Origin of the sequence: Nocardioides dongkuii (genome assembly GCF_014127485.1) — a bacterium.
Taxonomy (GTDB): Bacteria; Actinomycetota; Actinomycetes; order Propionibacteriales; family Nocardioidaceae; genus Nocardioides; species Nocardioides dongkuii.
Genome location: NZ_CP059903.1, coordinates 1,631,619 through 1,742,365, shown reverse-complemented (window position 1 = coordinate 1,742,365; position 110,747 = coordinate 1,631,619). Strand labels below are relative to the sequence as shown.

The window sequence follows — 110,747 nt, the reverse complement described above, 5'->3', positions numbered from 1 at the left end:
AGAAGCCGCAGGCCGACACGAAGCCGTCCGGCGGCTCCGGTACCGCGGTCTCGCTGCCCGCGCTCGGCGAGTCGGTCACCGAGGGCACCGTCACCCGCTGGCTCAAGCAGGTCGGGGACGAGGTCGCGGTCGACGAGCCGCTGCTCGAGGTCTCCACCGACAAGGTCGACACCGAGATCCCCTCGCCGGTCGCCGGCACCCTCATCGAGATCAAGGTCCAGGAGGACGAGACCGTCGAGGTCGGCGCCGAGCTCGCGATCATCGGCGACGCGGACGCCGCGCCCAGCCAGGACGACGAGCCCGAGCCCCAGAAGGAGCCGGAGCCGGAGCCCGAGCCGGAGCCCGAGCCGGAGCCGGAGCCCGCGAAGGCGAAGGAGCCCGAGCCGGCCCCTGCGAAGGCCGAGGAGCCGAAGCAGGACGACGACGTCCCGGCGCCGAGCTCGCAGTCCCCGACCACGCGGGACACCGGCGGCGAGTCGGGTGGGTCCGCCCGCTCCGAGGGCGGCTCGTCCGACGCCGCGGGCTACGTGACCCCGCTGGTGCGCAAGCTCGCGGCGCAGCACGACGTCGACCTGTCGACGGTCAGCGGCACCGGTGTGGGCGGCCGCGTCCGCAAGCAGGACGTGCTCGAGGCAGCGCGCGCCAAGGAGGCTCCGGCCGCCGCACCCGCGGCCGCCGCCGCCCCGGCCGCGTCGTCCGGCGCGCAGGCCCCGTCGGTCACGCCGTCCCCGCTGCGGGGCACCACGGAGAAGATCAGCCGGCTGCGCAAGATCATCGCCGAGCGGATGGTCGACTCGCTCCAGACCGGCGCCCAGCTCACCCAGGTCGTCGAGGTCGACGTCACCAACGTCGCCCGGCTGCGGGACGCCAAGAAGGCCGACTTCCTGGCCCGGGAGGGCGTCAAGCTCTCGTACCTGCCGTTCTTCACCAAGGCGGCGGTCGACGCGCTCAAGGAGCACCCGAAGCTCAACGCGACGATCGACACCGACGCCGGGGAGATCACCTACTACGACCGCGAGAACGTCGCGTTCGCGGTGGACACCGAGAAGGGGCTGCTGACCCCGGTCGTCAAGGACGCCGGCGACCTCTCCATCGCCGGCCTGGCGAAGAAGATCGCGGACGTCGCCGAGCGCACCCGCACCAACAAGATCGGTCCCGACGAGCTCGGTGGCGGCACCTTCACCATCACCAACCTCGGCAGCGCCGGCGCACTGTGGGACACCCCGATCATCAACAAGCCGCAGGTGGCGATCCTCGGCCCGGGCGTGGTGGTCAAGCGCCCGGTCGTGATCGACGACGCCAACCTGGGCGAGACGATCGCGGTGCGGCACATGGTCTACCTCGCGCTGACGTACGACCACCGCCTGGTCGACGGCGCCGACGCGGGCCGCTTCCTGCAGGACGTGAAGAAGCGGCTGGAGGCCGGCGTCTTCGACGTCTGACCCGTCGACCGCCCCCAGGGTGGTCCCACGCTGGGCCGTGCAGCCTCCGGGCTGTGCGGCCCAGCTGCGTCCGGGCCGGGTGCCCGAGGTCTTGGTGGCCGGTGGTTGGCTGGCGGCATGCCGCCCCTCTCCGTCGTCGTCGCCGGCGCCTCCGGGTTCCTCGGCAGCTCCCTCGTCGCCGAGCTGCGGGCGCGCGGGCACCGCGTGACGACCCTCGTCCGTCGTCCTGCGGACGGTCCCGACGAGTCGACCTGGGACCCGTACGCCGGCGTCTACGACCGCGCCGTGGTCGGCGCCGCCGACGTGGTGGTGAACCTGGCGGGCTCCCCCACGCTCGGCAACCCGCACTCCGAGCAGTGGGCGCAGCAGCTGCGCGACAGCCGGGTCACCACGACCCGCGTGCTGGCCCAGGCGGTCGCCGAGGCCGAGCGCCGGCCGGCGTTCCTCGCGGGCAACGGCATCTCCTACTACGGCGACCACGGCGCGGAGGTGCTCACCGAGACCGCCGACAGCCGGGGCGACGCGCTGCTGACCCGGGTGACGAAGGAGTGGCAGGCAGCCGCCGACCCCGCCGTGGCGGCCGGCGCCCGGGTGGTCGTGCTGCGGACCGCGCCGGTGATGGACCACCGCGCCGCGCCGCTCAAGCAGCTGCGGCTGCTGTTCCGCGCCGGGCTCGGCGGGCGGCTGGGGTCCGGCCGCCAGCACATGGCGATGATCTCGCTGCACGACTGGCTCGGCGCGGTCGTGCACGCCGCCGAGCACGACACCCTGGCCGGCCCGGTCAACCTGTGCTGCCCGGTGACGCCCACGAACGCCGAGTTCACCCGGGTGCTGGCCCGGGAGCTGCACCGGCCGGCGTTCGCGACCGTGCCCCGGGCGGTGCTGGACAAGGCCGCCGGGGCGATGGCCCCGGAGCTGCTCGGCTCGCTGAACGTGCGCCCCGCGGCGCTGGAGGCCGCGGGCTTCGTGTTCCGCGACCGCGACGTCACCGCGGTGCTGCGCGCGGGCCTCTAGCCGATCCAGTACCGCCGCTTCGGCACCGTCGTTCCCGGCTGGTCGACGACGTCCTCCAGGACGCCGCCGCAGCGCTCGATCGTCGCCGCCGACCCGACGTTGTCGTCGTCGCAGGTGACCAGGACCCGGTCGACGCCGCCGTCCCGTGCGAGCACCAGGGACTGGCGGAGGACCTCGGTGGCGTGGCCGCGACGGCGGTACGCCGGCCGCACGCCGTACCCGATGTGGCCGCCGTACGCCGCCAGCCACTCGTTGAGCGCGAACCGGACCGACACCCGGCCGACGATCGTGCCGCCGGCCTCGGCCATCAGGAACGTGGCGCGGACCCGGTCGGGGGGCAGGTCGGTGCCGCGGCGCTCGGCGTCGTACTGCCGCAGCAGGTCCGCCCAGGGCCGGTCCGGCGTCCACCCGCTGAGGAACTCGAAGCCGTCCGCGGCCAGCTCGTGGTGCGCCTGCACGGCCTCGGTCTCGTCGTCGGGGCGGAGCGGGCGCAGCCTCAGGTCGGTCACGGAGCTCATGGCGCCATCCTCGCGGAGGCTCGTCCCACGCGTCACACCACGTCCGCCACGCGCCACCCCTCCGCGTGCCGCACGAGGGTGATCCGCCGCGTCGTCGGGCGGTCCGCGGGAAGGGTCGCGTCCAGACCGCGGCCCACCGCCCGCGCGGCCGCCACCCGGTCGGTCACGCGGAGCACCAGCCGGGCGTCGGCGGTGTCGATGACCTCGGCGTCGAGCACCTGCATGCGCAGGCCGGTCACCCGCAGCCCGCGCTCGCGCCAGGCGCGGAGCATCGCCAGGTCGCGACGGCCCGCCGTACTGCCCGGCTCGTAGAGGTCGGCCAGCGCCGCCGCGTCGCCGTCCGCCCAGGCCTCGGAGCGCCGCTGGTCCCAGGCGGCGAGCACCGCGAGCGCCCCGGTGCGCGGGGCCGCCGCGGCGGTCGCCGCAGCGGTCGCCGACGACGCCACGCGCGGGGCGTCCGACCGGTCACCGACGAGGGCCGCCACGCTGATCGTCGCGACCGCCAGGACCGTCGCGACGAGCGCCGCGAGCAGCAGCCGGGGTGCGGTCATCCCCCAGGCCTACCGCGGTACGCCGACCGTCCGCCACCGCTCCTCCACAGGCCGCCGCCCGAGACGTGCACGCCGCGGCGTACTGGACCGACAGACCTTCCGCTTGACCGACGAAACTCCGTCGGTCAAGGGGAGGATTCACCGGTCGACCGGTGAATCCTCCCCTTCCTCCCCCACCCCACCTGCCAGACTGCGCGGGTGCCTCACGTGTCCCGCCGCGCCGTCCTCGTCGGCGGCGGGGTGGTGACGGCGGGGGCGGCCGCCGTGGGGGCGGGTGTCCACCAGGGCGTGCTGCCCGGGCGGCCGTGGCTGCAGGCCCGGCTCGGCCTCGACGGCGAGGACGGCGTGGTGCCCGACGTCGCGCCGGGTCGCGTCCGGCGCGGCACGTTCGTGTCCGAGGCGCGCGGCGGCACCAGCACCGGCTGGGCGGTGGTCCTCCCGCCGGGCAGCGCCCGGCGGGAGGAGCTGCCGGTCGTGGTCGCGCTGCACGGCCGCGGGCAGGACCACGCCGCGCTGCTCGGTCCCGGCCTCGGGCTGGACCGGTTCCTCGCCGCGCACACCGCCGCCGGCGGCACGCCGTACGCCGTGGCGGTGGTGGACGGCGGCGACAGCTACTGGCACCCGCGCCCCTCCGGCGAGGACTCCGGCGCGATGGTGGTCGACGAGCTGCTCCCCCTGCTCGCCGGGCAGGGGCTGCGGGCGGGGCCGACCGACCGGATCGGGCTGCTCGGCTGGTCGATGGGCGGGTACGGCGCGCTGCGGCTCGCGGGCCTGCTCGGCGCGGGCCGGGTCGCCGGCGTGGTCGCGGTCAGCCCTGCGCTGTGGACCGACCCCGACGACGCGTCGCCGTCCGGCTTCGCGGACGCCGCGGAGTACGAGGAGTTCTCGGTGCTCGGCCGGCAGGGCGACCTCGAGGGCGTCGCGGTGCGCGTCGACTGCGGCACCGGCGACCCGTTCTACCGTGCCGCCGAGGAGTACGTCGCGGGGTTCCCCGCGTCGGCGCAGGTGGCCGGCGGCTTCGAGCCCGGCGGGCACACCTCCGGCTACTGGCGCCGCGTGCTCCCCGCCCAGCTCGACTTCCTCGGGCGTACCCTCGACGCGTGAGCGACCTGAGGTTCACCGACGCCGGGCTCGGCGCGGACGCGATCGACTACCTGGCCGCCTGGGACCTCCAGCGCGAGGTGCACGCCCGGGTCGTGGCCGGCGACCAGCCGGACACCGTGCTGCTGCTCGAGCACCCGCCGGTCTTCACCGCGGGCAAGCGCACCGAGCCGCACGAGCGGCCGCTCGACCCCGGCGGCGCCGCGGTCGTCGACGTCGACCGCGGCGGCAAGATCACCTTCCACGGCCCCGGCCAGCTGGTCGGCTACCCGATCGTCACGCTGCCCGACCACGTCAAGGTCGTCGACTACGTGCGCCGCGTCGAGGAGGCCCTGATCGGGGTCTGCGCCGAGCTCGGCGTGGCCACCGCGCGCGTCCCGGGCCGCAGCGGCGTCTGGCTGCGCGCCGACGACCGCGGCCCCGAGCGGAAGATCGCGGCGATCGGCATCCGGGTCAGCCGCGGCGTCACCATGCACGGGTTCTCGCTCAACTGCGACGTCGACCTCGACTGGTACGCCCGGTTCGTGCCGTGCGGCATCGCCGACGCCGGGGTCACCTCGCTCTCCGCCGAGCTCGGCCGCGACGTGCCGGTCACGGAGGTCCTCCCGGCGGTACGCCGCCACCTGGCCGCGCTGCTCGCGTGGGCGCCGTACACCCCGACCCCGGACTACGACCCCCGCCCGGAACCCGGCCGCGGGCCGCGCATCGAGCTGCTCACGCCGTCCGGCGGCTGAATCGACGCGTTCCGGCACCGCGCGACCGCGCGGACCGCTTTAATCGCCCGGTGACCGACCTGGTGATCGAGACGACCGGGCTCCGCAAGGAGTTCCGCGGCCGGAGAGGCGGGCGCCGGGTCGCCGTGCAGAACCTCGACCTGGCGGTGCCCGCCGGCGGGGTGCACGGGTTCCTCGGGCCCAACGGCTCCGGCAAGACCACGACGATCCGGATGCTGCTCGGCCTGGCCCGCGCGACCCGGGGCTCGATGCGGCTCTTCGGCGAGCCGGTCCCGGAGCTGCTGCCCTCGGTCATCGACCGGGTCGGCGCGGTCGTCGAGTCGCCGAAGTTCTCCCCCAACCTCAGCGGCCGGCAGAACCTGCAGCTGCTGGCCCGCTCGATCGGGGTTCCCGAGCAGCGGGTCGGCGCCGCGGTCGAGACGGTCGGGCTGACCGGCCGCGACCAGGACCGGTTCAAGTCCTACTCGCTCGGCATGAAGCAGCGGCTCGCGATCGCCGCGACCCTGCTCAAGGACCCGGCCCTGCTGATCCTCGACGAGCCCACCAACGGTCTCGACCCCGCCGGCATCCGGGAGATCCGGGACACCATCCGCGACCTCGGCGCCGCCGGGGTGACCGTGCTGCTCAGCTCGCACATCCTCGCCGAGGTCCAGCAGGTCTGCACCTCGGCCACCATCATCGGCAACGGGCGGCTGCTGGCCTCCGGCACCGTCGACGAGCTGCTCGGCGAGGGGACGGCGTACCGGGTCGTCGTCCCCGACCCGGCCGCGGCGGCCGCGACGCTCGGGGCCGCCGGCATGGCCACGTCCGTCGGGTCCGACGGCCACCTCGCGGTCGACACCGACGACCCCGCCGCCGTGAACCGCGCGCTGGCCGCCGCCGACATCTGGCTCACCGAGCTCACCCCGATGCGGCAGGACCTGGAGACGTTCTTCCTCCAGCTCACCGCCGCCGACACCCTCGGCACCTCCGCCGACGCGCCGTCCGGGACCGAGGAGGGCCGGTGACCGCCCTGCTCCGGGTCGAGCTCACCCGGCTGCGCTGGCGCCGGGCCGTGCTGCTGCTGCTGGTGGGCGCCGTCGTCGTCCCGGCCGTCCTCGCGGCCGTGACGGCGTTCAACACCCGCCCGGTCTCCGACGGCGAGATGGCGACGGCCCGGGAGAACGGGGCCCGGGAGATCCGGCGCTGCGAGCGAAACCCAGGGCGGCTCGGCGTCGAGTCCGCCGAGCTGTGCGAGGACACGGTCATCGGCTGGTACACCGCCCGCGAGCCGCTCAGCCTGGGCAACGAGCGCGAGTTCGGCTCCGGGATGACCGTGGTCACGGTGCTGGTGCTGCTGATGATGCTGCTCGGGACCACGTTCGTCGGGCACGACTGGAGCAGCGGGTCGATGAGCAACCAGCTGCTCTTCGAGCCACGCCGCAGCCGCGTCTGGGCGGCGAAGGCGCTCGTGGTCACGGGGGTCGCGTTCCTCGTCACGGCCGTGGTGTCGACGGCGTACTGGCTCGTGCTCGGGGTGGTCGCGCGCTCCCGCGACCTTCCGCCGGGACCCGGCGTGCTGAGGGACTCCATCGAGTACGGCCTGCGCGGCGCGCTGGTCGCCGCCGCGGCAGCGCTCGCCGGCTACGCGCTGACGATGCTGTTCCGCAGCACGGTCGCGACCATCGGCGTGCTGTTCGCGTTCACGATCGTCGGCGGGATGGTCATCGCGGTCGTCGGCCTCGAAGGGCGCTGGCAGCCCGGCAGCAACCTCGAGGCGGTGCTGCGCAACGGCACGACGTACTCGGTCGAGACGCCGGAGCCCTGCTGGAACCGACGCGCGGAAGACCCGGCCGAGGGGTCGGAGTGCGACCCCGACCGCGATCTGTCGCTGGGGAGCGGCGCGACGTACTACGGGGTGCTGCTGCTCGCCGCCGGCGTGGCGTCGGTGGCGTCGTTCCGCCGCCGCGACGTGCCCTGAGCGGGCGTCAGGGCCGGTCTCAGGGCGTGGCCTGCGCCCGGTAGTGCTCCTGCATTGCCGGGTAGTAGTCGCGGTCGAAGTCGATCGCGGCGACCTCTCCCCCGGTCTCGGCGGCGCCCAGCCGGTCGAGGTAGTACTCCCAGCCGGGGCCGACGCTCTCGGCCTGCACCGGGTCGATGCCGGGCTGGGCGAAGGTCAGCGTGGTGACGCCGTCGGCCTCGGCGAGCGCGAGCTCGAGGGACCACCGGTCCTCCCCGACGTGCGAGACGACCCTCAGCGTGTGCGGGGGCACGCACTCGACGATCTCCATCTCCTCGGCCGGCGCGCCGTCCTCGGCCGTCATCCGGAAGGACACCCGGCCGGACGCCGGGTCGCCGTCGTACGTGCCGATCCAGCGGGCCAGCCGCCCGGGCTCGGTCACCGCGGCCCAGACGTCCTCGATCGGTGCGGCGAAGGTGCGGGTGAGGACCAGGGTGCGGACGCCGTCGTCGTGGTCGATGCGGCCGGTGGGCGTGCGGGTCATGCGGACTCCTCCTCGGATCGGGCGGGTACGCCGGGCGCCTCGGCTGCGCGCCGATCGCGGACCGTGCGGCGCACCTCGGTGTCCAGCGCGTCGAGCGCCTGCGCCATGACCGCGCCCGGCCCGGCCGGTGCGGGGGTCAGGACGTCGAGCAGGCGCCGGACCGGACCCAGCCCGTCGGGGCGCAGCGCGTAGTGCCGCTCGCGGCCCCGGTCGGTGGCCGTGACCAGGCCGGCGTCGGTCAGCAGCCGCAGGTGCTTGCTGATCGCCGGACGCGAGACGTCGTACGCCGCGGCGAGGTCGACGACCCGCGACGGACCCGCCGCCAGCCGCTCCAGGAGCGAGCGGCGCAGCGGGTCGGCGAGCACCCCGAAGACGTCCATCCCCAAAAGGTAACCCCAGGGTTACCAGATGTCGAGGGACGAGGTCACGGCCGCGGCCCGCGGCCTGGTCCCCCGGCGTACAGTTTGTCCACGTGACACAAGCCCCCGCTCCTGAAGGTCGCAAGCTCCTCCGCCTCGAGGTCCGCAACGCCGAGACCCCCATCGAGCGCAAGCCGGCCTGGATCAAGACCCGGGCCAAGATGGGCCCGGAGTACCAGGAGCTGATGGGCCTGGTGAAGTCCGAGGGGCTGCACACGGTCTGCCAGGAGGCGGGCTGCCCCAACATCTTCGAGTGCTGGGAGGACCGCGAGGCGACCTTCCTCATCGGCGGCGACCAGTGCACCCGCCGCTGCGACTTCTGCCAGATCGACACCGGCAAGCCGCAGCCGCTCGACCGCGACGAGCCGCGCCGGGTCGCGGAGTCGGTGCAGAAGATGGGCCTGCGCTACGCCACGATCACCGGCGTCGCCCGCGACGACCTGGAGGACGGCGGCGCCTGGCTCTACGCCGAGGCGGTGCGCGCCATCCACGAGCTCAACCCCGAGACCGGCGTCGAGAACCTGATCCCCGACTTCAACGGCAAGCCCGACCTGCTGCGCGAGGTCTTCGAGTCGCGCCCGGAGGTGCTGGCCCACAACGTCGAGACGGTGCCGCGGATCTTCAAGCGGATCCGCCCGGCGTTCCGCTACGAGCGCTCCCTCGACGTCATCACCCAGGCCCGCGACTTCGGGCTGGTCACCAAGTCCAACCTGATCCTCGGCATGGGTGAGACCCGCGAGGAGGTCAGCCAGGCGCTGCGCGACCTGCACGACGCCGGCTGCGAGCTGATCACCATCACCCAGTACCTCCGCCCCTCCGTGCGCCACCACCCGGTCGAGCGCTGGGTGAAGCCGGAGGAGTTCGTGGAGCTCAAGGCCGAGGCCGACGAGATCGGCTTCTCGGGCGTCATGTCCGGCCCGCTGGTGCGTTCGTCCTACCGCGCCGGGCGGCTGTACCGTCAGGCCATGGACGCCCGCCAGGGCGTCTCCGCCTGACCCCGCGCGACCACCGCGACCCACTCGAACAGACAAGGCAGCGCCACCCATGGCTACCCCGACCGCTCCGGCTGAGATGAGCCGGCGCAAGCAGCTCGTCGAGACCTACCGGCTGACCAAGAAGACCGACCCCCGGATCGGCCTGGTGCTGATCGCGACCTTCCTGGTCGCCGGCGCGATCGGCTTCACGGTCTTCAAGGTGCTCCCCGGCTCCGGCATCATCGAGTGGATCCTCGCCGTCGTCGGCGGGCTGCTCTTCGGCCTGCTCGCGGCGATGATCCTGTTCGGACGTCGCGCCCAGCGGTCGGCGTACGCCCAGATGGAGGGGCAGCCCGGCGCGGCCGCGGCCGCCCTCCGGATGCTGCGCCGCGGCTGGGTCACCGAGCCCGCGATCGCCTTCAACCGCCAGCAGGACGTCGTGCACCGGGTGGTCGGCCCTCCCGGCATCGTGCTGATCGGCGAGGGCAACGGCCCCCGCGTGCGCCAGCTGCTCGCCAGCGAGCACCGCAAGCACGACCGGGTCGCCCCCGGCACCCCGATCCACGAGATCGTGTGCGGCAACGGCGAGGACGAGGTCCCGCTGGCGAAGCTGGTGCGCACCGTCCAGAAGCTCGGGCGCCAGGTGAAGGGCCCCGAGCTCACCGACATCTTGAACCGGCTCAAGGCGATCGACGCGCGCCGCTCCGCGGTCCCGCTGCCGAAGGGCCCCGTCCCCACCAGCATGAAGGGGATGCGGGGCAACCAACGCGGCCGCTGATCCACCGCAGCCCACCGACCATCACGGGCCAGCCGGTGGTCGAGCAGCGAGGAGCGCCAGCGACGAGCGGTGTCGAGACCCCCGCAGCGAAGGCAGGGCATAGACCGCCGCCGTACGACGGCCCACCCGGTCTCGACAACGGTCAGGCGCTGCGCGCCTTCCCTGCTCGACCAACGAGCCCCCGGTGGCCGAGCAGCGAGCGGGATCAGCCGGCGGCGGTGCCGCCGCCGGGGAAGTCGGTGACCTGGTTCTTCGGCGGGGCCTCGATGGTGACGTCGGCGCCCCAGTCGGTGAAGTCCATCGTCACGTCGCCGAGGGCCTCCCCCATCTCGACGACCATCCGCCGGTAGCGGCCGTCCTCGTCGAAGTTCATCACGTAGGTGATCTGCTCGGGGATCTCGATCCCGGGCGGGATCTCCTGGCCCTGCGACTTGAGGACCGTCTCGGCGTCCACCGTCACGGCGTACGCGTCGGTGGTCTCGCCGTCGACGTCCTCCTCGCCCTGGTAGACGACCTCGTCGAGGCTGTCGCCGAAGGAGTCGAACATCCCGCGCGGGTCGAGCTGGTTGGTCAGGCCGGGGCCGAGCGGGTTGTTGGGGTCGTTGAGGTCGAGCTTGACGAACTTCTCGCCCATCGCCGGCATCTTCATGTACATCACGCCGTCGACCAGGCGCATGTCCATGGTCTGTCCCTGCAGCGCGGCGCCGCCCATCTCCAGCGTCATGTCGGGCGGGGTCGTGGTGTAGTCGGCGTCGCCCTCCGCCTCGATGCTCCCGGCGGCGCTGCTCATGTCCATGGTCACGTGCGCGGTGGTGGCCTCGTCGAACGCGGCCTCGAAGATGTCCATGAACTCCTCGGGCTCGATCTCCTCGCCCGCGGCCACGGCGGTGTCCTCCGTGGGCTCGGCGTCGGCGGACTCCGAGGACTCCTCGGAGGGCGAGGACGAGGCCGCCGGCTCCTTCGCGGTCGTGCCCCCGTCATCACCTCCGCACGCCACGAGCGTGCCGAGGGCGAGGGGCGCGACGGCAGCCACGGCGAGGCGCCGGGCGGTGAGGCGGGCAGGGAGCGTGCGGCGGGACATGTGGAGCCTTTCGTCAGGGGGCACGGCCAGCCTAGCCATCGACCACCCAGCCGAAACCGGCTGCGGGAGGTCCGTCAGCGCCCGGCCAGGCGACGCCAGGTCTGCAGGTCGACGGTGGCGGTCCCCGCCACCATGTCGTGCAGGCCGCGCCCGTCGGGCCGGTAGACCAGCGGCGGGATGACCAGCGCCACCAGCACCGAGCGGACCAGCGACTGGAGCAGGCCGGGCGGCCGCGGGTCGCCGTTCGCGCGGACGACGCGCAGCCGGGTCACCAGCTTGCCGAACGAGCCGCCGACCAGGGCGGTGAGGAGCGCCGACTCCAGCACGTAGACGCCGAGCACCAGCGCCTGCGCCGGGCTGCCGGTCTGGCCGTACTCGTCGAGGCCGACGAACGCGATGACGACGAGGGTGGAGGCGATCCAGTCGACCACCAGCGCTCCCACGCGTCGTGCCCAGGTGGTCGTCTCGAAGGGCACGGAGCTCACCCGAGCAGCGTAGATGGCGCGCTCGACCCCCCTCGCGGGGACCACCTGTTACATCGTGGAAACATGGTGGGTACGGTCCCGAAACCGCCGACGTATTAGGTTCGTGCATCGATCGGCGCACCGTCGCGCCGGTCCACACCCTGATCTGCCGGCAGCGGGAACACCCGCCGCCAAGGAGGATGAATGTTCCAGAACAGCGACGAGCTGCTCAAGTACGTCAAGGATGAGGGCGTCGAGATGGTCGACGTCCGCTTCTGCGACCTGCCGGGCATCATGCAGCACTTCACGGTCCCGGTCTCCTCGTTCGACCAGTCGGTCTTCGACGACGGCCTGAGCTTCGACGGCTCCTCGATCCGTGGCTTCCAGGCGATCCACGAGTCCGACATGTCGCTGTTCCCGGACCCGACCACGGCGTACATCGACCCGTTCCGCACGGCGAAGACGCTGGTGGTCAACTTCTTCATCCACGACCCGCTCACCGGCGAGGCCTACTCCCGCGACCCGCGCAACATCGCGCGCAAGGCGATGGCGTACCTCGCCACGACGGGCATCGGCGACACGGCGTACTTCGCGCCGGAGGCCGAGTTCTACGTCTTCGACAACGTGCGCTTCGAGACCAAGGCGAACGCCGGCTACTACGAGATCAACTCCTCGGCCGGCGCCTGGAACACCGGCGACGAGTTCGCCAACGACAACCGCGGCTACAAGGTCAAGTACAAGGGTGGCTACTTCCCCGTCGCGCCCACCGACCACTTCGGTGAGCTCCGCGACGAGATGGTCATCGAGATGGAGCGCTCCGGCCTGCTGGTCGAGCGTGCCCACCACGAGGTCGGCACCGCCGGCCAGGCGGAGATCAACTACCGCTTCAGCGAGCTGCTCCAGGCCGCCGACGACGTCATGAAGTTCAAGTACATCGTCAAGAACGTCGCCTGGCGCAACGGCAAGACCGCGACCTTCATGCCGAAGCCGATCTTCGGCGACAACGGCTCGGGCATGCACGTGCACCAGTCGATCTGGAACGGCGGCGAGCCGCTGTTCTACGACGAGACCGGGTACGCCGGCCTCTCCGACATGGCGCGCTACTACATCGGCGGCATCCTCAAGCACGCCCCGTCGCTGCTGGCCTTCACCAACCCGACGGTGAACTCCTACCACCGCCTGGTCCCGGGCTTCGAGGCCCCGATCTCGCTGGTCTACTCCCAGCGCAACCGCTCGGCCTGCGTCCGGATCCCGATCACGGGTTCCAACCCGAAGGCCAAGCGCATCGAGTTCCGCTGCCCCGACCCGTCGGCGAACCCCTACCTCGCCTTCTCGGCGCTGCTGCTGGCCGGCCTCGACGGCATCAAGAACAAGATCGAGCCCGCCGCGCCGATCGACAAGGACATCTACGAGCTCCCGCCGGACGAGATGGCCGACATCGCCCAGGTGCCCACGCGCCTGGACTCGGTCCTCGACTCCCTCGAGGCCGACCACGAGTTCCTCACCCAGGGCAACGTGTTCACGCCCGACCTCATCGAGACGTGGATCGACTTCAAGCGCACCGCCGAGATCGCGCCCGTGCAGGCCCGCCCGCACCCGCACGAGTTCGAGCTGTACTACGACATCTAGGCCTCGGCCCGGGTCTGAAAGGGCCCCTGATCCTGCAAACCTGCAGGTCAGGGGCCCTTTGCCGTTGGCCGACCACTTCGGTGGTCGAGCCTGTCGAGACCCAAATTCCGCAGGGATTCCGCAGGAGATCTGCTCCCCGCGCTCTGACGCCCCTGGGATCGTGTCGAACACCGCTCCCCCGCTGCCCCCTGACGCCACACTGCGACCATGCGCATCGGAACCTGGAACCTGGCGGAACGTTGGGACGCTCGCCACCTCGCCCTGATCGTCAGGATGGACTGCGACGTCCTGCTGCTCACGGAGGTCTCCGAGCGCGTCGAGCTCCCCGGCCTTCGCCTCAAGCCGTCGGCGGCGCAACAATTGGTGAGCGCGAAACCGAACAGATATGTACGGTTTAGCCGTGAGCTCCATCTCGATAGACGCCCCCAAGCGCGCTGACGCCCGCAAGAACATCGCCGCGATCCTTGACGCCGCCACGGTGTGCCTCGCCGTCGACCCCGCGGTCAGCCTCAACGACATCGCCGCCGCTGCCGGCGTCGGCCGGGTCACGCTCTACGGTCACTTCGGCAACCGCGCCGCGCTGGTGACCCAGGTCGTCGACCGCGCGATGGCTGTCTCCGATGCCGAGCTCGAGAAGGTCGACCTCGACGGCGACGCCCACGAGGCCCTCGGGCGGCTCCTGGTGGCCAGCTGGCACGTGACCCACCGATACGGCGGACTGGTGATGGCCGCCCAGGAGGCGCTGTCCGATCACGACCTCCGCGAGGCTCACGACAAGCCGGTGCGGAGATTCACCCGTCTCCTGCGACGCGCCCGCCGCGAGGGCAGCGTGCGCACCGACATGCCGCTGAACTGGCAGGTCACTACTGCCCAGGGCGTCATCCACGCCGCGTCCGTGGCCGTGCACCGCAACGAGCTCGACGCCTCCCGGGCGCCGGGACTCGTCCGATCGACCGTGCTCGCTGCCCTCACCCCACCCGGACGGCCCGTGCCATGACCCACCAGGTGCCCCGGCCATCGATTCCTTCGACGGAGATCGGTCACGCCCGTCCGCACGCCGCGACCGTGGCCTTTGGAGGAATCGGCCTGACAGCAGCGGCGCTGCAGATCGCAAACGGGGTGGAGGTCGAGGTGGTGGCCATCGTTCTCGTCGCGGCTTCGCTTTGCTACCTCGCCGCGGCCGCCCTGGAGCGGCGCTGGGTGGCATGGGCGACCATCATCGGAGCCACGGTCGTTGTCTTCGTCAGCGAGGCCCTGGGGTTGCCGTGGTGGACCGGCACCGCTTCGGCGGGCGCCGTCCTGGTCGCCGTCGCAGCGCTACGACGGGCTCGGACGACAGCGGTGACCACGCAGACACTGGCCCTGGCCGCCTACGGCGGTGCCGCCACCCTCAGCGTCCAGCTCTCACCGACAGCCGGGCTGCTGCTCGTCGGCGCCGCTCTCGCGGCACATGCCGTCTGGGACGTCGCGCACTGGCGACGCGACGCTGTCGTGCCCCGATCCCTGGCGGAGTTCTGCGTGTTCCTCGACGTCCCACTCGGTGTTGCCGCCGTCATCGTCGCACTCACACCGTGAAGCACCGGACCGTGCGGCGCTCCCACCCCCACCGTGCGGAGTCCGAGCTCGGCACCCTCGAAGCTGCGTCTTTCCACCGCGACAGACCGACGCGGGGGGGCCGATCCCCTACCGAGATGGTGGCCCCCGCGAGCGGTGGCCGACTGGCCAGCAGTGGGATGCGCTGCACGATGTGACCGGCTCCATCCAGTCCGACTAGATGTACCGAGCCAGGACGTTGGTTGCAGCTGCCACGTTCAGTGACTGAACACGGGGACCGTTGACGTAGGGAGAGCCTCACCCGCTCGGCGACGAGGATGAGGTGGTGGCTGGGTGCGTCGCGCACCGCCCTGGGCATCACACCTGGTCGCTGACGCCGGACGGCGCCGGTGGGCGACTGAGGACCATCAGCCACCCTGCCCGGCGGGATCGCCGGGTCCGTCGAGCTCCCCCACGACGATGACCCGGCCCCCGTCGCCCGGGTCGGGATCGGGAAGGATCGACTCGGGGTCCACGAGGTAGACGTCGTGACCGTCCAGGGTGAGCCGACGCGCGATCTCCAGCAGCATCCGACGGGCCACGTCGTCGATCGAGGAGACCCTGGTGAGGTCCAGGGCCACCGTGGTCTCCGCCGGCGCTGTGTCCACGGCCTCGCGGACCACCCTCTCGGCGCCGGCGAAGCGGATCCCGCCCTGGAGCTGGAACACCCGGACGGCATCCGGACCGGTGCCGACGACGTGGTTGGACCGCACGACCGCGCGCGCGGCGGGTGGCACCTCCATCAGGTGCAGGCCCATGTCGGAGGAGAACCGCTCGAAGAGCGACACCCCGCGGACGCTGTTCCCGTGGGGGTCGAGCCGCGGGGAAAACGTCGCGATGCCGATCTGGCCGGGGAGGGCGCCGATCAGCCCTCCGGCCACGCCGCTCTTCGCCGGGATGCCGACCTGGGTGGCCCAGTCACCGGCGGCGTCGTACATCCCGCAGGTGGACATGACGCTCAGGACCTGACGTACCACCCGCTCGGACACCACCCGCTCGCCTGTGCGGGGATTGACTCCCCCGTTGGCCAGCGTCGCCGCCATCAGAGCCAGGTCGCGGGCGGACACGAGCACGGCGCACTGGCGGATGTAGCCCTCGACGACGGCGGTGGGGTCCTCGGTGAGGATCTCGTGGCTGCGGAGCATGTGCCCGATGGCCAGGTTGCGGTGCGCGTGCTCCATCTCCGAGGCGCACACCGACTCGTCGACCTCCAACCGGTGACCGGCGAACGCCGAGAGTCCGCTGACGACGCGCTCCACCCGCTCCGACGAGTCCATCTCCTCGGACCCGGTCAGCCAGTGGGTGGTGATCGCGCCGGCGTTGATCATCGGGTTGAGGGGACGCCCGGACCCGACCTCGAGGGAGATCTCGTTGAACGCCTCCCCGGAGGGCTCGACGCCCACCTTGTCCAGCACCGCGTCGAAGCCACGATCGGCCAGGGCCAGCGCATGAGCGAACGGCTTGGAGATCGACTGGATGGTGAACGAGACATCCAGGTCGCCGGCGCCGTAGACCTCGCCGTCGACGGTGGCGAAGACCGCGGCGAGCAGCTCGGGATCCGCGGCTGCCAGCTCGGGGATGTAGCCCGCCGGCGCACCGGACGTGTCCGCGCCGACGTCGGCAAGGGCCTGGGTGAGGTAGTCAGGAATCGGTGAGCGCACGGGGGCCCTTCAGCGCCATGGACGTGACGAGCGCGAGGTCGGCAGGTCTCGGCTTCCGGAACCTGCCGCCGTCGGCAACGTACTCGTCGCCATGCTCCTTCAGGTGGGCTGCGAAGAGCGGGCACACGGGAACGACGGTCGTGCCCGTGCGAAGGCTGTCAGCGAGCACCTCACGGACGAGGAGTCCCGCCAGTCCCCGCCCACCGACCTCCGGGGCCACCTCGGTGTGGAAGAGGATCCGCTCACCTTCCACCTCGGGGGAATCGACGAAGTCCGCCCGTCCGACGCTCGATCCGTCGGCGAGGCGCACCGCGTAGGTGCCGATCGGGAGAACGCGCTCGAGCCTGACCGTCACGGGTGCACCGGTGTTGTCGTGCAGCTGCTGAGTCATGGGGGGTCCTTTCGGGAGAAGTGGCCTGGGGCGACCAGGTCGCCGGACGTGCTGCTCAGCCGAGGAAGGCGCGCAGGGCGACGTTGACCTCGTCGGCGTGGGTCCAGAGCAGGCCGTGCGGGGCGTCCTTGACCTCGACGTACTCGGCGTGCGGGACGAGGTCCCGGAAGCGCCGGCCGGTGGCGTCGATCGGGAGGATGTTGTCGGCGGTGCCATGGAGGATCAGCGTCGGCAGGTCGGCGGCGCGGACCGCCTCGACGTCGTCGCGGAAGTCCTCGATCCAGCTCGAGACGACCGCGTACGCCGCGACGGGGGCGCTGGTGCTGGCGGTGTTCCAGCTCGCGCGGACGACGTCCTCGCTGATCCGCGACCCGAGGGTCTCCTCGAGGTTGTAGAAGTCTCGGTAGAACTGGGTGAACCAGGCGTAGCGGTCGGTCCTGGCGGCCTTCTCGATCCCGTCGAAGACCGTCTGCGGGACGCCGTCGGGATTGTCGTCGCGCTGCACGAGGAACGGCTGGAGGGACGCGAGGAACGCGAGCCTGGTGATGCGCTCGGTCCCGTACTTCGCGACGTAGCGGACGAGCTCGCCGGTGCCCATGGAGAACCCGACCAGGCTCACGTCGCGCAGGTCGAGGGTCTCGAGCACGGTGTTCAGGTCGGCGGCGAAGGTGTCGTAGTCGTAGCCCGTCCCGACCTTCGAGGAGCGGCCGAAGCCGCGGCGGTCATAGGTGATGACGCGGTGGCCGTCGGCGAGCAGCTCGCGCGTCTGGCGCTCCCAGCTGTCACCGCTCAACGGGTACCCGTGGATCAGGACGACGGGCCGTCCCGTGCCGTGGTCCTCGTAGTAGAGCTCGACCGGGGTGCTGTTCTCGCTCCCGACGGTGATGAATCCCATGATCTGTCTCCTTGTCGATGATGTGCCTGGTTGATGTGCCGCGCCGGTCAGCAGGGCAGGGGGACCCGGTCCGCGCGAGCGCCGTCCTCGCGGTGGATGAGGCTCTTCGCCGCGGACCGGAGGGCTTGGCTGAACGCTCGCGCGTCCTGGAACCGGTCCTCCCGGGACTTGGCGAGCGCCGTGGCGAGCACGGCATCCAGCGCAGGCGGGAGGTCGAGGTGGTGGCTGCTGGCCCGCGCCGGCGGCTCGTGGACGTGCTGGTAGGCGACCGAGACCGGGTCGTCGCCGACGAAGGGCGGCCGCCCGGTCAGCAGCTCGTAGAGCAGGCAGCCCGCCGAGTACAGGTCGCTCCGCGCGTCCGCGACCTCCCCGCGCACCTGCTCCGGGGAGAGGTACCCGGGGGTCCCCATGAACGCCTGGAGGTGCGTGATCGTGGCGGCGGGATCGCTGCTGTCCCGCGCGATCCCGAAGTCGACGACCTTGACGGCGCCGTCCGGCGTGATCATCACGTTGGCCGGCTTGATGTCGCGATGGACGACCCCGGCCCGATGGCTGAACTCGAGTGCCGAGAGCACCCCGAGCTGGTATCGGATCGATCGCTCGACGGTGACTTCGCCGCGCTTGAGCAGGTCCCGCACCGACCACCCCGGGACGTACTCCATGACGATGAACGGCACGCGCACCGTGTCGTCCGCCGAGCCACCGTCGACCTCGTCGCATCCGGAGTCGAGGAGGGTGACGATCGCGGGATGACGGAGGCCGGCCACCAGCTGCGCCTCGCGCCGGAACCTGGCGAGGAAGAGCGGATCCTCCACGAGGTCCGTGCGGAGCACCTTGATGGCGACGCGGCCGCCCGAGCGGAGGTCATGGCCGAGGTGGACGTCGGCCATCCCGCCGCGTCCGATCACCTCACCCACCTCGTAGCGGCGACCGAGCACTCGAGGAGGGCTCATCGACGCGGCTCCCACCGGAAGAGCCGGGCGGCCAGCGCCACGGCAACGAGGACCCAGGCCAGGGTGACCACCAGGAGGAGCATCGACTCGGCGAGGGGGACGCCGCCGTTCCAGGCGTTGAGGACCAGCTCCGTGGCCGCGCCGCCGGGCACCAGCCGCTTGAGCAGCGTGAGGCTGTCGGTGCCGGTGATCCCGACCCAGCTCGCGACGGCGATCAGGAACAGGCTCACCGGCAGGGTGGTCACCTGGGCGTGCTCCGGAGAGGTCGTGAGCCCGGCGGTCGCCAACGCCAGGCCGACCATCATGGCGATCATCGCCAGGATCGCGACGGCGAGGAGCGGGACGTCGGCCGGTGCGGTGGCGACCACCCCGAGCACGAGCAGGATCGCGACCGTCTGGACGAGCGCGATCGCGGTGATCGGCAGGACCAGCCCGGTGAGGATGTCGGCGTCGCTCGCCACGGTGGAGCGCAGCCGTTTGAGGAAGAGGTTCTGTCGCCGCGAGGCCAGGGTCGTCACCGCGGTGGTGTACAGGCCGAAGGCCATCACGGTGAAGAGCACGATCGCCGCGATGTACCCGAGACTGGCCCGGTCGGCGAGGGCTTCGTGCTGGTAGACGAAGTAGCCGCCGGCAGCCAGCGGGATGAGCAGACCGGTGACCACGACCAGCCGGTTCCGGAAGATCTGGATCAGCTCAGTGCGCGCGATCGTCAACATGCTGGGTCCTTTCGTGAGCAGGTGTCGTGGGGTCACGGCTGATGACGCGGAAGACGTCGTCGAGGCGCGTGGCGCCGGCCTGCAGCTCCCGCAGCTCCACCCCGCTGTCGTGCGCCCAGCCGAGCAGCCGGTAGAGGTCCTCCTGCAGGCTGGAGGTCTCGACGCGCAGGGCCCCGTTGGCATGCGCGATGTCCACCGGCGGATCGGGTGCGCCCTCGGGAAGGGCGAAGCTGATGACCGACGGCAGCGCCTGCGTGAGCTCGGCGACCGTCCCTTCCCGGCGCAACGTGCCCTGGTGCATGAGCCCGATGCGGTCGGCGCGCTGCTGCGCCTCCTCCAGGTAGTGGGTGGTCAGCACGACCGTGGCCCCCTCGTCGCGGAGCCGGTCCACGGCGGCCCAGAGCGCGTCGCGGGACTGGACGTCCAGGCCCGTCGTCGGCTCGTCGAGGATGACCAGGTCGGGCCCGCCGTACACGGCGGTGGCGAAGTCGAGACGCCGCTTCTCCCCGCCGGAGAGCTGGGAGACGCCGGTGTCCGCCTTGTGCGTGAGCGCGGAGATGCCGAGCACCCGGTCGACGTCGTCCTGTCTCCCGCTCAGCGCCCCGAACAGCCCCACGGACTCCCGGACCGTGAGATCCGGGGAGAAGCCGCTCTCCTGCAGCATGGTCCCCATGCGGGGCCGCACCGCACGCCGGTTCGTGGGGCTCTCGCCGAAGATCCGCACCGCGCCGGCGGCGGCCCGGCGGTGCCCTTCGAGGACCTCGAGGGTCGACGTCTTCCCGGCGCCGTTCGTGCCGAGGAGGGCGTAGAGCTCGCCACGCCGGACCTGGAGCGAGAGGTCCCGCACGGCGATGAAGTCGCCGTACGTGACGGTCAGGTGGTCGACGTCGATGACAGGACTCGCGGACATGGCCGTCCTTTCGTGTCGGGACCGCAGCGAGAGTGCGGCGGGCCCGGGACATCAGGCTCACATCGGTGGACGCCACCTCGCGTCGGTGAAACGCCCTGAGGTCGGCGAGGGACCTGGCCGTGCGGAGGGGTAGGTGGCCCGTGCCGGGCCCTGCTCCGGCGGGGCGCGAGGCCGGCGTACGCGCCGTCGTGGGGTGGAGGGAGCCGTCCACGGATCAGGGCAAAGCCTGGCGGGTTGCGTTCGCGTCGGTGAGTATTACCCAACCTCGTACCTAGGCAGCCGACGCTGGGAGTGGACAGTGACCGACCTGCTGGGCCGCCGCGCCGAGTGCGCAGCGGTCGACGACCTCCTCTCCCAGGCACGGGCCGGGCAGAGCGGGGCGTTCGTGGTGCGCGGGGTGGCGGGCATCGGCAAGACGGCCCTCCTCGAGTACGCCCGCGGCGCGGCACACGCCTCGGGATTCCGCGTGGCGTCCTCGGTCGGGGTGGAGTCCGAGACGCACTTCGCGTTCGCGGGCCTGCATCAGCTGTGCGCGCCCCTGATGGACCGCGTGGGCGCCCTGCCCGACCCGCAGCAGACCGCTCTGGGGGTGGCGTTCGGGCAGCAGAGCGGTGCCGCGCCGGACCGGTTCCTGGTCGGGCTGGCAGCCCTCAACCTGCTGGCCGAGGTCGCCGAGGAAGGGCCGCTGCTGTGCCTCGTGGACGATGCGCAGTGGCTGGACGAGGCGTCTGCGCAGGTCCTCACGTTCGTCGCCCGGCGAGTCGCGGCCGAGCCGATGGCGCTGGTCTTCGCCCTGCGCGACCCGACCGAACGCGACGTGCGCGCCTTCGACGACATCCCCGACGTGTGCCTGGGCGGCCTCGACGAGACCGACGCGCGGGCGCTGCTGGCCCAGGCCGTCGCGACACCGCTGGACCACGGGTCGCGCGACCGGGTCCTCGCCGAGGCCCGTGGGAACCCGCTCGCGCTCCTGGAGCTGTCCCGGACCGCGCCGTCGGCCTGGCTCGCCGGCGGGTTCGAGCTGCCCGAGGTGCCGGGCATCCCGCACGCCATCGAGGTCAGCTTCCGTCGCCGCGCCGAGGGCATGCCGGCGCAGACCCAGCTGTTGCTGCTGGTCGCCGCGGTCGATCCGTCCGGCGACGCGGCGCTGCTGTGGCGCGCGGCCGCGCACCTGGGCATCGCCCCGGAGTCGACCGCCTTCGCGGAAGCCGCCGGGCTCCTGGAGGTCGGTGCCCGAGTCCGGTTCCGTCACCCGTTGGTGCGTTCCGCCCTGCTGCGGGCCGCCACCTCGTCGGACCGTCGTCGTGCGCACGCCGCGCTGGCTGCCGCAACCGATCCGGACCTCGATCCCGACCGGCGGGCCTGGCACCGTGCGCAGGCCGTGGTGGGCACCGACGAGGACGCCGCCGCGGAGCTGGAGAGCCTGGCAGGCCGGGCCCGCGCCCGCGGCGGGCTGGCTGCCGCAGCCGCGTTCCTGCAGCAAGCCGCGGAGCTGACCCCTGATCCTGCCGCCCGAGCGAGGCGGGCGCTGGAGGCTGCGCACGCCAAGCACGACGCCGGCGCATCCGAGGTGGCTCTGGAGCTGCTGGTCGTCGCCGCGAGCGGACCACTGGACGCCCTCCAACACGCCCGGCTCGAGCTGCTCCGCGCCCAGATCGCGTTCCACACCACGCGCGGGAGCGACGGGCCCCAGATGCTTCTCGAGGCTGCCAAGACGCTCGGTCCGCTGGACGCCGCACGCGCACGCGAGGCCTACGTGCAGGCGTTCGAGGCGTCCTTCCACGCCGGGCGCCTCGCCGCCCGAGGCCGCGGGCTGCGGGAGGTGGCCGAGGCTGCCCAGAGCGCGCCTCCCCCACCGGCGCCGCCCCGGCCAGTGGATCTGTTGCTGGACGGACTGACCACGAGGTTCACGCAGGGCTACGAGGCGAGCGTTCCCCCCCTGCAGCGGGCACTCGAGGCCCTACGCCACGACGATTCCGGGCCGGACCCCGACAAGGGTCGCTGGCTGTGGCTGGCCTGCCATGTGTCGGTGATGCTGTGGGACGACGAGTCGTTCGGCGCGCTGGCCCACAGCGCCGTCCGGCTCGCCCGCGAGACAGGCGCGTTGTCCACCCTTCCCGCGGCGCTCAATGCCTTGGCTGTCTATCTGGTGCTGACCGGTGAGCTCTCCCGTGCCGGTGAGCTCCTCTCGGAGGAGGATGCGATCTCGCGGGCGACCGGGGCCCCGCCGCTGCCCAACGCCAGGCTCATCCTGGCTGCCTGGCGCGGCCGTCTGCCTGAAGCCTCGGACCTCAACGCGGCGGTGGTGGCGGACGCGACCCGCCGGGGTGAGGGCACGTCACTCGGCTCGAGCCAGGTCTCGCAGTCCTACCTGCACAACGGCCTGGGCAACTACGACCACGCTCTCGCCGCCGCGACGCCGCCCTGGGAGCACGACGAGTTCCCGCACAGCAGCAGCGCCTTGCCCGAGCTCGTCGAAGCGGCATCCCGTGCCGGGGAGCCAGAGCGCGCGGTCGCCGCGCTGGAGCGGCTCAACTCCCGGGCCCGCGCCAGCGGGACGGAGTTCGCGCTGGGGCTGGCCGCACGCTCACGCGCGCTGGTCACTACCGGGCCTGCCGCCGAAGAGCACTACCGGGAGGCGATCGTCCGGCTCGGCAACTGTCGGATGGCGGCCCACCTCGCCCGCGCCCATCTCGTCTACGGCGAGTGGCTGCGCCGCGAGGGGCGCCGTCAGGACGCCCGAGAACAGCTCCGCACCGCCCACCAGATGCTCTCGAACATGGGTGTGGAGGCGTTCGCGGAGCGAGCCGCGCGCGAGCTGCGCGCCACCGGTGAGCACCCGCGCAAGCGGACCACCCATCGGACCGACTGCCTCACCGCCCACGAGCTGCACATCGCGCGCCTGGTGGCCACCGGCGCCACGTCCCGCGAGGTCGCCGGCCAGCTGTTCCTCAGCCCGCGCACGATCGAGGCCCACCTGCGCAACATCTTCCGCAAGCTGGACATCACCTCGCGTCGGCAGCTCAGGGAGCTGCAGCTGCCCTGAACGGACCGACCGATCGGGTGATACCGCTCACACGAGGGCTCGAACCTGGCTAGCGTCCCTGGCATGAAGTTCAACCTCGCCAGCGTGTTCGAGACCGTCGCCGACGCCGTGCCCGACCGGGTCGCCCTGAGCTACGAGGGGCGGGACCTGACGTACACCGAGTTCGACCGGGAGGCGACGCAGGTCGGCCACCTCTTCGCGAGCGGGGGCGTCGCGCCGGGCGAGCACGTCGCCATCTTCTTGAAGAACTGCGTCGAGCACGTGACCGCGATGGTCGGGCTGCTCAAGGTCCGCGCGGTGCCGATCAACGTGAACTACCGCTACACCGCCGCGGAGCTGGAGTACCTCTTCACCAACTCCGACAGCGTCGCCGTCGTCGTCGAGGAGCCGGCCCACCAGCAGGTGCTCGCCTCGATCCTCGAGCAGCTGCCCGAGGTCCGCGCCGTGTACGTCGTCGGGTCGGTCGACGCGTCGCTGGCCACCGCCGCGGCCGAGCGGGACGTGGCCGTCGTCGACTTCGGCGGCTGGCGCGACCAGTCGGCCGAGCGCGACTTCGGCGAGCGGACCGGCGAGGAGCACTACGTCCTCTACACCGGCGGCACCACCGGCTATCCCAAGGGCGTGGTCTGGACCCACGACGACCTCTTCCACAAGCCGCTCTCGGGCGGCAACCCCTACGGCGACCCGCACCCCGACCTCGCCGCGATCGCGACGGCCGCCCAGGCGATGCCGCCGATCTCGTTCCTCATCGCTGCTCCCCTGATGCACGGCGCGGCGTCCTACGCGATGTTCTTCTACTTCATCTTCGGCGGGCGCCTGGTCATGCTGCGCGACTTCGACCCCACGAAGATCGTCGACGGCATCGCCCACGAGGGGCTGCAGAGCCTGCTGATCGTCGGCGACGCGATGGGCATGCCGCTGGCCGACGAGATGGAGCGGCGCAAGGACGACGTCGACTACTCGGCGCTGTTCATGTTCACCTCGGGCGGGGCGATCTGGTCCCAGGCCTGCCGCGAGCGGTTCCGCACCCTCGCCCCGAACGCGATGCAGCGCGACAACTTCGGCGCCTCGGAGTCGGGCAACGACGGCGAGATCACCCTCGACGAGGGTGGCAACCTGCGCGTCCCGGCCACCGACAAGATGCTGGTGGTCGACGACCAGCTCGCCGAGATGCCCGCCGGGCCCGAGCACGTCGGGCTCATTTCCCGGCTCGGGCCGGTCCCCCAGGGCTACTACAAGGACGACGAGAAGACCGCACGGACCTTCCGCACGCTGCCGGACGGCCGGCGCTGCTCGGTGCTGGGCGACATGGGCTACCGCGACCACGACGGCTCGATCGTCTTCCTCGGCCGCGGCTCGCAGTGCATCAACACCGGCGGGGAGAAGGTCTACGTCGAGGAGGTGGAGAACGTCCTGCACGGCCACCCGGACATCGCCGACGTCCTCGTCGTCGCCGTGCCCGACGAGCGGCTCGGCGAGCGGGTCGCCGCGGTCGTCTCCGTCCGGGACGGGCGCGAGCCGAGCCTCGACGACGTCCAGCGGCACGCCCGCGAGGCGCTGGCCGGCTACAAGGTCCCCCGCGACCTGGTCGTCGTGCCGGAGGTCAAGCGCACCCCGGCCGGCAAGGCCGACTACCGCTGGGCCAAGGAGATCGCGCGGGACCACGCCGCCAGTCCGGCCTGAGCCGGGCCGGAGGACGTACGACTCGAGGCGTGAGGAAGGCCCAACTCGAACGGAAGGAAGGCCCAACTCGACGGGTGGCACCCGACCTCGCGGAGTGGGGCGGCGCGCTGCGCGACGAGCTCACCGACGGTGAGGAGCCGCTGGAGGACTGGCGGGTCACGGACGACGGGACCGAGGACGACGCCGACGGATGTGACGACGGCGAGGCGCGCCGTACGTACGCCGCCACGATCGACCTGGGGTTCCCCCGGGACGACGATGCGGACACCCCGGTCAACCGGCTCACCGGTCGGCTCTCGTCCCTCGGGTGGGAGCTGTCGGACTCGGTCTCCGAGCCGAACTCCGGCAGCGTCACGGTGACCCGGGACGAGGACGAGGACGACCCGAGCGGGACGAGGCTGACGTTGGAGGCGGAGCTGTCGCGGGTGCCCGGCGGCTGGCACCACGAGGTCACCGTGCGCACGGACTGCCTGCCGACCGACTGATCGGCAGGCAGCCAGGCGGGCTCAGAGCTCGCCGTTGCGCGGGATCACCCGCCACAGCGCGGACCCGGCGGCGATCAGCGCGAACACGGCGAGCACGATCCAGACCAGGTCCGACCCGGTCAGCGCCAGCGCACCGGCTCCCGCCATGCCCGCCGGCACCGTGGCCGGCAGCAGGGGCGTGGGCGTGTCATACATGGGTTACCACCTCCTCTCACGGTGAAGGACCGCATCCGCGTACGCCTTGGCGTGCACGGTCTGCAGGAAGATGTCGTAGCCGAGCTCGTACATGGTCGCGGCCAGGAGCATCCGCGCCGGGCCGCGGTCCTTGACCGTGACGACGCGCTCGACGACGAAGATGCCCGTGATCGCCAGCCAGAACGGGCGGACGTGCAGGCTCCCGTACACGGCGAGCGACCAGACGATGCTCGCCAGGTACGCCGCCGTGACGATGATCCCGAGAGCGGTGAACAGCTGCCGTCCCCAGTAGCGCCAGGTCACCCTGGTCACGCCGTACTGCACGCAGTTCTCCAGGGCGCCCCGCTTCCAGCGGAGGCGCTGCTTCCACAGGGCGCGCCACGTCGGCATCACCTCGGTGGTCAGCGTGCACTCCCTGGGCGAGAGCACGGTGTAGCCGAGGTGCTTGAGCGCGAACGTGAGCTCGTTGTCCTCGGTCAGCACTGTCGTGTCGTAGATGCCGCCCCGGCCGTCGCCGGCCGGGATCCGGCCGTCGAGGCGGGCCTCGGCGACCTCCCGCAACGTCGGCACCCGCAGCACCGCGGCGGTGCCCGTGACCACCAGGCACCTGCCCTTGAGCCGGCGGACGTCGCGGGCGTAGCGCGCGTACTCGTTGCGCTGCAGGTGGCCCACGAACGTCCGGTCGTCGCGACCCCGGAAGGTCCCGCCCACCGCGCCGAGCCGCGGGTCGCGGCTCAGGTAGCGGACCGCGGCCGACACGAACCCCTGGTCCAGCGCGCTGTCGGCGTCCTGGACCAGCACGGCCACGTCGTCGTCAAGCTCGGGGAGCAGGGCGGCGAGCGCCTGGTTCAGGGCCCCGGCCTTCTTGTCGGTGTTCCCGACGGTCTCGAGGACCTCGGCTCCTGCCTCGGTCGCCACCCGGACGGTGTCGTCGGTGCAGTTGTCGGCGACGACGACGATCCTGTGCGGCGCGAGGTCCTGCACGCGCAGGCCCTGGATCGCATCGGTGATGTTCTCGGCCTCGTTGTGCGCCGGGATGAGCGCCACGACCTGCCGTACCTCCCGGGCGGTCCCGGTCACCGCCTTCCTCCTCTCGCTCTCTCGGTCTCGATCTCGGGCACTTCCACGATCTCGGATCCCGGGGGCGGAACCGTCCTGCGAAGGTCGGCTCCGCGGGTCCGGAGGTCGGCGCCCGGATCGACCATCGGATCGACCTCGGTCGGAGTGCTCGAGACCGATCACCGACGGCTCCGGGCCCGTCTTCCGGCGACCCTGGAGGCGTGATCCGCAGCCACCGTCTCCGCGTCCTGGGCCGCTACCTGCTCAGCGCCGCGCTCGTGCTGCTCGCGATCGGGGCGCTGAGCCAGGTGCCGCGCTCCGCGGTGGACACGGTGATCGACACGGGGATCGAGGCCGTCCTCGGACGCGACGTGGAGACCTACGACGAGGCCGCCCGGAGGTCCGCCGAATCCCGCCCGACCGCGGGGGCGACCGAGACGTCGCCCGACGCGTCGACCGAGCGGCACGGCCCGCTGACGCTGCACGTCGCCGCCTGGGACGAGGACTTCCGGGTCGTCGACATCGCCGTGGACGACGCCGGGGCCCTGGTGCCGCCCGGGGACGTGTCGACCCTCGGCCGCTGGGACCGGAGCGCGTGGCCCGGTGAGGGCACCGGGACCGGCGTCCTGGTGGTGCACCGCGACAGCGCCGAGCAGGGCCGGGGGCCGTTCGCCGAGCTGGAGCACCTGCCGGTGGGCTCCGAGGTCACCCTCGACGGGTGCGCCTACCGGCTGGCGAAGGTCGACACCTACGCGAAGACCGACCTCCCGGCGGAGAAGGTGTTCGGCCAGGGCGGCGCCGAGCGGCTCGTCATCGTGACCTGCGGGGGCAGCTACTCCCCCGACCGCGGCTGGGACTCCAACGTCGTCGCGACCTTCCGGCCGGCAGCCGCGGCCTAGGCTGGGCAGCGTGGCGACGACGTGGGCCCGGTTCGTCGCGTCGAGCCGGATCCTCGACGTGGTCGTCATCGCGCTCACCCTGATGATCGCCGCGTTGGCCTTCCGCCAGGGCGAGCCGTTCGAGCCGTCCCCCGTCAGCCTGGGCGTCGTGCTCCTGTGCTGCCTGGCGATCGGCTGGCGACGGCGCTACCCCGAGCTGGTGCTCGGCATCGCCGTGCTCGCCCTCGTGGTCGCCGCCCAGCCGGCGCCGCTCATGCTCGCGGCGGGCACCGTGACCGAGGTGTACGGCAGCCGACCCCGGACCTGGGTCGTCCTGGCGGTCGCCTCCGTCCCGACGGTCCTGGAGATCGCCGAGAGCACGCGGCTGCTGGGGACGGCGCTCATCTGGAGCGGGCTCGTCGCGCTCCCCGCGACGGTCGGCCTGTACCTCAACTCACGGCAGCAGGCCGTCCAGGCCGCCGCCGCCCGCGCCGAGCAGCTCGCCGAGGAGGCCCGCCAGGAGGAGCGCACGCGCATCGCCCGGGAGATGCACGACGTCGTCGCCCACCAGGTCAGCCTGATCGCCCTCCACGCCGGTGCCCTGGAGCTGACGCTCGAGGGGCAGGACGCGGCGGCGTCCGCGCAGGCGATCGGGAGGACGGCGAGGCAGGCGCTCGAGGAGCTGCGCAACGTCGTCAGCCTGCTCCGCACCGGCGAGGACGCCGCCGCCGAACGCGCGCCCCAGGCGTCGGTCGACCAGCTGGGCGCGCTGCTCGAGGAGTGGCGCGCCGCCGGGGCCCACGTCACGCTGACGGACCGCACCCCCGCGGCGTTCCTCGACGCGTGCCCGCCGCCGGTCGGACGGACGGCGTACCGGGTGGTCCGGGAGGCCCTCACCAACGTGAGCAAGCACGCGCCGGGGTCGAGCGCCGAGGTGGAGCTGGCCGAGGTCGACGGATCGCTCTCCGTGGTCGTCCGGAACTCGGCGGGCACAGCCGCCCCGTCGTCCCGCGCCGCGAGCGGCTCGGGCACCGGGCTCTACGGGCTCCGCGAACGCGTCGAGCTGCTCGGCGGGACCTTCGAGGCAGGCCCGGACGGCCACGGCGGGTTCCGGGTGTCGGCGCTGCTCCCGGCGTACGGTCGTGAGCTGTGACCACGCCGGAGGAGCCCGAGCGCCCGCGGATCACCATCCTGCTGGTCGACGACGAGGCCCTGGTCCGAGCGGGGCTGCGGATGATCCTGTCCAGCGCGCCCGACCTGGAGGTCGTCGGGGAGGCCGAGGACGGGACCGAGGTGGTGGACCGGGTCCGCGCGCTGGCACCGGACATCGTGCTCATGGACATCCGGATGCCCAGGGTCGACGGGCTGCGCGCGCTCGCGCTCGTCCGTGCGCTCCCCCACCCCCCGCACGTGGTCATCCTGACCACCTTCGACGTCGACGAGCACGTGTTCGAGGCCCTGGAGAACGGGGCCGCGGGGTTCCTCCTCAAGGACACCCCGCCCCAGGCGCTGATCCAGTCGATGCGCACGGTGGCGTCCGGCAACGCCATCCTGTCCCCCACGCTCACCGGCCGGCTGTCCCGCACCTACGGCCGGAGGGTGCCCGACGACCTCCGCGGCCGCATGGCGACGCTCTCGGAGCGGGAGCTGGGAGTCCTCCGGCTGATCGCCCAGGGCCTCTCCAACGCCGAGATCGGCAGCGAGCTCTTCCTCAGCGAGGCCACCGTGAAGGCCCACGTCACCCACATCCTGACCAAGCTGGGCGCCGCCAACCGGGTGCAGGTCGCCATCGCGGCCTACCGGGCCGGGCTGGTCGACGACGAGGGCTGACCCGCAACCTCCCCCTCCGGGTTCCTGGTCTCCCGCACGCCCGCGGGCGATCATGACGAGATGGACCCTGCGCCCCCCGGAGATGCCGACGGAGATGTCGACGACGGCGAGGTCGACCGGCGCGCGCGCACGCGTCGCCGAGGGGTCCTGGGCGCCGTGGTCGCGACCGCCGCCGGGGCAGCGGTCGCTGCACCGATCGTGGCCGAGGACCGGCTCGAAGGGTGGGCCGAGGACCGTGAGCAGGGTCTGGACCGGGTCACCCCGATCCGGGTCTCGCGCCGCGCCTCCGGGCTGCTGACCGACACCTCGAGCGACTTCGTCGACTGGTTCGGCGAGGGGGAGGTCAGCAACGTGGCGGAGGCCAAGGCCGGCACCGGATCGGTGCGGGTCGTCACCCCCCGTGACTCCGAGGCGGTCGCGAACGCGCTGCGCGAGTTCGACCCGGTCGACATGTCCGGCAGCCACCTCAAGCTGTGGGTGCGCGTCGACGACTGGGACGCCCTCGGTGCCAGCCAGGTCCGGCTGCAGTCGACGGAGACGGCGTTCTTCCACGTCCAGCTCGGCGCGGCGATCGCCCGCCCGGCCCGGGTCGACGGCGAGTGGACCGAGGTGGTGCTGCCGAGGTCGGCGTTCACCGGCCGGGAGGGCGAACCTCGATGGTCGTCGATCACGGCCCTCGCCTTCACCGCGTGGTCCCCCGTCGGGACCACGGTCGAGCTGCTCGCCTGCCAGGCGGTACGGGTCCCCGACTCCCCGGCGCCCGGGGTGGTCTCCTTGACCTTCGACGACGGATGGGCCAGCCAGTACCGCGCCGCGCAGCTGATGGACCAGCACGGGTGGGTCGGGACGGCGTACCTCATCTCGGAGAGGCTCGGCTCCCCCGGCTACCTCACCTACGAGCAGGTGGAGGACCTGCACGACCGCGGCTGGGACATCGGCGGGCACGACGACGTCCCGCTGCGCTCGCTGGACGACGCCGAGCTGCTGGAGCGGGTCGGTGCGAGCGCGGCCTGGCTGCGGGAGCGGAACTTCCGCGGCCGACAGCACTTCGCCTACCCCAACGGGTCGGTCGACGATCGCGTGGCTGCGGTCGTGCGCCGGTTCTTCGTGACCGGCCGGACCATCAACCCGGTGAACCAGTCCCTGTCCTGGGTGCAGGAGCAGCGGCTGACCGGAGTCTCGGTCTTCGCCGACCAGGCCGAGTCCGAGGTGCGCGGGATGGTCGACGCGGCCGCCGCCGACGGCGACTGGGCGAACCTCGTCTTCCACAAGATCGGCGACGAGGGCGACGACCTCTCCTGGACCGAGGAGCGGTTCCGGTCCTTCCTCGAGTACGTCGCCGCGTCCGGCGCCGTGGTCCAGCCTCTCGGCGGGGTCCTCTGACCGGACTCGCACGCGGTGCCGCTCGTCCCTGCACCGCGGGCTCGGTGCGGCTCAGCGGCTGAGGGCGGCGGGAGCGTCGCGCCGGAGGGTCTTCGCCGCGGCGTCCACGAGGACCAGGACCACCGCGGCGCACAGGGCCAGCACCCAGCCGAGCGCGGAGGGCCACGTCCCGCCGAGCAGGTCGGCCACGGGCGGGACGCCGACGAAGACCAGCAGCAGCACCAGCTCGGCGGCGACCGCCCCCAGCAGCAGCCGGTTGGACGTGAGCGCGACCCGCCAGACCGGGCGGGTCGTACTCCGGCAGGCGAAGGAGTTCGCGATCTGGCAGCAGGCCACCGTCGCGAACGCCGTGCCCGAGGCCGTCGCGAGCAGCCCCGGGTCCGGGGCCTCCCCCCACCGCCAGCCACCGTCGACCAGCACGACGGCGAAGGCGCCGAGCGAGAGCACCGCCTCGGTCAGGCCGAGGACCAGGAAGGCCCGCAGCAGGAGCGCGCGGTCCACGAGGCGGCGACGACGGGTGCCCTGCATCACGCTGTCGCGTGCCGGCTCGGCACCCAGGGCGAGCGCAGGAAGCATGTCGGTGCCGATGTCGAGCGCCAGGACCTGGAGGACCCCGAACGCGAGCGGGAAGCTGCCCCCCGTGAGCGCCCAGAGCGCGAACGGTGCGAGCTCGGCGACGTTGTCGGTGAGGTGGAAGGTCAGGAAGCGGCGCACGTTGGCGAACGTCGCCCGGCCCAGCTGCACGGCCGCCACGATGGTGACGAAGTGATCGTCGAGCAGCACGAGGTCCGCGGCCTCACGGGCGACGTCGCTGCCGCTGGCACCCATCGCGACCCCGACATCCGCGGCCCGCAGCGCCGGCGCGTCGTTCACGCCGTCCCCGGTCATCGCGACCACGTGCCCGCGGCCGCGGAGCGCCACCGCGATCCGGAGCTTGTCGGCGGGGGCGGCGCGAGCCACGACGGCCCCGCCTGGGGTGTCGAGCAGGGCGGCCAGCGCGGCGTCCGAGGCGGGGAGATCGGGCCCGTTGAGGACCACCCCGTCGTCGGTGAGGAGTCCCACCTGGGTGGCGATCGCGCGGGCGGTGCGCGGGTGGTCCCCGGTGATCATGGCGACCCGGATGGCGGCGGCACGGCACCGGTCGAGCGCCTCGGCGACGTCGGGCCGAGGTGGGTCCTGGAGTGCCAGGAGGGCGACCAGCCGCAGCTCGTGCTCCATCGCGTGGTCCGGCGCACCCGCCCAGGTCCGCTCGGCCGCAGCCACGACGCGGTAGCCACGGTCGGTCAGGGCGGCGAGCTGGCTCACGAGGTTCTCGGGCGGCTCGACGCAGCGCGCGATGACTGCTTCCGGGGCGCCGAGGACGCTGACCCGGCCGTCGTGCAGGTGGGAGCTGAGCATCCGGTCGGGCGTGTACGCGAGACGCTCGCCGGCACCGGAGGGCGCGGGTACGCCGGCGCGCAGGGCGAGGGCGTGGATCGCGGCCTCCATCGGGTCGCCCTCGGCGACCCAGGTGCCGTCCGGGCCGCGCGAGACCCGTCCGGTGACGCAGGCCAGGGCCGCGGCGGCTCCGCGTCGCGCGCGCTCCACGGCCTGCGGGCTCCCGTCGAGCGTGCCGTCCGGCGAGTAGCCCTCGCCGGCGATCCGGACCGTGCCCGCGGTGGTCGCCACCGCCACGACGCTCATCCGGTTCTGGGTCAGCGTGCCGGTCTTGTCGGTGCAGATGAAGGTGGTCGCGCCGAGCGTCTCGACGGCGTCCAGGCGCCGGACCAGGGCCTGACGCCTCGCCATGAGCTGGGCGCCACGGGCCAAGGACAAGGTGACCGTGGGCAGCAGCCCCTCGGGCACCAGGGCGACGCTGACCCCGACGCCGAACAGGAACGCCTCGGTCAGGCCCAGACCCAGGAGCACCGATCCGATCCCCAGGGCGACGCCGGTGCCGGCGGCCACGATCGCCACCACCCGCACGACGCTGCGGAGCTGCACGGTGAGCGGGCTCGGCGGACGGGTGGCGGTGTCGGTGAGCCGGGCGATCGCGGCGAGCGCGGTCGCGGAGCCGACTGCAGTGACGCGAGCCGCCGCGTCCCCCTCGAGGACGAAGGTGCCCGACCGGATCTCCTCGCCGGTCGAGCGCGGCACCGCCGCGCTCTCGCCGGTGAGCATCGACTCGTTCAGCGTGAGCCCGTGCCCGCTGAGCACCTCCATGTCGGCACCGACCCGGTCGCCGGCCTCGAGCAGGACGTAGTCGCCCACGACCAGGTCCGTGACGTCCACGCTGACGGGCCGACCGTCCCGCACGACCCGGGCGCGGACAGGGAGGAGCGAGCGCAGCTGCTGCGCCGACCGGTCCGCCCGGAACTCCTGCCAGAACGCGAACGCGCCGTTGAGCAGCACGATCGTGACGATCGCGACCGCCAGCTGCGGCATCCCGGCGAGCAGGGCGAGCCCGGCAGCCACCCACAGGAGCAGGGCCAGCAGGTGGGTCAGCTGGGCGGCGAACAGTCGCAGCGGGTGCGGTGCCCGTGGCTGGGGCATCTCGTTCCGGCCGTGCGCGGCACGTGCCCGCTCGACGGCATCGCCGCGGAGGCCTTCGGCCGCGTCGGGGAGCGCGTCGCGAACCATCGCGTGCTCCCCCTTCCGCGGGCACGCTGGACTGCGCGGGTGCGCAGCCCCGCTGGTGGGGTCCTCAGAGCTCGAACACGAGGCGCGCAGGCGCCCGGCCGGCGAGCACGTCCTCGATGCACTCGTTGACGTCGTCGAGCGAGCGGGTCTCCGCGATGACCCGGGTCCGGCCCAGGGCGTGCAGGTCGAAGACCTCGGTGAGGTCCTGGCGGGTGCCGACGATGGAGCCGATGACCGAGATGCCCTTGAGGACGGTCGGGAAGATCGGGAGCGCCATCGGCCCCTCGCTCTCGGGAGGCAGACCGACGCACACCAGCCGTCCACCGCGCCGCAGGGAGGCGAAGGCCTGCTCGAAGACGGACGGGATCACCGCGAGCACGATCGCGACGTCCGCCCCGCCGAGGGCCTCGATGGCCGCGACCGGGTCGCTCGTCGCGGCGTTGACCACGTGGTCGGCGCCCAGCTCCGCGGCCAGGTCGAGCTTGGCCTGCTCGACGTCGACGGCGATGACCGACCCGCCGACGATCCGGGCGTACTGCAGGGCCAGGTGGCCCAGTCCACCGATGCCGAAGACCGCGACGCGCTCGGTGGGCTGGATGTGGGCCACCTTCACCGCCTTGTACGTGGTGACCCCGGCGCAGGTGAGGGGCGCGGCCTCCCGGGCGGCGACGCCGTCGGGGACGCGCACGACGTAGGTCGCGTCGGCGACGGCGTACTCGGCGAAGCCGCCGTCGACGGAGTAGCCGGTGTTCTGCTGCTCCTCGCAGAGCGTCTCCCAGCCGGTGATGCAGTAGCGGCAGTGCCCGCAGGCGTGACCCAGCCACGGCATCGCGACCCGGTCGCCGACGGCGCGGTGGGTGACGCCCTGGCCCAGCGCCTCGACGATGCCGACCCCCTCGTGGCCGGGCACGAACGGCGGACTCGGCTTGACCGGCCAGTCCCCGTGGGCGGCGTGGATGTCGGTATGGCACAGGCCGGAGGCCTCGAGGCGGACGAGCACCTGGCCGGCCGCGGGGGCGGGGACGGGACGGTCTTGGATCTCGAGCGGTGCGGAGAAGCTGGTGACGACTGCGGCCTTCATGACGTGTCCTTCGAGGTGCCTCGCGGGTGCGCTTCGGTCACCTCGAGCCTGCTCGGGCCGGACGCCGCCCGGCAGGGCCGTAGGTCCCGGGCCTGCGGGGCCTACTCGCCGGTGAAGCGCTCCTGCACCTCGCGGCGGAGCACCTTGCCCATCTGCGAGCGCGGCAGGTCGTCGACGACCTCCACCCGGCGCGGGAGGCCGTAGCGGGCCACCCGCTGCTCGGCGTACGCCCGGACCTCGTCGAGCGAGGGCGCCGGGGCACCGGGCTCCAGCACGAGCGCCGCCAGCACCTCGTCGCCACCGCCGGCCACGGGCATGCCGACGATCGCCACGTCGGCCACGCCGGGCATCGTGCGCAGGTGGTCCTCGACCGCCGAGGGGTACACCTTGAACCCACCGACGATGATCATCTCCTTGACCCGGTCGACCAGGCGCACCCAGCCGGTGGCGTCCACCTCGACCACGTCGCCGGTGCGCAACCACCCGCCCTCGAGCAGCTGCTGGGCGGTCTCCTCGGGGCGGTTGAGGTAGCCGGCGAACACCTGCGGCCCCCGCACCAGCAGCTCGCCCCGCCGACTGCCCTGCTCGTCGGGGTCGACGTCGCGGGTGGCGTCCTCGAGGTCGACGACGCGCATCTCGGTGTTGGGGAACGGGACGCCGAGCGTGCCCGGGCGGCGGGTCGGGGCGGCCGGGTTGCCGAGCGCGATCGGCGCGCACTCGGTCATGCCGTAGCCCTCGATCAGGAGGCCCCCGGTCAGCCGCTCCCAGCGCTCGACGACCGACGTCGGGATGGGCATCGCCCCGGCGAAGGCGAGCCGGACCTGGCGCAGCCCGTCGCTCGGCGGCTTCGACGACGCCTCGGCGGCGGCGGCGATCCGGTCGAACATCGGTGCGACGCCGCCCATGAACGTCGCCGGACGACGCTTGAACGCGGCGAGCACCGTCTGGGGCTCGAAGTTCGGGAACATCACCAGCGTGGCCCCGATGTAACCGGACAGGTTCAGGCAGAGGGTCAGGCCGAAGACGTGGAAGAACGGCAGCACGCCGTAGACGGTCTCCTCGCCGTTGCGGAACCCGACCCAGGCCTGGCCGTGGACGAGGTTCGCCACCAGGTTGCGGTGGGTGATCATCGCCGCCTTGGGCGTGCCCGTCGTGCCGCCGGTGTACTGCAGCAGCGCCAGGTCGTCCGCGCCGACCTCCGCCGTCGGCACGTCGTCGGGTGCGCGGCGGGTCAGGGTGTGCCAGTCGGGCACGTCCGCGGGCACCGTGCCGAGCAGGGCGTCGCGCTTCTCCCGCGCGGGACGCACGGGGAGGCGCAGCAGCAACCGCGCGCGCAGCGGGAGGTCGCGACTGACGTCGACGCTGACCACCGCTCGCAACGCCGTCCCGGCTCGGGCGGCGAGCACCCGCTCGACCGCCTTGTGCCACACCAGCGCATGGGTGGCGCCGCAGTCGGCGAGCAGGTGCTCGAGCTCGGCGACCGAGTACGTCGGGTTGAGCTCGACCACCACCGCGCCCAGACGCAGCGCCGCGTGGTAGGCCACCAGGTGGCTCGGGCAGTTCGGCAGCACCAGCGCGACCCGGTCGCCGGGACCGACCCCGAGGTCGCGCAGCGCCCCCATCCCCCGTCGTACCGCCCGCTCGGTCTCCGCGAAGGTGGCGGTGGCGCCGAGGAAGTCGGTCGCCACCCGGTCCGGCCACCGCTGGGCAGCGCGGGCCAGGCCCGCGGTGATGGGCTCGTCGGGGATGTCGATCTGGACCGGGACGCCGGGGCCGTAGTGGACCGCCCAGGGATGATCGCCGAGCTGCTGCATGGTTCCTGTCTGAGACTGAGGGGCCGGAGGCCGGAGGGGCTCTGGTGTCCCCTCGATTCTAGGAGCCCGGCCCCGGCTGCCCGCGGCCTCCCCCGGCACGACGGCGGCGTGGCTACGAGCCGGCGAACGCGGCGAGGAGCCACGTGACCGCGCTCGACAGCACCATCCCGATGGTGCCCCCGAGAGCGACACCGATGCCCAGGAGGAGCAGCAGGGTCATCACCGTGCCGATGCTCCGCTTCCGCTCGAGGAAGCCGGCAGTGACGGGCGGACGTTGGCTCGTGGTCATCTCACGACGATCGCCCGGCCCGCGCCGGTCGGGCAGTGCCTGTCGGCACCGGGTCGTCGTGACCAACGGCCCCGGCATCCCGACCGTCGTCGACACGCCGGCCAGGCTGGACACGCTGGGGACGGGACAGAACCGTGGCGCCCTCCCTGCTGGGAGGACGCCACGGCCGGGTGGTGCCACGCGCGGCGATCGCGTGACGCCCGCTCTGGTGCTCGCCGTTCGCGAGCTCTCGGGTCGCAGACCTAGTCCTTCTCGGACTTCTTCGAGCCCGTGGTCACGGGGATGGTCTCGGCCTCGGACCCGGTCGTCTCCGGCATCGAGACCGTCAGCACGCCGTCGACGTAGTCGGCCGAGATGTCCTGGGCCCGGGTGCCGGGCGGGAGGGGGATCACCCGCGCGAAGCTGCCGTACCGGATCTCGGTGCGGTGCCGCTCGCGCTTCTCGGCACGCCGTTCACCGCGCAGGTGGAGCATGCCGCCGTCCACCGACAGCTGGATGTCTCGCTGCGGGTCGACTCCGGGGATGTCGGCGCGGATGATCCGGCGGTCGCCTTCCACCCACTCCTCGACCCGCACCTGGGGGTCGAGGGCCGTGGCCCCCATCCAGTTCGTCAGCTCGGTGAGCAGCGACGGGCTCTCCCGCCGGACCTGGATGCTCATGCGACGTCGTCCTCGAGCATGGTGCGCAGGTTGGCCTCCTGCTCGGCCGACAGGTTCGTCTCGATCAGCTCCCCGCGGATCCCCTGCTCGCGCAGCTCCTTGTGCACCCGGTCGACGACGGCACTGGAGGTGAGCACGAAGAGGGCCGAGGTGCCGGGGGTGACCTTCTCGCGCACCGAGTCGATGAAGTCGTCGTCGATGCCGATGTCGGTCAGCGAGGCGACCAGGGCGCCCGAGGCCGCTCCGACCACGAGCCCGATGAGGGGGATGAAGAAGATGACGCCGAAGAGCAGCCCCCAGAACATCCCGCCGAGCGTTCCCGTGGCCAGCAGCGAGTTGGCCTGGTGGGTCTTGGGCTTCTTCTTGCCCTCCTCCCAGGAGACCGTCGCTGCGTCGACGACCTGGATGAGCTCCTGCTTCTGGAGGGCGAACAGCGCCTCCTCGGCCTTCTTGGCGCCGTCGGGGCTGTCGAACTTCCACACTGTCAATGTCGCCATGCTTGCTCCTTCATCGTTGGGTTCAGGTCGGGTTCGGTCACAGCTGCCGCACGGCGCCGTTCGCCGGTTCACCGGCGACCCGGCTCTCCGTGGACCGTCCGTTCGGGGCCGCGCGCCCGTGGGCGACCGTGCTCCGGACGGGGGGCAGCCAGGTCTTGGCGGCCGTCACCAGGGCGCCCACCCCCATCGGCAGCGCGATCTCCACGGCCGGCGCGTACGCCGGCGAGTGGTTGCTCGGCACGTGCTGCAGCGCCGGGCCGCTCAGGTCCCCCGCCGTGAACAGCGAGGGATCGGCGGCACCGAGCAGCCAGAAGGCCAGGGGGGCACCGGCGTTGGTCGCCAGGATCCCGACGTCCTCGCTTCCGGCCCCGGCGCCGGGATCGACGATCCGGTCCTCGCCGATCCAGCCGGCGAAGCCGCGGAGCGTCCGCTCCAGCGCGCTCCGGTCGTTCACCACGACGGGGAACCCCTCGGTCCTGGTGATCACCGGCGGCTCGGGCGCTCCCGCCATCTCCGCGGCGGCTCGGGCGATGCGCTCGACGCTGTCGAGGACGTGCTGCCTGACCGCCTGGTCGTAGCTGCGGATGTTGAGCTGCAGCTCGGCCTCGCCGGGGATCACGTCGGCGGCGTCACCCGCGTGGATCGAACCGACGGTCAGCACCGCCGTCTCCGTGCTCGGGATCTCGCGGGAGATGATGGTCTGCAGGCGCAGCACGGTCTCGGCCGCCATCACGACCGGGTCGATCGAGTCCTGCGGCATCGAGCCGTGCGCCCCCTTGCCGACCAGGCGCACGCGCAAGGAGTCCGAGCTCGCGTAGGCGGCGCCCGGGTGGGCGGCGATGGTGCCGGCGGGCAGCGGGGCGACGTGCTGGCCCAGCACGACGTCCGGCACCGGGAACCTCCCGAACAGCATGTCGTCGACCATGGCCTGGGCGCCCGCGCCCAGCTCCTCGGCGGGCTGGAACACCAGCACCAGGGCGCCCGACCAGCTCGACCGATCGGCGGAGAGCACCCGGGCCGCCCCCAGGAGGCAGGTCATGTGGAGGTCGTGACCGCAGGCGTGACTGACCGGCACGAGCGTGCCCCGGGCGTCCCGCATGGTGTCGGTGCTCGCGTAGTCGAGTCCGGTCTCCTCCTTGACGGGCAGGCCGTCCATGGCCGCTCGGAGCAGGGCGGTCCGCCCGCGTCCGTTCGACAGGACGCCGACGACTCCGGTGCCCCCGACGTCCGTGGTGACCTGGAAACCCAGGCCGGTGAGGGTCTTGCTCACGACGGCCGCGGTGCGGTGCTCCTGGAACCCGAGCTCGGGATGCCGGTGGAGATCCTGGTAGAGCTCGCGGAGCGCGCGATCGAGACGGGGTCGTTCAAGCGCTGTCATGGTCACGCCCTTCGAGGTCGAGGAGGTTCGGGTCGCAGCGTGGGAGCGGTACGGGCGGTCAGGCCGACGCCACGTGGCTCCTGGTCCCGCTCCAGCGGCCGCTGATCAGGCGCCGGGCGATGGACTCGCACAGGGCGAGGGCATCGTGCTGGTCCGACGTGGTCTGGACGACGAGCCGGTTCGCGCGGTGGACGATCCCGAGGATCTGTCCCGGCGGCATCGTGTCGCCGAACTCGAGCACCAACCGATCGGCGAGCCCGACGATGTCCTGGTGGTGGGTGACGGCGTCCATGCTGTTCTCCCTCGGTGGGCGGAAGGCGCACTACCATGGTGGGACGGCGTCCGGGACGAGCGCAGGGTCAAACGGCATCGGGCCGCCATGACTTCTGGCCGATCTCTCGCTGCTGAGCAGACGGCGCCGCTCCCGACCGGCTTCCGTACCGCATGGCCGCAGGTCAGTGCGGTGAGGGACGCGTTGCAGCTCCCCGCTAGGGACCAAAGTCCCGAAAGTCCGATGCCACAGGACCGAGCAGGACCACGGCACCCGGACGTACTTTGGGCAGCATGCAGGAGCAGATGCCAGGCCCGATGATCGGGCCGAAGCGACAGATCACCGTCTTCCTGCTCGATGACCACGAGCTGGTCCGGCACGGGGTCCGCAGCCTGCTCGAGCGGGACGGCGACATCGTGGTCATCGGGGAGTCGGGACTCGCCCAGCAGGCGGCTCATCGGATCCCCGCGCTTCGTCCGGACGTCGCGGTCCTCGACGTCCGGCTCCCGGACGGCACCGGCGTCGAGGTCTGCCGACAGATCCGGTCGGTCGATCCCGGGATCGCGGCGCTGATGCTCACCTCCTTCGAGGAGGACGAGACCCTCTTCGCCGCGATCATGGCCGGCGCGGCCGGCTACGTCCTCAAGGAGGTGAAGGCCGGAGACCTGGCCGACGCGGTACGGCGCGTGGCGGCCGGCCAGTCGATGCTCGACCCGGCGCTCACGTCCCGGGTGCTCGCGCGCCTGCGCGACGGCCCGCCGGTCAACCCGCTGACCAGGCACCTCACGCCGAAGGAGCGTCAGGTGCTGGAGCTCGTCAAGGAGGGACTGACCAACCGCCAGATCGCCACGCGGCTGAACCTGAGCGAGAAGACCGCGAAGAACTACGTGTCCACCATGCTCGGGAAGCTCGGGGTGACGTCGCGGACGCAGGCCGCCATCATCGACACCCATCGCGACACCGATCCCCGATGATCGGGGGTCTCGCGACCCCGCCGGGGGCACGGCTGGTGAACGGCAGGTTAAAGCTCTTCCGGACTGTCCTCGAACCGGGTTGCCCGACGCCGAAATAGGACACAAGGAAGTGTCCGGGGGGGATTTCACATCGTTGAATGACTCGCGGCGGAGGAGCAGGCATGCGATACAGCTCGGGCAATTTCGACAAAGGTCCTCGTCCGTCGGTCGACGAGGCGCCCACCTTCGACGACCTGATGATCATGGCGACGAAGGCATCCCCCGCCGCCCCGCTGGAGGGGTCCCAGCGGTTGCTCGACGCCGTGGCGAGCCTGTCGTCGGGCCTCTCCCTCGATGACACGCTGGCGCGGATCCTCCAGGCGGGGGTCGAGCTCACCGGAGCCAGGTACGGCGGGCTGACGCTCGTCGACTGGGACGAGGAGCCCCCGCTGCGCCTGTCGTTCACCGTGCGCGGCGCCACCGCGAACGCCGGCCCCCAGCTCAGCGACTGGCCGCCCGCACCGGGCGTCCGGGCCGAGGCGGTCGACCTCCCCGCGGCCCCGGAGCCGGACGAGGTCCTGGCGGGACAGGAACCGCGCCGCCCCGGCGACCGGCACGTCCCCATGGAGGCAGGGATCCGGGTCGGCGACCGGGTCCTCGGCGCCCTCCGCCTGGCCGAGAAGGTGAAGGGCGCGGCGTTCACCGAGGAGGACGAGCGGATGGCCTCCGCACTGGCCGGCGCCGCGGGGGTCGTCATCGAGAACGCCAGGCTGCGCAAGGAGGCCGCGCTCCGGGAGGGCTGGCTGGCGTCCACCGCCGACGTCCCCCGCTACGAGCCCGACGACACGGCACTGCAGCTCGTCGCCGACTGGGCCCGCGAGATGGCCGGCGCCGACGTGGCGTGGGTGGTCGCCAAGTCCGACCAGGGAGGTCTGCGGCTTCGGGTCGTGTCCGGCTTCGACGCCGACCCGGACGCCATGTCCGTCCTCGACTTCCGCACGTCGCTCGCGCGCTGCGCCGCGGCCAGCGGGCGCACCCTGAAGGTCAAGAACATCTCGAAGCACCGCCGCGCGGTCGATGTCTCCGCCGCGCTCGGCTTCGGGCCCATGGGTCCGGGCCTGGTGGTGCCGATCTGCAACCCGCTCGGCCTCCAAGCGGTGATCACGCTGGCCTGGAGGGCCAGCGCCGACCCGGCGTCCCGTCCCGAGGACGACGCCTCGCTGCCGACCACCCTCGCCGAGCAGGCGCCGTTGGTGCTCCGGGTGGCCCGGACCGGGCAGGACGAGCAGCGGCTGGCGGTGATGCAGGACCGGGACCGCATCGCGCGCGACCTGCACGACCTGGTCATCCAGCAGCTCTTCGCCCTGGGGCTGGAGCTGCAGGGGATCTCGTGGCTGCGCGATCCCGACGAGATCGCCCGGAGGCTCGACAGGACCACCGACGAGATCGACGCGACCATCCGCGACATCCGGCGCACCATCTTCAGCCTGGGGTCGATGGACGACGACCCGGACCCGCAGGACGCCGTCGTGGAGCTGGTCGAGCGTGCGGCTCGGACGATGAAGGTGCACCCCACCCTGGAGTTCCGCGGACCGATCGGATCGGTCATCGACAGCAGCCTCCTCCCGGACGTCCTCGCCGTGCTGAGCGAGGGGCTGTCGAACGTCGTCCGCCACGCCCACGCCGCGTCGTGCTCGGTCGAGGTGAGCGTCGTCGACGAGGTCGTGGTCCGGGTGACCGACGACGGCACGGGCATGCCCGATGCGGTCCACGAGAGCGGACTGGCCAACGTCCGGCGCCGCGCGCAGCGGCGCGGTGGTCACCTCGGCGTCACCTCGTCCCCCGCCCACGGGACGAGCCTGGTCTGGTCGGTGCCGATCAGCTGACCCTCACTTCACGAGGTCCCCGGCCTGCTCGAGCACCAGTCCGGGGACCGCGGTGAGGCCCTCGGGAGAGATCACCCGCACCGGGCACTCGGCGCCCCGCAGGACGGCGCGTCCGGTGCCGCCGAGCGTGCCGCGCTTGAGCCCGTGGACCCGACGGACCAGCACGAGCAGGTCCGCCGACCGGGACGCCTCCACCAGCGCGTGCACCGGCTCCTCGTGGACGATCCGCAGCTCGACCTCGACGTCGGGGTAGCTGGTCCGCCACTCGTGCAGCAGCAGCTCGAGCGCCGCCGCCGTACGCCGGGCCGGCTCCGTGGGGTCCACCCGGGAGAGGATGATGTCGTCGTACATGTCGGGCAACCGCCACGAGTGCAGGACGACCAGCCGGGCGCTGTGGGTCTCCGCCTCCGCGAACGCGTCGGCGAACAGCTCCGCGGCGCCGGAGGCCATCTTCAGCGCCACGACCACCTCGCCCCCGTCCTCCCGGGGTTGCCAGTCCGCCGGCACGACCACGACCGGGCACGGCGCCCGGGTCGCGACGCCGATCGCGGCGTTGCCCTTCACGACGCCCTTCAGCACGCTGCTGTCGCGACCGACGTACAGCGTCGCCGCGTGCTCGCAGGCCTCGGCGAGCTGGCTCGCCACGCCGCCGCGGCGCAGCTCTGTCTCGACCTCGACGTCCGGCGCCATCGCCGCGACCTCTGCGGCCGCGCGGACCAGGAGACCCGCACCGCGACTGTCCAGGTCCCTCCCGACCAGCGCGTCCACCGGGACGAGCGCGAAGTGGTCGGGCACGACGTGAACCAGGCGGACCGACGCCCCCAGCTGGCGCGCCTCGGCGACGGCGGCACGGACCGCGCCGTCGGCGGCGGACGAGCCGTCGACGCCGACGAGCAGCGGCAGGAGAAGGGTGCTCAACTCGTCCTCCTCCTCGGATTCATCCACGGCGGGCTCTCGCATCAGAGGGAGGCGGCGATGGCGATCATCGCCGTGGTGAGGACGAGGAGGATGCCGACCAGGGGCAGCACGAAGCGCAGGTACTGGTCGTACCGGACCTTGGCGAGCGCCAGGCCGCCCATGACGACCGCCGACGTCGGCGTGACCAGGTTGACGATCCCGGACGCCGATTGGTAGGCCGTGACGACCATGGCCCGGCTGACACCGGCGAAGTCGGCCAGCGGAGCGAGGATCGGCATCGCGAGGGCGGCGTGCCCCGAGGACGAGGGCACCAGGAACGCCAGGGGCAGGTTGATCAGGAACATCAGCGCGCCGAAGACCCCGGAGTCGGTGTTGCTCACGATGTTCTCCATCGAGTGCAGGATCGTGCCGGTGATCTCGGCGTTGTTCATGATCACGGTGACGCCACGCGCCAGCACGATGATCAGGCCGACGCCGATGAAGTCGCCGGCACCGCGGACCAGCGAGTCGGTGAGCCCCTTCTCCCCCAGTCCCCCGATCAGGCCGACGAGGATGGACATGACGATGAACAGGGCGGCGAGCTCGGGGAAGTACCAGTCCAGCTGCCAGCTGTAGCTCTCCGCGTTCGGCCCGCTGATGACCTGCGCCCACGGCACGATGGCGAAGATCATGAAGGCGAACGTCAGTCCGATCGTCCACAGGACCAGCTTCTGCCGCCCGGTCAGCACGACCTCCTCGCGGAGCCCCTGGGCGCGCAGCTCGTCGTCACCGGCCGCCGGCGTCGTGCCGGAGGCACTGGGGTCTGCCTTCACCTTGCGGGCGTACCGCAGCACGTACCAGATGCCGACGGGCACCAGGAGCACGTACATGAGGAACCGGAAGCCGATGCCGTCGCCGATCGAGATCCCGGCGGAGTCCGACGCCACGCCCGTGGCGAACGGGTTCACGGTCGAGGCGAGGACTCCGATCCCCGCCCCGACCATGATGACCCCGGTGACCACGAGCCGGTCGTAGCCCAGGGCGAGGATCAGCGGGATGACGAGGGCGTAGAAGCCGAGGGTCTCCTCCGCCATCCCCTCCGTGGTGCCGCCGATGGAGAACAGCACCATCAGGACGGCGATCAGCACCGGCCCGCGGGTGCTCATCCGCTGGGCGATCCTGGCCACCCCGTTGTCGACCGCGCCGGTGGTCATGCAGATCGTGATGAAGATGCCGATCGCGATCACGAACAGGAAGACCCCCGCCGCGCCGTACAGCTCTCCGACTTCGTACGGCCCGATGAAGCCCTCGTCGTTCATCACGCCGTACAGGCCGTTGACGGGCGCCAGGAAGAGCTGCATCAGGCGGTCGGTGAAGGACAGCGGGTCCTCGGTCCGGGCGTAGCTGCCCGGGATGGGGGCGCCGGTGTCGGGGTTGTCCTCGTAGCTGCCCGTGGGGACGACGAAGGCCAGCAGCCAGACCGCGATGGTCACGACGAACAACACCGTGAACGCGCTGGGGAACCTGAACTCCCGGGACTTCTCCGGCTCCGTCGGGGGCGCGTCGGATGAAGGTGCCGCGTGTCTGGCCATGGGGTTCCTCTGCTCGGTCCGACGAGTGGGGCGCCTCCACGAAACCCCGGTCCCGCTCCCCCCTGGACCTGCCGGTTGACACTCGGGCCTATGACTTTCGGCCCCTCCAGCGGGGGCGGTGCGGGGCGCACTGTGAGGCATGACGACAAGCGAGAGGAACCGGATATGACCCTGCACGTGGACTCTGAGGTCGGCCGTCTGAAGCAGGTGATCCTCCACCGTCCGGACCTGGAGCTGAAGCGGCTCACGCCAAGCAACCACGACGAGTACCTCTTCGACGACGTCCTGTGGGTCAAGCACGCGAAGCTCGAGCACGACGCGTTCGCCGAGGCGCTGCGCGAGCAGGGCGTGAAGGTGCACCTGCTGAACCAGCTCCTCAGCGAGACCCTCGCGGTCCCCGAGGCGAGGAAGTTCATCCTGGAGCAGTCCCTGAACGAGCTCGTCTACGGCCCGGTCGCGCTGGAGAGCCTGCACCGCGCCTTCGGCGCGATGGAGGACACCGAGCTGACGACCTACCTGATCGGCGGCATGACCAAGCGCGAGCTGCTGGAGCGGGTCGAGGAGCCCCCGTCGCTGGTCGTGCACGCGATGGACCTCGACGACCTGCTGCTCCCGCCGCTGCCCAACCACCTGTTCACCCGCGACACCTCCGCGTGGATCTTCGACGGCGTCTCCATCAACGCCATGCGCAAGCGGGCCCGCGCCCGCGAGACGATCCACTACGAGGCGATCTACCGCTGGCACCCGCTCTTCGCCGACGCGTCGTACCACGTGTGGGCCGAAGGCACCGTCAACGGGACGGCGACGACGGAGGGCGGCGACATCCTCGTCCTCGGCCGCGGCGTGGTCCTGGTCGGGATGAGCGAGCGGACCACCCCGCAGGGCGTCGAGCGGCTCGCCCGCCGGCTGTTCCGGACCGGGAGCGCGACCAAGGTCGTGGCGCTGTCGATGCCCCACAGCCGGGCGTTCATGCACCTCGACACGGTGATGACGATGGTCAACGAGGACACCTTCACCAAGTACGTCGGCCTCGGGATGCTGCCGTCGTACACCATCGAGCCGGGCGACGCCGAGCACGAGCTGCAGGTCACCCCACATCCGGCCGAGGACATGCACCAGGCGATCGCCCGGTCCCTGGGCCTGGACTCGATCAACGTCCTCACCGCCACGCAGGACGTGCACGCGGCCGAGCGCGAGCAGTGGGACGACGGCTGCAACGTCCTGGCCATCCGGCCCGGGGTGGTCGTGGCCTACGAGCGCAACGTCACCACCAACACCTACCTGCGCAAGAAGGGCGTCGAGGTCATCACGATCAAGGGCAACGAGCTCGGGCGCGGGCGCGGCGGTCCGCGCTGCATGTCGTGCCCCATCGAACGAGAAGGGATCTGAGGAGCATGGCGTTCAACCTGAGGAACCGCAGCTTCATCCGGGAGCTCGACTTCACCCCCAAGGAGTGGCGGTTCCTGCTCGACCTGGCGGCCGAGCTCAAGCAGGCCAAGTACGCCGGCTCGGAGCAGCCGCGGCTGAACCGCAAGAACATCGCGCTGATCTTCGAGAAGACCTCGACCCGGACCCGGTGCGCGTTCGAGGTCGCCGCGTTCGACCAGGGGGCGCGGGTGACCTACCTGGACCCGAGCGGGTCGCAGATCGGCCACAAGGAGTCGATGGAGGACACCGCGCGGGTGCTCGGCCGGATGTTCGACGGCATCGAGTACCGCGGAGCCGCCCAGCACAACGTCGAGACCCTGGCGGCGTACGCCGGGGTCCCGGTCTGGAACGGGCTGACCGACGACTGGCACCCGACCCAGATGCTGTGCGACATGCTCACCATGCGCGAGCACAGCGGCAAGCACGACGAGGAGATCTCCTTCGCCTACCTCGGCGACGCCCGCAACAACATGGGCAACTCCCTGCTCGTCACCGGCGCCATGATGGGCATGGACGTGCGGATCGTCGCGCCGGAGACGCTGTGGAACGAGACCGGGATCATCGACGAGGCCCGCCGGATCGCGGACGAGACCGGGGCCCGGATCACCCACACCGAGGACGTCAACGCCGGCGTCGCCGGCGTGGACTTCCTCTACACCGACGTGTGGGTCTCGATGGGCGAGCCCAAGGAGCTGTGGGCCGAGCGCATCCAGCTGCTCAAGGCCTACCAGGTCAACATGGGCGTGCTGAAGGCGACCGGCAACCCGAAGGTCAAGTTCATGCACTGCCTGCCGGGCTTCCACGACCGCCACACCAAGGTGGGCGAGGAGCTCTACCAGGAGACGGGGATGGACGCCCTGGAGGTCACGGACGAGGTGTTCGAGTCGGGCAGCTCGATCGTCTTCGACCAGGCGGAGAACCGGATGCACACGATCAAGGCCGTGCTCGTGGCCACGCTGGGCGGCTGACGTGCGCGTCGTCGCCACCCTGGGTGGCAACGCACTCCTGCAGCGCGGCCAGAAGCCGGACGCCGACGTGCAGGAGCGCAACGTGCGCCTGGCGGTCGCCGCGCTCGCGCCGCTCGCCGCGGACCACGAGCTGGTGCTCACCCACGGCAACGGGCCGCAGGTCGGCGTGCTCGCGCTCCAGAGCGCCTCGGACCCGCGCCTGACCACGCCGTACCCCTTCGACGTGCTCGGTGCGCAGACCCAGGGGATGATCGGCTACTGGCTGCTCCAGGCGATGGAGAACGAGCTGCCGGGCCGGCAGGTCGCCGCGATCATCAACCAGACCCTGGTCGCCGCGGCCGACCCCGCGTTCGCCGACCCGACGAAGTTCGTCGGCGAGATGTACACGGAGGAGGAGGCGCACCGGCTCGCCACCGAGCGGGGCTGGACCGTCAAGCCGGACGGCACGGGCTGGCGCCGGGTCGTGGGCTCCCCCCGCCCGCACCGGGTGATCGAGACCCGGCTGATCCGGCTGCTGCTGCAGAGCGGAGCCATCGTGGTCTGCGCCGGCGGAGGCGGGGTGCCGGTGATCCGCAACGAGCGCGGTGAGCTGAGCGGGGTCGAGGCGGTCGTCGACAAGGACCTCACCAGCTCGGTCCTCGCCGAGGCTCTCGACGCGGACGTCCTCCTGGTCCTCACCGACGTCCCCAGCGTGATGCGCGACTTCGGCACGCCGGACCAGCAGCCGGTGCGGCAGGCGACCCCCGGAAGCCTGCGCGCCCTGGACTTCGCGGCCGGGTCGATGGGGCCCAAGGTCGAGGCGGTCTGCCGCTTCGTCGAGCTCACCGGAGGGATCGCGGCCATCGGCCGGCTGGAGGACGCGCCCGCGATCCTGCGCGGGGAGGCGGGCACGGTGGTCACCCCCAGCGGGTCCTTCCACGGACTGCCCAGCGTCGGTCCCAGCAACCCGGACACGGTGCGGGTCGCGGTCTCCTGAGCCGTCCGACCACCAGGCGCCCGCCCCGTGCACCGGGGCGGGCGCCTCGGGCTGTCGCGACGGCGGTGAGGACCGGGAGGGGCGAGCCGACCCCACGGAGCATGACGAAGTGCCCCCTGCCGAGCAGGCCAAAGCAACTCGTGCCGGCAGCGGACCGAGGCCACCGTTGCCGGGGTGAAGCCACTTCGTCGCGCCCTCCGCGGCCGCCCCCGTCACGCCAGCTGCCGCCACTGTGCGGAGCGCCTGGTGTACGGCGAGGACGTGGGCTGGTTCGACCCCGACGCCGCTCACACCTACGACATCTGTCCCCGGGACCCGTACGGCAACCACGAGTCCCTCGCCCGAGGCGCCCCGAGCATGTCGCCCCTGCTGCGCCGTGCGTCCCGCGGACAGGATTGACGTCACCCCACGCCGCCGCCTGACTCTGCCTCGGACGGCTCTCGGGGGATAGTCCGGCACGTTCCGGTTGCCGACGGCCGCCGTACCCGACCGAAACGTGCCGGACTACCTCGGCAACCCATGGGCGGGATAGTCCGACACACCCGTGCTGTTCTGACGCCCGAGAACGACACGAGTGTGTCGGACTACCCCGATCCCGGGGACAACGCCGCTCAGGGCTCAGGCCAGGGCCAGGAACAGCTTCTCCATCTTCTTGACGTCGACGCCGTCGAGGCCGCCGGAGTCGGCGTCGGCGAGGCAGGTCTGGAGACCGGTCGCGACGATGGCGTAGCCGGCGCGCGAGAGCGCCTTGTTGACGGCGGCCAGCTGGGTGAGGACGTCCTCGCAGGAGGACCCCTCCTCCATCATCCGGATCACGCTGGCCAGGTGGCCGTTGGCGCGCTTCATCCGGGTGATGATCGGCTTGATGTCGGTGGGGTCGAGGTCCATCAGGCCTGCTCCCCCCGGGTCGACCGCACGGCAGCCACCGTCTCCTCGTAGGGGCGCCCCGCGGTGATCGCGAGCGTGTCGTCCGCCATGGTCCTTGCCTTCCGTCGGTCCGGTGGTGCCCGCTCCGGGCTCCGTGCCGCCAACTGTACAACCCCCTGGGGGGTTCTGTTAGCGTCCAAACATAACCCCCCAGGGGGATAGGACCGAGACTGGCCGACGAGGCCCGGAAGGACACCCGCAGATGCCTGAGATCGACATCGACCAGCTCGCCACCGCCCTCGAGCAGGGCGCGACGCTCGTCGACGTCCGGGAGACCAGGGAGTACGTCGACGCCCACGTCCCCGGGGCCGTCAGCATCCCCATGGGACAGCTGACCGCCCGGCTCGACGAGCTCGACCGGTCCTCCCCCGTCCACGTCGTCTGCGCCTCGGGCAACCGCAGCGCGGCGATGACCGACGTGCTCACCGCCCAGGGCTTCGACGCCGTCAACGTCGTCGGCGGCACCGCCGCCTGGGTCCGCGCCGGCCGTCCCGTGGTCCGCGGCCCCGAGACGGGAGCACCCCGATGAGCGACCTTGCCGTGGTCCCGATCGAGACGCCGACCCTGGGCGACCGCAGCTACCTCGTGCACGACGGCGAGGTCGCCTTCGTCGTCGACCCGCAGCGCGACATCGACCGCGTGCTCGCGCTCCTCACCGAGCACGGCGTCCGGCTCACCCACGTCCTCGAGACCCACCTCCACAACGACTACGTGACCGGCGGCTTCGCCCTGGCCGCCGCCACCGGCGCGGCGTACGTCGTCAATGGCGCCGACGCTGTCTCCTTCGACCGCACGCCCGTCGCCGACGGCGAGCAGGTCCTGGTCGGCACGCGCATGCAGGTGACCGCGCTGGCGACCCCCGGACACACCTTCACCCACCTCTCCTACGCGCTGCGCGACACCGCGACCGGCACCGACGTGGGCGTCTTCTCCGGCGGCTCGCTGCTGTACGGCGCCACCGGCCGCCCCGACCTGCTCGGCGAGGACCACACCGACGCCCTCGTCCGCCACCAGCACGCCTCGGCGCACCGGCTGGCCGCGCTGCTGCCCGACGAGGCCGAGGTCTTCCCCACCCACGGGTTCGGCTCGTTCTGCTCCGCGACCCAGGCCGACGCCACCTCCTCGACGATCGGCCGCGAGAAGCACAGCAACCCGGTCCTCACCCAGGACGAGGAGACCTACGTCCGCGAGCTGCTCGCCGGGCTCGGCGCCTGGCCCGCCTACTACGCCCACATGGCGCCGACCAACGCCGCCGGACCGGCCGCACCCGACCTGAGCGCACCGGCGCGGGCCGACGCCGCGGAGCTGCGCCGCCGCATCGAGGCCGGCGAGTGGGTCGTCGACCTGCGCCACCGCACGGCCTTCGCGGCCGGCCACGCCCCGGGCACGCTCAACGTCGGGCTCGACGGCGCCCTCGCGACGTACGTCGGGTGGCTGATCCCCTGGGGCACCGCGATCACGCTCCTGGGCGAGACCGCCGAGGACGTCGCCGCGGCGCAGCGCGAGCTGGTCCGCATCGGGATCGACCGGCCGGCCGCCCACGCCACGGGCACCCCGGCCGACTGGGTGACCGGCGAGCCGGCGAGCTTCGCGACCGCGACCTTCGCCGACCTCGCCCAGGTACGCCACCACCGCGACGTGGTGGTCCTCGACGTACGCCGGGCCGACGAGCACGCCGCCGGCGCCATCCGGGGGTCCGTCAACATCCCCCTCCACGAGCTGTGGAGCCGGCTCGGCGAGGTCCCGGCCGGCGAGGTCTGGGTGCACTGCGCCGGTGGCTACCGCGCGTCGATCGCCGCCTCCATGATCGACGCCCGCGGCCGTACGCCGGTCGCGGTCGACGACGCCTTCGACCACGCCGCGACCGCCGGGCTGGACCTCGTCGGGCCGCCCGCGTGACCCTCGCGCTCGCGGTCGTCGCCGGCGTGCTCATCGGGCTCAGCCTGGGCGCGCTGGGCGGCGGTGGCTCCATCCTCGCCGTGCCCGTCCTGGTCTACCTCCTCGACCAGTCGCCGGCCCAGGCGACGACCGGCTCGCTGGTGGTCGTCGGGGTGACCTCGCTGATCGGCGCGGTCGCCGCCCGCCGGGCCGGGAACGTGCTGCTGGCCCGGGGCGCGACGTTCGGGCTCGTCGCCATCGGCGGCGCGGTCCTCGGTGCCAAGGCCTCGGCCCGCGTCGACGAGGAGGTCCTGCTGGCCGCCTTCGCCGCGCTGATGCTGCTCGTCGGCGCGCTCATGGCCGGGCGGCTGCTGCGCGACCGTGGCACCCGCCCGACCCACGCCGCGCGGCCCGCCCTGGACGACCCGATCCTCACCTTCAGCCCGACCTTCGCCTGCGCGTGCCCGCGCGCGCTCAAGGTGCTCGTCACCGCCACGCTCGTCGGCCTGCTCACCGGCTTCCTCGGCGTCGGCGGCGGGTTCCTCGTCGTACCGGCGCTGCTGGTCGCGCTCGCGCTCCCCCTGCCGTACGCCGCCGGCACCTCGCTCGTGGTCATCACGATCACCAGCGCCGCTGCCCTCGTGACGCGCGCCGGGGTCGGCTCGGCACCCGACTGGGGCGTCGTCGTGGTCCTCACGCTCGCCTCGGCGCTGGCGGCCGTCGTCGGCACCCGGCTCGCCGACCGCGTCGACACGCGGCGCCTCGCCGTCGCGTTCACCGTGCTGGTGCTGGCCGTCGCCGCCTACACCGCCACCCGGGCCCTGCCCGCCCTCCTCTGACCCCGCCTGAGACCGCCTCCCCCCACCCCGAACGGAGCACCACCATGTGTCGAGCAGTCCCCTGCAAGAAGTGCGGCAAGACCACCTGGTCCGGCTGCGGCCAGCACGTCGACCAGGTCCTGGCGCGCGTGCCGCGCGCCGACCGCTGCGCGGGCCACCCCCGCGAGCAGCGCTCGGGCGGCCTGCTCGCCAGGATCTTCGGGAGGACGTCGTGACCGTCCTCCGCTGACCGGCGGGGAGCACGCCGGCGAGGGTCGCTCGCCGAGGCGTTCACCCGTTCCTCCGGGCGACCTGCTCTGGCATCCTGGCTCGATGATCGACCACCTCGGGATCAGCTGCGCCGACCTGCCTGCGGCGGCGGCCTTCTACGACGACGTGCTCGGTGCGCTCGGCTTCAGCCGCGTGCTCGACTACGAGGTCGCGCTGGGCTACGGCTCCGCCGGCAAGCCGGACTTCTGGATCAGCACCCAGCCCGACGGCGGGGGCCCGTCGTCGGGTCCCGACCGCGAGATGCACCTCGCCTTCGTCGCCGAGTCGGCCGACGCCGTACGCGCGTTCTTCGAGGCCGCGGTGTCGTCGGGCGCCGAGGTCCTCCACGAGCCGCGCCACTGGCCCGAGTACCACGAGGGCTACTTCGCCGCCTTCGTCCGGGACCCCGACGGCAACAACGTCGAGGCCGTGTGTCACTCGGTGCCGCCGGCGTAGCCGACGACCCGTCCGGGGTGCCGGTGCCCTACGTTCAGCCCCGTGAAGGTCGTGATCGCCGGGGGAACCGGCGCCCTGGGACGTCGGCTCTGCGAGAGCCTCGCGGCCGACGGCCACGACGTCGTCGTCCTGACCCGGCGGGCGCGGCCGGGCCCCTTCCGGCAGGTGGCGTGGGACGGCAGGACCGTCGGCGCCTGGTCCGCCGAGCTCGAGGGCAGCGCGGTCGTCAACCTCGCCGGGGAGCTGGTCGACCGCCGACCGACCGCGGCGAACGTCGACCTGCTGACCCGGTCCCGGGTCGAGCCCACCCGCGCCCTGGTCGAGGCGAGCGCCACCCTGGCCGCCCCGGTGCCGGTGTGGGTGCAGGCGAGCACGCTGGCGATCTACGGCGACGCCGGCGACCAGGTGCTGGACGAGTCGGCCCCGCCGGCCGACCACCCGCCGCAGATGACGGGGGTGGCGCGGGCCTGGGAAGCCGCCCTGGACGGCGCGAGCACCGATCGTGCGGTCCTGCTCCGGACCGGCATCGTCCTGGACAACGACACCCCCGCCCTCGACCGGCTGCTGTCGCTCGCCCGGTGGGGGCTGGGGGGTCGCGTCGGTCCCGGCACCCAGTGGGTCAGCTGGATCCACATCGAGGACTGGCTGGCCGTCGTGCGTCGATGCCTGCTGCCGGGCGACCCGGCACTGTCCGGGGTCGTCCACGCCACGGGCCCGCGCCCGGTGCGGAACGCCGAGCTGATGGCCGCCCTTCGCCGCAGCGCGCGACGTCCGGCTGCGCCTCCCACCCCCGCGATGCTCGTCCGCCTCGGCGCCGTGGCGCTGCGGACCGACCCCGCGCTGGCGCTCACCGGACGGCGCGCGGTCCCCGCCCGGCTGCTGTCCGCCGGGTTCGAGTTCCGCCACCCCGACCTCGACGAAGCCCTCACGGACCTGCGCGACCGCCAGTCGACCGTGGGCTGACCGGATCCGCCGTCATCGCCCGACCGACCAGGAGCGCCGCGGGGACGTGACCGACCGCCAGCACCACGGCTGACACCGCGATCCAGGGGTTGCCCAGCCACGCCGAGGCGGCAAGGAAGGCCAGGACGGGAAGGACCGCCATCGGCACCGGCACGCCCCACACCGGCTCGTACAGCGCCGCCCCGCCACGTCCACCGCGCAGGTAGCGAACCCAGAGCCCGTAGTAGCCGGCCAGGCACCCCGCGACGAGCGCCGCCCACGCAGGCTCGGTCGGTCCGTGCGTCGAGGCCGCCGGCACGACGAGGCAGAGCGCCTGCCCGGCCCGCTCCGCCCCGCTCACCACCCGCGGCGCCCGCACCGAGGGAAGCGGGTCGCGCGGAGGGAACCTGAGCATCAGCAGGTTCGGCGCCAGCACCGCCAGGCTGAGAGCCAGACCCGCCGGCGAGAACGCCACGCCGCGCATCGTAGTGCCGGGCGGGTCCCCCGGCCAGCACGATCAGGGAGGCGTCACGGCGCGTCCGACCGCGACCGCTCGACGGAGCTGCAGTGCTCGAGCGCCCAGTCCAGCGCCGTGTCCGCGACGTCCTCCCAGCCGGGCTCCGCGCAGGTCCAGTGCGACCGGCCCTCGAGGAGCAGGTAGTCGGTGAAGGAGGCCGACTTCTTGTACTTCTTGAAGTTCGACCGGTTCACCGCGGCCGGCATGATGTTGTCCTCGCCGCCCGCGATGAACAGCAGCGGTGCCCGGTCGTCGTTGTCGTAGTCGACCCAGGTCTCCTGGTGGCCGGGCTTGAAGTTCGCGATCAGGCCGTAGTCCCAGACCCAGCGGCCCGGGGCGGCGATGGCGTAGCGCTCGTAGGCCTCCTTGGCCGCCGCCTCGTCGAGGGTGTTGGTGAAGGCGTAGTGGAACTGCTTCTCGGTGAAGCCGACCGCCTGGTGGCGCTTCGCCGGGTTGCTCAGCGCCGGGAACAGGGCCTTGATCTGCGAGGCCGGGTTCACCCGCACGCCCTCGGTCGGCGCGGAGTCGATGACCACCCCGGCCGCCCCCAGGCCGCGGGCCAGGAGCAGCTGGGTGAACGCCCCGCCGAAGGAGTGCCCCATGATGATCGGCGGGTTCTCCACGCTCTCGACGACCGAGGCCAGGTGGTCGAGGGTGCCGGTGATCGAGCAGTCGGCGATGATGCTCGGGTCGGCCCGCAGGGCCTCCACCTCCACCTCGAACCCGGGGTACGCCGGGGTGAGGACCCGGAAGCCGCGGGACTCGTAGTGGGGCACCCAGTACTCCCAGCTGCGGGGGGTCACCCACAGCCCGTGGACGAGGACGATCGTGTCGGGGCGGCCTCCGGCCGCGCGCGGGTCGGTGTGCTCGGTGCTCATGTGATTCCTCCGGGTCGGTCCGAGATGGTGGTCAGGAACGCGAGCAGGTCGGCGCCGAGCTGCTCCTTGTGGGTGTCGGTGATGCCGTGCGGCGCCCCGGCGTACACCAGGAGCCGGGCGCCCCGGATCCGCTCGGCCGACTTCCGCCCGCCGACCTCGAACGGCACGACCTGGTCGTCGTCGCCGTGGATCACCAGCGTGGGTACGTCGACCTTGTCCAGGTCGGCGCGGAAGTCGGTCGCGGAGAACGCGGCGATGCACTCGTAGGCGTTGCGGTGGCCCGCCTGCAGGCCCTGGAGCCAGAACGCGTCGCGCATGCCCTGGGAGGGGCTCTGGCCGGGGCGGTTGTTGCCGAAGAACGGGCCGTCGGCGAGGTCGCGGTAGGTCTGCGAGCGGTCGGCGAGCGAGCCCTCGCGGATGCCGTCGAACACCTCCACCGGCACCCCGTCGGGGTTGTCGTCGGTGCGCAGCATGAAGGGCGGGACGGCCGAGACCAGGACCAGCTGCGCGACCCGGCCGGTGCCGTGCCTGCCGAGGTACCGGGCCACCTCGCCGCCCCCGGTCGAGAAGCCGACGAGGGTCAGGTCCCGCAGGTCGAGGGTGTCGACGAGGCAGGCCAGGTCGTCGGCGTAGGTGTCCATGTCGTTGCCGGTCCAGGTCTGCGTGGACCGCCCGTGGCCGCGGCGGTCGTGGGCGATCACCCGGAAGCCGTGCTCGGCGAGCAGCAGCATCTGCGCCTCCCAGCTGTCGCTGCTGAGCGGCCAGCCGTGCGAGAGCAGGACCGGCCGGCCCTCGCCCCAGTCCTTGTAGAAGATCTCGGTGCCATCGTCGGTGATCACGGTGCTCACGGCGCTCAGCTCCTCCGCTCGGCGGCGACGATCAGCTTCGTGACCCGCCGGGGGTGGCTCATCATCGAGACGTGGGAGGAGTCGGCCTCGAACGTGCGGGATCCCGCCCGGGCCGCCATCGCCCGCTGGGCCACCGGCGGGATCAGGTTGTCCTCGGCCGAGACCAGGTACCAGGAGGGGATGTCCTGCCAGGCCGGCGGCCCGGAGGGGGTCACGAGTGCGGAGTACGCCCCGGGCCGCTGCCCTGCCGCCATCGCCGCCGCCTGCCTGCGGGGCAGATCCCGGGCGAAGATGCGGCGGAAGGCGCTGGGCTCCACGTAGACGTCCGCGTCGCCCTCGCCCGCCCCGGGGAAGGGACGGATCACGATGTGGTCGAGCAGGTCGGTGTGGCCGCCGCCGAGCTCGTTGGCGGCCGCCACGTTCTCCCCCTCCGCCAGGGCGTACGCCGCGACGTACACGAGCGCCTCGACGTTCTCGTTGCCGGTGGCGGCGTTCGTGATCACCGCGCCGCCGTACGAGTGGCCGACCAGCACGATCGGCCCGTCGATGGTCGAGAGGAACGCCGCGAGGTACTCGGCGTCCCCGGTCAGACCGCGCAGCGGGTTGGCCGGGGCGAGCACCGGGTAGCCGCGCTCGTGCAGCTGGTGGATCACGTCGTACCAGCCGGAGGCGTCCGCGAACGCCCCGTGGACGAGCACGATCGTGGGCTTCCGGGTGCTGTCCGAGGGACCGGCCGCGGCCCGGGCGGGCGCTGGGCCGACCGAGTCGGCCGGGTCGGCCGGGCGCAACGCTCCGGCGGACGGTGCCAGGACCAGCCCGGCGAGGCAGAGCGCGGCGAGGCCGGCGGTCGTGCGGCGGGATGACTGCGGTGCGAAGCGGGTCATGGCTCTCTCCGGGGTCGGTGGTCCCCGTGACGCTGCCACCGGGGGTGCGTACCGGATGTGCTCTCACCGCACGGTGGTTGCGCGACCCTGCACAGGTGCGGAGTCGTGGGAGTGCTGCTGCCACTCCCGGGGAGTCATCCCGTACGCCGTGCGGAAGCGGTGCGTGAAGTGCGAGCTGTTCGCGAAGCCCCACCTCGCCGCCGTCGCGGCGATCGTGGACCGGCGCCCGCCCGGCGTCGCGAGCTCCGCGTGCGCCGCCTCGAGCCGGCGGCCGATGATCCACGGCTCGAGCCGGAGCTGCTCGGCCGCGCAGGCCTTGTAGAGCTGCCGCTCCGAGACGTGGTGCGCGACGGCGATGGTGGCCGGGGACAGGTTGCGGTCGGCGAGGTGCTGGAGGACGTACGCCCGGACCCGCGCCACCAGCGTCTCCGCCAGGGCCTCCTGGACGTGGGCCTCGCTGCCCGACGCCGAGGCGAGGAAGGCGCGCGTCAGCGCGAGGGTGGCGGGCTCGACGGCGTCCATCGAGGACGTCGCCGCCAGGTCGTCGGCCGCGGCGACCAGGGAGCGCACGTGGGCGGCCAGGACGTCCCGGAGCGGGCTCGAGGCCAGTCGCGGACGCGCCCGGGCGAGGAGCTGGAGCGGGAGGTCGAGGTCGCCGGCCCGGACGAGGAGGTTCGCGGTCCGGGTGCGGCCGACGCTGACGTGCCGGTAGGACCCGGACAGCACCATGCCGTACACGCCTCCGGGCGAGAGCGGCGTCGCGACGCCGTCCTGCACCTGGGCGCCGGTGCCGGTGGACTGCACCCCGACGACGACGATCGGCTCGTCGTCGCGGGCCGGTCTTCGCTGCGTCCGCGCCTGGGTGTGACCGGAGCACGCGGCCGAGACCAGCGCCGTCGCGCCCAGCTGCCACAGGTCCATCCGGAGGTAGGCGTCCGCGGACGGGCCCTCGTGGACGAGGCTGGTGGCCCCGGTCGCGTCCCCCATGGCGGCGGCCATCGCGTCGGCGCGGTCGCGCCGCGGGAGCGTCTCGGTGTCGATCACCAGCACCGCAGATCCCCTCTCGCCGTTGCGCCGACCGTCGCACGACGGCGGTGGAGCCGAAACGTCCCTGCGCGCCGCCTCGTCGGCCCTGCGTGCCGGATTCGCCCTTGTCACCCCCGAACGGGCGCGCCTACGCTCCAAAGACGTGGCCCGCCTCTGAGAAGGAGGGACCGATGGCCATCCTGCTCGACACCGCGTCCCTCCCCCGCAGGGACCGGCACGAGGTGTTCCGCGCCGCGCTCGCCGAGGCGTCGGGGGCCACGAGCGTCGAGCTGGACCCGGGCCCCGACGGTCCCTCCGGCCGGATGGAGCTCGTCGAGCTCGGCGAGACCAGGCTCTTCACCGCCCGGTGCTCGAGCATGGTCATGCGGCGGGACCGCCGTACCGCAGGCGGCGCCTCCCCGGAGGCGGTCGCGGTCGCCGTCCACGGCCTCGGTGTCGGCTGCCACCAGATGGGCTCCCGCCAACGCCGGCTGCGCACCGGCGACGTGATGGTCGTCGACGTCACCCGGCCCTTCGACTTCTCCTGGACCGGGCTGGGGTCCTCCACCTCGCTGCAGGTCCCGACCGCCGCGCTCGGCCTGCCGCTCGACCTCGTCCAGCGAGCGGCGCCCCGGCTCGGGCGCAGCCCGCTGTACGACCTCGTCAGCCGCTACCTGGTCGAGCTCGCCCGCGACGCCCGGCGCCTCGACGACTCCCCCACGGCGCCCGCGGTGGGGGCGGCCAGCCTGCAGCTGGTCCGCGCCCTGATCTCCAGCGCCCTCGACGACCCGCCGCACGCTCACGACGTCCTGGAGCAGACCCTCGTGGCCCAGGTCCGGGCCTACGTCCGCCAGCACCTCCGCGACCCCGAGCTGAGCGCCGACCAGGTGGCCGCGGCGCTCTCGGTCTCCCGGCGCCAGCTCTTCCGCGCCTGCAGCCAGGCAGGGCTCAGCCTCGAGCAGTACGTCATCGCCCAGCGCCTCGAGGGCGCCAGGGCCGAGCTGGCCCGGCCGTCGAGCAGGCCCCGGTCCGTCGCGAGCGTCGCCTACTCGTGGGGCTTCAAGGACCCCACCCACTTCACGCGGCGGTTCAGGCAGGCGTACGGCATGCTCCCGCGCGACTGGCGCGTCCTCACGGCACCGGCGAGGACGTGAGCGGCGCGTCAAGATCGCGGACGTTCCGTCAACGCGTCGTCAGGATCGCGTCAGCCCCCTCGGCCGGCAGGCGCGGTGGCGGCACGATCCGTGCATGACCGACCTCGTCCTCGTGCCCCTGCTGCGCGCCACCGCCTCCGGGCTGAACGACGCCCTGACCGCCGTGCTGGACGGCGACCGGGAGACGGCTCGCCGGGTCCTGCGCACCTCCACGTCCCGTCGCCGCGCGGGCGTGGCCGCCCACGTCGCCAGCACCGCGCGGCTGCGCGCCGCGCACGGCCGGCCGGTGGCCGAGCGCCTCGACGACGCAGCGCTGGTGACCTCGATCCGCGGTCTCGGGAACCTGGCCGACCAGCTCGCGCGCACCGTCATCCGCACCGGCGGCCTCCCCGTGCCCACGGCGTCCGAGCGGCACCACCTCGAGGTGCTCCGCGACGCGAGCCGCCGGAGGCTGGAGCAGCTCGAGGGCGCGCCCCTCCCCGGCCCGAGCCGGGACCCGGCATACCGCAGCTGCGGCCTCCAGCTCCGCGAGGTGGCGTACCTGGGCGGCTCGCGGTGCACGCCGATCCTCGTCCTGTGCTCGGCGATCGCCTCGACCCTGCTGCACGCCTCGGCCCGCGCCTCCCGACCGGAGCCCACGGCGGCCCTGGACTCGCGGTCAGCGTCGCCCTGGTCGCGGGCCGGGTGAGTCGCTGCGGCGACGCCCCAGGAGCCACGCGGTCGGGCAGCCGACGAGGACCGCGGCCACCGCGACCCACCCCAGCTGCTGCGCGGTCTCCAGCGTGGCTGCGTCCGCCTCCCCGAAGGGCAACCGTCCTCCACGGGTCCGTCCGACCAACACGTGCGTCGCCGCCGGGGAGGCGAGCCCCGCCATCAGCAGCACCACCCACCACTCCCCCGACCACCACCGGCGCCGCGGCGCCCCCTTGCGGGGGCGCAGCTCGAACCGGGGGGCCCTCGCCTCCTGGTAGACGAGCGTCACGCACAGCGAGGCCCACACCAGCGCCGCAACCGACGCCGCTACCGCCGGCGCGGCGTCCTCGGCGAGGGAGCCCCACGCCAGCAGCGCCCAGACCGCGATCCACCCCGTGGCGACGAACGGGACCACGGAGCCCCGGGAGCGGCGCTCGGCGTCGGGGGAACCCTGGCGCTCGCGGGCCGTACGGCGGGCGTGCTTGGTCGCCGACGACCTTCGAGCCGACACCGCCCCGCCCCTTCGCCCAGACCCACCGCGTCACTCCGCGGGCGCCGCCGATCCTAGGGGGCCGGGGAGGACGGGTCAGGCGGATCCGGACTGCGGCGACGTGTTGTCGGTGCCGCCCAGCCGCCGGAGGAACTCGTGGCACCGGTGGGCGCGCTGGGAGTCCTCGTCCATGACCTGGCGGAAGAAGTCGGCGATCTCCTGCTCGCCGGCGTTCTCTGCGTCGCGGACGTACTGGCCGTAGTCATGGCCCGCCTTCAGCGCGTGGTACTGCAGCGAGATCAAGTCGAAGGTGACGTCGTCGAAACCGGTCTCTCCCGTGGCCATGATCGCTCCCTTGCTCGGTGATCGGAACGGTGCCGGGTACCCCTCCTCGAGGGGCACAACCCGAAGGTGCGCGGTGGATCCCGACGCCGTTCACCCCGTCGGGCGTGGCTGTCCCGGTGTAAGGTGGGACACCGAAGAATCAACGCTGAGCAGCGGCGTCCGGCACCACCTCGGAGGTGTTCGCGCATGCCGCGTCCCGATCCCCCCGTGCTCGCCGGTCTCGACGAGCACGACGCCATCCACCACTTCATCCGCGTCCAGGGCCGCCGGCCGACGCCCGAAGAGCTCTCCCGCCAGGTCGGCGGACCGGTCCCCCCGCCCCCGTCGACCTCCTCCGCCGTCTCCGGCGCAGCGGCCGGCCTGGCGGGACGGGTACGACGCGGCGTGGGCCGCCTGATCACCCGAGCCTGAGCCGCTCGGCCGGGCCGGGCTCCCCTCAGTCGCCGAGCAGGCCGCGCAGGGTGGCGCGGTGCTGCTGGTAGGCCCGTCGCCCGGCCCTCGTCGCGCGGTACGCCGTGACCGAGCCCCGGCCGCGTCCGGTCTTCGTGATCGTCAGGTAGCCCGCCGCCTCCAGCGCGGCCGCCTGCTTGGAGAGGTCGGAGTCACTCACGCCGAGGTGCTCGCGCAGGAAGGCGAAGTCCGTCGTCGTCGAGCTGGCGAGGACCGCCATGATGGCCAGCCGCTTGGGGGCGTTGAGGATGGGGTCGAGCCCGTCGAGGGCGGACGACGCCGACGTCACGAGAGCCGCTCCCGAAGCCGGGCGGCGACGGCGGCGTACTCGTGCTCGTACCAGGCGACGACGCCGAAGCCGCCGAGACCGACGACCACCGCGGCCCACCACACGTCCACCTGCTCGCCGACCGCCCAGCCGGTGCCGGCCACGGCGACGCACCCGAGCACCATGAGGAGCATCGGCCGGGTGAGCTCCCGGGGCGGGCGCCCGCTGGGGTAGGTCCCGCGACGCTTCCGGTCCCACGCGACCGCCGTGAACAGGACGAGGACCGTGGCCAGCTGGACGAGCGACCGGACGACGCCGTCGAGCAGGCCCACCGCCAGGGCGAACGAGGCGGCCCACAGCCCGAAGAGCACCGGCCACCAGATCGGGGTGGGCGGGTAGACGACCCAGGAGACCAGCTCCCCGCGCTCGACGTCGCGGAGCTGGTTCCTGATGGCTTCCGGGTCGGGGGCGCTCTCCATGCTTTCCATGACGGAAACCATAGGGAGTGGTTTCCACTATGGCAAGTGACGACTCAGCGGGACCCGGACCGGCGGACCTGGGCGGACTGCGAGAGGCTGCGCCCGGGACCGCGGACGACTGCGGCCCCGACCGCGCACGCACACCGGAGGAGCACCTGTGACCGACTTCGCCAGCTACGGGCCGTGGGCCGTCATCGCCGGAGGCTCCGAGGGCGTGGGCGCGGAGTTCGCGCAGCAGCTCGCCGCCGAGGGGATCAACCTGGTCCTGGTGGCCCGCCGGCCCGAGCCCCTGGAGGCGACCGCCGAGGCGGCGCGCGCCCTCGGCGTCGAGGTGCGGACCGTCCCGACCGACCTGACCGACCCCGCGGCGGTCGCGGCCCTCACCGCGGCCACGGCGGACGTCGAGGTGGGGCTGCTGATCTACAACGCCGGCGCCAACACGCACGGGCGCGCGTTCACCCGCGGCGAGCTCCCGGGCTTCCAGCAGGTCATCGACCTCAACATCACCGCGATGCTCGCGCTGGTGCAGCACTACGCCGTCCCGATGCGCGAGCGCGGCCGCGGCGGGATCCTGCTGGTCGGGTCGCTGGCGGGCTACGTCGGCACCTCGACCGAGGCGATCTACGGCGGCGTGAAGGCGTTCGGGCGGATCTTCGCCGAGGGCCTGTGGGCCGAGCTGCGCGAGCACGGCGTCGACGTCCTCGAGCTGGTCCTCGGCGTCACCCGCACCCCGGCCATGGAGCGGGCGGGGCTCGACTTCGACGTCCCCGGCATGCACGTCTCGGACCCGGCCGACGTGGCCCGCGAGGGGCTCGCCGCGCTCCCCCACGGCCCGGTGCACGTGATCTCCGGCAACGAGGCCCTCGTCGAACGGCGCGGCAGCACCGACCGGGCCCGCCTGGTCGCCGGCACCGAGAAGGTCATGCGCCTGCTCGTGCCGCCCCACTGAGGCACCAGACGACACCCGACACACCGACCGCACCCCCACCGGAGGAGCCATCCCCGTGAACCAGCCCCTGCGCCTGGGCATCACCAGCCCGATCGTCACCGCCCTGCCGGGCTCCCACTCGGAGTGGGAGCGCAGCGCCGGCACCCCGGAGCTCGTGCGGATCGCGGAGGCCGCGGACCGGCTGGGGTTCGACCACCTGACCTGCTCCGAGCACGTCGCGGTGCCGGTCGACATCGCCGCCGAGCGCGGCGGCACGTACTGGGACCCGCTGGCGACGCTGAGCTTCCTGGCCGCCCGCACCTCCCGCATCCGGCTGGTCACCCAGGTGCTGGTGCTCGGCTACCACCACCCGCTGGAGATCGCGAAGCGCTACGGCACGCTCGACCTGCTCAGCGGGGGCCGGCTCGTGCTCGGCTTCGGCGTCGGGTCCATCGAGGAGGAGTTCGACCTGCTGGGCGCGGCGTACCAGGGCCGGGGCGCGGTCGCGGACGAGGCGCTGACCGCGCTGCGCGGGTCAATGTCCCAGCGGCTGCCGGAGCACCACGGTGAGCACTTCGACTACTCCGGGCTGGTCGTCGAGCCGCACGCCGTCCAGGAGCGGGTCCCGTTCTGGATCGGCGGGTACACGCCGCGCAGCCTGCGCCGGGCGGTGGAGCACGGCGACGGCTGGGTGCCGTTCGGGCTGCGCCACGACCGGCTCGCCGAGATGCTGGGCGGCGTGCAGCTGCCCGCGGACTTCGAGGTCGTGCTCGGGGCCGGGCGTCCGGTGGACCCGCTCGGGGACCCCGACCGCACCCGGCGCGCGGTCGCGCGCGCCCGGGACGCCGGCGCGACGATCGTGAACGTGCACGTGGCCGCGTCGTCGGCCGACCACTACATCGAGCAGCTCGAGGCGCTGGCCCGGCTGGAGGAGAACTGACATGGACACCACCACCACCACCGACGCCACCACCGACCCGACCGCGGCCCGGCTCGCGCAGCTGGAGGCACGCCTCCAGCTGCTCGAGGACCAGCACGAGATCGCCCGCCTGGTGGCGTCGTACGGCCTGCTCGTCGACGCCGGCGAGGCCGAGCGCGTCGCCGCGCTGTGGACCGAGGACGGCGTGTACGACGTCGAGGAGTTCTACATGGGCAACCGGGCCGAGATCGACGCGATGGTCCGCTCCGATGCCCACCAGGGACTCATCGCCCGGGGCTGCAGCCACTTCCTCGGCCCGGCCCACGTGACGGTCGACGGCGACCGGGCCGTCGCCGTGTGCGAGTCGGTGCTCCTGGTGCACCGGGAGGGCCGCAACTACCCGGTGCGGATCGGGGTCAACCACTGGGAGCTCCAGCGCACCCCGGAGGGCTGGCGCGCGACCCACCGCACCACCCGCGGGCTCAACGGCGACGCCGAGGGCCGCGCCCTGCTGGCCCGGACGGGCACCGTCTGACCCTCCCGCTCAGGCCGCCGGGGTGTCGTCGAAGGCGGGATGGCGGCTGGACACCTTGCGTGCGCTCACCAGGTGTCCGCCCAGGTAGCCGCCGACCCCGGACACGGCCGCACCGACGAGGGCGACCCGCGCCCCGGCGGCGTGCCGGCCCTGTCGGCGGGCGACCCACGACCCGGCGTACGCGGCGATCGCCACGGCGTTGACGCCCGCGTGGACGAGGCCGACCCGCTTCTCGCGGGGGCCGGACGCGGACCACTCGGCCCACCCGGTCCAGGCGGTCGGACCGACCGCGAGCAGGCCCACCCCCACGAGCCGCTGCGCCGCGCCGGACGCCTCGCGCCCGCCCAGGACGTCGAGGATGCCGGCGGAGGTCCAGGTGCCGAGGACCAGGTCGGTGAGGATCGGGTGCAGGGCATGACCCAGCCACTCCCCCCGCAGCACGGAGGCCCGCGCCCCCGTGCCGAAGGTGGACCTGATCGACGGCTCGATCGCGCGCACCGGCCCGTCGAGGCCCGAGGACTCCTCGAGCCGCAAGGTCCAGCGGACGAACGGGGACGGTCGTGGCATCGAGCTCATCGGGTCTCCTCGGGGTCGCTCGCGCCGACGACGTGCCGGTCGCGGTCCTCCCGACGTTGCCGGGCCACACACCCGACGTCAACCGGTGCACCGGGAGGCCGGCCCCGTCCGAGCCCGTGTACGGCAATCTTGGTGATGACAGCCCGCGGGGGCCGGGACTTGAGTGAGAGGCGTTCCTGTCCCCGTCCGAGAGGTCTCTCATGACGCGATCGCATCGTCTCCTCGCTGCCACCTCCGCCGCCGTCCTGGCGGCCACGCTGCTGCCCGCAGCCTCCGGCACGGCCACCGCCGACAAGGGCCGGCACCACGGTCACGGAGGCCACCTGCGGGTGGTCGCCGACCTCGAGAGCCCGCGCGGCGTCGACAACCTCGGACCCGGCCGGACGCTGGTGTCCGAGGGCGACGGCAGCTTCAGCCTCGTCGTCGAGCGTCGGCACCGTGACGCCCGGGTGATCCCGCTCGGGACGGTCCCCGGTGCGGCCAGCCCGGCGATCGCCGCGTCCCGCCGGGGCACCGTGTACATCCTCACCGGCGCCGGGGAGCCCGGCACCGGCGCGGCGACCCTCTACACCTGGCGCCGGGGCGACGCCGAGCCCACGGCGCTCGCCGACATCGCCGCCTACCAGGCCGAGGACCTCGACCCGTACGACCTCGAGGAGCTCCCGGCCGACAGCAACCCGTACGGCATCGCGGTCCTGGGCGATGGCAGCGCCGTCATCGCCGACGCGGCGGGCAACGACGTCCTCAAGGTCACCCCCGAGGGCGACATCACGACGCTCGCCCGCCTGATGCCGCGCACGGTGGCCGTGCCCGACTCCCTCCCCGACACCGACCCCGAGGGGAACCCGCTGCCCCCGGCCGGCACGCAGATCCCGGCGGAGGCCGTGGCGACGTCGGTCGCGGTGGGCCGGGACGGATCGGTCTACGTCGGCGAGCTGCGCGGCTTCCCGGCCACGCCCGGCACGTCCCAGGTGTGGCGGATCGCGCCCGGCGCCGAGGGCGCCGACTGCGACCCCGCCGCGCCGTACGCCGGCGACTGCACCCGCGTCGCGGACGGGCTCACCTCGATCGTGGACCTCGCGATCGACCGGCGAGGCGTCATCTACGCGCTGTCCCTCTCCCGGCTGAGCTGGCTGGCCTGGGAGCTCGGCCTCGAGGGGTCCGAGATCGGCTCGCTCCACGCGCTGGAGCGGACCCGGCGGGGCACGACGGCGCGCGAGCTCTTCCGCGGCCGGCTGGTGAACCCCGCCGGCGTCGACGCGGGTGGCAGGTCGCTCTACCTGACCGGGCCGATCTTCGGGCCAGGCACGCTGAGCAAGGCCACGGTGGGTCGCCACCACCACCGCGGCCGCCGCTGAGGACACGGAGCGCGGCGTGCCTCCGGCGGGAGGCACGCCGCGCTCCCGTGCGTCTGCTCAGGCGCGCCCGGACCCCGACGGGGTGAGCGCGTCCTCCGCGGCGAAGCCGTGCCGCACGCCCCACGCGACTGCCTGGGAGCGCCCCTCGGCCCTGATCTTGCGGTAGCAGGTGCGGATGTAGGCCTTGACGGTGTTGGCGCTGAGGAGGCACCGCTCCGCGATCTCCTGGTTGGAGAGTCCCCGCACGATGAGGGTGAGCACCTCCGCCTCCCGGGCGCTGAGGCCGTGCCCGGCGCCGCGCCACCGGGCGCGGCGCCCGCCAGCGGCCCCGGAGGCGTCCTCGGCCTCGTGGATCGTCACCAGCGCATCGGCGAGCTCGGTGCCGGTCACGTCCCGGGGCACCACGCCTGCGACGCCGTAGTCGTGGGCGACGCTCTCGGGAGGGTGCCAGCCGTAGACGACGACCTTGGCGTCCGTGTCCTGGGCGAGCCGCCGCAGCATGTCGTCGTTCGGGGTGAGGCGTCCGAAGGTGTCGACCAGGAGGATGTCGGGCGGCACGACCCGGGCCTCCTGGTCGTCGAGGACCTGCACCCGATCGGCGTGGTCCCTCAGCATGGCCTCGAGGCCACACTTGACGATGTCGTAGTCATTGCTCAGTGCGACACGGATCGGCACGGTGGCCTCACCCCCGGTGCGGTACGTCGCCAGGCAGGTCGCGTGGCTCACGACGGGAGGCGTTCTGCCCATGGTAGCCCGGCTCGCTCCGCACAAACAGACCGTGAGAGGAGGAGACTGGCCACCTCGAGACCCGAGGAGACGAGGACCGGATGGACCCCGAGGCGTTCGCGGTGATCGCGCTCGTGTGCAGCGTCGGCGGCATGGCGGCCCTGCGCGACGTGCTCGGCGAGCTCCCGGCGGACCTGCCCGCAGCGGTCGTCGTCGTGCAGCACCTCAGCCCCGAGCGGGAGAGCATGCTGGCCGAGCTGTTGGCCCCGCACAGCAGGATGGAGCTGGCCACCGGCACGGACGGCGCGGCGCTCGCGCCCGGGCTCGTCCAGATCGCGCCGTCCGGCTTCCACTGCCTGGTCACGCCCGACCTGCGGCTCTCGCTGGTCGGCTCCGGCCCGTTCCCGCCGTACCGGCCCTCCGCCGACCTGCTGCTCACCACCCTCGCCCTCGCCGCCGGGCCCCGGGTCATCGCCGTCGTGATGACGGGTGCCGGGCACGACGGCGCGACGGGGACCACCGTCGTGCACCAGCACGGCGGCGTCGTCGTCGCCACCGACGAGGCGACGTCGACCGACTTCGCCATGCCGGCGGCGGCCATCGCCCGCGAGAACGTGGATCGGGTGGTCGCGCTGAAGGACCTCGCGGCGACCCTCGTGGAGCTGACGGGATCGGTCAGCTCGAGGGATCGCGGTGGACGCCGTCGGAGACGGACGTGACGATCGTGGCCGCCAGGTCGCGCAGCTTCACGTGCTCGGTGCTGGCCACGTCGACCAGGTGGCGGAACGCGTCCTCCGCCGAGCAGCCCTCCCGGGCCATCACGATGCCCTTGGCCTGGTCGATCATCGCCCGCGACGACAGGGCCCGGTCGAGGTCCGCGGCGGCCTGACGGATCTCCGCACGCAGCACCACCTGCTGCAGCAGTCCGCGGACCGTGAGCGCGAGGGTCTCGACGTTCTCCGCCAACGAGGAGTCGGCGGGCCCACCGACCCGGTAGCCGGTGAGCACGCCCCCGACCTGTCCCGACACCTGGAGGGGCACGGCCACGACCGCCAGCCCCCGCTCGGACACCGCTGACGCCCACCGCGGCCAGCGGGGGTCCGCACGGACGTCGGTCGCCCAGACGGTCGCTCGCTCCCGGTACGCGGAGCTCGTCGGGCCCTCGCCGGCCTGCAGCTGGGACCCGTCCAGCACCTGCGCGAGCTGCCCGGTCGAGACGACCGCCTCGGGCTCCTCCGGGGACCCGAGCAGCACGGTCAGCTCAACGTCCGGGCCGAGCACGTCACGACAGACCTCCAGCGATGCCCGGACGACGTCCTCCGGGCTCGCGTCCTCGACGGGCAGCTCGGCCAGACGGGCGAGCCCGTCCGGGAGCGACAGGACCCCGTCGGGTCGACCGGCCCCGGCGGTCAGCAGGAGCCAGGTGAACAACCCCTGCTCACGGTCGGCCACCGTCACGGTCACCTCGACCGGGACGGTCTCCTGGGTGCCGGTCACCAGAACCCCGGTCCGGGGCCCACCGGTCACCTGGGACGCAGCCCGCCCGGGCAGCTCCCGCATCGCGGGGCGGTCGTCGGGCCCGAAGAAGGTGAAGACCGGCCGGCCCTCGATCCGGTCCGGCCGTCGCCCGACCAGCACCGCTGCCTCGGCGTTCGCCGTGCGCACGATGCCGCGCTGGTCGGTGAGCAGGACCGCGACCGGGAGCACGGCCAGCAACCGCGCGTGCGCGACCCGCTCGGCGTCCTGGTGGCGGAGGAGACCGGCGATCTCCTCCTCCTGGACCCGCACCTCCTCATCGGCGACCCGCAGCTCCTCGTAGGCGGTCTCCAGCTCCTGGACCAGGTCCCCGTCGGCCTTCCCCCCCTGGGCCGCGCGCGCCCGGGCGAGCCGATCCGCCAGGACCTGGAGATCGGCCGCGATCGACCGCACGACAGCGGATTGATCATCGTCAGAGGGCCTCGTGGCGCCCCCGGTGTGGAAAGGTGTCGCCATGTCTACCCGTGCCCGTTCCGCGGTCCCCCCAACCGTGGTCGTCGGCGCCTCCGCCGGCGGCGTCGAGGCGCTGCGGGACCTGGCGCTGGGGCTGCCGGAGGACCTCCCGGCCGCCGTCCTCGTCGTCCTCCACGTGCCCGCCGCGGGCACCAGCGTGCTGCCCGCGATCCTGGCCCGCGCCGGCCGCCTGCCCGCCCGGCACGCCCGGGACGGCGACGTCCTCGAGGCCGGCACGATCCTCGTCGCGCCGCCCGACCGCCACCTCGTCGTGATCGATGGACGCGTGTCCCTCACCCGTGGGCCCCAGGAGAACGGTCACCGCCCCGCGGTCGACGTGCTGTTCCGCTCCGCAGCCCGCTCGCACGGAGCGCGGGTGCACGGGCTGGTGCTGTCCGGTGCCCTCGACGACGGCGCGGCGGGTGCCGTCGCCGTCACGCAGCGGGGCGGCCGGTGCCTCGTGCAGGACCCCCAGGAAGCCCTCTACGACAGCATGCCCCGCGCGGCAGCAGCGGCCGCCGGGCTCGGGGACGGGGGCGCCCTGTCGGTGCGCGACATGCCGGCGGCGCTCCTCTCCTGGCTCGGCGACCTCCCGCCACCGGAGGGGCCCGACCAGGTCAGCGAGCTGATGCAGAAGGAGACCGCCATGGCCGACCTCGACCCCGGGGCCCTCCAGGACCCCGTCCCGCCCGGGAATCCCGCCGGCTTCGGGTGCCCGGACTGCGCCGGCTCGCTCTTCGAGATCGACGAGGGCCGGCTGCGCCGCTACCGGTGCCGGGTCGGGCACGCCTGGTCTCCCGAGAGCCTCCTCGCCCGGCAGACGGTCGGCATGGAGAGCGCGCTGTGGATGGCGCTGCGCAGCCTCGAGGAGAAGGTCGCGCTGACCGACGAGCTCGCGGAGCGGGCCGCCGGACAGGGCCATCCGGAGACCGCCCGTCGCTTCGGCACCCGGTCCCGCGAGGCCCGGAAGGCGGCCGAGCTCGTCCGCGACCTGATCGCCGACATCGACAGCGGTGAGAGCCGCCCGGAGGAGTTCAGCGCGTGAGCGACGGCCTGGAGGCGGTGCTGGTCCACATCAAGGAGCAGCGCGGCTTCGACTTCACCGGCTACAAGCGAGCCAGCCTCGCCCGCCGCGTGCAGCGCCGGATGGACGCCGTCGGCATCGAGAGCCACGACGCCTACCTCGACCACCTCACCGTCCACCCCGACGAGTTCACCGAGCTCTTCAACACGATCCTCATCAACGTCACCGCGTTCTTCCGCGACCCGGACGCCTGGCAGTACCTCCAGGAGGAGCTGCTGCCGCCGATCCTGCAGCGGCGGGACGGCCAGCCGTTCCGGGTCTGGGTCGCCGGGTGCGCCTCGGGCGAGGAGGCCTACACGATGGCGATGGTGCTCGCCGAGCTCCTCGGTCTGGAGGGGTTCCGGCAGCGCGTCAAGATCTACGCCACCGACGTCGACGAGGAGGCGCTCGCCCAGGCGCGGCTCGCGACGTACGCCGAGCGTGACCTCCGGGCCGTCCCACCGGAGCTGCGCGAGCGCTACTTCGAGTCCTCCGGCACCAGGTTCGTGCTGCGCAAGGAGCTGCGGCGCTCGGTCATCTTCGGGCGCAACGACCTCGTGCAGGACGCCCCGATCTCCCACGTCGACGTGCTCACCTGCCGCAACACGCTGATGTACCTCAACGCCGAGACCCAGGCGCACATCCTCGGCCGGATGCACTTCGCGCTGCGCCCCGACGGCGTGCTGTTCCTGGGCAAGGCGGAGATGCTGCTGAGCCAGCCGACGTACTTCCAGCCCGTGGAGCTGCGGCGGAGGTTCTTCAGCAAGGTCGCCACCGACGGGCGCGATCGCCGGCTGGGGGGAAATCGGCAGGGTCCGGACACCGCGGGTGAGCACGAGCGCGGGCTCACCCGGCTGCGCGAGGCCGCGCTGATGTCCTCGGCCGCGGCGCAGGTCGTGCTGGACCACGAGGGCCGCCTCGCGCTCGCCAACAACCGGGCGATGCACCTCTTCGGGCTCTCCCTGCGCGACCTCGGCCGGCTGGTCCAGGACCTGGAGCTGTCCTACCGCCCGGTCGAGCTGCGGGGGCACCTCGACGATGCCGTCGCGGCGCGCCGGACGACCTGGGTGCGCGAGGTCGAGATGCTGCGCGGGGGCGACGACGCGGTGGTGCTCGACGTCCAGCTCGTCCCGCTGTTCAACGAGGCCGGGAGGGCCCTGGGCTCGACGGTGCTCTTCCACGACGTCACGCAGACGCGACAGCTGCAGATCGAGCTGCTCCAGGCCAACCATCAGCTCGAGGCGGCGTACGAGGAGCTGCAGAGCACCAACGAAGAGCTCGAGACCACCAACGAGGAGCTGCAGAGCACGGTCGAGGAGCTCGAGACCACCAACGAGGAGCTCCAGAGCACCAACGAGGAGCTCGAGACGATGAACGAGGAGCTCCAGTCGATGAACGACGAGCTCCACCTCATCAACGAGACCCTCCGTGAGCGGCAGGGCGAGATCGACCGGCTCAACGTCTTCATGATGTCGGTGCTCGGGAGCATGACGTCCGGGGTCGTCGTGGTCGACGCCGACCTGCGGATCCTCGCCTGGAACTCCCGGTCCGAGGAGCTGTGGGGCGTGCGCACCGACGAGGCGCTCGGGCAGCACCTGATGACCCTCGACATCGGCCTGCCCCTCGAGCAGCTCCGCGAGCCGATCCGGTCCCAGCTGGCCGCGCGCCGGGATCCGGCCCCGGTGCTCGTCGACGCCGTGGACCGGCGCGGTCGCCCCCTGCGGGTGCGCACGACCGTGACCCACATCACGGACGACGGGCACGACGGACCCGCGGCGATGGTCGTGATGGAGGTCCTCGGAGAGGGACCCCCCGGCGTCACTTGATGACGGCGTCCACCGTCTTCTTCAGCGCGCTGGGCTGGGACGGGCGGGTGGGGGCCTTCTTGCGGGCCTCCTCCATCTCGGCGCCGATGTCCTGCAGGACCTTCCGCGACAGGCCCTCCCGCACCTGCGGGAACCACTCCTCCTCCTCCTCCTCGATGTGGTGGCGCACGTTCTCGATGAGGACGGTGGTCTTGGGGGTGAAGCGCTCCTGCTCGGGCTTCATGCCGGCGAGCTCGAGGACCAGCACGTCGGCGACGTGGTGCTCCTCGTAGGACTCCAGCACGTCGTCCTCGAGCTCGGGCAGCAGCTCGCGGACCCGCGGGTACATCACCTCGTTCTCGATGTAGGTGTGCACCGTGAGCAGCTCGATCATCCGGTCGACGAGGCGGCCCTTCTCGACGTACGCCTTCTCACCGGCGTTCTCGAAGTCCTTGAAGGTCTTGAGGATCTTCTTGTGGTCCTCCTTGAGCAGGACGATCGCGTCGGTCGAGGTGGTCGGCATCGGGACTCCTTGGTCGCACGTCGGGGGCGACCCTCGTGTACCCCCGGGCCGCCCGGTCGAACCGGCGACGGCCGGGATCAGCCGGGATCAGGCGGGATCAGGCGGTGGCGGTGCGCACCCAGCGCTCGCCGCGGCGCGCCGCGATGCCCAGCCGCTCGAACTCCTCGAGCCAGCCGGTCATCGGCCACTCCCCCCAACGCCGGTGGTAGGTGGCCGCGTTGCGCAGGATGTCGTCGAGGTGCTCGACCGGGGGCCGCGAGACGGCGTGGTGCTGGTGGTAGGCGCGCGCCGCGCCGTCCCACGCGAGGGTCAGGCCGCGGGCGACCAGGGTGCGACCGAAGTCGGTGTCCTCCGCGCCGTACCCGACGTACTCCGGGCAGAAGCCGCCGGACCGCTCCCACGCGGTGCGGGAGAGCGCGAAGGACAGCGACCAGAACAGCTCGGGCGCCGCATCCAGCTCCACCTCGCCCGGCACGGGGGCGGGTCGCGCCGGGTGCGGGTCGTCGAGCTCGCCGAGCCGGTCGAGGGGGTAGCCGTCCCCGTCGTGGGGCTGCAGGTAGGTGACCGGCCCCTGCCAGACCGTGGTGGGCCGGGCGTCGACCCGCTCGGCGTACGACGCGACCAGGCCGGGCCCGGCGAGGCAGTCGACGTCGAGGCAGACGACGACGTCGGCGCCGGCGTCCAGGGCCGCGCGCACGCCGCGGTTGCGGGCGCGGGCCAGCGGGAGGCCGCGGGGGTCGGTGGGGACCCGGACGACCCGGGACCGCAGGTCCTCGACGCAGCAGGAGCGGATCCCGGGATCGTCCATCGCGACGACGACGTAGTCGTCGGGCCGCCGGTCGCCCGCGGCGAGCGAGCGGTGCTGCGCGGCCAGGTGCGCGTGCCGACCGTGGGCGATGGTGACGACCGCGACCCGGGGGCTCACGACGCCACCCGCCAGCGGCCCGCGGTCTCCTGGACGACGGCGACGAACCGGCCCGCCGCCTCCCCGTCGCACCAGCGGGACCAGGCGCCGCCGTCGAGGCGCGCCGCGGCGTCCAGGCGCGCGGCCCACCCGTCCGCGGGGAAGGTCTGCTCCACGAGCACCGGCCACCCGCCGGCGCCGAGGACGGAGGCGGTCGTGCGCTGCTCCTCGTGCGGCCGGTCCTGGGGTACGACGACCGCGGGCGTCCGCGCCGAGGCGACCTCGGCCAGCGCGTTCTGGCCGGCGTGGGTGACGACGACGTCGGCGTCGGCGAGCAGCGGGGCGGGGTCGTCGACCCAGGTGCCGTGCGTGCGGCTCAGCACGGTCCACTCCCAGTCGGGGGTCTCGGCCTGGGCCCGGCGCAGCCTCGCCAGGTCGAGGTCGCCCCCACCGGTGCCGGAGAGCACCAGCACCCGGCGCGGTCCGGGACGCCGCGAGCCGGGCTCCGCCACCGGGAAGCGGCTGAGCGCGCCGAGCGGCCGGAGCCGCGCGCGGACGCCGTCCGGGACGTCGCGCAGCATGCCGTGCGCCTCCGGCGGCCACATCGAGACCAGCGCGTCGGCGGCCTCGAGCCCGAGCAGGTGCGCGGCGTCGCCGCGGCTGCCGGGCAGCACCACGCTCACGACCGGGACGCCGTGCAGCCGGACGAGCAGGCAGACCTCGACCGAGACGTCGACGACCACGCAGCGCGGCGCGGCCGCGCCGATCCACGACGAGACCGCCGCCGTCCGGGCGCGGAGGCCCTCGTCGCCCAGCGGCGCCCAGTGCAGCCGTCCGCCGGCGGTCTCGGCGACCGGCGGGCCGCCCTCGTCGTCGCGCGGCAGGTCGACCCAGGAGCCCGGCCAGTCGGCGGGCCGGGGCAGCGAGGACAGGCCGGTGACCTCCTCCCCCGCCGCGACCAGCGCGTGGGCGAGCGCCGTCGACCGGTGCAGGTGGCCGCTGCCGTGGTGGTGGACGTAGTAGCCGATCACGCGGCCACGTCCTGGTCGACCAGCGCGAGGTAGAGCCGCTCGTAGTCGTCGACCATCCGGGAGAGCGAGCAGTGCCGCTCCGCGTGCCGGCGCACCAGCGCGCGGTCGCACCGCTGGGCCTCCAGGATCGCCCGCGCCAGGTCGGGGACGTCGCCCGCCGCGGCCAGGGCGCCCGTGCCCTCGCCGAGGATCTCGGGCAGCGCCCCGCGGTCGTACGCCGCGACCGGGGTGCCGCACGCCATCGCCTCGGCGGCGACCAGGCCGTACGGCTCGTCCCACGCCGGGGTCACCAGCGCGACCGAGGCACGCCCGAGCAGCCGGCGCAGCGCACGGTGGTCGAGGTGCCCCACGTGCACGACGTCGGGGCCGAGCCGGGGCCCGATCTCGGCCGCGAAGTAGGCCTCGTCGGCGACCGGCCCCGCCAGCACGAGGGGTACGCCGGCGAGCCGGGCCGCGTCGATCGCCTCGTGGGGCGCCTTCTCCCGCACGATCCGACCGGACCAGACCGCGGGCCCGCCGCCCGGCCCGGGACGCCAGCGCGCGACGTCGACGCCGTTGAGGACGGGGGTGCTCGGCACCGCGTGGTCCCAGGCGGCCGACATGCTGCGGCTGACCGCGGCGAAGACCGACGACCCCGGGGACAGCAGCACGGCCGACTCCAGCCACGGCACCGGCGGGGTGTGCAGCGTGGTGAGGATCGGCGCGCGCAGCGCGGGCGCCATCGCCACCGGCAGGTGGTGGAGGCTGTTGTTGTGGACGACGTCGTACCGCTCGTGCCCGTCGCGCGCGAGCCCGAGCATCAACCCCAGGTAGGCGTGGTGCTCGGCCATCCACCGCTCCGAGGGGGCGTTGACGTCGCGCCGGGCCGCCGGGCTGGGGTGGAACGCCGGCACGGGGAGCTCCTCGACGTCGAGGGCCGGGTCCGACCCGGGAGCGGCGAAGAGGGTCACCCGGTGGCCACGCCTGCCCAGCTCGGTCGCCAGGGCATGGGTGAGGGACTCCAGCCCGCCGGCGAACGGCTCCCGGATGGGGTAGCGGCTCGAGGCGACCAGGCAGATGCGCAGGCGGCGCTCCACGCTCACGATCCCGTCCGCGGCCGGACGGCGTCGAGGAGCGTGCGGTAGAGCTCGTCGTGGGCGCGCGCGACGTACGCCCGCTGCGCGCGGCGTTCCTCGACCGCTGCCCCCAGCTGCGGTCGCTGCTCGTGCGCCTCGGTGATGGCCGCGGCGAGCGAGGCCGCGTCGTACCGCTCCTCGTCGAGGACGTAGCCCAGCACCGGGCCCTGCTCGGCGTAGTAGCCGCACGACGGCGCCACCACGGTGGTGCCGAGGTCGCGGCACGCCTCCAGCCAGCCCGAGTGGGTGCCGAAGCGGTAGGGCAGCACCGAGACGTCCAGCGAGGCGAGGTAGTCCCACAGCTCGGCGTCGGAGAAGTAGTCGTGCACGTCCAGCTCCAGCCGGCCGGCGTCGGCCTCGCGGCGCAGGTACGTCGCGAGCGCCTCGTCGCGCCGGGCGCCGTCGGCGTCCAGGACGTCGCGGTGGGCGTCGACCCGCAGCACGGCGTCCGGCAGCGCGGCGACGGTCTCGACGAGGGTCGGCAGGATCGCCAGCGGGTCCATCGAGGCGCGCAGGCTCTTGACGTGCAGCCCGACGCGGAACGGCTGCCCGGCCCGGCGCGCGCGCCGAGCGGGTGCGGCGGCCATCGTGTCCAGGTCGACGACGTGCGGGTGCGGCAGCACGAGGGCCTCGCGACCCCAGCGCTCGCGGATCTCGGCAGCGGCGCCGGGTGTCAGGGTCAGCACGGCGTCCGCGCCGGCCAGCAGGACGGCGAGCTGCTCGTCGTGCAGGTCGCGCGTGGGGTGGTGCGGGTTGCGCAGGTCGTGGACCGTCTGCACGAGCGGCTTCCCCCGGTCGCGCAGCACGCCGACCAGCTCCGCCAGCTGCGCCGGGGAGCAGGCGTCGAAGCCGAACTGGAGGTGGAAGACGTCGAAGTCCGCCTTCGCCGCCCACGCCGGGTCGAGCATCACCGGCGGCCACCAGCGCTGGGTCGTCGACCGCGACGGGTGGTCGGGATCGGGGTCGGGCAGGCGGACCGGTCCCGGCCCGTGCTCGGGTGCCAGGTGCCGCACGTAGACGTGGCTGGCGGGGACCGACGCGACGACGACCTGATCGAGGTGGTGGCGCGCTGCGGAGCGGGACGCGGACGACGCGGGGTGGTGCGCCGGAGCCGTCCCGACGGAGATCGGGGTGGTCACTCGCGCACGGTACCCGGCGGGGCATGCCACGCCACCGCCCACAAGGGTGAGGACCCTGCCGGCGACGGGCCGGGCCACGGGCCCGGGGGCAGGCCGGCCCGACCCGTCGGACCGGGACGGGGTTTCCGACGCTACGCCGATCCGGCCACTCCCACCGGGTGGACCAGACGGGCGCCCGGATCTGCGAACGGAATCTGCGTTCACAGGTTTCCGGCGCCGCGGCGCGGGTATCTCCCGGGGGCACCTCGTCACCCGCCCCCGTCTCGGACTCACGCAGCTCGAGCCCCGGGGGCGGGCTGCATTCCAGGGCCCTGCGCGAGCCGGACGAGCATTCCGTCGGCCGTCTGGCACCATCAGGGCAATGTCCATCGGGTCCGGCACGGAGAGACGAGCACTCGTCGTCGAGGATGACGACGACATCCGCGCGCTGATCGAGTACACCCTGGCGACCCAGGGCTTCCTCGTCACCGCGGTCGACTCCGGCGCAGCCGCCCTCGAGGCGGTCGCCCTCGACGATCCCGACCTGATCACCCTCGACCTCGGGCTGCCCGGCATGGACGGGATCGAGACCTGCCGCCGCCTGCGCGCCATCACCGACGCCTACGTCGTGATGATCACCGCCCGGAACGACCCGATCGACCGCCTGATCGGCCTCGAGACCGGGGCCGACGACTTCATCGCCAAGCCCTTCGACGCCCACGAGCTGAAGGCCCGGGTGAACGCGATGTTCCGGCGGCCCCGGCGCCTGGCCGACGGGCCCGCCGACGCACCGGTCCCGCCCTCGTCCCCGCCCTCGTCCCCGTCGTCCCACGAGGTCCTGCAGCACGGCGTCCTGCGCGTCGACGTCGACGGGCGCCGCGCGTTCAAGGACAGCCAGGAGCTGTCCCTGACCCGCACCGAGTTCGACCTGCTCACCGAGATGATGCGCAGCCCGGCGCGGGTGTGGAGCCGCGAGACGCTGCTGCGGTCGGTCTGGGGCACCGAGTGGGCCAGCGACACCCACCTGGTGGAGGTCCACGTCGCCAACCTGCGCCGCAAGCTCGGCGAGAACAAGGCCGCGAAGTACGTCCGCACCGTCCGCGGGGTCGGCTACCGGATGGAGTCCCCCGAGGGCCACCCCTCGGGCTGAGGGTCGTCGTCGCCCTACCGGGACAGGTGGGCGGTGAGCGCGGCGTCGGCGCGGCGCGCCGCGTCCGGCAGCAGGGACGCGCGCGTCCGGGCGGCCGCGGCGTCCTGGGCGCGCACCTCCCGCTCGATCATCAAGGCGAGCTCGGCGAGCTCGCTGGTCCCGACGCTGGTCGAGGCCACCTTGAGGCTCAGCACGGCGTCCATCGCCTCGATCAGGTCCGAGTCGCGCAGCGCGGCGATGATCCGCGTGACGCGGTGCTCGAGCAGGCTGCGGTACTTCTCGGCGAAGGTGCGGGCGAACCGGGGGTCCTGCATGTCGGCGGCCAGCTTCGCCAAGGGCTGCGGGTCGAACACGCTCACGCTCGACCCTCCTGCCCGAGGTCGCCCGAGCCGGCGCTGGTGCTGGTGCGCGGCGACACTGGATCCTGACGCGCGAAGTTCAAGGCACTAGGCAGCGAATGCTCAAGGAACCCGCAAGAACCCGCCGTCGAGGAGGTCGCTCAGGAGCGGCGCCTGGTCCGGACGACGACGTCGTGGAGCTCGACGACCTCGCCCGCCCCGTCCGCGAGGGACCGGGTCGTCTCGGCCGCGGTGACGACGTCCCAGGCGGCGGGGTCCAGCGTCGCGGTCACGGCGGCCGCGGTGACCGTGGCCTCGAGCGGCGGGGACCCATCCTCCGCCCCCTGTCCGTGGCCGTGCCCGTGTGCGTGTGCGGCGCCGGTCTCCCCGGTCCGCAGGTGCCCGACGACGAGCAGCGTCCCGCCGGGGGCGACCCACTGGGCGATGCGCTCGTAGAAGGCCAGCTGGGGCATCGCAGGGTGGGCGTAGTGCGTGGTGACCAGGTCGAAGCGGGTCGCGGGCTCCCAGGTGCCCAGGTCCGCCTCCACGAATCGCACCCGCCCGGGCCCGCCGACGCTCGCGGCGGCCTCGGCGGCGCGCGCGAGCACCCGGGCGGAGATGTCCACGGCGGTGACGGCCCAGCCGTGCTCCGCGAGCCAGACCGCCTCGGCACCCTCGCCGCACCCCGCGTCCAGCGCCGTACCGGGCTCCAGGTCGCCGATCTCGGCGGACAGGTACGGGCTCGCGACCGCCGCCCGCCCGTGGGCGCGTGCGCCCACCTCGTCCCAGTGGGCCTCCCAGAAGTCCTTGTCCATGGGCACAGCGTGTGCGGCCGAGCGGCGAAGCGCAAAGCTTGTTGCCGAATGGCAAAGTGGCGCCATGGACGACGCCCTGGCCCGTGCCCTCGACGCGGTCGGCCCGCGGCTCAAGCAGCTGCGGCTGCGCCGCGGCCTGACCCTCGCCGACCTCGCGGCGGGCACCGGCATCTCCGTCAGCACGCTGTCCCGGCTGGAGGCGGGTCTGCGCCGCCCCACCCTGGAGCAGCTGCTCCCCCTGGCGCGCGCCCACGGCGTCAGCCTCGACGCGCTCGTCGACGCCCCGGCCACCGGCGACCCTCGGGTCGACCTGCGCCCGATCACGTACGGCGACGGGTCCACCGTCATCCCCCTGACCCGCCGTCCCGGAGGCATCCAGGCCTACAAGTTCGTCCTGCCCGCCGGCCGCGACGACACCGTCCCCGACCTGCGGACGCACGAAGGGCACGACTGGGCCTACGTGCTCAACGGCACGCTGCGACTCGTCCTCGGCGGGAGCGACCTCCTCCTCGGTGCCGGGGAGGCGGTGGAGTTCGACACCCGGACGCCGCACTGGTTCGGCGCGACGTCGGCCGGGCCCGTGGAGTTCCTCAGCCTGATCGGGCGGCAGGGCCAGCGCGCCCACGTCCGGGCGACCTCCTGAACCGCGTCAGGTCCGCCTGCTGCGCACCGGCGTGGAGTCGAACCACGCCCCGAGCGCCGGCACCCGCCGGAGCACGACCTGGTCGAGCAGCAGCACCACCAGCAGCGAGAGCCCGAACAGCGGCAGGAACACGCCGAGGGCGACCAGGCCGAGCAGCAGCAGCGGCGTCGCGCGCAACGGCATCGCCCCGCGGGGCGCGCCGATCGACCCGGAGCCCCGGGGCCGGCGCCGCCACCACATCAGCGGACCGGTCACGCACATGAACACCACCAGCACGCACATCAGCGCGGTCCCCCAGAACGACCACAGCCCGAGGCTGCGGCCCTCGTGCAGCCCGATGCCGTGCGCGACGACCTTCGCCAGCGCCGGGTAGTCCTCGAAGCCGTACGTCGAGACCACCTCGCCGCCGTACCGGTCGACGTGGACGGTGCGCTCGTCGGAGGGAGCGTCGAAGGCGTAGCCGATCACGGAGTAGACGCCGCCCGCGTCGCCCGGCAGCGCGACGGTCATCGGGTGCCGGAGCCCCTCGCCGTCCGCGACCGCGATCGCCGTGTCCAGGTTGGCGACGCTGCCCTCGTGGCCCTCGGGGTCGGACGTCGGCACCTCGCTCTGCTGCTGGGCCCAGGGCAGGTCGACGGAGTGGCTGTGCGGCAGCGACTCGTCGAGCGTCGAGGCCGGGTCGGAGACCGCACCGTGGTCGGTGCTCCACATCGAGGACCCGCGTGCGGTGGCGAGCTCCTGCACCTTCTCGCCCCAGACGCCGGTCCAGGGCAGGCCCGAGACCAGCAGGAACAGCAGCCCGACGCCGACCACGGACCCGACGACGCCGTGCCGCGAGCGCAGCCGGGCGCCCGGGCGACCCGCCCGCCGCAGCCGGCGACGCGCCCGCCCGCCGCGGACGAAGAGGTAGTAGCCGCTGAGTGCCATCACGATCGCCCAGCAGACGGCGACCTCGACGACCCGGTCGCCCACGATGCCGCCCATCAGGTCGGCGTGCAGCCGGACCGCGGTGCCGGAGAGCGTGGAGTCCGGGTCCATCGACCCGAGGACCTCGGGGCCGTAGGGGTCGACGAAGACGTCGCGGGCCGAGCCCTCGGCGTCGGTGACCGAGAAGACCGTCGCGCGGCCCTCCTCGCGCGGCTCGGCCATCGAGACCACCGTGAGGTCGGGGTAGGTCTGGCGCACGGCCGCGAGCTGGGCCGAGTACGGCTGCTGCACGGCGCCGGCCGTGGGCACGTCGACCTGCATCAGGTCGGGGTGCAGCAGCGGCTCGAGCTGGAAGCGGAACAGGTAGATCAGGCCGGTGACGGCGAGTACCAGGAGCACCGGCACCACGAGGAACGAGGCGAAGAAGTGCCAGCGCCACACGGCGCGGAACAGGCCGCGGCTGCGGGGACGCGGGCGGGCGGGTGCAGGGTCGGTCAGGACGGACATGGGGTCCTCACGGGGACGGCGTGCGGGCGCACGCGACGGGACCGCGACCCGGCGGTGCCGGTCGCGGTGGGGAGCTGGTCAGGCCGTGAGGAGCGGCGGGCCGCGGCGTACGACGCAGCGCGCGAGGAGCAGCGGACGGGGCGGGACGGGAGCGACGGGCCGCCGCGCCGCGGGACGGCGTACGACGGGGACGCCGGCGCGGGCCAGCGCGCCGAGGACGCCGAGCGGCCGCAGCACGACGGCGGCGGCGAGCGCGAGCAGCGTGAAGAGCGCCCGCTCCCCCACGGCCAGCCAGAGCCCCACCAGGACGGCGACCAGCGCGTGGGCCAGCATCATCGGCGCGTGCTCGGCGGTCGGGACGAGGTGGCTCAGCGGCAGCCGGGGCGCCGCGGCGTGGTCGGCACCGGAGGCCCAGGCGTCCTGGAGCGAGCCGACCCGGCGGCCGTCGACGGTCGGCAGCGTCGCGGGGCCGTGCGGCACGGGCGCCGTCGCCGCGCGGACCGGGTCGCCGACGTGGCCCCCGCCCGCGGACAGCACGGTGTGCACCAGTGCCTGGCCGCCGACCAGCAGGGTCACCAGCCGCAGCGCGGTCGCGGGACGGCTCAGGAACGCCGCCGCCGCGACGACCGCCACCACCACCAGCATCCCCAGCGCGACCGGCCCGGGCAGCAGCCCGTCGGCCGTGACGTGGCCCGCGACCCCGAGGAAGACCGTGACCGAGGCGAGCAGGACCGCACGTGCCACCAGCACGACCGGGTCCATGCGCTCGCTCATCGCGCCGATCCTCCCACCTGTGGACGACCTCGCCGAGTCGGCGCACATGTGCGCCGACTCGGCGAGGTTCTCCACAGGTCGGGTCAGTTGAGCATGCGCATGGTGGCGGGGACGCCGCCCCCGCGGTGGACCTCCTCGACGAGCTCCTGGAGGGCGGTGAGGGCGACGTTCTGGGGCATCGGGCCGTAGGAGACGCGGGCGACGCCGAGCTCCTCGAGGCGGGACAGCGGAGGGGTGCCGGGGATGCCGATCAGGGTCAGCCGCTGCGGGCCGAGGGCGTCGACGAGGGTGGTCACCTGCTCCTCGTCGAGGCGGGCGGGGACGAAGACGACGGGGGCGCCGGCGTCGAGGTAGGCCCGGCAGCGCTCCACCGCGTCGGCCAGCACCTCGGCCGGGTCGCGGTCGCCGGCCAAGACGTAGGCGTCGGTGCGGGCGTTGAGCACGAAGTCGGGCACGCCCTCGGCGGCGGCCGCGGCCATCATCGCCTCGACGTTCGCGGCGGCCTCGGCCAGCGGGCGCATCTGGTCCTCGATGTTGGCGCCGACGAGGCCGGCGCCGATCGCGCGCCGGACGGTCTCGGCAGGGTCGCCGTACCCGCCCTCGAGGTCGGCGGTCACCGGGAGGTCGGTGGCGGCGGCGATCCGGCCGGCGGCCTCGACCATCAGGTCGCGCGGGATCTGCTCGCCGTCGGGGTAGCCGTAGGACGCGGAGATCGAGTGGCTGGCGGTGGCGAGCGCGGTCGTGCCGGGTACGTCGGCGACCACCGTCGCGCTGACCACGTCCCACACGTTGACGACGGTCAGCAGCTCCGGCGCGCGGTGCAGCTCGAGCAGACGGGTGGCCTTCGCGGCGGTCGTGGTCATGCCGCGACGCTACAAGGGCCTCCCCCGCTCAGTCCTCCCAGAAGACCCGGTCGACGACGGCGCGGGCCAGGCGGGTGGCGCGCAGGTGGTCGTTGACCATCGCCTCCGAGGCGCCGGGCGGGTAGCCCAGGATGCTGGCCACGGCGGCGCGCTCGCGCGGGTCGCGCGGGAGCTGGTCGCTCGGCTGGCCGCGCACCAGCGTGACCGCGTTGCGCATCCGGCTGACCCGGCGCCAGGCCTGCTGCAGCAGCGTCGCGTCGTCCTCCGCGATCAGCCCCGCCTCCCGGGCCGCGGCGAGCGCGGGCATCGTCTGCGGGGTGCGCAGGTCCGGCACCTGCCCGGCGAACCGCATCTGGAGCAGCTGGACCGTCCACTCGATGTCGGCGAGGCCACCCCGGCCGAGCTTGAGGTGGCTGGCCCGGTCGGCGCCGCGCGGCAGCCGCTCCTCGTCGACCCGCGCCTTGATCCGGCGCACCTCGAAGACGTCGTCGGGCGAGATCCCCTCGGCCGGGTAGCGCAGCGGGTCGATCAGCTCCTCGAACCGGCGACGCAGGTCGGGGTCGCCCACCACCGCGTCCGCGCGCAGCAGCGCCTGCGCCTCCCACACCTTCGACCACTTCGCGTAGTACGCCTCGTACGACGCGAGCGTGCGCACCAGCGGCCCCTGCTTGCCCTCGGGCCGCAGGTCGGCGTCGACCTCGAGCGGCGGGTCGGCCCCCGGCAGCGCGAGCAGCCGGCGCAGCTCGTTGGCCACCGCCGTGGCGTACGACGCGGCCTGCTGCGGGTCGGCCCCCTCGACCGGGTCGTGCACGAAGAGCACGTCCGCGTCGCTGCCGTAGGACAGCTCGAAGCCGCCGTACCGGCCCATCGCGACGACGGCGATCCGGGTCGGCGCCTCGTCGAGCGAGCGCTGGGCGCGCACGGCGGCGCCGACCACGCCGAGGGTCGCCTCCAGGGTCGCGTCGGTGAGCCGGGACAGGCCCGCGCCGACGTCCGCGACGTCGGTGAGCCCGAGCAGGTCGCCGCTGGCGATCCGGAACAGCTCGCGCCGGCGTACGCCGCGGACCGCGCGGACCGCCTTCTCGGGGTCGTCCTGCCGCGCCGCCGAGGCGGTCATCTCCTCGGCGAGCGGCGCGGCCCCGAGCGGCGCGAGGTCCTGGCCGAGCATCCGCACGCCCTGGGGCTCGCGCTCGAGCAGCCGGGTCGCGTAGCGGGAGGTGGCCAGCAGGTGCGCCAGCCGGGTCGCGACCTCGCCCTCGTCGCGCAGGGTGGAGAGGTACCAGGGCGTGTCGCCCAGCGCCTCGCTGATCCGCCGGAACCCGAACAGCCCCGCGTCGGGGTTCGGCCCCTCCGCGAACCACTGCAGCATCGCGGGCAGCAGCGCGCGCTGGATGCTCGCGCGCCGCGAGACCCCGCTGGTCAGCGCCTCCAGGTGGCGCAGCGCCGCCTGCGGGTCGAGGTAGCCCAGCGCGGCCAGGCGCGTGACGGCCGCCTCCGGCGAGAGCCGTACGTCCTGCCCGGGGATCGCCGCGACCGCGGAGAGCAGCGGCCGGTAGAAGAGCTTCTCGTGCAGCCGCCGCACCTCGCGGCGGTGGTGGGCCCAGGTGCCGGCGAGCACCTCGATCGGCTTCTTGAAGTAGCCCATCGAGCGGCCCAGACGACGCAGCGCGTCCTCGTCCTCGGGGACGACGTGGGTACGGCGCAGCTGGTAGAGCTGGATGCGGTGCTCGAGGGTGCGCAGGAACGCGTACGCCTCGTGCAGCGCCTCGCCGTCCTCCCGGCCGACGTACCCGCCCCGGGTGAGCTCGGCGAGCGCGCTCAGCGTCGTCGGCGTACGGATCCGCTCGTCGCCGCGGCCGTGCACGAGCTGGAGCAGCTGGACGGCGAACTCGACGTCGCGCAGCCCGCCGGAGCCGAGCTTGAGCTGTCGCTCGGCCTCCCGCGCCGGGATGTGCTCGACGACCCGGCGGCGCATCGCCTGGGTGTCCTCGACGAAGCCGTCCCGCTCGGCCGCGGTCCACACCATCGGCGCCACCATCTCGACGTACGCCTGCCCGAGGGCGCGGTCGCCGGCCACCGGGCGGGCCTTGAGCAGCGCCTGGAACTCCCAGGTCTTCGCCCACCGCTCGTAGTAGCCGCGGTGGCTGGCGAGCGTGCGGGTGAGCGGACCGGACCGGCCCTCCGGGCGCAGCGCCGCGTCGACCGGCCAGATCGTGCCCTCCCCGGTCTGGTCGCCGCACACCTGCATCAGCTGGCTGGCCAGCTGCGAGGCGGCCTTGGTGGCGGCGTCGTCGGGCGCGCCCTCGACCGGCTCGTGGACGAAGACCACGTCGACGTCGGAGACGTAGTTGAGCTCGTGGCCGCCGCACTTGCCCATCGCGACCACCGCGAGCCGTACCAGTGACGACTTCTCCCCCACCCGCTGCCGGGCGACGGCGAGCGCCGCGTCGAGCGTGCCGGCCGCGAGGTCGGACAGCTCGGCCGCGGCGTCGTCGACGCCGAGGTCGTGGGCGAGGTCGCGGGCGGCGAGCCGCAGCAGCAGCCGGCGGTACTCCACCCGCAGCGCGTCGACCGCCTGCGCGTCCGGCACGGTGGCGACCGGCGCGGGGTCGGCCGGGTCAGCGCCCACGGCGCGGAGCAGGTCCTCGCGCAGGGCGTACGCCGGGGGCCGGGTCGAGCCCAGGGTCGGGTCGGTGAGCTCGGTCCAGTGCTCGGGGTGCCGGGCCAAGTGGTCGGCGAGGGCGGTGCTGGCGCCGAGCACGCACAGCAGCCGCATCGCGGTGCCCTCGTCCTCGGCCAGTTCGTCGAGGAGGCGGGCCGGGTCCTCGACCTGCTCGCAGAGCCGCACCAGGCCGGCGAGCGCCAGGTCGGGGTCGGCGGTGCGGGCCAGCAGCGCGAGCAGCTCCTCGCAGATCGGGCCCAGCTCCGCCAGCGCGGCCAGCGCGCCCTCGGGGTCCTGGAAGCCCAGGCGCACCAGCTGGGCCTTGCCGGTGGTCGCGCGGATCACCGGCCGCCCTCCCCCGCCGCCCGGCCGACGACCGCGGCGAAGGAGTCCGCGAGCGGGCGCCACGCGGCGTCCAGCTCGGCCCGCGCCTCGTCGATGGCCAGCAGCAGCGCCGCCTGGTCGATCCCGGCGGCCTCGTGCGAGCCCTCGTCGGAGGCGGCCCACGGGCGCAGCACGGCGGTGTCGACCTCGGGGTGCAGCTGCACGCCCCAGGCGCGGGGCGCGAACCGCAGCGCCTGGACCTCGCCGCCGGGAGCGGTGGCGAGCAGCACCGACCCGGGCGGCGGGACGGTGACCACGTCGTCGTTCCAGTGCACGCCCCGGGTCGCCGCGGGCGCCTGCGCCAGCGGCCCGACCAGCTCGTCGGCGGCGCCCTCGGCGGTCCAGCCGACCTCGAGCAGGCCCAGCTGCTGCCCGCGCGGGTTGGGGGCGACCGTGCCCCCGAGCGCGGCCGCGACCAGCTGGTGCCCCAGGCAGATGCCGAGCAGCGGCACGCGGTCCGCGATCGCGCGGCGGGCGAGGTCCTTGGTCGGGCCCAGCCAGGCGTGCCGGTCGTCGTCGTTCGCGCCCATCGGGCCGCCGAGCACCAGCAGCCCGTCGTACCCAGCCAGGCCGGGCAGCTCCTCCCCGGCGTACGGGTGGCGCACGTCGAGCACGCAGCCGGCCTCGGTGAGCCACCCGCCCAGCAGGGCGGGCGGGCAGTCGTCCTCGTGCTGGACCACCAGCAGCGTGCGGCTCATGCCCGACCCGATCCTCGCTCGATCCTCGCCGAACCTCAGAGCACGGGGAGCATGCGGTCGCGCTCGAAGGCGGAGACCTGGCCGCGGTACTCGTCCCACTCCGCGCGCTTGTTGCGCAGGAAGAAGTCGAAGACGTGCTCGCCGAGGCAGTCGGCGAGCAGCTCGGAGTCCTCGGCGATGCTGATCGCGTCGATGAGGTTGCGCGGCAGCGGCTCGATGCCGAGCGCGGTGCGCTCGCGCTCGGTCAGCGACCAGACGTCGTCCTCGGCCTCGCGGGGCAGCTCGTACTCCTCCTCGATGCCCTTGAGCCCGGCGGCCAGCGTCACCGCGAAGGCGAGGTAGGGGTTGCAGGCGGCGTCGATGGTGCGCAGCTCGATGCGGGTGGACTGGCCCTTGTTGGGCTTGTACATCGGCACCCGGACCATCGCCGAGCGGTTGTTGTGGCCCCAGCAGATGTACGACGGCGCCTCGCCGCCGAACATCATCCGCTTGTAGCTGTTGACCCACTGGTTGGTCACGACGCTGATCTCGCGCGCGTGCCGCAGGATGCCGGCGATGAACTGCCGGCCGGTCCGGGAGAGCTGGTACTCGGCGCCGGCCTCGTAGAAGGCGTTCTGGTCGCCCTCGAAGAGCGAGACGTGGGTGTGCATGCCCGACCCGGGGTGGGTGGTGAACGGCTTGGGCATGAACGTCGCCCAGACGCCCTGGCTCAGCGCCACCTCGCGGATGACGGTGCGGAAGGTCATCACGTTGTCGGCGGTGGACAGCGCGTCGGCGTACCGCAGGTCGATCTCCTGCTGGCCGGGGCCGCCCTCGTGGTGGCTGAACTCCACCGAGATGCCCATCGCCTCGAGCATGGTGATCGCCTCGCGGCGGAAGTCGGCGCCCATCGACTGGGCGGTGTGGTCGAAGTAGCCGCTGCGGTCGACCGGGACCGGCTCGACGCCCGCCTGCGGGACGTCCTTGAACAGGTAGAACTCGATCTCGGGGTGGGTGTAGAAGGTGAACCCCTTGTCGGCGGCCTTGCCCAGCGTGCGCTTGAGGACGTGCCGCGGGTCGGCGTACGACGGGGAGCCGTCGGGCATCACGATGTCGCAGAACATCCGCGCGGTGGACGGGCCCTCGCCCCGCCACGGCAGGATCTGGAACGTCGATGGGTCCGGCTTGGCGAGCATGTCGGCCTCGTAGACCCGGGCGAACCCCTCGATCGCGGAGCCGTCGAACCCGATCCCCTCCGCGAAGGCGCCCTCGAGCTCGGCCGGCGCGACCGCGACGGACTTCAAGAACCCGAGCACGTCGGTGAACCAGAGCCGGACGAACCGAACGTCACGCTCTTCGAGTGCCCGGAGTACGAAGTCTTCCTGCTTGCCCATGGTGGTCAGCCTAGGGGCCACCGGCCCGGGGACCGCGGCCGCTCCACCGGGCGCCCCGACTGTGAGATGCGGCACATCCGGGTGCGGACCGCGCGGGCCGGCCCGAGCACCGCCACAGTAAAGCCCCGTGACCCCCTCCCGCTTCGCGAAGAAGGCCGGCGCCGCGGTCGCCGTGACCGCCGCCGGCGCGCTCGCCGTGACCGGTCTCGCGCACGCCGGCCCGATCGGCCCCGAGGCCGACGTACCCGGCTCCCGCACCGGCGCGGCCGGGCCGGGCACGAGCGGCGCCCGCGGGGACCGGCCGGTCCCGCCGGACGGGGCGACCACGACGAGGCCGAACATCCTGATGTTCACCGTCGACGACATGACGGTCGGCGACCTGCCGCACATGCCCAAGCTGAACCGGCTCGTCGTCGACCGGGGCGTCCGGCTGAGCCAGGGCACCGCGCCCACGCCGATCTGCGTGCCGGCCCGCGCGAGCCTGCTCACCGGTCAGTACGCCCACAACCACGGGGCGGTGACGATCAGCGGCGCCGGTGGCGGGTTCGAGGCCTTCCGCGACGACGACACGCTTCCCGTCTGGCTGCGCCGGGCCGGCTACGAGACGTACTTCTCCGGCAAGTACCTCAACGGGTACGGCATGCGGGACCGCCGCTACGTCCCGCCGGGCTGGACGGGCTGGCGCGGGTCGATCGACCTGTCCACCTACGGGTTCCGCAACACCAGGTACAACGTCGACGGGAGGGTGGTCACCGAGCCCGCGCACAACTCCGACGTCCTCAACGGCTACACCACCGAGGTCATCGGCGACCGGGCCCGGTCGCGCAAGCCGTGGTTCCTGTGGACCAACTTCGTGGCGCCGCACCACGGCGGCCGCCACGAGTCCGACGACCCGCCCGGCTCGCTGGTGAAGACCACGATGCCGGCGACCCGCGACCGCAACACCTTCCGCCACCTCGGCCTGCCCCGCGACCCGGAGATGTGGACCGACGGCGGCAGCCCCTGGGCGTCCAAGAAGGCGCCGCGCCGCTTCCGCGCCGCGGTCCGCGAGGCCCACCAGCAGCGCATCGAGTCCCTGCAGTCCGTGGACGACGCGGTCGGCGCGGCCGTGGCCAAGCTCCGCAGGAGCGGCCAGCTGCGGAACACCTACATCATCTTCACCTCCGACAACGGCTACCTCGTCGGCCACCACAACCGGGTCGGCAAGCTCGTCCCCTTCGACCGCTCGGTGCGCATCCCCATGGTCGTCCGCGGCCCGGGGATCCCGCAGGGACGCACCGTCGCCACGCCGACCACGAACCCCGACCTCGCCGTCACCATCGCCGCGATCGCCGGCGCCCGGCCCGGCCGCACCGTCGACGGCGTCGACATGCTGCCGTACTGGCGCTCGCGCACCGGCTACGACCGGGTCGTCCCGATCGCGGCGTACCCGCTCCGCGGGGGGCGGACCGCCAGCTACTCCGGCATCCGGTACGGGGCGTGGACCTACGTCCGGACCAAGCGGGGCAAGGAGGTCCTCTTCGACCGGGCCAGGGACCCCGGTGAGCTGCGGAACCGCGCCCGTCAGCCGCGGTACGCCGCGACGCTGCGGATGCTGCGCGCGATGGATCGGGCCTACCGCGACTGCGCCGGGTCCAGCTGCCCGGGCACCGAGACCTTCGTCCCCCGCTGAGCGCCGCTCACGCGTCGTTGGCGCACCGGAAGCCGAGGTTGCCCGACGTGGAGTCGGGGTGCGCGGAGGACCGTGCGGCGACGCGGTAGCGGTGGCAGTAGGAGTCGTGGCACAGGTAGGAGCCGCCGCGCATCACCCGGGTCACCCCGGTCGCCGGGCCGGTCGGGTTCAGCGGAGCGGAGCGGGCGTAGGTGTCGGCGGCGTACCAGTCGGCACACCACTCCCAGGCGTTGCCGCTCATCTGGAAGAGCCCGTAGCCGTTGGGCGGGAAGGCCTTGACCGGCGCCGTGGTCGGATAGCCGTTCTCGGCGGTGTTCTCGGTCGGGAAGGTGCCGGTGAAGATGTTGACCGGCCACCTCCCCCGCGGCCTCAGCTCGTCGCCCCAGGCGAACCGGGCGCGGTCCAGCCCGCCGCGCGCCGCCTTCTCCCACTCGGCCTCGGTCGGGAGCCGCTTGCCGGCCCACGCGCAGTAGGCCAGGGCGTCGTCGTGGGAGACGTGCACGACGGGGTGGTTCTGCCGCCGGGACACGTCGGAGGCCGGGCCGTCGGGGTGCCGCCAGCTGGCGCCGCTGACCGCCAGCCACCACGGCGTCGCCTCGGGCTGCCCCACGACGTCGGTCCCGTCACCGACGTACGCCGAGTGGAACACCGCGGAGAACCCCTCCCGCTCGGCGGTGGTGACGTGACCGGTCGCCTTCACGAAGGCCGCGAAGGCCTGGTTGGTGACGGCCGTGACGTCGATGCGGAACGCGTCGAGCTCGACCGGCCGCGCGGGGCCCTCGCCGTCGCCCTCGTAGGCCTCGTCGTGGGTGTCCCCCATCCAGAACGCGCCGGCGGGCACCAGCACCTGGCCCCGGGTGGAGGGCTCGGCCCGCACGGTGCGCGGACGCGGCGCGGCGGCCGGCGCGGGCTCGTCCAGCAGCAGCTCGGGGAGCCGGGCGGCGGGGGTCGGCGCGGGGCCTGAGCAACACGAGGACACCGATCGCTCCTGGGCTGTCGACGACGGGGGCGGTCGTCACCGTACCGGCGGTATCACAGCCGCGCCGCGAAACGACGGCCGCGCAGCGCGTCCTCGACCAGCCCGACCGCACGGCGTACGCCGGAGAGCCGGGCGTCCTCGGCCGACCAGACCTGGATCGCGGCCTCGACGACGTCCGGGTCGACGACCCCGCGCAACTGCGCCCGCGCCTCGCTGAGGGCGCGGCGGGTGGTCGCCTGGCAGGCCTCGACGTGCAGGACGGCGAACCGCGCCAGCACCAGCAGGTGCCGGCGCAGCAGCGGGTAGGAGCGGTACTCCGGCGGGCAGACGTCGAGGAGCCAGCCCTCCGCCGTGCGCTCCCACTCCGGCGCGTCGGGAGGGCGCACCTGGGCGGGCCAACCGGGCCGGGCGACGGACATGCCGCCAGCCTACGCCGATGTCGAACAGGTGTTCGATGCGGGTCAAGCGGAGGTCAGGAAGCTGAGCCGCACCTCGCGGTCGTGGTTGTCGACGTTGAGGTCGACCAGGCAGATGCTCTGCCAGGTGCCGAGCGCGAGCCGTCCGCCCAGCACCGGGACCGTGGCGTACGGCGGGACGAGGGCGGGCATCACGTGCGAGCGGCCGTGTCCCGGGGTGCCGTGCCGGTGCCGCCAGCGGTCGTCGGCGGGGAGCAGGTCGCCCAGCGCGGCGATCAGGTCGTCGTCGCTGCCGGACCCGGTCTCGAGGATCGCCAGCCCCGCGGTCGCGTGCGGGACGAAGACGTGCAGCAGCCCGTCGCCCCGGGACGCAGCGAACTCCGCGCACTCGCGAGTGATGTCCAGGACGACGTCGCGGTCGCCGGTGCGGAAGCGTCTGGTCTCCGAGTCCATGCCCCGATGCTAGGCACTGCGCTCGATCCCGGCGGTCGAGCAGGGACGAAGTCCCGATGCCGAGACCCCCGGAGGTCGAGCAGGGACGAAGTCCCGATGTCGAGACCCAGCGACCTACCAAGGGCGTCGAGCAGCGCCAGTTGCCGCGGCTTCTCGGGCTGCGGGGGTCTCGACATCGCTCGTCGCTGGCGCTCCTCGCTGCTCGACCACCGGTGGTCGAGCAGGGACGAAGTCCCGGTGTCGAGACCCGGCGACCTACCAAGGGCGTCGAGCAGCGCCAGTCGCCGCGGCTTCTCGGGCTACGGGAGTCTCGACATCGCTCGTCGCTGACGCTCCTCGCTGCTCGACCACCGGGGGTCGAGCAGGGACGAGGTCCCGATGTCAGACCTCGGTCCCGCCGGTGCCGGCGGGATCCCGCGAGCCGCCCGCGCACGACGCCATCGGCTCCGGGGCGGTCACGCCGCCGGCGTACTCCTCCACGAAGAGCGCGAGCCGCGGGTCGTCGGGGCCGTCGAGCCGGAGCTGGCGGCCCCACACGGTCACCACTACCGGCGCGGGGAGGTCGTCGTACGGCGAGAGGATGCCGTTCTGCGGCAGCGCGTCCTCGAGGGTCGCCACGTCGTCGTCGTCGAGGTCCGGCCGGTAGGTGATCCAGACGGTGCCGTGCTCGAGGTCGTGGACGGCGTTCTCGTCGCGCACCGGCTCGTCGTACGTCCCGCAGTCGAGCCACACGTCGGCGTGCCGTCCGCCGGCCGGCGGCACCGTCTCGTAGGTGACGTCGTCCTCGGTGTGCTCGTTGCTCAGGTCCTCGTGGACGACGACCTCGCTGAGGTCGGCCGGCTCGTCCGCGCCGCCGACGAGGGCGAGCGGCACCAGCACCACGCCGAGGAGCACCAGCACCGCCGCCAGGACCGCCAGCACGAGCGGCAGCCGGCGGCGCGGGGCGGGCGTCGTCGCGGGAGGAGGAGGCGTCGTGGGGTAGGGCTGGTACGCCGGGGGCGGGCCCGGCGGCAGCGGAGGCTCGGTCATCAGCCCTCGAGGGCGCGTTCGAGCCGCTCGACCTTGGCGGTCAGCTGACCGTCCCAGCCCGGCCGGATGTCGGCCTTGAGCACCAGGCCGACCCGCGGCGAGACCGCCGCGACCGCGTCGACGGCGCCCTTGACCACGGCCATCACCTCGTCCCACTCGCCCTCGATGTTGGTGAACATCGCGTTGGTCTCGTGCGGCAGGCCGGACTCGCGCACGACCCGGACGGCGGCGGCCACCGCCTCGGAGACACCCCCGGTCTCGTCGCCGGCCGAGGGGCTGATGCTGAAGGCCACGATCATGGCTCCACCGTAGCCAGCCCCGCCTCCTCGAGGCCCACCACGTCCGGGACGAGGGTGCGCAGCCGCGCCAGCGCGTCGCGGGCGTGCGACTTCACGGTGCCGATGCCGATGCCGAGCGCCTCGGCGGTCTCCCGCTCGGTCAGGTCGTCGTAGTAGCGCAGCACCACCACCGCCCGCTGCCGCGGCGAGAGCTGCTGGAGCGCGGCCCGCAGCGCCTCGCGCTGGTCGAGGTCGGGGCCGGACGCCGCCTGCTCGGGCAGCACCGCCGCCGACTGCTCGCGCCAGCGCCGGGAGCGCCACCGGCTGACGTTCTCGTTGACCAGGATCCGCCGCACGTACGGCTCGGGGTCGTCGGCGATCCGCCGCCACCGCGGCACCGCCTTGACCAGCGTCACCTGCACGAGGTCCTCGGCGTCGGCGTGCTGCCCGGTCAGGAGGTACGCCGTGCGCAGCAGCGCCGAGCGCCGGGCGGTGACGAACTCCTCGAAGCCGGCCCGGTCCGGGTCAGGGCTGGACACGACGCCTCCAGAGCCGCAGTGCCACCACGCCGACGAGCAGCGCGAGTCCCACCCCGCCTGCGGCGACCAGGCGCGGGTCGAGCCGCTCCGGTGGCGACGGCGCGTCGACGAGCGGCGCCCGGAGCGCCTCCGCGGCCACGAGCGTGCCCGGGGAGACGTTCTCGGCCGGCAGTCGGACCAGCTCCCGGTGCTCCCCGGTGCGGACGTCGACGGTCTCGTACACCGCCCCGGTCGAGGCGTAGCGGAGCGTCACGACGTGCTCGTCGTCGCGCCAGCCGACGATCGCGTCGACCGGCTCGGAGCCCACCGGCGCCGGCCGCACGTCGGCGCCGGATCGGGCGGGCACCGGCGCCACCACGACCTGCTGGGGGCGGACGCTCGACTCGCCCCGGGGGTCGGCGTCGCCGAGCGTCGCGAGCCGGGTCCCCCCGGGGCTCACCGCCACCGCGCCCCCGTCGGTCCGGCCGACGAGCCGGGCCAGGCTGGTCACTTCGCCGTCCGCGGTCACGCTGCGCACCGTGCGACCCCGCTGGACGACGAGGCGGTCGCCCCACGTCGTCGCGCCGTCCAGGCTCAAGAGGGCCCGTGGGCCGTCCTCCACGGCCTCACCGGACCCGACGTCCCACCGCAGGACGTGGTGGAACCTGCTGACCGAGCTCCCCAAGTCCGGGGCGTTCTCGTGCTCCCACACCGGGACCCACAAGGTCTCGCCGCTCCACCCCAGACTCTGGGGCGTCACACCCAGCGGTGCCTCCACGTCGTGGCGCACCGTCTTCCCGGTCACGGTGTCGTAGACCGCGACGCCCGAGGCGACATCCACGTCCTCGTCCTCGCCCGGCTCGGCGTACCAGTACGCCAGGCGTCGGCCGTCCGGGCTGAGCGCCACCGTCTCGCCGTCGAGGCTGACGTCGTCCCGCCACCCGGGGAGGTCGAGGAAGGCGTACTCCCCCGAGCCCGTCACCCCGGCGAGGCCGAAGCCCGACCCGGTCCAGCCCGACCGCTCCGCCCCGACGACGGCGACCAGCGGTCCGACCGGACCGGTCCCGTCGGTGCCGGGCGTCCACCCGCTGGGGGTGTAGAGCCGCTCGGGCAGCCGCAGCGACGCCGGGCCCCCGGCCGGGTCGATCCCGGCCGGGCGCACCTGCCACCACGAGCCGGCGCCGGCGGCGAGCACCAGCAGGACGGCGACCACCAGCGCGGCGGCCGCACCCCGGCGGCGCCTGCCGTAGCGCCGCCCCCGGTCCCACAGGTTGCCCGGGTCCCGCGCCTCGCCGGGCGCCGGGGACGCGTCGTCGGCGAGCTCGGCCAGTCGGTCGTGCAGCGTGCTCATCGGGTCCTCCTCGGGTGCTCACCCAGGAACACGCGACGACCGGCCCGGAAGGAGGGGGTCAGGCCGCGCTGAAGATCGCGTACTCCCCCGCGCGGACGGCGAACCCCTCGCTCGAGGAGAGCAGCAGGCACACGACGCCCGCGGCGCCGGCGTTCAGGCACTGCACGTCTCCCGCGCGCGCGACCTCGCCGGGAGCAAGGACGTCGGGCATGTCGCCGCGGATGGTGTCGGTGTTGCAGACCGGGGTCGGGCGGCCGTTCTGGACCTCGATCCGGCCGACCTTCGTGGTCAGCGCCTCGCCGCACACCTTCGGGTCCTCCGCGCCGCCGGTCTGGCCGAGCTCACAGCCGGCGGGGAGCGCCTTGTCGTCCAGGACGCAGTAGATCTCGCCGTCCGGGGTCGCGAACCGGCGGTACGACGCGGGCTCCTGGCCGGAGGCGTCGAAGAGCGCCGTCGCGGCGTCGTACGTGCGCGGGAGCTCGTCGGGCGCCACGGGCGACGCGGACTCCACCGGCGACGGCTCCTCGGTCGCCGACGGCGTCGGCGTGGCGCTCGCCGTCGGGCTGGGGGTCACCGTCTCGGTGACGGTCACGGTCGGGGCCTGCTCCGGCGTCGCCTCCGGGTCGTCGTCGCCGCACCCGGCGAGACCTCCCAGCAGAACCATCCCGAGAACGACCTGTGCCACCCTGCTGCGCCTCATGGGCAGCAGGGTGGCACAGGTGGGAGCGGATCCGGGTCAGGCCTTCCGGAGGTTCCGCAGGACGTACTGCATGATGCCGCCGTTGCGGTAGTAGTTGGCCTCGCCGGGGGTGTCGATGCGGACGACCGCGTCGAACTCCACGTCGCCGGCCGTGACCTTGACGGTCCGCGGCGTGCGCCCCTCGTTCAGCTCGGTGATCCCGGAGATCGAGAACTCCTCCTCGCCGGTGAGACCCAGCGACTCGGCGGTCTCGCCCTCGGGGAACTGCAGCGGGATGACGCCCATGCCGATCAGGTTCGACCGGTGGATCCGCTCGTAGGACTCCGCGATCACGGCCTTCACCCCGAGCAGCGAGGTGCCCTTGGCCGCCCAGTCGCGCGACGAGCCGGAGCCGTACTCCTTGCCCGCGAGGACCACCAGCGGCGTGCCGGCCTCGAGGTAGTGCTCGGAGGCCTCGAAGACCGTGGTCACCTCGCCGCCGGCGGTGAAGTCGCGCGTCACGCCGCCCTCGGTGCCGGGGGCCAGCTGGTTGCGCAGCCGGATGTTGGCGAAGGTGCCGCGGATCATCACCTCGTGGTTGCCGCGGCGCGAGCCGTAGGAGTTGAAGTCGCGCTGGCCCACGCCGTGCTCGGCGAGGTAGCGGCCGGCCGGGGAGTCCTTCTTGATCGCGCCGGCGGGGCTGATGTGGTCGGTGGTCACCGAGTCACCCAGCTTGAGCAGCACCCGCGCGCCGTCGATGTCGGTCACCGGCTGCGGCTCGTCGGGCATGCCGTCGAAGTACGGAGGCTTCCGGACGTACGTCGAGTCCTCGTCCCAGGCGAACGTCTTGCCGTCGGGGGTGGGCAGCGAGCGCCACTGCTCGTCGCCGGCGAAGACGTCGGAGTAGCCCTCGTCGAACATCTCGGCGGTGATCGCGCTGGCGACGACCTCCTCGACCTCGGCGGCCGACGGCCAGATGTCGCGCATGAAGACGTCGTTGCCGTCCTGGTCCTGGCCCAGGGGCTCGTTGAACAGGTCGACGTCCATCGACCCAGCCAGGGCGTAGGCCACCACCAGCGGCGGGGACGCGAGGTAGTTCATCTTCACGTCGGGGTTGATCCGGCCCTCGAAGTTGCGGTTGCCCGACAGCACCGAGACGACCGCGAGGTCGTGGTCGTTGACGGCCTGGCTGACCTCGGGGATGAGCGGACCGGAGTTGCCGATGCAGGTGGTGCAGCCGTAGCCGACGAGGTTGAACCCGAGCTTGTCGAGGTACGGCGTGAGGCCGGACTTCTCGTAGTAGTCGGAGACCACCTTGGAGCCGGGGGCCAGGGTCGTCTTGACCCACGGCTTGCGCTCCAGGCCCTTCTCGACGGCCTTCTTCGCCAGCAGCGCCGCGGCGATCATCACCGAGGGGTTCGAGGTGTTGGTGCAGGACGTGATCGCCGCGATCGCGACCGCACCGTGGTCGAGCTCGAACTCGGTGCCGTCCTCGAGGGTGACCTTGGCCTTGACCGAGGGACGTCCCTCGCCCGCCGCCGCGTGGTCGTGCCAGTCGTCGGGGGCGCCGGCGCCGTTGCCGCCGCCGTGGCCGCCGCTGCCGTTGGACGCGGGCGCGTCGCTGGAGGGGAAGGACTCGGCCGAGGCCTCGTCGACCTTGGAGGCGACGCCCGCGGGCTGCTCCTGCTGCGGCACGCCCGGCTTGCGGTCCTCGCCGCCGGTCCGGCCGTCGGAGACGTAGTCGACCAGGGCGGTGCGGAACGCCTCCTTGGCGTCGGAGAGAGAGACCCGGTCCTGGGGACGCTTGGGCCCGGCGAGGCTCGGCACCACGGTGGCGAGGTCGAGCTCGAGGCGCTCGGAGAAGCGCGGCTCGGCGGCCGGGTCGTGCCAGAGGCCCTGCTCCTTGGCGTACGCCTCGACCAGCGCGAGCTGCTCGGCCGGGCGGCCGGTGAGCTCGAGGTACTTGATGGTCTCCTCGTCGATCGGGAAGACCGCGATCGTGGAGCCGAACTCGGGGCTCATGTTGCCGATGGTGGCGCGGTTGGCCAGCGGCAGCGCGGAGACGCCGGGGCCGTAGAACTCGACGAACTTGCCGACGACGCCGTGCTTGCGCAGCATCTCGGTGATCGTGAGCACCAGGTCGGTGGCGGTCGCGCCCTCGGGCAGGTCGCCGTTGAGCTTGAAGCCGACGACGCGCGGGATGAGCATGGAGACCGGCTGGCCGAGCATGGCCGCCTCGGCCTCGATGCCGCCGACGCCCCAGCCGACCACGCCGATGCCGTTGACCATCGTGGTGTGGGAGTCGGTGCCGACGCAGGTGTCGGGGTAGGCCTGCAGCTCGCCGTCGACCTCGCGGGTGAAGACGGTGCGGGCGAGGTGCTCGATGTTGACCTGGTGGACGATGCCGGTGCCCGGCGGGACGACCTTGAAGTCGTCGAAGGCGCCCTGGCCCCAGCGCAGGAACTGGTAGCGCTCGCGGTTGCGCTCGTACTCGATCTCGACGTTGCGCTCGAAGGCCTCGGGGGTGCCGAAGACGTCGGCGATCACGGAGTGGTCGATGACCATCTCGGCCGGGGCGAGCGGGTTGATCCGGGCCGGGTCGCCGCCCAGGTCGGCCATCGCCTCGCGCATGGTGGCGAGGTCGACGACGCACGGGACGCCGGTGAAGTCCTGCATGATCACGCGGGCGGGCGTGAACTGGATCTCCTTGCTCGGGTCCGCGTCGGCGTCCCAGCCGGCGATCGCCTTGATGTCCTCGGCGGTGATGTCCGCGCCGTCCTCGGTGCGCAGGAGGTTCTCCAGCAGGACCTTGAGGCTGTACGGCAGCGACGCGACGTCGAGCCCGTCACCGGTGACCGCGTCGAGGCGGAAGATCTCGTAGGACGTGCCGTCCACGTCCAGGGTGCTCTTCGCACCGAAGCTGTCCTGACTGGCCAAGGCCGTTCATCTCCTCTGTCGCTGCTGCGATGACGTCGGTGGGTCGCACTCAATCTTGCCGTACCCAACCGCCGCCGCGATATCTCTTGACGTCAAGATACACGACGTCGAGGGGGTGGACAATTGGAGTCCGGAGGGGGTGCCGGATTCCCCGGTGATCCGGGGAAACCTGATGTTCGGGGCCCATCGCGATGCCCCGGAACATCAGGTTCTCCCTGAGAAGTCCGGCAGGGCGTACGCCGATGTCGGCGCCCCCTGCTGGAGTGCGGCCATGCCTTTGACGCCGCCTGCCCTCGCCGTCCGCCTCCGTCGCCTCTGGGCCGGGGAGATCGTCACCTCGGACGAGCTGGCGACCAGCCCGCTCGGCGTCGCCTGGCACGAGTGCGACCTCGCCCTCGTCGGCACCGTGCTGACCGTCGTCGGTCCGGCCCGCTGCCGCGACGCGCTGGCGGGCCCGCTCGGCGAGCTGCTGGCACGTCGAGCGTCGGAGGTGACTCGGGCGAAGGTCACGGACGTCCGCTGGCGCACCGGCGCCCGGCCGGCGTCGGTCCGGCCCGACCGGACCTCCGACACCGACGTGTTCGGCGCCCAGGACCCCCTGCTCGACGCCTATCCCTCGATCCTGGCCGACCTCCGGGCCGCCGTCCCGGCCAACGCCGCGCCGGCCGCGCTGGCGGCCGTCGGGGCGCTGCGGCTCGTCGGGGTGTCGCGGCACCGCCTGTGGTTCGCGGCGCGCACCTCGGGCGACCGCGACGCCTTGGGCAAGGTGCCGGGGGCGAGAGCCGCCCTCTTCGTCGCCGTCCAGACCTACCAGGGCGTCAAACGGCCGCTCCACCACGTCCTCGTCGACCCGTCGTACCGGGCCAAGGGCCTCCTGCTCGGCTAGGACGCCGGCACCAGCGCGCTACGCATTCGACGTGGTGTGTCATCGGGGAACACGTCGATGGGCCTGAGCGTGAGAACGATCCTGTGCGACTGGCTCACTCCATGAACAAACTGCCCTCCGACCTGCAGCGATGCCACCTGAGAGGTCTGAGGGCGCCAGCAAGCCGCTGAGGACGTTTGCGGATCAAAGCGAGCCCATTCCGAGCCCTCGTGTCAGCGGGCACCGGCTGTCGCAGGCGACCGCAGTGTCAGATCTCGCCGCGAGCGCGGGCCTCGAGGTACTGATCCATGACTGTCACCGGGATCCGGCCGCGGTCGAAGACGACGATGTCGTGCGCGGACGCCCAGCGACGTACGTCCGCCGGGCTCGGCGGTGCGCGAGCGCGACCCGAAGTGAGCATCGAAGGACTTGCACGTGATCGCTTGTGAGGCGCGGTGTTGGCCTAATGGCCCGCGGCCAGGCCCTCGTGACCACCGGGATGCTGGGCGAGCGCCGTGTCCCGATCGAGGTCGCCGATCGCCCGGAGGTGGGCGGGATGCGCAGGCAGCGGGCTGGAGCTGTGCACGTCCAGGTCCGGGCCGACGTGGAGAACCTCTCCCGAGTCCAGCAGCCGCCAGCCGGGGTCGTCGGTCATCGGCTCACTGGCGATCACGACGCTGCGCTGGCCGGCGAGCTCCTCACTGCGCGTGCTGATCCGGTTGGTGCCGTGCTGGAGCGCGTCGAGGCCGTCTCGGCCGGAGACCTCGAGCACGTGGAGCTCGTGGGTGTCGGGGTAGCGCACCGCCCACAGGTCAGTGGGGGTGGCCAGGATGATGTTGACCGCGTACAGCGTCAGGTTCTCCGCGATCCAGCTCAGTGCAGCGGTGATGGCGGCGCCGACGTCCCCTCCGTTGCGACGCGCCTCCGCGCTGATCAGCGCGAAGACCCGCTCGGAGTCGGTCTGCCCGTGGACCAGGCTCATCGCGTCGAGGTCTCGCAGGCGGTCCTCGAGTCGGTCCAGGTCCTCCACCACACCGTTGTGGGCGAGCAGGCGTCCGTCCTGCGCGAAGGGATGGGTGTTCTCAGGCCGGACCGGGCCGGTGGTCGCGTAGCGCACGTGGGCCACGAAGGTGGTGCTGGCCAGGTCCTTGGACTCGGTGGCGAACGCACGATCGTCGTACGCGGGCAGCGGCTGCTTTTCCAGGACGGGGTGGCCGTCGACCCCGAAGACCCCCAGTCCCGTGCCGTCGGGCATCCGATGGCTCTGCTCGGCCAAGCTGTCCGGTGCGCTCAGCAGCCAGAACGTCGCTCGTCGCGGCGTGCGCCCCGCGTGCATCCCGAACAACCGGCACATGGATCCTCCTGAGGCATCAGCTCTGTGTTTCCAGTGGGCACCCGCGCGCTCGGCGGGACGTGTGGCGCGCTTCGACGGGCTCGGCTGGCTCCTGCGGAGGTGGTCAGCGTCGCACGCCCAGCGTCGGCCCGGCGTGGGCCGACGCTGGGCGTCTCGTCGCTCCGGTCGTCAGTGGTGGAAGGAGGTCCCCTCGTCGGCCCCCAGCGATTCCTTCAGGCCATGCTTCTCGAGGGTCTCGAGCGACCGCCGGTAGTCATCGAGCAGCAAGCTGGCCATGTCGCGACTGAAGTCGTGACGCACCAGGACCCGCTGGATCGCCAGGTCCTCGCGGTGCGGCGGCAGCGTGTACGCCGGCACCTGCCACCCGCGGGTGCGCAGCCGGTCAGCGAGGTCGAAGAGGTTGAACCCGTGGTCGACCCCCTCCTTGAGCTTCCAGGTGAGTCCAGGGATGCCGCCGCGACCGTCGTAGATCATCTCGAACGGGCCCATGGCCGCGATCTCGTCGGAGAGGTAGCGCGCCGTGTCGTAGCCCGCCTGGTGGATCTTGCGGTAGCCCTCCCGGCCGAGGCGGAGGAAGTTGTAGTACTGCGCGACGATCTGGCCGCCGGGGCGTGAGAAGTTCAGCGCGAACACCGCCATGTCGCCGCCGAGGTAGTTGACGTGGAAGACCAGGTCGTCCGGAAGCTCCGCGGCGTCGCGCCACACCACCCAGCCGACGCCGAGCGGGGCCAGCCCGAACTTGTGTCCCGAGGCGTTGATCGACTTCACCCGGGGCAGCCGGAAGTCCCAGAGGAGGTCCGGCTCGACGAACGGGGCGATGAAGCCCCCGCTGGCGCCGTCGACGTGCATGGGGATGTCGAGCCCGGAGTCGGCCTCGAGCTTGTCCAGCGCCGCGGCCACGTCGGCCACGGGCTCGTACTGACAGGTGAAGGTCACGCCGAGCGTGGGGACCACCCCGATGGTGTTCTCGTCGACCCGCTTCAGCACCTCCTCGGGGTTCATGATCAACCGGTCGCCCTCCATCGGGATCTCACGGTGCTCGATGTCCCAGTAGCGGGTGAACTTGTGCCAGCAGATCTGGACCGGTCCGGTGACGAGGTTGGGCCGGTCGGTCGGCTGCCCCGCGGCACGTCGGCGCTCGCGCCACTTCCACAGCAGCGCCATCCCGCCGAGCATGGCGGCCTCGCTCGAACCGGTGGTCGAGGTCCCCATCGTGTCGGCCGCATCCGGGCTGTTCCAGAGGTCGGCGAGCATGTGCACGCAGCGTGCCTCCAGCTCGGCGGTCTGCGGGTACTCGTCCTTGTCGATCATGTTCTTGTCGACCGACAGCGTCATCAGCTCGTTGATCTCGGGCTCGACCCACGTCTGGCAGAACGTCGCCAGGTTCTGACGTGAGTTCCCGTCGAGCATCAGCTCGTCGCGCACCACCTGGAACGCGTGCCGAGGAACGTGCTCGTCGGCGGGAAACTTGTACTTCGGCATCGCGGTCGACAGGTCGGTCGAGGCGAAGACGTCGTCCTCGAGAGCGTCTCGGACTGAGTTCTTGTGGTGCAACATGTGGGTCGACTCCTCATGGTCCGCGCGTGCTCGCGCGGGTCGGTGGGTCATGCATGGCTGCTGCTCGGTCGCGTCTGCGGTGGGGGGGGCCGGCTCTCGCCGACCAGGTCCTACGGCGTCGGGACCGTGTCCTCGGTGTCGAGCTCCTCGACGAGGTCCTCGAAGTCGGCGAGCTGGTCAGGGCAGTAGGTATCGATGACGGCCAGGTCGTAGTTGACGAGGCTGGGGTCCAGCACCACGCGGCGGAGGTTGTTCGCGTTGTTGCCGAACTGCGAGAGGGCCAGCTGTTGCTGGAGCTCGCCGACGTTCTCGCAGCTCACGCCACCGTCGGTGCCGTAGAGCGAGGCCGCCGTCTCGGCGTCGATCGTGGGCAGGCCGCTCGCGGCCAGGCGGTCGTTGAGCTGGCCGGCGAGAGTGCGTGCCTCGTCGCTGCCGGAGTCGGATGCGCTCCCTGCGGCGGAGCAGCCGGTGACCCCGAGCCCCACGGCGAGGACCAGGCCGGCCGCTCCCACGGAGGAGCGGAGTGCTCGTGCTTGCGTGGCGATCATCGGACTCAGGCCTCCTGACCCTGACCAGGACCCTGCGGGCCGTGGGCATCGGTGCCGTCCGGGGCAGGGTCGATCTTCCATTCCGGCTTCCGCAGCCGGTAGAGGACGAACGGCCAGACAGCGAGGAGCACGATGCCGGCGACGAGGATCAGGATGTAGATGCTCTGTGGTGTCGAGTCGGCGTTCCCCGAGGGTTCGACGAAGCCCAGGATGAAGGCCGCCAGGCTGGCCACGAACCCGATCGTCCCGACGACGGGCATCGCCGGCGACCGGAAGCCGCGCTTGACGTCGGGGCGCGTACGGCGGAGCTTCATGGCCGCCAGGAACATGATCATGTACATGATCAGGTAGAGCTGGACGGCCATGGCGGTGAGGATCCAGAAGACCGACTGCACCGACGGCAGCACCGCGAACAGGATCGACAGGACCGTGACGATGAGTCCCTGGGCGACCATGATCGGGACCTGCATGCCCCGGCTGTTGGTGCCCTGCAGGCGGGGAGGGAGGTAGCCCTCCTTGCCCACGAGGAGCAGACCCTTGCTCGGCCCGGGGATCCAGGTGACCACCGAGGCGAGGATCCCGATGACGATCAGCAACGCCATCACCGTGGTCCCCCAGGAGATCCCGAGATGGTTGAAGAACACGTCGAAGGCCTGCAGCACGCCCTGGGTCAGGTTGACGCTGGACCCCGGCACGCCGACCGAGATGGCGAGCGTCGGCAGGATGAAGACGAACAGGATCAGCACGACGGAGAGGACGATGGCCTTCGGGAACTCCTTGGCGGGCCTGCGCATCTCGGTCACGTGGACCGCGTTCATCTCCATGCCGGCGTAGGAGAGGAAGTTGCTGACGATCAGCACGATGCTCGCCAGGCCGGTGAACTTCGGGAACCACTCCGCGTCACTGACCGCGGGCAGCTGCGACTTACCTCCGTCGGCGACGAAGGCCACCGCGAAGACGATCAGGGCCGCGGCCGGGACGAGCGTCCCGATCAGGAAGCCCCACGTGCCCACCTTGGCAAACGCGTCGACGCCGAACGTGGCGATGAGGGTGGAGACCCAATACACGACCAGGATGACCAGGCCGGTGAAGAGCCCGGAGTTGGCCAGGCTCGGATCCCACACGTAGGCCAGCGCCGAGGCGAAGAAGGCCAGCTGGGCCGGGTACCACGCGACGTTCTGCATCCACTGCTGCCAGATCGCGAAGAACCCGATCTGGTCGCCGTAGGCCTCCTTGACCCAGACGAAGACCCCGCCCTTCCAGCCACTGGCCAGCTCTGCGGCCACCAGCGCCACCGGCACCATGAACAGGATCGCCGGCAGCACGTAGAGGAAGATCGACGACCAGTCGTAGGCGGCCATGGCCGGCAGCCCGCGCACACTGGCGACGGCGGTGGCGATGAGGATCGCCATCGACGTCCAACTGATAGCCGTGCGGCCCGCCCCCGAATCTGGCGGAGAAGCCGGTGGTCGTTGTTCCCGAGACGTCATGGCGTGCCTTTCGTCGAGGAGCCGAGCCGAGGCGAAACGACTGACTTCGACGCTAGGAACGATCGATGTGCCGAACAACTGCCTTTCGCCCCCAGAACGACCGGGCATGCGTCACTAGTGGAGTCCACATGAGTGGTGTACGACGACACCGCGGTGAGCCTGTCTCCCACAAGGAGGACGGCCACCGGGTGATCCTTCGAGTGATCTGCGAGAACCGACTCGAAGAAGGACCCATCGCCCGCGCACCCGTATGGGTCAGACGAACACGGTGCAGGTCCCACCGCCTGCTGCATGCGAATCGGCGAACTGCTCGCCCTTCGATGGTCCGACATCGAGCTGACGCCGCCTCCCGAACGGCCGGACGACGACGGGTGGTTCCCGTGGCTGGTGGTGGACGGCCAGATCACCTCGAAAGGCAAGCAGGTCGACTACGGCAAGACCCACGCCGCGATCCCCCCATCGCGCTCCCGGACTGGGCTGCAGTGCTGCTACGCCGACGCAAGGTTGGCCAGACACCGAACGACCTCGACGCAGTGTTCATCACGCGCAACGGCACGTGGCCCTTCCCCACCAACGTCCCGGGCCGGCTGGGGCATATCCGCCACCTCGCCGACTACGCAGACCTCGCCGCGCTCCAGGACGTTTCACCCCACGCGTTCCGCCGGCCTGTGGCCACAACGGACTCTCCAACAGAGCGAGGGAGGCGTCACAACCCGAGCCTGAGAACTCAAAGTGAGCCCGAGTGAGCCTCAAGGCCCGTTCTCGGGACCCAAGCCCGAGAGCCCAGATCGCATCAGCGCAGGTCAGGGTCTGTTTTCTCCAGCAGGGCGACGCATTCGACGTGGTGCGTCATCGGGAACAGGTCGAGTGCGCGCAGCGACCGCAGCAGGTAGCCGTGCTCGGCGAAGATCCCCACGTCACGGGCCAGCGCGGCCGGGTCGCACGCGACGTACGCGACCGCTCGGGGCCGGCGGGCCACGACCTGCTCGACGACCGGTCGGCGCGCGCCCTCGCGCGGCGGGTCGAGGACGACGAGGTCGAAGGGGTCGTCGTACGCCGTGGCCAGCACCTCGCCGACGTCCCCAGCGCGTACGTCGGCCGTCGACACGTTCAGCGCCGACAGCGCCGAGGCCTGCCGGTCCCCCTCGACCGCGACCACCCGGCCGGACTCCCCCACCGCGTCGGCGAGGAACCGCGAGAACAGCCCCACGCCGGCGTACAGGTCCAGGCAGGTCTCGCCCGGCTGCGGGCGGAGCGCGTCGAGGACGGCGCCGACCAGCGTCTGCGGGGCGCCCGGGTGCACCTGCCAGAACCCGTCGGCCGCCACCTCGAAGCGGCGCCCGTCGACCTCCTCGACGACCGTGCCGGGGGCGGGCTCGCGGGCGTCGGGGTGGGCGATCCGGCAGTCGTCGATCCGGATGACGTCGCGCGAGCGGTGCCGGCGCATGCCGATGCCGCCGTCGGCCAGGTGGACGTACTGCTGACGGGTGCGCCAGCGCAGGCCCAGCTCCACCTCGGGGACGTCGCCCGGCACGCCCTCGACCGTCACCGCGACGTCGAGGCCGGCGAGCCGGGAGAGCTGCTCGCGGACCACGTCGGCCTTCAGCTCGCGCTGCCGCCCGAGCCGCACGTGCTGGAAGTCGCAGCCGCCGCACAGGCCCGGGCCCGCGAACGGGCAGGGCGGCACCACCCGGTCCGGGGACGCCGCGAGCACCTCCACCGCGTCCGCCCGCCAGAACCGGTCGCCGTCGGTGCCCTCGGTGACCTCGAGGACGACGCGCTCCCCCGGGATCGCGTGGCGGACGAAGACGACCCGGCTCTCGGGCTCGGGCAGCCGGACCACGCAGTGCCCGCCGTGGGCGACCGGGCCGACCTCCGCCTCGAAGCGCTCGCCGACGCGGGAGCGCCCGCGCGGCTTCCGGGTCCGGGGATGGCGGTGACCCACGGCTACCGCGGGTCCTTCCGGCTGCGCTCGTCGACCTTGCCGCGCCGCAGGTCGCCCGGGCGGACCCGGAGGTCGTCGCGCAGCTCGCGCTCGCGGGCGATCTGGGAGGACCGCAGCTGGAACGGCACCGAGGTGACCATGACGCCCGGGGTGAACAGCAGCCGGCCCTTGAGCCGCAGCGCGGTCTGGTTGTGCAGCAGCTGCTCCCACCAGCGCCCGACGACGTACTCCGGGATGTAGACGGCGACCACGCCGCGCGGGTTGGCGCGACGGATCTCGGTGGCGTACTCGACGACCGGGCGCACCAGCTCACGGTACGGCGAGTGCAGGACCTTGAGGGGCACGTCCATCCGCCGCTCGTCCCACTCCTGGAGGAGCTGCTGGGTCGCCTCGTCGTCCGTGGCGACGTACACGCCCTCCAGGGAGCTGGGCCGGGTGGCCTTGGCGAACGCGAGCGCCCGCAGGGTCGGCTTGTGCAGCTTGGAGACCAGCACGATCGCGTGCACCCGGGTCGGCAGCACCTTGTCGTCCTCGTCGGCGGCGAGCTCGAGGGCGACGTGGTCGTAGTGGCGCCGGATGCCGCGCATCAGCATGTAGAAGCCGGCCATCGCCAGGATGGTGATCCACGCGCCGGCGAGGAACTTGGTGATCATCACGATCACCAGCACCACCGCGGTCATCACCAGCCCGACGGTGTTGATGGCTCGCGACCGGGTCATCTTCCGCCGCGCGGCGGGGTCCCGCTCGGTGGCCAGGTGGCGGGTCCAGTGCCGGATCATGCCGAGCTGGCTGAGGTTGAAGGAGACGAAGACGCCGACGATGTAGAGCTGGATCAGGCGGGTCGGCTCGGCGTCGAAGGCCAGGATCAGCACGATCGCCATCGCCGCGAGGAAGACGATGCCGTTGCTGTACGCCAGCCGGTCGCCGCGCGAGCCGAGCGCGCGCGGGGCGAAGCCGTCCCGGGCCAGGATCGAGCCCAGCACCGGGAACCCGTTGAACGCCGTGTTGGCCGCCAGCACCAGGATGACGCCGGTCACCGTGATCACGAAGTAGAAGCCCGGGTCGAAGCCGTCGAACACGGCCCGGGCGATCTGGGCGATCACGGCGTGCTGGTCGTAGTCGGGCGGCACCGGCTCGCCGTCGCGCGAGAGCCGGTCCAGGTCGTGCGGGTCGACCATCCGCACGCCCATCTGGCGGGCCAGGACGATGACGCTCACCATCATGGTGATCGCGATCAGGCCGAGCAGCAGCAGCGTGGTCGCGGCGTTCTTGCTCTTCGGACGCTGGAACGCCGGCACGCCGTTGGAGATCGCCTCGACTCCGGTGAGCGCCGCGCAGCCGGACGAGAACGCCCGGGCCAGCAGCAGCAGGAGCCCGAGCGTCGTCAGCGGCTGGTCGAGGCCGGCCTCCGGCTGGATGACGAGATCGGCGCTCTCGACGTCGGGCAGGTCGCCGGTGACCATCCGGAGGAACCCGTAGGCGCACATGCCGAGGATCGCGACCATGAACGCGTACGTCGGGACCGCGAAGAACCGGCCGGACTCGCGGATGCCGCGCAGGTTCATCGCCATCAGCACGACGACCGCGAGGGACGCCGCGGTGGCCTCGTGGCCCTCCAGGGCCGGGATCGCGGACGCGGCGTACTGCGCCCCCGAGGAGATCGAGACCGCCACGGTGAGCACGTAGTCGACCAGCAGCGCGCTCGCGACCGTCGTGCCCGCGCTGCGCCCGAGGTTGACCATCGCGACCTCGTAGTCGCCACCGCCGCTGGGGTAGGCGTGCACGGTCTGGCGGTAGGAGGCGATCACGACCGCCATCACCAGGGCGACGGCGAGCGCGATCTTCCAGGACCAGACGTACGCCGAGGCCCCGGCGAGCGAGAGCATGATGAAGACCTCGTCGGGTGCGTAGGCCACCGAGGAGAGCGCGTCGCTGGCGAAGACGGGCATCGCGATGCGTTTGGGCAGGAGCGTCTCACCCAGCTGGGAGCTGCGGAGCTTGCGTCCCAGCAGGATCCGCTTCGAGACGTCACCGGCACCCACGAGCGCACACGGTACGACAACGGCGAGATCCCCGGCGCCGAAGGGATACGGTTCACCCGTGCATGTCGTGATCATGGGCTGTGGCCGCGTCGGTTCGACGCTCGCCCGCAGCCTCGAGGACCGCAACCACACGGTGTCGATCATCGACAGCGAGCCCGACGCCTTCCGGCGCCTCGGCCCCGGTTTCAACGGGGACAAGGTGACCGGGATCGGCTTCGACCAGGAGGTGCTGGAGAAGGCGGGGATCAAGCGCGCCGACGCGTTCGCGGCGGTCTCCTCGGGCGACAACTCCAACATCATCGCGGCCCGCGTGGCGCGCGAGACCTTCGGCATCCAGCAGGTCGTCGCGCGGATCTACGACCCGGGCCGCGCCGAGGTCTACCAGCGGCTCGGCATCACCACCGTCGCGACGGTGAAGTGGACGGCCGACCAGGTGCTGCGCCGGCTGCTCCCCGTCGGCGCCGAGCCCGACTACCGCGACCCGTCCGGCACCGTCCGGCTCGACCAGGTGCCGATGCCGGAGCGCTGGGTCGGCCAGCGGACCGTCGTCTTCCAGGAGCAGTCGATGAGCCGGATCGCGTGGATCGACCGGCTCGGCGAGGGCATGCTCCCGTCCCGGGAGAGCGTCATCCAGGAGGGCGACCTGGTCCACCTGGTGATGCGCGAGGAGAACGCCGCGCACGCCTACCAGGTCATCGAGCGCGGACCCGAGGAGCACTGATGAGAGTCGCCATCGCCGGCGCCGGCGCTGTGGGGCGCTCGATCGCCCGCGAGCTGATCCAGAACGGCCACCAGGTGCTGCTGGTCGACAAGAGCCCCGACTCGATCAAGCCCGAGCGGGTGCCCGACGCCGAGTGGCTGCTCGCCGACTCCTGCGAGCTCTCCTCGCTCGAGGAGGCACGGCTCGACCAGTGCGACGTCGTCATCGCCGCGACCGGCGACGACAAGGTCAACCTGGTCACCTCGCTGCTCGCCAAGACCGAGTTCGGCGTCCCGCGCACGGTGGGGCGGGTCAACCACCCCAACAACGAGTGGCTGTTCACCGAGGCCTGGGGCGTCGACGTCAACGTCTCGACCCCGCGGATCATGTCCGCGCTGGTCGAGGAGGCGGTCACGGTCGGCGACCTGGTGCGGCTGTTCACCTTCCGCCAGGGCCAGGCCAACCTGGTCGAGATGACGCTGCCCGCGGACTCGCCGTACGTCGGCAAGCCGACGGGGCTGATCCCGCTGCCGGAGAACTGCGCCCTGGTCACCATCCTGCGTGACGGCCAGGTCTACGTGCCCGACCCCGAGCAGCCGGTCGAGTCCGGCGACGAGCTGCTGTTCGTCGTCCACGCCGACGGCGAGGACGACCTCGAGCGGCTGCTCGCGCCCTCCGCGCACGGGGGCTGAGGGGGTCGCTGCTGGGGAGTTACGGGATCCCCGGTTCACCGGGGATCCCGTAACTCCCCAGCCCCTGCAGTCGCTGGGAAGTTGCAGGAGACCCTGGGAAGTCCCCCTGCCCAGTACGCCGCGCCGCGGCCGCCGCGTCAGGCACGCGGCAGCGACCGGCCATCGGGCAGCGTCCGGCCGCTCAGCAGGGCGACCAGGCTGCCGGGGTCGGCGCCCTCCCGCTGCACCCCGGCCGGGTCGACGCCGAACCACGCCCCGCCCGAGACGACCAGCTGGTCGAGGACCGCGCTCACCGCTTCGGGAGGCGCGACCGGCGGCCGGCCCAGCGCGACGGTCACGTCCAGGGAGTGGACGACCGCGAGCGTCAGCGCGCCGACGGCTCCCCCGCCGGGCGGCTGCCATGCGTGCAGGTCCGGCGACCGGAGCTGGTCGAGCAGGTCGGCGGCGGGCAGCGTGGCGTCCCGGGCCGCCACGGTGTCGGACAGCACGCCGAAGTCACCGCCGGCGGCCGCCATCTCGGCGCCGTACGACTCGGGCGTGAGCCGCACCGGCATCGTCACGTGCGCGACGACGTGGCGCACCCGCCATCCCTCGCACAGCGACGCGGCGTCCCAGGCGTCCTCGTCGGCCGCCAGCAGGTCCGCGAGCCCGCCGTAGGTCACGGCCACCCAGCCCAGGGCCGCCTCGTCGTGGGGGTCTGCCATGGGGCCACCCGAGCAGGCCCCCGACGGCCGCGTCAACCGCGCGGTACGACGTGCTCGGCGCGCTCGCCCACCGGCGGCACGAGCACCCGGCCGTCGACCAGGTAGTCGACGGTGAACGCGGCGGTGCCGGGCGGCACCTCGAGCACGTAGTAGGTACCGCCCTCGTGCTCGAAGGTCGCGGCGTCGAACGGGTCACCGCCGCCGAGGGACACCCGCACCTGGTCCACGTCGGGGTGGAGGGCACCCATCCAGAGGAAGCCGTCGCCGATCACCGAGCCGCCGTCGGCGTCGTAGGTGTGCTCCGGCGGGTTCCGCGGGGCGGTCGGCGGGCACCCGTCGCGCGTCGGGCTGCCGAAGAACGCCCCGGTGGTGTTCCACTCCTGGCCGACGGTGTTGTTCTCCTCGAGGACCAGCTCGATGCCGGACGGGTGGCCCTCGCAGCGCGGCACCTGCCTGCCGTCGACGACCCAGTAGCGCTGCCCGTCCAGGCTGTCGCTGAGGATCGGGTCCGCGGGCGGGATCCGGTCGACGTGCTCGGGGCCGAACCCGACCACCGCGGCAGCGGCGAGCGGGAGGGCGGCGACCGCCGCACCGGCGGCGACCAGCGGCCCCCGGCGGCGCCGCGGACGACGGCGGGCGGCGGCCGGGACGGCCCCCGGGTCGCCCTGCACGGTGTCGGCGACAGCAGTCAGGGTGCGGCGCAGCCGCTGGTCGAGGTCGTCCTCGACGTCGTCGTGGTCGAGCGGGGTCATGGCAGGTCCTTCCGGAGTCGGGCGAGGGCGCGGCGCAGGTCCGAGCGCACGGTGCTGGCCGGCCGGTCCAGCAGCCGGCCGATCTCCACGAGCGGGAGGTCCTCGTAGAAGTGCAGGACGACGACGGCCCGCTGCGTGGTCGGCAGCCGGCGGACGAGCGCCCAGGTCTCGTCGACCTCCGGGATGGCGGTGACCGGCTCGGCGTCGGCGGGCAGGCGACGACGCCGGAACTCGCGCCGCTGCCCGTCCTTGGCGAGGTTGACGACGCTGCGGCGCAGGTACGCCGGGGGGTCGTCGATCCGGTCCCAGCGCGACTGGGCCGAGGCGAACGCGCTCTGCACGACGTCCTCGGCGGTCTCGCGCGATCCGGTCAGCAGGAAGCCCAGCCGCACCAGCGGCAGCCACTGCTCGCGGTAGGTCTCCTCGAGCAGCGGGGGGTCCGCGTCGTCCAGCCTCAGGTCGCTCACACCCCTACGTCGTCCGACGGGGGGGCCAGCGTTGCACCGATCAGCCGGCGGAGGTGCCCCGGTCGGCGTCGGACTCGATCGGCGTGGCGTCCCGCGCG

At 73.0% G+C, this 110,747-nt stretch carries 115 protein-coding genes (2 of these 115 cut by a window edge); 45 read left to right on the top strand and 70 right to left on the bottom strand.

The genetic code is table 11. The features are described 5' to 3' along the window. Together sucB and H4O22_RS08475 are read left to right on the top strand one after the other, a co-directional pair. Positions 1-1,442 carry the 3' portion of a 2-oxoglutarate dehydrogenase, E2 component, dihydrolipoamide succinyltransferase gene (gene sucB / locus H4O22_RS08480; protein WP_182526560.1) on the top strand. 424 nt of this gene lie to the left of the window's left edge, so only the last 1,442 of its 1,866 coding nucleotides appear in the window; its start codon lies beyond the left edge, outside the window; its stop codon occupies positions 1,440-1,442. A gap of 117 nt (positions 1,443-1,559) precedes the next feature. After that, on the top strand, positions 1,560-2,456 hold the full coding sequence (locus H4O22_RS08475) for a TIGR01777 family oxidoreductase (protein WP_182526559.1): 897 nt from the start codon (positions 1,560-1,562) through the stop codon (positions 2,454-2,456). Here the strand turns inward: H4O22_RS08475 and H4O22_RS08470 are convergent. Both H4O22_RS08470 and H4O22_RS08465 read right to left on the bottom strand, forming a co-directional pair. Continuing rightward, positions 2,453-2,974, bottom strand: a complete 522-nt coding sequence (locus H4O22_RS08470) for a GNAT family N-acetyltransferase (protein WP_182526558.1) — start codon at positions 2,972-2,974, stop codon at positions 2,453-2,455. The two genes, H4O22_RS08475 and H4O22_RS08470, sit on opposite strands and share 4 nt — an antisense overlap. Positions 2,975-3,006: 32 nt before the next feature. Continuing rightward, positions 3,007-3,525 carry a hypothetical protein gene (locus H4O22_RS08465; protein ID WP_182526557.1) on the bottom strand — a complete coding sequence of 173 codons (519 nt, stop codon included), beginning with the start codon at positions 3,523-3,525 and terminating at the stop codon, positions 3,007-3,009. A gap of 198 nt (positions 3,526-3,723) precedes the next feature. Here H4O22_RS08465 and H4O22_RS08460 point away from each other — a divergent pair, with 198 nt between their 5' ends. The 4 genes from H4O22_RS08460 to H4O22_RS08445 are packed head-to-tail and all read left to right on the top strand — an operon-like array spanning position 3,724 to position 7,320. Further along, positions 3,724-4,629 carry an alpha/beta hydrolase gene (locus tag H4O22_RS08460; RefSeq protein ID WP_182526556.1) on the top strand — a complete coding sequence of 302 codons (906 nt, stop codon included), beginning with the start codon at positions 3,724-3,726 and terminating at the stop codon, positions 4,627-4,629. Continuing rightward, the gene (lipB, locus tag H4O22_RS08455; RefSeq protein ID WP_220451324.1) at positions 4,626-5,360 is read left to right on the top strand and encodes a lipoyl(octanoyl) transferase LipB; all 735 of its coding nucleotides are present in this window, start codon (positions 4,626-4,628) and stop codon (positions 5,358-5,360) included. The genes H4O22_RS08460 and lipB overlap by 4 nt, the downstream gene beginning before the upstream one ends. Positions 5,361-5,410: 50 nt before the next feature. Further along, complete coding sequence (locus H4O22_RS08450) at positions 5,411-6,367, top strand: ABC transporter ATP-binding protein (protein ID WP_182526555.1); 957 nt, start codon at positions 5,411-5,413, stop codon at positions 6,365-6,367. Further along, positions 6,364-7,320, top strand: coding sequence for a hypothetical protein (locus tag H4O22_RS08445; protein WP_182526554.1), 957 nt, complete (start codon positions 6,364-6,366; stop codon positions 7,318-7,320). The genes H4O22_RS08450 and H4O22_RS08445 overlap by 4 nt, the downstream gene beginning before the upstream one ends. 19 nt (positions 7,321-7,339) lie before the next feature. Here H4O22_RS08445 and H4O22_RS08440 read toward each other — a convergent pair whose 3' ends face one another. Next, positions 7,340-7,843 (bottom strand): SRPBCC family protein, encoded by a 504-nt coding sequence (locus H4O22_RS08440; protein ID WP_182526553.1) that lies wholly within the window; start codon positions 7,841-7,843, stop codon positions 7,340-7,342. Beyond that, complete coding sequence (locus H4O22_RS08435) at positions 7,840-8,223, bottom strand: ArsR/SmtB family transcription factor (RefSeq protein ID WP_182526552.1); 384 nt, start codon at positions 8,221-8,223, stop codon at positions 7,840-7,842. Before H4O22_RS08435 ends, H4O22_RS08440 begins: the two co-directional genes overlap by 4 nt. 92 nt (positions 8,224-8,315) lie before the next feature. Between H4O22_RS08435 and lipA the strand changes: the two genes are divergently transcribed. After that, positions 8,316-9,257 carry a lipoyl synthase gene (gene lipA / locus H4O22_RS08430; protein WP_182526551.1) on the top strand — a complete coding sequence of 314 codons (942 nt, stop codon included), beginning with the start codon at positions 8,316-8,318 and terminating at the stop codon, positions 9,255-9,257. 49 nt (positions 9,258-9,306) lie between these two features. Then, positions 9,307-10,014: a DUF4191 domain-containing protein gene (locus H4O22_RS08425; protein ID WP_182526550.1), complete on the top strand. Its 708-nt coding sequence runs from the start codon at positions 9,307-9,309 to the stop codon at positions 10,012-10,014. A gap of 205 nt (positions 10,015-10,219) precedes the next feature. Here the strand turns inward: H4O22_RS08425 and H4O22_RS08420 are convergent, their stop codons facing one another. Together H4O22_RS08420 and H4O22_RS08415 are read right to left on the bottom strand one after the other, a co-directional pair. Continuing rightward, complete coding sequence (locus H4O22_RS08420; protein ID WP_182526549.1) at positions 10,220-11,095, bottom strand: SCO4651 family lipoprotein; 876 nt, start codon at positions 11,093-11,095, stop codon at positions 10,220-10,222. A 74-nt stretch (positions 11,096-11,169) separates the two neighbouring features. Further along, the gene (locus H4O22_RS08415; RefSeq protein ID WP_244963162.1) at positions 11,170-11,580 is read right to left on the bottom strand and encodes an RDD family protein; all 411 of its coding nucleotides are present in this window, start codon (positions 11,578-11,580) and stop codon (positions 11,170-11,172) included. A gap of 183 nt (positions 11,581-11,763) precedes the next feature. Between H4O22_RS08415 and glnA the strand changes: the two genes are divergently transcribed. The 3 genes from glnA to H4O22_RS08400 all read left to right on the top strand — a co-directional run bounded on the left by glnA (position 11,764) and on the right by H4O22_RS08400 (position 14,763). Further along, positions 11,764-13,188, top strand: a complete 1,425-nt coding sequence (gene glnA / locus H4O22_RS08410) for a type I glutamate--ammonia ligase (protein ID WP_182526548.1) — start codon at positions 11,764-11,766, stop codon at positions 13,186-13,188. A 400-nt stretch (positions 13,189-13,588) separates the two neighbouring features. After that, the gene (locus H4O22_RS08405) at positions 13,589-14,185 is read left to right on the top strand and encodes a TetR/AcrR family transcriptional regulator (protein WP_244963161.1); all 597 of its coding nucleotides are present in this window, start codon (positions 13,589-13,591) and stop codon (positions 14,183-14,185) included. Beyond that, positions 14,182-14,763, top strand: a complete 582-nt coding sequence (locus H4O22_RS08400) for a hypothetical protein (RefSeq protein WP_182526546.1) — start codon at positions 14,182-14,184, stop codon at positions 14,761-14,763. The genes H4O22_RS08405 and H4O22_RS08400 overlap by 4 nt, the downstream gene beginning before the upstream one ends. Before the next feature lie 386 nt (positions 14,764-15,149). Here H4O22_RS08400 and H4O22_RS08395 read toward each other — a convergent pair whose 3' ends face one another. From H4O22_RS08395 to H4O22_RS08370, 6 genes are read right to left on the bottom strand one after another with little or no spacing between them, the layout of a single operon-like run. Further along, positions 15,150-16,442 (bottom strand): glutaminase, encoded by a 1,293-nt coding sequence (locus H4O22_RS08395; RefSeq protein ID WP_182526545.1) that lies wholly within the window; start codon positions 16,440-16,442, stop codon positions 15,150-15,152. After that, complete coding sequence (locus H4O22_RS08390; RefSeq protein WP_182526544.1) at positions 16,423-16,833, bottom strand: GNAT family N-acetyltransferase; 411 nt, start codon at positions 16,831-16,833, stop codon at positions 16,423-16,425. The genes H4O22_RS08395 and H4O22_RS08390 overlap by 20 nt, the downstream gene beginning before the upstream one ends. A gap of 55 nt (positions 16,834-16,888) precedes the next feature. Next, positions 16,889-17,728, bottom strand: a complete 840-nt coding sequence (locus tag H4O22_RS08385; RefSeq protein WP_182526543.1) for an alpha/beta fold hydrolase — start codon at positions 17,726-17,728, stop codon at positions 16,889-16,891. Positions 17,729-17,775: 47 nt separating this feature from the next. Continuing rightward, positions 17,776-18,681 (bottom strand): protein kinase domain-containing protein, encoded by a 906-nt coding sequence (locus H4O22_RS08380; protein ID WP_182526542.1) that lies wholly within the window; start codon positions 18,679-18,681, stop codon positions 17,776-17,778. Next, a complete protein-coding gene (locus tag H4O22_RS08375) occupies positions 18,678-19,397 on the bottom strand; it encodes an ABC transporter permease (protein WP_182526541.1) in 720 nt (239 codons plus the stop codon). Before H4O22_RS08375 ends, H4O22_RS08380 begins: the two co-directional genes overlap by 4 nt. Beyond that, positions 19,375-20,307 carry an ABC transporter ATP-binding protein gene (locus H4O22_RS08370; protein WP_182526540.1) on the bottom strand — a complete coding sequence of 311 codons (933 nt, stop codon included), beginning with the start codon at positions 20,305-20,307 and terminating at the stop codon, positions 19,375-19,377. The genes H4O22_RS08375 and H4O22_RS08370 overlap by 23 nt, the downstream gene beginning before the upstream one ends. A gap of 298 nt (positions 20,308-20,605) precedes the next feature. Between H4O22_RS08370 and H4O22_RS08365 the strand changes: the two genes are divergently transcribed. The 3 genes from H4O22_RS08365 to H4O22_RS08355 all read left to right on the top strand — a co-directional run bounded on the left by H4O22_RS08365 (position 20,606) and on the right by H4O22_RS08355 (position 25,521). Beyond that, entirely contained in the window at positions 20,606-23,353 is a 2,748-nt protein-coding gene (locus tag H4O22_RS08365) for an AAA family ATPase (RefSeq protein WP_220451323.1), read from the top strand. 63 nt (positions 23,354-23,416) lie between these two features. Next, a complete protein-coding gene (locus tag H4O22_RS08360) occupies positions 23,417-25,036 on the top strand; it encodes an AMP-binding protein (RefSeq protein WP_182526539.1) in 1,620 nt (539 codons plus the stop codon). Between the two features lie 74 nt (positions 25,037-25,110). Further along, positions 25,111-25,521: a hypothetical protein gene (locus H4O22_RS08355; RefSeq protein WP_182526538.1), complete on the top strand. Its 411-nt coding sequence runs from the start codon at positions 25,111-25,113 to the stop codon at positions 25,519-25,521. A 21-nt stretch (positions 25,522-25,542) separates the two neighbouring features. Here H4O22_RS08355 and H4O22_RS08350 read toward each other — a convergent pair whose 3' ends face one another. Beyond that, the gene (locus H4O22_RS08350) at positions 25,543-25,716 is read right to left on the bottom strand and encodes a hypothetical protein (protein ID WP_182526537.1); all 174 of its coding nucleotides are present in this window, start codon (positions 25,714-25,716) and stop codon (positions 25,543-25,545) included. A gap of 3 nt (positions 25,717-25,719) precedes the next feature. Continuing rightward, positions 25,720-26,796, bottom strand: a complete 1,077-nt coding sequence (locus H4O22_RS08345) for a glycosyltransferase family 2 protein (protein WP_182526536.1) — start codon at positions 26,794-26,796, stop codon at positions 25,720-25,722. Positions 26,797-26,996: 200 nt separating this feature from the next. On the opposite strand from H4O22_RS08345, the gene H4O22_RS08340 reads away from it, so the two are divergent. Genes H4O22_RS08340 through H4O22_RS08325 form a run of 4 tightly spaced genes read left to right on the top strand, consistent with a single transcriptional unit; the run spans position 26,997 to position 30,866 of the window. Further along, positions 26,997-27,674, top strand: coding sequence for a class F sortase (locus H4O22_RS08340; protein WP_182526535.1), 678 nt, complete (start codon positions 26,997-26,999; stop codon positions 27,672-27,674). A 10-nt stretch (positions 27,675-27,684) separates the two neighbouring features. Next, positions 27,685-28,806, top strand: coding sequence for a sensor histidine kinase (locus H4O22_RS08335; protein ID WP_182526534.1), 1,122 nt, complete (start codon positions 27,685-27,687; stop codon positions 28,804-28,806). Then, on the top strand, positions 28,803-29,483 hold the full coding sequence (locus H4O22_RS08330) for a response regulator (RefSeq protein ID WP_182526533.1): 681 nt from the start codon (positions 28,803-28,805) through the stop codon (positions 29,481-29,483). The genes H4O22_RS08335 and H4O22_RS08330 overlap by 4 nt, the downstream gene beginning before the upstream one ends. A gap of 60 nt (positions 29,484-29,543) precedes the next feature. Then, on the top strand, positions 29,544-30,866 hold the full coding sequence (locus H4O22_RS08325; protein WP_182526532.1) for a polysaccharide deacetylase family protein: 1,323 nt from the start codon (positions 29,544-29,546) through the stop codon (positions 30,864-30,866). 51 nt (positions 30,867-30,917) lie between these two features. Here the strand turns inward: H4O22_RS08325 and H4O22_RS08320 are convergent, their stop codons facing one another. From H4O22_RS08320 to H4O22_RS08285, 8 genes are all read right to left on the bottom strand, one after another. After that, on the bottom strand, positions 30,918-33,485 hold the full coding sequence (locus tag H4O22_RS08320) for a cation-translocating P-type ATPase (RefSeq protein ID WP_182526531.1): 2,568 nt from the start codon (positions 33,483-33,485) through the stop codon (positions 30,918-30,920). Positions 33,486-33,549: 64 nt separating this feature from the next. Continuing rightward, complete coding sequence (gene adhP, locus H4O22_RS08315) at positions 33,550-34,566, bottom strand: alcohol dehydrogenase AdhP (RefSeq protein WP_182526530.1); 1,017 nt, start codon at positions 34,564-34,566, stop codon at positions 33,550-33,552. Positions 34,567-34,667: 101 nt separating this feature from the next. Further along, positions 34,668-36,380, bottom strand: a complete 1,713-nt coding sequence (locus H4O22_RS08310; protein WP_182526529.1) for an AMP-binding protein — start codon at positions 36,378-36,380, stop codon at positions 34,668-34,670. Positions 36,381-36,492: 112 nt separating this feature from the next. Further along, on the bottom strand, positions 36,493-36,669 hold the full coding sequence (locus tag H4O22_RS08305; protein WP_182526528.1) for a hypothetical protein: 177 nt from the start codon (positions 36,667-36,669) through the stop codon (positions 36,493-36,495). A 242-nt stretch (positions 36,670-36,911) separates the two neighbouring features. Continuing rightward, positions 36,912-37,328 carry an Hsp20/alpha crystallin family protein gene (locus H4O22_RS08300; RefSeq protein WP_182526527.1) on the bottom strand — a complete coding sequence of 139 codons (417 nt, stop codon included), beginning with the start codon at positions 37,326-37,328 and terminating at the stop codon, positions 36,912-36,914. Beyond that, complete coding sequence (locus H4O22_RS08295) at positions 37,325-37,825, bottom strand: DUF1269 domain-containing protein (RefSeq protein WP_182526526.1); 501 nt, start codon at positions 37,823-37,825, stop codon at positions 37,325-37,327. The genes H4O22_RS08300 and H4O22_RS08295 overlap by 4 nt, the downstream gene beginning before the upstream one ends. 37 nt (positions 37,826-37,862) lie before the next feature. Further along, positions 37,863-39,203, bottom strand: a complete 1,341-nt coding sequence (locus H4O22_RS08290) for an amidohydrolase (RefSeq protein ID WP_182526525.1) — start codon at positions 39,201-39,203, stop codon at positions 37,863-37,865. A gap of 58 nt (positions 39,204-39,261) precedes the next feature. After that, positions 39,262-39,495 (bottom strand): hypothetical protein, encoded by a 234-nt coding sequence (locus tag H4O22_RS08285; RefSeq protein ID WP_182526524.1) that lies wholly within the window; start codon positions 39,493-39,495, stop codon positions 39,262-39,264. A gap of 272 nt (positions 39,496-39,767) precedes the next feature. On the opposite strand from H4O22_RS08285, the gene H4O22_RS08280 reads away from it, so the two are divergent. Next, positions 39,768-40,448: a response regulator gene (locus tag H4O22_RS08280; RefSeq protein ID WP_244963160.1), complete on the top strand. Its 681-nt coding sequence runs from the start codon at positions 39,768-39,770 to the stop codon at positions 40,446-40,448. A 161-nt stretch (positions 40,449-40,609) separates the two neighbouring features. Next, positions 40,610-42,313: a GAF domain-containing sensor histidine kinase gene (locus tag H4O22_RS20745; protein ID WP_182526523.1), complete on the top strand. Its 1,704-nt coding sequence runs from the start codon at positions 40,610-40,612 to the stop codon at positions 42,311-42,313. Positions 42,314-42,316: 3 nt separating this feature from the next. On the opposite strand, the gene H4O22_RS08270 is transcribed toward H4O22_RS20745, so the two are convergent. Together H4O22_RS08270 and H4O22_RS08265 are read right to left on the bottom strand one after the other, a co-directional pair. Next, positions 42,317-43,231 carry a universal stress protein gene (locus tag H4O22_RS08270; RefSeq protein WP_182526522.1) on the bottom strand — a complete coding sequence of 305 codons (915 nt, stop codon included), beginning with the start codon at positions 43,229-43,231 and terminating at the stop codon, positions 42,317-42,319. A 41-nt stretch (positions 43,232-43,272) separates the two neighbouring features. Next, on the bottom strand, positions 43,273-44,802 hold the full coding sequence (locus H4O22_RS08265; RefSeq protein WP_182526521.1) for a YfcC family protein: 1,530 nt from the start codon (positions 44,800-44,802) through the stop codon (positions 43,273-43,275). 165 nt (positions 44,803-44,967) lie between these two features. Between H4O22_RS08265 and H4O22_RS08260 the strand changes: the two genes are divergently transcribed. From H4O22_RS08260 to arcC, 3 genes are read left to right on the top strand one after another with little or no spacing between them, the layout of a single operon-like run. Continuing rightward, on the top strand, positions 44,968-46,191 hold the full coding sequence (locus H4O22_RS08260; protein ID WP_182526520.1) for an arginine deiminase: 1,224 nt from the start codon (positions 44,968-44,970) through the stop codon (positions 46,189-46,191). 5 nt (positions 46,192-46,196) lie between these two features. Next, on the top strand, positions 46,197-47,198 hold the full coding sequence (argF, locus tag H4O22_RS08255) for an ornithine carbamoyltransferase (RefSeq protein ID WP_182526519.1): 1,002 nt from the start codon (positions 46,197-46,199) through the stop codon (positions 47,196-47,198). A 1-nt stretch (position 47,199) separates the two neighbouring features. Then, complete coding sequence (gene arcC, locus H4O22_RS08250) at positions 47,200-48,174, top strand: carbamate kinase (protein ID WP_182526518.1); 975 nt, start codon at positions 47,200-47,202, stop codon at positions 48,172-48,174. A gap of 618 nt (positions 48,175-48,792) precedes the next feature. Here arcC and H4O22_RS08245 read toward each other — a convergent pair. After that, entirely contained in the window at positions 48,793-49,062 is a 270-nt protein-coding gene (locus tag H4O22_RS08245) for a metal-sensitive transcriptional regulator (protein ID WP_182526517.1), read from the bottom strand. A 241-nt stretch (positions 49,063-49,303) separates the two neighbouring features. On the opposite strand from H4O22_RS08245, the gene H4O22_RS08240 reads away from it, so the two are divergent. The 6 genes from H4O22_RS08240 (at position 49,304) to H4O22_RS08215 (ending at position 53,486) form a co-directional block, all read left to right on the top strand. Next, entirely contained in the window at positions 49,304-49,630 is a 327-nt protein-coding gene (locus H4O22_RS08240) for a rhodanese-like domain-containing protein (RefSeq protein WP_182526516.1), read from the top strand. Continuing rightward, complete coding sequence (locus H4O22_RS08235) at positions 49,627-51,000, top strand: MBL fold metallo-hydrolase (protein ID WP_182526515.1); 1,374 nt, start codon at positions 49,627-49,629, stop codon at positions 50,998-51,000. Before H4O22_RS08240 ends, H4O22_RS08235 begins: the two co-directional genes overlap by 4 nt. Then, on the top strand, positions 50,997-51,818 hold the full coding sequence (locus H4O22_RS08230) for a sulfite exporter TauE/SafE family protein (protein WP_182526514.1): 822 nt from the start codon (positions 50,997-50,999) through the stop codon (positions 51,816-51,818). Before H4O22_RS08235 ends, H4O22_RS08230 begins: the two co-directional genes overlap by 4 nt. A 44-nt stretch (positions 51,819-51,862) precedes the next feature. Continuing rightward, positions 51,863-52,033 (top strand): hypothetical protein, encoded by a 171-nt coding sequence (locus H4O22_RS08225; protein WP_182526513.1) that lies wholly within the window; start codon positions 51,863-51,865, stop codon positions 52,031-52,033. A gap of 97 nt (positions 52,034-52,130) precedes the next feature. Next, a complete protein-coding gene (locus H4O22_RS08220; RefSeq protein ID WP_182526512.1) occupies positions 52,131-52,523 on the top strand; it encodes a VOC family protein in 393 nt (130 codons plus the stop codon). 42 nt (positions 52,524-52,565) lie between these two features. Continuing rightward, a complete protein-coding gene (locus H4O22_RS08215; protein ID WP_182526511.1) occupies positions 52,566-53,486 on the top strand; it encodes a TIGR01777 family oxidoreductase in 921 nt (306 codons plus the stop codon). On the opposite strand, the gene H4O22_RS08210 is transcribed toward H4O22_RS08215, so the two are convergent. The 5 genes from H4O22_RS08210 to H4O22_RS08190 all read right to left on the bottom strand — a co-directional run bounded on the left by H4O22_RS08210 (position 53,449) and on the right by H4O22_RS08190 (position 57,642). Further along, a complete protein-coding gene (locus tag H4O22_RS08210; RefSeq protein ID WP_182526510.1) occupies positions 53,449-53,940 on the bottom strand; it encodes a hypothetical protein in 492 nt (163 codons plus the stop codon). The genes H4O22_RS08215 and H4O22_RS08210 overlap by 38 nt on opposite strands. 53 nt (positions 53,941-53,993) lie before the next feature. Next, positions 53,994-54,860, bottom strand: a complete 867-nt coding sequence (locus H4O22_RS08205; protein WP_182526509.1) for an alpha/beta hydrolase — start codon at positions 54,858-54,860, stop codon at positions 53,994-53,996. Beyond that, positions 54,857-55,708, bottom strand: coding sequence for an alpha/beta fold hydrolase (locus H4O22_RS08200; protein ID WP_182526508.1), 852 nt, complete (start codon positions 55,706-55,708; stop codon positions 54,857-54,859). Before H4O22_RS08200 ends, H4O22_RS08205 begins: the two co-directional genes overlap by 4 nt. 5 nt (positions 55,709-55,713) lie before the next feature. Beyond that, positions 55,714-56,592 carry an alpha/beta fold hydrolase gene (locus H4O22_RS08195; protein ID WP_182526507.1) on the bottom strand — a complete coding sequence of 293 codons (879 nt, stop codon included), beginning with the start codon at positions 56,590-56,592 and terminating at the stop codon, positions 55,714-55,716. A gap of 63 nt (positions 56,593-56,655) precedes the next feature. After that, on the bottom strand, positions 56,656-57,642 hold the full coding sequence (locus tag H4O22_RS08190; RefSeq protein WP_182526506.1) for a helix-turn-helix domain-containing protein: 987 nt from the start codon (positions 57,640-57,642) through the stop codon (positions 56,656-56,658). A gap of 167 nt (positions 57,643-57,809) precedes the next feature. On the opposite strand from H4O22_RS08190, the gene H4O22_RS08185 reads away from it, so the two are divergent. Beyond that, on the top strand, positions 57,810-58,772 hold the full coding sequence (locus tag H4O22_RS08185; RefSeq protein ID WP_182526505.1) for a helix-turn-helix domain-containing protein: 963 nt from the start codon (positions 57,810-57,812) through the stop codon (positions 58,770-58,772). A gap of 94 nt (positions 58,773-58,866) precedes the next feature. Further along, on the top strand, positions 58,867-59,460 hold the full coding sequence (locus H4O22_RS08180; protein ID WP_182526504.1) for a hypothetical protein: 594 nt from the start codon (positions 58,867-58,869) through the stop codon (positions 59,458-59,460). On the opposite strand, the gene H4O22_RS08175 is transcribed toward H4O22_RS08180, so the two are convergent. Together H4O22_RS08175 and H4O22_RS08170 are read right to left on the bottom strand one after the other, a co-directional pair. Continuing rightward, positions 59,431-59,976, bottom strand: coding sequence for a hypothetical protein (locus H4O22_RS08175; protein WP_182526503.1), 546 nt, complete (start codon positions 59,974-59,976; stop codon positions 59,431-59,433). The two genes, H4O22_RS08180 and H4O22_RS08175, sit on opposite strands and share 30 nt — an antisense overlap. A 75-nt stretch (positions 59,977-60,051) precedes the next feature. Next, positions 60,052-60,300, bottom strand: a complete 249-nt coding sequence (locus tag H4O22_RS08170) for an acyl carrier protein (protein ID WP_182526502.1) — start codon at positions 60,298-60,300, stop codon at positions 60,052-60,054. 186 nt (positions 60,301-60,486) lie between these two features. Between H4O22_RS08170 and H4O22_RS08165 the strand changes: the two genes are divergently transcribed. Beyond that, complete coding sequence (locus H4O22_RS08165) at positions 60,487-60,711, top strand: hypothetical protein (RefSeq protein ID WP_182526501.1); 225 nt, start codon at positions 60,487-60,489, stop codon at positions 60,709-60,711. Between the two features lie 25 nt (positions 60,712-60,736). Here the strand turns inward: H4O22_RS08165 and H4O22_RS08160 are convergent, their stop codons facing one another. Both H4O22_RS08160 and H4O22_RS08155 read right to left on the bottom strand, forming a co-directional pair. Continuing rightward, positions 60,737-61,039: a transcriptional regulator gene (locus H4O22_RS08160; protein ID WP_244963159.1), complete on the bottom strand. Its 303-nt coding sequence runs from the start codon at positions 61,037-61,039 to the stop codon at positions 60,737-60,739. Continuing rightward, positions 61,036-61,506, bottom strand: coding sequence for a hypothetical protein (locus H4O22_RS08155; RefSeq protein ID WP_182526500.1), 471 nt, complete (start codon positions 61,504-61,506; stop codon positions 61,036-61,038). Before H4O22_RS08155 ends, H4O22_RS08160 begins: the two co-directional genes overlap by 4 nt. 148 nt (positions 61,507-61,654) lie before the next feature. Here H4O22_RS08155 and H4O22_RS08150 point away from each other — a divergent pair, with 148 nt between their 5' ends. The 3 genes from H4O22_RS08150 to H4O22_RS08140 are packed head-to-tail and all read left to right on the top strand — an operon-like array spanning position 61,655 to position 63,879. After that, the gene (locus H4O22_RS08150) at positions 61,655-62,446 is read left to right on the top strand and encodes an SDR family NAD(P)-dependent oxidoreductase (RefSeq protein WP_182526499.1); all 792 of its coding nucleotides are present in this window, start codon (positions 61,655-61,657) and stop codon (positions 62,444-62,446) included. A 55-nt stretch (positions 62,447-62,501) separates the two neighbouring features. Then, a complete protein-coding gene (locus H4O22_RS08145) occupies positions 62,502-63,365 on the top strand; it encodes an LLM class F420-dependent oxidoreductase (RefSeq protein WP_220451322.1) in 864 nt (287 codons plus the stop codon). Between the two features lies 1 nt (position 63,366). Further along, a complete protein-coding gene (locus H4O22_RS08140) occupies positions 63,367-63,879 on the top strand; it encodes a nuclear transport factor 2 family protein (RefSeq protein WP_182526498.1) in 513 nt (170 codons plus the stop codon). A 9-nt stretch (positions 63,880-63,888) separates the two neighbouring features. On the opposite strand, the gene H4O22_RS08135 is transcribed toward H4O22_RS08140, so the two are convergent. Beyond that, on the bottom strand, positions 63,889-64,455 hold the full coding sequence (locus H4O22_RS08135; protein WP_182526497.1) for a DUF2231 domain-containing protein: 567 nt from the start codon (positions 64,453-64,455) through the stop codon (positions 63,889-63,891). Between the two features lie 200 nt (positions 64,456-64,655). On the opposite strand from H4O22_RS08135, the gene H4O22_RS08130 reads away from it, so the two are divergent. Then, positions 64,656-65,813, top strand: coding sequence for a ScyD/ScyE family protein (locus H4O22_RS08130; RefSeq protein WP_182526496.1), 1,158 nt, complete (start codon positions 64,656-64,658; stop codon positions 65,811-65,813). 57 nt (positions 65,814-65,870) lie between these two features. On the opposite strand, the gene H4O22_RS08125 is transcribed toward H4O22_RS08130, so the two are convergent. Continuing rightward, a complete protein-coding gene (locus H4O22_RS08125) occupies positions 65,871-66,539 on the bottom strand; it encodes a helix-turn-helix transcriptional regulator (protein ID WP_182526495.1) in 669 nt (222 codons plus the stop codon). 101 nt (positions 66,540-66,640) lie between these two features. Between H4O22_RS08125 and H4O22_RS08120 the strand changes: the two genes are divergently transcribed. Next, on the top strand, positions 66,641-67,258 hold the full coding sequence (locus H4O22_RS08120; RefSeq protein ID WP_182526494.1) for a chemotaxis protein CheB: 618 nt from the start codon (positions 66,641-66,643) through the stop codon (positions 67,256-67,258). Here H4O22_RS08120 and H4O22_RS08115 read toward each other — a convergent pair. Then, the gene (locus H4O22_RS08115) at positions 67,215-68,468 is read right to left on the bottom strand and encodes an ANTAR domain-containing protein (RefSeq protein ID WP_182526493.1); all 1,254 of its coding nucleotides are present in this window, start codon (positions 68,466-68,468) and stop codon (positions 67,215-67,217) included. The two genes, H4O22_RS08120 and H4O22_RS08115, sit on opposite strands and share 44 nt — an antisense overlap. Before the next feature lie 61 nt (positions 68,469-68,529). Between H4O22_RS08115 and H4O22_RS08110 the strand changes: the two genes are divergently transcribed. Next, positions 68,530-69,573, top strand: a complete 1,044-nt coding sequence (locus tag H4O22_RS08110; protein WP_182526492.1) for a chemotaxis protein CheB — start codon at positions 68,530-68,532, stop codon at positions 69,571-69,573. Beyond that, complete coding sequence (locus tag H4O22_RS08105) at positions 69,570-71,417, top strand: CheR family methyltransferase (protein ID WP_182526491.1); 1,848 nt, start codon at positions 69,570-69,572, stop codon at positions 71,415-71,417. Before H4O22_RS08110 ends, H4O22_RS08105 begins: the two co-directional genes overlap by 4 nt. Here the strand turns inward: H4O22_RS08105 and H4O22_RS08100 are convergent. From H4O22_RS08100 to H4O22_RS08080, 5 genes are all read right to left on the bottom strand, one after another. After that, positions 71,410-71,919: a hemerythrin domain-containing protein gene (locus H4O22_RS08100; protein ID WP_182526490.1), complete on the bottom strand. Its 510-nt coding sequence runs from the start codon at positions 71,917-71,919 to the stop codon at positions 71,410-71,412. The two genes, H4O22_RS08105 and H4O22_RS08100, sit on opposite strands and share 8 nt — an antisense overlap. Positions 71,920-72,016: 97 nt before the next feature. Continuing rightward, positions 72,017-72,844: a glycosyltransferase family 2 protein gene (locus tag H4O22_RS08095; RefSeq protein ID WP_182526489.1), complete on the bottom strand. Its 828-nt coding sequence runs from the start codon at positions 72,842-72,844 to the stop codon at positions 72,017-72,019. After that, positions 72,841-73,854, bottom strand: a complete 1,014-nt coding sequence (locus H4O22_RS08090; RefSeq protein ID WP_182526488.1) for a glycosyltransferase — start codon at positions 73,852-73,854, stop codon at positions 72,841-72,843. The genes H4O22_RS08095 and H4O22_RS08090 overlap by 4 nt, the downstream gene beginning before the upstream one ends. Continuing rightward, positions 73,851-74,936 carry a glycosyltransferase gene (locus H4O22_RS08085; protein ID WP_244963158.1) on the bottom strand — a complete coding sequence of 362 codons (1,086 nt, stop codon included), beginning with the start codon at positions 74,934-74,936 and terminating at the stop codon, positions 73,851-73,853. The genes H4O22_RS08090 and H4O22_RS08085 overlap by 4 nt, the downstream gene beginning before the upstream one ends. After that, positions 74,933-76,108, bottom strand: a complete 1,176-nt coding sequence (locus tag H4O22_RS08080; RefSeq protein ID WP_244963157.1) for a glycosyltransferase family protein — start codon at positions 76,106-76,108, stop codon at positions 74,933-74,935. The genes H4O22_RS08085 and H4O22_RS08080 overlap by 4 nt, the downstream gene beginning before the upstream one ends. A 361-nt stretch (positions 76,109-76,469) precedes the next feature. Here H4O22_RS08080 and H4O22_RS08075 point away from each other — a divergent pair, with 361 nt between their 5' ends. Then, on the top strand, positions 76,470-77,237 hold the full coding sequence (locus H4O22_RS08075; protein ID WP_182526487.1) for a response regulator transcription factor: 768 nt from the start codon (positions 76,470-76,472) through the stop codon (positions 77,235-77,237). Positions 77,238-77,251: 14 nt separating this feature from the next. Here the strand turns inward: H4O22_RS08075 and H4O22_RS08070 are convergent, their stop codons facing one another. Beyond that, on the bottom strand, positions 77,252-77,596 hold the full coding sequence (locus H4O22_RS08070) for a hypothetical protein (RefSeq protein ID WP_182526486.1): 345 nt from the start codon (positions 77,594-77,596) through the stop codon (positions 77,252-77,254). Between the two features lie 140 nt (positions 77,597-77,736). Beyond that, positions 77,737-78,390, bottom strand: a complete 654-nt coding sequence (locus H4O22_RS08065; protein WP_182526485.1) for a class I SAM-dependent methyltransferase — start codon at positions 78,388-78,390, stop codon at positions 77,737-77,739. 64 nt (positions 78,391-78,454) lie between these two features. Between H4O22_RS08065 and H4O22_RS08060 the strand changes: the two genes are divergently transcribed. Then, positions 78,455-79,033, top strand: a complete 579-nt coding sequence (locus H4O22_RS08060) for a helix-turn-helix domain-containing protein (RefSeq protein ID WP_182526484.1) — start codon at positions 78,455-78,457, stop codon at positions 79,031-79,033. Between the two features lie 6 nt (positions 79,034-79,039). Here H4O22_RS08060 and H4O22_RS08055 read toward each other — a convergent pair whose 3' ends face one another. The 6 genes from H4O22_RS08055 to H4O22_RS08030 all read right to left on the bottom strand — a co-directional run bounded on the left by H4O22_RS08055 (position 79,040) and on the right by H4O22_RS08030 (position 87,221). Continuing rightward, positions 79,040-80,467: a PepSY-associated TM helix domain-containing protein gene (locus H4O22_RS08055; RefSeq protein WP_182526483.1), complete on the bottom strand. Its 1,428-nt coding sequence runs from the start codon at positions 80,465-80,467 to the stop codon at positions 79,040-79,042. 78 nt (positions 80,468-80,545) lie between these two features. Further along, on the bottom strand, positions 80,546-81,241 hold the full coding sequence (locus H4O22_RS08050) for a hypothetical protein (RefSeq protein WP_182526482.1): 696 nt from the start codon (positions 81,239-81,241) through the stop codon (positions 80,546-80,548). Between the two features lie 83 nt (positions 81,242-81,324). Next, positions 81,325-82,104: an isocitrate lyase/PEP mutase family protein gene (locus tag H4O22_RS08045; protein ID WP_182526481.1), complete on the bottom strand. Its 780-nt coding sequence runs from the start codon at positions 82,102-82,104 to the stop codon at positions 81,325-81,327. Between the two features lie 28 nt (positions 82,105-82,132). Further along, positions 82,133-85,111 carry a bifunctional [glutamine synthetase] adenylyltransferase/[glutamine synthetase]-adenylyl-L-tyrosine phosphorylase gene (locus H4O22_RS08040; RefSeq protein WP_182526480.1) on the bottom strand — a complete coding sequence of 993 codons (2,979 nt, stop codon included), beginning with the start codon at positions 85,109-85,111 and terminating at the stop codon, positions 82,133-82,135. Further along, entirely contained in the window at positions 85,108-85,848 is a 741-nt protein-coding gene (locus tag H4O22_RS08035) for a type 1 glutamine amidotransferase (protein ID WP_182526479.1), read from the bottom strand. The genes H4O22_RS08040 and H4O22_RS08035 overlap by 4 nt, the downstream gene beginning before the upstream one ends. Before the next feature lie 35 nt (positions 85,849-85,883). After that, positions 85,884-87,221: a glutamine synthetase family protein gene (locus tag H4O22_RS08030; protein ID WP_182526478.1), complete on the bottom strand. Its 1,338-nt coding sequence runs from the start codon at positions 87,219-87,221 to the stop codon at positions 85,884-85,886. 127 nt (positions 87,222-87,348) lie between these two features. Here H4O22_RS08030 and H4O22_RS08025 point away from each other — a divergent pair, with 127 nt between their 5' ends. Beyond that, a complete protein-coding gene (locus tag H4O22_RS08025; protein WP_182526477.1) occupies positions 87,349-88,893 on the top strand; it encodes a sulfatase family protein in 1,545 nt (514 codons plus the stop codon). Between the two features lie 7 nt (positions 88,894-88,900). Here the strand turns inward: H4O22_RS08025 and H4O22_RS08020 are convergent, their stop codons facing one another. From H4O22_RS08020 to H4O22_RS07980, 9 genes are all read right to left on the bottom strand, one after another. Next, positions 88,901-89,872, bottom strand: coding sequence for a formylglycine-generating enzyme family protein (locus H4O22_RS08020; RefSeq protein ID WP_182526476.1), 972 nt, complete (start codon positions 89,870-89,872; stop codon positions 88,901-88,903). 53 nt (positions 89,873-89,925) lie between these two features. Continuing rightward, positions 89,926-90,291: a hypothetical protein gene (locus H4O22_RS08015; protein ID WP_220451321.1), complete on the bottom strand. Its 366-nt coding sequence runs from the start codon at positions 90,289-90,291 to the stop codon at positions 89,926-89,928. Between the two features lie 42 nt (positions 90,292-90,333). Continuing rightward, positions 90,334-90,741: a secondary thiamine-phosphate synthase enzyme YjbQ gene (locus H4O22_RS08010; protein ID WP_182526475.1), complete on the bottom strand. Its 408-nt coding sequence runs from the start codon at positions 90,739-90,741 to the stop codon at positions 90,334-90,336. Between the two features lie 381 nt (positions 90,742-91,122). Next, positions 91,123-91,770, bottom strand: coding sequence for a thioredoxin-like domain-containing protein (locus tag H4O22_RS08005; protein ID WP_182526474.1), 648 nt, complete (start codon positions 91,768-91,770; stop codon positions 91,123-91,125). Further along, a complete protein-coding gene (locus H4O22_RS08000) occupies positions 91,770-92,069 on the bottom strand; it encodes a thiamine-binding protein (RefSeq protein WP_182526473.1) in 300 nt (99 codons plus the stop codon). Before H4O22_RS08000 ends, H4O22_RS08005 begins: the two co-directional genes overlap by 1 nt. Next, positions 92,066-92,587 carry a SigE family RNA polymerase sigma factor gene (locus tag H4O22_RS07995; RefSeq protein WP_182526472.1) on the bottom strand — a complete coding sequence of 174 codons (522 nt, stop codon included), beginning with the start codon at positions 92,585-92,587 and terminating at the stop codon, positions 92,066-92,068. Before H4O22_RS07995 ends, H4O22_RS08000 begins: the two co-directional genes overlap by 4 nt. After that, positions 92,574-93,917: a hypothetical protein gene (locus H4O22_RS07990; protein ID WP_182526471.1), complete on the bottom strand. Its 1,344-nt coding sequence runs from the start codon at positions 93,915-93,917 to the stop codon at positions 92,574-92,576. The genes H4O22_RS07995 and H4O22_RS07990 overlap by 14 nt, the downstream gene beginning before the upstream one ends. A 58-nt stretch (positions 93,918-93,975) precedes the next feature. Continuing rightward, a complete protein-coding gene (locus H4O22_RS07985) occupies positions 93,976-94,617 on the bottom strand; it encodes a hypothetical protein (RefSeq protein WP_182526470.1) in 642 nt (213 codons plus the stop codon). A 36-nt stretch (positions 94,618-94,653) separates the two neighbouring features. After that, entirely contained in the window at positions 94,654-97,533 is a 2,880-nt protein-coding gene (locus tag H4O22_RS07980; protein ID WP_182526469.1) for an aconitate hydratase, read from the bottom strand. 271 nt (positions 97,534-97,804) lie between these two features. Here H4O22_RS07980 and H4O22_RS07975 point away from each other — a divergent pair, with 271 nt between their 5' ends. Then, positions 97,805-98,419 carry a hypothetical protein gene (locus H4O22_RS07975; protein WP_182526468.1) on the top strand — a complete coding sequence of 205 codons (615 nt, stop codon included), beginning with the start codon at positions 97,805-97,807 and terminating at the stop codon, positions 98,417-98,419. Positions 98,420-98,666: 247 nt separating this feature from the next. On the opposite strand, the gene H4O22_RS20880 is transcribed toward H4O22_RS07975, so the two are convergent. The 7 genes from H4O22_RS20880 to H4O22_RS07940 all read right to left on the bottom strand — a co-directional run bounded on the left by H4O22_RS20880 (position 98,667) and on the right by H4O22_RS07940 (position 107,334). Beyond that, a complete protein-coding gene (locus H4O22_RS20880; protein WP_182526467.1) occupies positions 98,667-98,819 on the bottom strand; it encodes an Lsr2 family DNA-binding protein in 153 nt (50 codons plus the stop codon). Between the two features lie 42 nt (positions 98,820-98,861). Further along, positions 98,862-99,752 carry a class II glutamine amidotransferase gene (locus H4O22_RS07965; protein ID WP_182526466.1) on the bottom strand — a complete coding sequence of 297 codons (891 nt, stop codon included), beginning with the start codon at positions 99,750-99,752 and terminating at the stop codon, positions 98,862-98,864. A 168-nt stretch (positions 99,753-99,920) separates the two neighbouring features. Then, positions 99,921-101,309, bottom strand: a complete 1,389-nt coding sequence (gene gad / locus H4O22_RS07960; RefSeq protein WP_182526465.1) for a glutamate decarboxylase — start codon at positions 101,307-101,309, stop codon at positions 99,921-99,923. A gap of 110 nt (positions 101,310-101,419) precedes the next feature. Then, entirely contained in the window at positions 101,420-101,857 is a 438-nt protein-coding gene (locus tag H4O22_RS07955) for a hypothetical protein (RefSeq protein WP_182526464.1), read from the bottom strand. Positions 101,858-101,862: 5 nt separating this feature from the next. After that, positions 101,863-103,347 carry a glutamate/gamma-aminobutyrate antiporter GadC gene (gene gadC / locus H4O22_RS07950; protein WP_182527028.1) on the bottom strand — a complete coding sequence of 495 codons (1,485 nt, stop codon included), beginning with the start codon at positions 103,345-103,347 and terminating at the stop codon, positions 101,863-101,865. 793 nt (positions 103,348-104,140) lie between these two features. Beyond that, complete coding sequence (locus H4O22_RS07945; protein ID WP_182526463.1) at positions 104,141-105,292, bottom strand: class I SAM-dependent RNA methyltransferase; 1,152 nt, start codon at positions 105,290-105,292, stop codon at positions 104,141-104,143. A gap of 2 nt (positions 105,293-105,294) precedes the next feature. Further along, entirely contained in the window at positions 105,295-107,334 is a 2,040-nt protein-coding gene (locus H4O22_RS07940) for an APC family permease (RefSeq protein WP_244963156.1), read from the bottom strand. A 73-nt stretch (positions 107,335-107,407) separates the two neighbouring features. On the opposite strand from H4O22_RS07940, the gene H4O22_RS07935 reads away from it, so the two are divergent. Then, positions 107,408-108,055: a potassium channel family protein gene (locus tag H4O22_RS07935; RefSeq protein ID WP_227466276.1), complete on the top strand. Its 648-nt coding sequence runs from the start codon at positions 107,408-107,410 to the stop codon at positions 108,053-108,055. After that, positions 108,055-108,726: a potassium channel family protein gene (locus H4O22_RS07930; protein WP_182526460.1), complete on the top strand. Its 672-nt coding sequence runs from the start codon at positions 108,055-108,057 to the stop codon at positions 108,724-108,726. The genes H4O22_RS07935 and H4O22_RS07930 overlap by 1 nt, the downstream gene beginning before the upstream one ends. Before the next feature lie 137 nt (positions 108,727-108,863). Here H4O22_RS07930 and H4O22_RS07925 read toward each other — a convergent pair whose 3' ends face one another. The 4 genes in view from H4O22_RS07925 to H4O22_RS07910 are tightly spaced (at most 40 nt apart) and all read right to left on the bottom strand, a layout consistent with a single transcriptional unit that may run on beyond the window. Further along, positions 108,864-109,430, bottom strand: coding sequence for a maleylpyruvate isomerase family mycothiol-dependent enzyme (locus H4O22_RS07925; protein WP_182526459.1), 567 nt, complete (start codon positions 109,428-109,430; stop codon positions 108,864-108,866). A gap of 32 nt (positions 109,431-109,462) precedes the next feature. Next, a complete protein-coding gene (locus H4O22_RS07920) occupies positions 109,463-110,182 on the bottom strand; it encodes a hypothetical protein (protein ID WP_182526458.1) in 720 nt (239 codons plus the stop codon). Further along, positions 110,179-110,649 carry a sigma-70 family RNA polymerase sigma factor gene (locus H4O22_RS07915; RefSeq protein ID WP_244963155.1) on the bottom strand — a complete coding sequence of 157 codons (471 nt, stop codon included), beginning with the start codon at positions 110,647-110,649 and terminating at the stop codon, positions 110,179-110,181. Before H4O22_RS07915 ends, H4O22_RS07920 begins: the two co-directional genes overlap by 4 nt. Before the next feature lie 40 nt (positions 110,650-110,689). Beyond that, positions 110,690-110,747: the end of a DUF3159 domain-containing protein gene (locus tag H4O22_RS07910; RefSeq protein ID WP_244963154.1), read on the bottom strand. It continues 680 nt past the right edge of the window; only the last 58 of its 738 coding nucleotides appear in the window; its start codon lies beyond the right edge, outside the window — the gene reads right to left on this strand; it ends in the stop codon at positions 110,690-110,692.

Bases quoted from the DNA above. Each gene is read 5' to 3' on its own strand.
- H4O22_RS08475 (WP_182526559.1), top strand. From the start codon at position 1,560: ATGCCGCCCCTCTCCGTCGTCGTCGCCGGCGCCTCCGGGTTCCTCGGC.
- H4O22_RS08470 (WP_182526558.1), bottom strand. From the start codon at position 2,974: ATGAGCTCCGTGACCGACCTGAGGCTGCGCCCGCTCCGCCCCGACGAC.
- H4O22_RS08465 (WP_182526557.1), bottom strand. From the start codon at position 3,525: ATGACCGCACCCCGGCTGCTGCTCGCGGCGCTCGTCGCGACGGTCCTG.
- H4O22_RS08440 (WP_182526553.1), bottom strand. From the start codon at position 7,843: ATGACCCGCACGCCCACCGGCCGCATCGACCACGACGACGGCGTCCGC.
- H4O22_RS08435 (WP_182526552.1), bottom strand. From the start codon at position 8,223: ATGGACGTCTTCGGGGTGCTCGCCGACCCGCTGCGCCGCTCGCTCCTG.
- H4O22_RS08425 (WP_182526550.1), top strand. From the start codon at position 9,307: ATGGCTACCCCGACCGCTCCGGCTGAGATGAGCCGGCGCAAGCAGCTC.
- H4O22_RS08420 (WP_182526549.1), bottom strand. From the start codon at position 11,095: ATGTCCCGCCGCACGCTCCCTGCCCGCCTCACCGCCCGGCGCCTCGCC.
- glnA (WP_182526548.1), top strand. From the start codon at position 11,764: ATGTTCCAGAACAGCGACGAGCTGCTCAAGTACGTCAAGGATGAGGGC.
- H4O22_RS08400 (WP_182526546.1), top strand. From the start codon at position 14,182: ATGACCCACCAGGTGCCCCGGCCATCGATTCCTTCGACGGAGATCGGT.
- H4O22_RS08390 (WP_182526544.1), bottom strand. From the start codon at position 16,833: ATGACTCAGCAGCTGCACGACAACACCGGTGCACCCGTGACGGTCAGG.
- H4O22_RS08385 (WP_182526543.1), bottom strand. From the start codon at position 17,728: ATGGGATTCATCACCGTCGGGAGCGAGAACAGCACCCCGGTCGAGCTC.
- H4O22_RS08380 (WP_182526542.1), bottom strand. From the start codon at position 18,681: ATGAGCCCTCCTCGAGTGCTCGGTCGCCGCTACGAGGTGGGTGAGGTG.
- H4O22_RS08375 (WP_182526541.1), bottom strand. From the start codon at position 19,397: ATGTTGACGATCGCGCGCACTGAGCTGATCCAGATCTTCCGGAACCGG.
- H4O22_RS08370 (WP_182526540.1), bottom strand. From the start codon at position 20,307: ATGTCCGCGAGTCCTGTCATCGACGTCGACCACCTGACCGTCACGTAC.
- H4O22_RS08360 (WP_182526539.1), top strand. From the start codon at position 23,417: ATGAAGTTCAACCTCGCCAGCGTGTTCGAGACCGTCGCCGACGCCGTG.
- H4O22_RS08350 (WP_182526537.1), bottom strand. From the start codon at position 25,716: ATGTATGACACGCCCACGCCCCTGCTGCCGGCCACGGTGCCGGCGGGC.
- H4O22_RS08325 (WP_182526532.1), top strand. From the start codon at position 29,544: ATGGACCCTGCGCCCCCCGGAGATGCCGACGGAGATGTCGACGACGGC.
- H4O22_RS08320 (WP_182526531.1), bottom strand. From the start codon at position 33,485: ATGGTTCGCGACGCGCTCCCCGACGCGGCCGAAGGCCTCCGCGGCGAT.
- adhP (WP_182526530.1), bottom strand. From the start codon at position 34,566: ATGAAGGCCGCAGTCGTCACCAGCTTCTCCGCACCGCTCGAGATCCAA.
- H4O22_RS08310 (WP_182526529.1), bottom strand. From the start codon at position 36,380: ATGCAGCAGCTCGGCGATCATCCCTGGGCGGTCCACTACGGCCCCGGC.
- H4O22_RS08305 (WP_182526528.1), bottom strand. From the start codon at position 36,669: ATGACCACGAGCCAACGTCCGCCCGTCACTGCCGGCTTCCTCGAGCGG.
- H4O22_RS08300 (WP_182526527.1), bottom strand. From the start codon at position 37,328: ATGAGCATCCAGGTCCGGCGGGAGAGCCCGTCGCTGCTCACCGAGCTG.
- H4O22_RS08295 (WP_182526526.1), bottom strand. From the start codon at position 37,825: ATGGCGACATTGACAGTGTGGAAGTTCGACAGCCCCGACGGCGCCAAG.
- H4O22_RS08290 (WP_182526525.1), bottom strand. From the start codon at position 39,203: ATGACAGCGCTTGAACGACCCCGTCTCGATCGCGCGCTCCGCGAGCTC.
- H4O22_RS08285 (WP_182526524.1), bottom strand. From the start codon at position 39,495: ATGGACGCCGTCACCCACCACCAGGACATCGTCGGGCTCGCCGATCGG.
- H4O22_RS08280 (WP_244963160.1), top strand. From the start codon at position 39,768: ATGCAGGAGCAGATGCCAGGCCCGATGATCGGGCCGAAGCGACAGATC.
- H4O22_RS20745 (WP_182526523.1), top strand. From the start codon at position 40,610: ATGCGATACAGCTCGGGCAATTTCGACAAAGGTCCTCGTCCGTCGGTC.
- H4O22_RS08265 (WP_182526521.1), bottom strand. From the start codon at position 44,802: ATGGCCAGACACGCGGCACCTTCATCCGACGCGCCCCCGACGGAGCCG.
- H4O22_RS08260 (WP_182526520.1), top strand. From the start codon at position 44,968: ATGACCCTGCACGTGGACTCTGAGGTCGGCCGTCTGAAGCAGGTGATC.
- argF (WP_182526519.1), top strand. From the start codon at position 46,197: ATGGCGTTCAACCTGAGGAACCGCAGCTTCATCCGGGAGCTCGACTTC.
- H4O22_RS08245 (WP_182526517.1), bottom strand. From the start codon at position 49,062: ATGGACCTCGACCCCACCGACATCAAGCCGATCATCACCCGGATGAAG.
- H4O22_RS08240 (WP_182526516.1), top strand. From the start codon at position 49,304: ATGCCTGAGATCGACATCGACCAGCTCGCCACCGCCCTCGAGCAGGGC.
- H4O22_RS08235 (WP_182526515.1), top strand. From the start codon at position 49,627: ATGAGCGACCTTGCCGTGGTCCCGATCGAGACGCCGACCCTGGGCGAC.
- H4O22_RS08225 (WP_182526513.1), top strand. From the start codon at position 51,863: ATGTGTCGAGCAGTCCCCTGCAAGAAGTGCGGCAAGACCACCTGGTCC.
- H4O22_RS08220 (WP_182526512.1), top strand. From the start codon at position 52,131: ATGATCGACCACCTCGGGATCAGCTGCGCCGACCTGCCTGCGGCGGCG.
- H4O22_RS08205 (WP_182526509.1), bottom strand. From the start codon at position 54,860: ATGAGCACCGAGCACACCGACCCGCGCGCGGCCGGAGGCCGCCCCGAC.
- H4O22_RS08195 (WP_182526507.1), bottom strand. From the start codon at position 56,592: ATGACCCGCTTCGCACCGCAGTCATCCCGCCGCACGACCGCCGGCCTC.
- H4O22_RS08185 (WP_182526505.1), top strand. From the start codon at position 57,810: ATGGCCATCCTGCTCGACACCGCGTCCCTCCCCCGCAGGGACCGGCAC.
- H4O22_RS08180 (WP_182526504.1), top strand. From the start codon at position 58,867: ATGACCGACCTCGTCCTCGTGCCCCTGCTGCGCGCCACCGCCTCCGGG.
- H4O22_RS08170 (WP_182526502.1), bottom strand. From the start codon at position 60,300: ATGGCCACGGGAGAGACCGGTTTCGACGACGTCACCTTCGACTTGATC.
- H4O22_RS08165 (WP_182526501.1), top strand. From the start codon at position 60,487: ATGCCGCGTCCCGATCCCCCCGTGCTCGCCGGTCTCGACGAGCACGAC.
- H4O22_RS08155 (WP_182526500.1), bottom strand. From the start codon at position 61,506: ATGGAAAGCATGGAGAGCGCCCCCGACCCGGAAGCCATCAGGAACCAG.
- H4O22_RS08140 (WP_182526498.1), top strand. From the start codon at position 63,367: ATGGACACCACCACCACCACCGACGCCACCACCGACCCGACCGCGGCC.
- H4O22_RS08135 (WP_182526497.1), bottom strand. From the start codon at position 64,455: ATGAGCTCGATGCCACGACCGTCCCCGTTCGTCCGCTGGACCTTGCGG.
- H4O22_RS08130 (WP_182526496.1), top strand. From the start codon at position 64,656: ATGACGCGATCGCATCGTCTCCTCGCTGCCACCTCCGCCGCCGTCCTG.
- H4O22_RS08120 (WP_182526494.1), top strand. From the start codon at position 66,641: ATGGACCCCGAGGCGTTCGCGGTGATCGCGCTCGTGTGCAGCGTCGGC.
- H4O22_RS08110 (WP_182526492.1), top strand. From the start codon at position 68,530: ATGTCTACCCGTGCCCGTTCCGCGGTCCCCCCAACCGTGGTCGTCGGC.
- H4O22_RS08100 (WP_182526490.1), bottom strand. From the start codon at position 71,919: ATGCCGACCACCTCGACCGACGCGATCGTCCTGCTCAAGGAGGACCAC.
- H4O22_RS08075 (WP_182526487.1), top strand. From the start codon at position 76,470: ATGTCCATCGGGTCCGGCACGGAGAGACGAGCACTCGTCGTCGAGGAT.
- H4O22_RS08065 (WP_182526485.1), bottom strand. From the start codon at position 78,390: ATGGACAAGGACTTCTGGGAGGCCCACTGGGACGAGGTGGGCGCACGC.
- H4O22_RS08060 (WP_182526484.1), top strand. From the start codon at position 78,455: ATGGACGACGCCCTGGCCCGTGCCCTCGACGCGGTCGGCCCGCGGCTC.
- H4O22_RS08055 (WP_182526483.1), bottom strand. From the start codon at position 80,467: ATGTCCGTCCTGACCGACCCTGCACCCGCCCGCCCGCGTCCCCGCAGC.
- H4O22_RS08050 (WP_182526482.1), bottom strand. From the start codon at position 81,241: ATGAGCGAGCGCATGGACCCGGTCGTGCTGGTGGCACGTGCGGTCCTG.
- H4O22_RS08045 (WP_182526481.1), bottom strand. From the start codon at position 82,104: ATGACCACGACCGCCGCGAAGGCCACCCGTCTGCTCGAGCTGCACCGC.
- H4O22_RS08035 (WP_182526479.1), bottom strand. From the start codon at position 85,848: ATGAGCCGCACGCTGCTGGTGGTCCAGCACGAGGACGACTGCCCGCCC.
- H4O22_RS08030 (WP_182526478.1), bottom strand. From the start codon at position 87,221: ATGGGCAAGCAGGAAGACTTCGTACTCCGGGCACTCGAAGAGCGTGAC.
- H4O22_RS08015 (WP_220451321.1), bottom strand. From the start codon at position 90,291: ATGTCCGTCGCCCGGCCCGGTTGGCCCGCCCAGGTGCGCCCTCCCGAC.
- H4O22_RS08010 (WP_182526475.1), bottom strand. From the start codon at position 90,741: ATGGACTCGGAGACCAGACGCTTCCGCACCGGCGACCGCGACGTCGTC.
- H4O22_RS08005 (WP_182526474.1), bottom strand. From the start codon at position 91,770: ATGACCGAGCCTCCGCTGCCGCCGGGCCCGCCCCCGGCGTACCAGCCC.
- H4O22_RS08000 (WP_182526473.1), bottom strand. From the start codon at position 92,069: ATGATCGTGGCCTTCAGCATCAGCCCCTCGGCCGGCGACGAGACCGGG.
- H4O22_RS07990 (WP_182526471.1), bottom strand. From the start codon at position 93,917: ATGAGCACGCTGCACGACCGACTGGCCGAGCTCGCCGACGACGCGTCC.
- H4O22_RS07985 (WP_182526470.1), bottom strand. From the start codon at position 94,617: ATGAGGCGCAGCAGGGTGGCACAGGTCGTTCTCGGGATGGTTCTGCTG.
- H4O22_RS07975 (WP_182526468.1), top strand. From the start codon at position 97,805: ATGCCTTTGACGCCGCCTGCCCTCGCCGTCCGCCTCCGTCGCCTCTGG.
- H4O22_RS20880 (WP_182526467.1), bottom strand. From the start codon at position 98,819: ATGCTCACTTCGGGTCGCGCTCGCGCACCGCCGAGCCCGGCGGACGTA.
- H4O22_RS07965 (WP_182526466.1), bottom strand. From the start codon at position 99,752: ATGTGCCGGTTGTTCGGGATGCACGCGGGGCGCACGCCGCGACGAGCG.
- gad (WP_182526465.1), bottom strand. From the start codon at position 101,309: ATGTTGCACCACAAGAACTCAGTCCGAGACGCTCTCGAGGACGACGTC.
- H4O22_RS07955 (WP_182526464.1), bottom strand. From the start codon at position 101,857: ATGATCGCCACGCAAGCACGAGCACTCCGCTCCTCCGTGGGAGCGGCC.
- gadC (WP_182527028.1), bottom strand. From the start codon at position 103,347: ATGACGTCTCGGGAACAACGACCACCGGCTTCTCCGCCAGATTCGGGG.
- H4O22_RS07935 (WP_227466276.1), top strand. From the start codon at position 107,408: ATGGGCTGTGGCCGCGTCGGTTCGACGCTCGCCCGCAGCCTCGAGGAC.
- H4O22_RS07930 (WP_182526460.1), top strand. From the start codon at position 108,055: ATGAGAGTCGCCATCGCCGGCGCCGGCGCTGTGGGGCGCTCGATCGCC.
- H4O22_RS07925 (WP_182526459.1), bottom strand. From the start codon at position 109,430: ATGGCAGACCCCCACGACGAGGCGGCCCTGGGCTGGGTGGCCGTGACC.
- H4O22_RS07920 (WP_182526458.1), bottom strand. From the start codon at position 110,182: ATGACCCCGCTCGACCACGACGACGTCGAGGACGACCTCGACCAGCGG.